Annotated in this window: 108 protein-coding genes and 1 pseudogene (1 of these 109 running past the window's edge); 40 read left to right on the top strand and 69 right to left on the bottom strand. The window is 68.7% G+C overall.

Annotation, left to right across the window (positions count from 1 at the left end):
• Positions 1–149 precede the first annotated feature (149 nt).
• The 4 genes from H1Q64_RS05365 (at position 150) to H1Q64_RS05350 (ending at position 2,442) form a co-directional block, all read left to right on the top strand.
• Complete coding sequence (locus H1Q64_RS05365; protein ID WP_035679968.1) at positions 150–584, top strand: Fur family transcriptional regulator; 435 nt, start codon at positions 150–152, stop codon at positions 582–584.
• 162 nt (positions 585–746) lie between these two features.
• A complete protein-coding gene (locus H1Q64_RS05360) occupies positions 747–989 on the top strand; it encodes a hypothetical protein (protein WP_237904683.1) in 243 nt (80 codons plus the stop codon).
• A gap of 241 nt (positions 990–1,230) precedes the next feature.
• Complete coding sequence (locus H1Q64_RS05355) at positions 1,231–1,929, top strand: HAD family hydrolase (protein WP_237904682.1); 699 nt, start codon at positions 1,231–1,233, stop codon at positions 1,927–1,929.
• A gap of 126 nt (positions 1,930–2,055) precedes the next feature.
• Positions 2,056–2,442, top strand: coding sequence for a response regulator (locus H1Q64_RS05350; protein ID WP_237904681.1), 387 nt, complete (start codon positions 2,056–2,058; stop codon positions 2,440–2,442).
• Here H1Q64_RS05350 and H1Q64_RS05345 read toward each other — a convergent pair.
• Entirely contained in the window at positions 2,437–3,165 is a 729-nt protein-coding gene (locus H1Q64_RS05345; protein WP_237904680.1) for an SAM hydrolase/SAM-dependent halogenase family protein, read from the bottom strand. The genes H1Q64_RS05350 and H1Q64_RS05345 overlap by 6 nt on opposite strands.
• Positions 3,166–3,333: 168 nt before the next feature.
• Between H1Q64_RS05345 and H1Q64_RS05340 the strand changes: the two genes are divergently transcribed.
• Genes H1Q64_RS05340 through H1Q64_RS05320 form a run of 5 tightly spaced genes read left to right on the top strand, consistent with a single transcriptional unit; the run spans position 3,334 to position 10,824 of the window.
• A complete protein-coding gene (locus tag H1Q64_RS05340) occupies positions 3,334–4,332 on the top strand; it encodes a metal ABC transporter solute-binding protein, Zn/Mn family (protein ID WP_237904679.1) in 999 nt (332 codons plus the stop codon).
• A 22-nt stretch (positions 4,333–4,354) separates the two neighbouring features.
• On the top strand, positions 4,355–5,158 hold the full coding sequence (locus H1Q64_RS05335) for a metal ABC transporter ATP-binding protein (RefSeq protein ID WP_237904678.1): 804 nt from the start codon (positions 4,355–4,357) through the stop codon (positions 5,156–5,158).
• The gene (locus tag H1Q64_RS05330) at positions 5,155–6,360 is read left to right on the top strand and encodes a metal ABC transporter permease (protein WP_237904677.1); all 1,206 of its coding nucleotides are present in this window, start codon (positions 5,155–5,157) and stop codon (positions 6,358–6,360) included. The genes H1Q64_RS05335 and H1Q64_RS05330 overlap by 4 nt, the downstream gene beginning before the upstream one ends.
• Positions 6,357–7,343 carry a metal ABC transporter permease gene (locus tag H1Q64_RS05325; RefSeq protein WP_237904676.1) on the top strand — a complete coding sequence of 329 codons (987 nt, stop codon included), beginning with the start codon at positions 6,357–6,359 and terminating at the stop codon, positions 7,341–7,343. Before H1Q64_RS05330 ends, H1Q64_RS05325 begins: the two co-directional genes overlap by 4 nt.
• A gap of 31 nt (positions 7,344–7,374) precedes the next feature.
• Positions 7,375–10,824 carry a PAS-domain containing protein gene (locus H1Q64_RS05320; RefSeq protein WP_237904675.1) on the top strand — a complete coding sequence of 1,150 codons (3,450 nt, stop codon included), beginning with the start codon at positions 7,375–7,377 and terminating at the stop codon, positions 10,822–10,824.
• Between the two features lie 7 nt (positions 10,825–10,831).
• On the opposite strand, the gene H1Q64_RS05315 is transcribed toward H1Q64_RS05320, so the two are convergent.
• Positions 10,832–11,041, bottom strand: coding sequence for a cold-shock protein (locus H1Q64_RS05315; RefSeq protein WP_014238764.1), 210 nt, complete (start codon positions 11,039–11,041; stop codon positions 10,832–10,834).
• A 369-nt stretch (positions 11,042–11,410) separates the two neighbouring features.
• Positions 11,411–12,847 carry a sigma-54-dependent transcriptional regulator gene (locus H1Q64_RS05310; RefSeq protein WP_237904674.1) on the bottom strand — a complete coding sequence of 479 codons (1,437 nt, stop codon included), beginning with the start codon at positions 12,845–12,847 and terminating at the stop codon, positions 11,411–11,413.
• Between the two features lie 281 nt (positions 12,848–13,128).
• On the opposite strand from H1Q64_RS05310, the gene coaBC reads away from it, so the two are divergent.
• The 8 genes from coaBC (at position 13,129) to H1Q64_RS05270 (ending at position 19,072) form a co-directional block, all read left to right on the top strand.
• A complete protein-coding gene (gene coaBC, locus H1Q64_RS05305) occupies positions 13,129–14,385 on the top strand; it encodes a bifunctional phosphopantothenoylcysteine decarboxylase/phosphopantothenate--cysteine ligase CoaBC (RefSeq protein ID WP_237904673.1) in 1,257 nt (418 codons plus the stop codon).
• The gene (gene dut / locus H1Q64_RS05300) at positions 14,382–14,876 is read left to right on the top strand and encodes a dUTP diphosphatase (RefSeq protein ID WP_237904672.1); all 495 of its coding nucleotides are present in this window, start codon (positions 14,382–14,384) and stop codon (positions 14,874–14,876) included. The genes coaBC and dut overlap by 4 nt, the downstream gene beginning before the upstream one ends.
• The gene (locus tag H1Q64_RS05295) at positions 14,876–15,331 is read left to right on the top strand and encodes an RrF2 family transcriptional regulator (protein WP_014238770.1); all 456 of its coding nucleotides are present in this window, start codon (positions 14,876–14,878) and stop codon (positions 15,329–15,331) included. The genes dut and H1Q64_RS05295 overlap by 1 nt, the downstream gene beginning before the upstream one ends.
• Before the next feature lie 75 nt (positions 15,332–15,406).
• Complete coding sequence (gene cysK / locus H1Q64_RS05290; protein ID WP_237904671.1) at positions 15,407–16,366, top strand: cysteine synthase A; 960 nt, start codon at positions 15,407–15,409, stop codon at positions 16,364–16,366.
• A gap of 309 nt (positions 16,367–16,675) precedes the next feature.
• Positions 16,676–17,485: a hypothetical protein gene (locus tag H1Q64_RS05285; RefSeq protein WP_237904670.1), complete on the top strand. Its 810-nt coding sequence runs from the start codon at positions 16,676–16,678 to the stop codon at positions 17,483–17,485.
• 71 nt (positions 17,486–17,556) lie between these two features.
• Positions 17,557–18,345 carry a HesA/MoeB/ThiF family protein gene (locus tag H1Q64_RS05280; protein ID WP_237904669.1) on the top strand — a complete coding sequence of 263 codons (789 nt, stop codon included), beginning with the start codon at positions 17,557–17,559 and terminating at the stop codon, positions 18,343–18,345.
• Positions 18,346–18,371: 26 nt separating this feature from the next.
• Complete coding sequence (locus tag H1Q64_RS05275) at positions 18,372–18,809, top strand: DsrE family protein (RefSeq protein ID WP_237904668.1); 438 nt, start codon at positions 18,372–18,374, stop codon at positions 18,807–18,809.
• Between the two features lie 5 nt (positions 18,810–18,814).
• Positions 18,815–19,072, top strand: coding sequence for a hypothetical protein (locus H1Q64_RS05270; RefSeq protein ID WP_237904667.1), 258 nt, complete (start codon positions 18,815–18,817; stop codon positions 19,070–19,072).
• A 193-nt stretch (positions 19,073–19,265) separates the two neighbouring features.
• On the opposite strand, the gene phoB is transcribed toward H1Q64_RS05270, so the two are convergent.
• The 6 genes from phoB to H1Q64_RS05240 all read right to left on the bottom strand — a co-directional run bounded on the left by phoB (position 19,266) and on the right by H1Q64_RS05240 (position 25,494).
• Positions 19,266–19,970, bottom strand: a complete 705-nt coding sequence (gene phoB, locus H1Q64_RS05265) for a phosphate regulon transcriptional regulator PhoB (RefSeq protein ID WP_137103701.1) — start codon at positions 19,968–19,970, stop codon at positions 19,266–19,268.
• Between the two features lie 31 nt (positions 19,971–20,001).
• The gene (gene phoU, locus H1Q64_RS05260) at positions 20,002–20,802 is read right to left on the bottom strand and encodes a phosphate signaling complex protein PhoU (RefSeq protein WP_237904666.1); all 801 of its coding nucleotides are present in this window, start codon (positions 20,800–20,802) and stop codon (positions 20,002–20,004) included.
• A 59-nt stretch (positions 20,803–20,861) separates the two neighbouring features.
• The gene (gene pstB, locus H1Q64_RS05255; RefSeq protein ID WP_237904915.1) at positions 20,862–21,647 is read right to left on the bottom strand and encodes a phosphate ABC transporter ATP-binding protein PstB; all 786 of its coding nucleotides are present in this window, start codon (positions 21,645–21,647) and stop codon (positions 20,862–20,864) included.
• A gap of 37 nt (positions 21,648–21,684) precedes the next feature.
• Entirely contained in the window at positions 21,685–22,983 is a 1,299-nt protein-coding gene (gene pstA / locus H1Q64_RS05250; protein WP_376998223.1) for a phosphate ABC transporter permease PstA, read from the bottom strand.
• A complete protein-coding gene (gene pstC, locus H1Q64_RS05245; RefSeq protein WP_237904665.1) occupies positions 22,976–24,358 on the bottom strand; it encodes a phosphate ABC transporter permease subunit PstC in 1,383 nt (460 codons plus the stop codon). The genes pstA and pstC overlap by 8 nt, the downstream gene beginning before the upstream one ends.
• Positions 24,359–24,450: 92 nt before the next feature.
• Positions 24,451–25,494, bottom strand: a complete 1,044-nt coding sequence (locus tag H1Q64_RS05240; RefSeq protein WP_237904664.1) for a PstS family phosphate ABC transporter substrate-binding protein — start codon at positions 25,492–25,494, stop codon at positions 24,451–24,453.
• 359 nt (positions 25,495–25,853) lie between these two features.
• Here H1Q64_RS05240 and H1Q64_RS05235 point away from each other — a divergent pair.
• Positions 25,854–26,313: pseudogene (locus tag H1Q64_RS05235) on the top strand (IS630 family transposase); the annotation flags it as partial.
• 299 nt (positions 26,314–26,612) lie between these two features.
• Here H1Q64_RS05235 and H1Q64_RS05230 read toward each other — a convergent pair.
• Positions 26,613–27,725: an IS110 family transposase gene (locus H1Q64_RS05230; RefSeq protein WP_237904663.1), complete on the bottom strand. Its 1,113-nt coding sequence runs from the start codon at positions 27,723–27,725 to the stop codon at positions 26,613–26,615.
• A 362-nt stretch (positions 27,726–28,087) separates the two neighbouring features.
• Here H1Q64_RS05230 and H1Q64_RS05225 point away from each other — a divergent pair, with 362 nt between their 5' ends.
• Both H1Q64_RS05225 and H1Q64_RS34080 read left to right on the top strand, forming a co-directional pair.
• On the top strand, positions 28,088–28,387 hold the full coding sequence (locus H1Q64_RS05225; RefSeq protein ID WP_237904662.1) for a hypothetical protein: 300 nt from the start codon (positions 28,088–28,090) through the stop codon (positions 28,385–28,387).
• Complete coding sequence (locus tag H1Q64_RS34080; RefSeq protein ID WP_419468830.1) at positions 28,365–28,610, top strand: Cache 3/Cache 2 fusion domain-containing protein; 246 nt, start codon at positions 28,365–28,367, stop codon at positions 28,608–28,610. Before H1Q64_RS05225 ends, H1Q64_RS34080 begins: the two co-directional genes overlap by 23 nt.
• Positions 28,611–28,729: 119 nt before the next feature.
• On the opposite strand, the gene H1Q64_RS05220 is transcribed toward H1Q64_RS34080, so the two are convergent.
• The 11 genes from H1Q64_RS05220 to ccoN form a co-directional block, all read right to left on the bottom strand.
• The gene (locus H1Q64_RS05220; RefSeq protein ID WP_237904661.1) at positions 28,730–30,379 is read right to left on the bottom strand and encodes an ATP-binding protein; all 1,650 of its coding nucleotides are present in this window, start codon (positions 30,377–30,379) and stop codon (positions 28,730–28,732) included.
• 154 nt (positions 30,380–30,533) lie between these two features.
• Positions 30,534–32,804 (bottom strand): NADP-dependent malic enzyme, encoded by a 2,271-nt coding sequence (locus H1Q64_RS05215; RefSeq protein WP_237904660.1) that lies wholly within the window; start codon positions 32,802–32,804, stop codon positions 30,534–30,536.
• 218 nt (positions 32,805–33,022) lie between these two features.
• Positions 33,023–33,685, bottom strand: a complete 663-nt coding sequence (locus tag H1Q64_RS05210; RefSeq protein ID WP_237904659.1) for a Crp/Fnr family transcriptional regulator — start codon at positions 33,683–33,685, stop codon at positions 33,023–33,025.
• 180 nt (positions 33,686–33,865) lie between these two features.
• Positions 33,866–34,006: a cbb3-type cytochrome oxidase assembly protein CcoS gene (gene ccoS / locus H1Q64_RS05205; protein ID WP_237904913.1), complete on the bottom strand. Its 141-nt coding sequence runs from the start codon at positions 34,004–34,006 to the stop codon at positions 33,866–33,868.
• Positions 33,960–36,428, bottom strand: coding sequence for a heavy metal translocating P-type ATPase (locus H1Q64_RS05200; protein WP_237904658.1), 2,469 nt, complete (start codon positions 36,426–36,428; stop codon positions 33,960–33,962). The genes ccoS and H1Q64_RS05200 overlap by 47 nt, the downstream gene beginning before the upstream one ends.
• A 62-nt stretch (positions 36,429–36,490) precedes the next feature.
• A complete protein-coding gene (locus H1Q64_RS05195) occupies positions 36,491–37,015 on the bottom strand; it encodes a FixH family protein (protein ID WP_237904657.1) in 525 nt (174 codons plus the stop codon).
• A gap of 46 nt (positions 37,016–37,061) precedes the next feature.
• The gene (ccoG, locus tag H1Q64_RS05190) at positions 37,062–38,624 is read right to left on the bottom strand and encodes a cytochrome c oxidase accessory protein CcoG (protein ID WP_237904656.1); all 1,563 of its coding nucleotides are present in this window, start codon (positions 38,622–38,624) and stop codon (positions 37,062–37,064) included.
• Positions 38,625–38,935: 311 nt separating this feature from the next.
• Positions 38,936–39,823 carry a cytochrome-c oxidase, cbb3-type subunit III gene (ccoP, locus tag H1Q64_RS05185; protein WP_183177485.1) on the bottom strand — a complete coding sequence of 296 codons (888 nt, stop codon included), beginning with the start codon at positions 39,821–39,823 and terminating at the stop codon, positions 38,936–38,938.
• Between the two features lie 3 nt (positions 39,824–39,826).
• Positions 39,827–39,988: a cbb3-type cytochrome c oxidase subunit 3 gene (locus tag H1Q64_RS05180; RefSeq protein ID WP_014238792.1), complete on the bottom strand. Its 162-nt coding sequence runs from the start codon at positions 39,986–39,988 to the stop codon at positions 39,827–39,829.
• Between the two features lie 13 nt (positions 39,989–40,001).
• On the bottom strand, positions 40,002–40,742 hold the full coding sequence (gene ccoO, locus H1Q64_RS05175; RefSeq protein WP_237904655.1) for a cytochrome-c oxidase, cbb3-type subunit II: 741 nt from the start codon (positions 40,740–40,742) through the stop codon (positions 40,002–40,004).
• 19 nt (positions 40,743–40,761) lie between these two features.
• Positions 40,762–42,258, bottom strand: a complete 1,497-nt coding sequence (ccoN, locus tag H1Q64_RS05170; protein WP_059398493.1) for a cytochrome-c oxidase, cbb3-type subunit I — start codon at positions 42,256–42,258, stop codon at positions 40,762–40,764.
• A gap of 246 nt (positions 42,259–42,504) precedes the next feature.
• Here ccoN and H1Q64_RS05165 point away from each other — a divergent pair, with 246 nt between their 5' ends.
• Together H1Q64_RS05165 and H1Q64_RS05160 are read left to right on the top strand one after the other, a co-directional pair.
• Positions 42,505–43,035: a hypothetical protein gene (locus H1Q64_RS05165; protein ID WP_237904654.1), complete on the top strand. Its 531-nt coding sequence runs from the start codon at positions 42,505–42,507 to the stop codon at positions 43,033–43,035.
• Positions 43,036–43,152: 117 nt separating this feature from the next.
• Positions 43,153–44,361, top strand: coding sequence for a class I SAM-dependent rRNA methyltransferase (locus H1Q64_RS05160; protein WP_237904653.1), 1,209 nt, complete (start codon positions 43,153–43,155; stop codon positions 44,359–44,361).
• Between the two features lie 77 nt (positions 44,362–44,438).
• Here the strand turns inward: H1Q64_RS05160 and H1Q64_RS05155 are convergent, their stop codons facing one another.
• The 3 genes from H1Q64_RS05155 to H1Q64_RS05145 are packed head-to-tail and all read right to left on the bottom strand — an operon-like array spanning position 44,439 to position 47,597.
• Positions 44,439–45,764, bottom strand: coding sequence for a class I SAM-dependent RNA methyltransferase (locus H1Q64_RS05155; RefSeq protein ID WP_237904652.1), 1,326 nt, complete (start codon positions 45,762–45,764; stop codon positions 44,439–44,441).
• Positions 45,761–47,173 carry a multicopper oxidase family protein gene (locus H1Q64_RS05150; protein WP_237904651.1) on the bottom strand — a complete coding sequence of 471 codons (1,413 nt, stop codon included), beginning with the start codon at positions 47,171–47,173 and terminating at the stop codon, positions 45,761–45,763. Before H1Q64_RS05150 ends, H1Q64_RS05155 begins: the two co-directional genes overlap by 4 nt.
• A 7-nt stretch (positions 47,174–47,180) precedes the next feature.
• The gene (locus tag H1Q64_RS05145; protein WP_237904650.1) at positions 47,181–47,597 is read right to left on the bottom strand and encodes an acyl-CoA thioesterase; all 417 of its coding nucleotides are present in this window, start codon (positions 47,595–47,597) and stop codon (positions 47,181–47,183) included.
• Between the two features lie 163 nt (positions 47,598–47,760).
• Between H1Q64_RS05145 and H1Q64_RS05140 the strand changes: the two genes are divergently transcribed.
• The gene (locus H1Q64_RS05140; protein WP_149164597.1) at positions 47,761–48,003 is read left to right on the top strand and encodes a hypothetical protein; all 243 of its coding nucleotides are present in this window, start codon (positions 47,761–47,763) and stop codon (positions 48,001–48,003) included.
• A 9-nt stretch (positions 48,004–48,012) separates the two neighbouring features.
• Here H1Q64_RS05140 and H1Q64_RS05135 read toward each other — a convergent pair whose 3' ends face one another.
• On the bottom strand, positions 48,013–48,822 hold the full coding sequence (locus tag H1Q64_RS05135) for an ABC transporter permease (protein ID WP_094301474.1): 810 nt from the start codon (positions 48,820–48,822) through the stop codon (positions 48,013–48,015).
• A gap of 10 nt (positions 48,823–48,832) precedes the next feature.
• Positions 48,833–49,717 carry an ABC transporter permease gene (locus H1Q64_RS05130; RefSeq protein WP_237904649.1) on the bottom strand — a complete coding sequence of 295 codons (885 nt, stop codon included), beginning with the start codon at positions 49,715–49,717 and terminating at the stop codon, positions 48,833–48,835.
• 197 nt (positions 49,718–49,914) lie between these two features.
• On the opposite strand from H1Q64_RS05130, the gene H1Q64_RS05125 reads away from it, so the two are divergent.
• Genes H1Q64_RS05125 through H1Q64_RS05115 form a run of 3 tightly spaced genes read left to right on the top strand, consistent with a single transcriptional unit; the run spans position 49,915 to position 52,523 of the window.
• Complete coding sequence (locus H1Q64_RS05125; protein ID WP_237904648.1) at positions 49,915–50,313, top strand: DUF2946 family protein; 399 nt, start codon at positions 49,915–49,917, stop codon at positions 50,311–50,313.
• Positions 50,314–50,351: 38 nt separating this feature from the next.
• Positions 50,352–50,891, top strand: coding sequence for a YcnI family protein (locus H1Q64_RS05120; protein ID WP_237904647.1), 540 nt, complete (start codon positions 50,352–50,354; stop codon positions 50,889–50,891).
• Positions 50,892–50,906: 15 nt separating this feature from the next.
• A complete protein-coding gene (locus H1Q64_RS05115; RefSeq protein ID WP_237904646.1) occupies positions 50,907–52,523 on the top strand; it encodes a CopD family protein in 1,617 nt (538 codons plus the stop codon).
• 6 nt (positions 52,524–52,529) lie between these two features.
• On the opposite strand, the gene H1Q64_RS05110 is transcribed toward H1Q64_RS05115, so the two are convergent.
• The 9 genes from H1Q64_RS05110 to H1Q64_RS05070 all read right to left on the bottom strand — a co-directional run bounded on the left by H1Q64_RS05110 (position 52,530) and on the right by H1Q64_RS05070 (position 63,944).
• Complete coding sequence (locus H1Q64_RS05110; protein ID WP_237904645.1) at positions 52,530–53,591, bottom strand: ABC transporter ATP-binding protein; 1,062 nt, start codon at positions 53,589–53,591, stop codon at positions 52,530–52,532.
• Between the two features lie 93 nt (positions 53,592–53,684).
• On the bottom strand, positions 53,685–54,869 hold the full coding sequence (locus tag H1Q64_RS05105) for an extracellular solute-binding protein (protein ID WP_237904644.1): 1,185 nt from the start codon (positions 54,867–54,869) through the stop codon (positions 53,685–53,687).
• 181 nt (positions 54,870–55,050) lie between these two features.
• Positions 55,051–56,607 (bottom strand): chromosomal replication initiator protein DnaA, encoded by a 1,557-nt coding sequence (dnaA, locus tag H1Q64_RS05100; protein ID WP_237904643.1) that lies wholly within the window; start codon positions 56,605–56,607, stop codon positions 55,051–55,053.
• Positions 56,608–57,240: 633 nt separating this feature from the next.
• Positions 57,241–57,501 carry a 30S ribosomal protein S20 gene (gene rpsT / locus H1Q64_RS05095; protein WP_014238814.1) on the bottom strand — a complete coding sequence of 87 codons (261 nt, stop codon included), beginning with the start codon at positions 57,499–57,501 and terminating at the stop codon, positions 57,241–57,243.
• 173 nt (positions 57,502–57,674) lie between these two features.
• Positions 57,675–58,451 (bottom strand): enoyl-CoA hydratase, encoded by a 777-nt coding sequence (locus H1Q64_RS05090; protein ID WP_237904642.1) that lies wholly within the window; start codon positions 58,449–58,451, stop codon positions 57,675–57,677.
• 79 nt (positions 58,452–58,530) lie between these two features.
• Entirely contained in the window at positions 58,531–59,010 is a 480-nt protein-coding gene (locus H1Q64_RS05085; RefSeq protein ID WP_237904641.1) for a hypothetical protein, read from the bottom strand.
• Between the two features lie 14 nt (positions 59,011–59,024).
• Positions 59,025–59,867, bottom strand: coding sequence for a bifunctional DNA-formamidopyrimidine glycosylase/DNA-(apurinic or apyrimidinic site) lyase (mutM, locus tag H1Q64_RS05080; protein WP_237904640.1), 843 nt, complete (start codon positions 59,865–59,867; stop codon positions 59,025–59,027).
• Between the two features lie 99 nt (positions 59,868–59,966).
• On the bottom strand, positions 59,967–61,988 hold the full coding sequence (locus tag H1Q64_RS05075; protein ID WP_237904639.1) for a tetratricopeptide repeat protein: 2,022 nt from the start codon (positions 61,986–61,988) through the stop codon (positions 59,967–59,969).
• Between the two features lie 63 nt (positions 61,989–62,051).
• Positions 62,052–63,944: a tetratricopeptide repeat protein gene (locus H1Q64_RS05070; RefSeq protein WP_237904638.1), complete on the bottom strand. Its 1,893-nt coding sequence runs from the start codon at positions 63,942–63,944 to the stop codon at positions 62,052–62,054.
• Between the two features lie 149 nt (positions 63,945–64,093).
• Here H1Q64_RS05070 and H1Q64_RS05065 point away from each other — a divergent pair, with 149 nt between their 5' ends.
• The 3 genes from H1Q64_RS05065 to H1Q64_RS05055 all read left to right on the top strand — a co-directional run bounded on the left by H1Q64_RS05065 (position 64,094) and on the right by H1Q64_RS05055 (position 67,302).
• Complete coding sequence (locus H1Q64_RS05065) at positions 64,094–64,903, top strand: class I SAM-dependent methyltransferase (RefSeq protein WP_079285102.1); 810 nt, start codon at positions 64,094–64,096, stop codon at positions 64,901–64,903.
• Between the two features lie 4 nt (positions 64,904–64,907).
• Entirely contained in the window at positions 64,908–66,449 is a 1,542-nt protein-coding gene (gene ubiB, locus H1Q64_RS05060) for a 2-polyprenylphenol 6-hydroxylase (RefSeq protein WP_237904637.1), read from the top strand.
• Positions 66,450–66,570: 121 nt separating this feature from the next.
• Positions 66,571–67,302 carry an AAA family ATPase gene (locus H1Q64_RS05055; protein WP_237904636.1) on the top strand — a complete coding sequence of 244 codons (732 nt, stop codon included), beginning with the start codon at positions 66,571–66,573 and terminating at the stop codon, positions 67,300–67,302.
• On the opposite strand, the gene H1Q64_RS05050 is transcribed toward H1Q64_RS05055, so the two are convergent.
• Positions 67,257–69,065 carry an extracellular solute-binding protein gene (locus H1Q64_RS05050; protein ID WP_237904635.1) on the bottom strand — a complete coding sequence of 603 codons (1,809 nt, stop codon included), beginning with the start codon at positions 69,063–69,065 and terminating at the stop codon, positions 67,257–67,259. The genes H1Q64_RS05055 and H1Q64_RS05050 overlap by 46 nt on opposite strands.
• 148 nt (positions 69,066–69,213) lie before the next feature.
• On the opposite strand from H1Q64_RS05050, the gene ppa reads away from it, so the two are divergent.
• Positions 69,214–69,771: an inorganic diphosphatase gene (gene ppa, locus H1Q64_RS05045; RefSeq protein WP_014238824.1), complete on the top strand. Its 558-nt coding sequence runs from the start codon at positions 69,214–69,216 to the stop codon at positions 69,769–69,771.
• Between the two features lie 186 nt (positions 69,772–69,957).
• On the opposite strand, the gene H1Q64_RS05040 is transcribed toward ppa, so the two are convergent.
• Entirely contained in the window at positions 69,958–70,404 is a 447-nt protein-coding gene (locus H1Q64_RS05040; RefSeq protein ID WP_237904634.1) for a hypothetical protein, read from the bottom strand.
• 228 nt (positions 70,405–70,632) lie between these two features.
• A complete protein-coding gene (locus H1Q64_RS05035) occupies positions 70,633–71,574 on the bottom strand; it encodes an L-lactate dehydrogenase (protein WP_237904633.1) in 942 nt (313 codons plus the stop codon).
• A gap of 298 nt (positions 71,575–71,872) precedes the next feature.
• On the opposite strand from H1Q64_RS05035, the gene H1Q64_RS05030 reads away from it, so the two are divergent.
• Together H1Q64_RS05030 and H1Q64_RS05025 are read left to right on the top strand one after the other, a co-directional pair.
• Positions 71,873–74,557 (top strand): bifunctional acetate--CoA ligase family protein/GNAT family N-acetyltransferase, encoded by a 2,685-nt coding sequence (locus H1Q64_RS05030; protein ID WP_237904632.1) that lies wholly within the window; start codon positions 71,873–71,875, stop codon positions 74,555–74,557.
• A gap of 58 nt (positions 74,558–74,615) precedes the next feature.
• The gene (locus H1Q64_RS05025) at positions 74,616–75,173 is read left to right on the top strand and encodes a Uma2 family endonuclease (RefSeq protein ID WP_237904631.1); all 558 of its coding nucleotides are present in this window, start codon (positions 74,616–74,618) and stop codon (positions 75,171–75,173) included.
• Between the two features lie 18 nt (positions 75,174–75,191).
• On the opposite strand, the gene H1Q64_RS05020 is transcribed toward H1Q64_RS05025, so the two are convergent.
• Positions 75,192–76,181: a 2-hydroxyacid dehydrogenase gene (locus H1Q64_RS05020; RefSeq protein ID WP_237904630.1), complete on the bottom strand. Its 990-nt coding sequence runs from the start codon at positions 76,179–76,181 to the stop codon at positions 75,192–75,194.
• Between the two features lie 231 nt (positions 76,182–76,412).
• Between H1Q64_RS05020 and H1Q64_RS05015 the strand changes: the two genes are divergently transcribed.
• Positions 76,413–76,967, top strand: a complete 555-nt coding sequence (locus tag H1Q64_RS05015; RefSeq protein WP_237904629.1) for an SH3 domain-containing protein — start codon at positions 76,413–76,415, stop codon at positions 76,965–76,967.
• 102 nt (positions 76,968–77,069) lie between these two features.
• Here H1Q64_RS05015 and H1Q64_RS05010 read toward each other — a convergent pair whose 3' ends face one another.
• The 5 genes from H1Q64_RS05010 to H1Q64_RS04990 all read right to left on the bottom strand — a co-directional run bounded on the left by H1Q64_RS05010 (position 77,070) and on the right by H1Q64_RS04990 (position 81,208).
• On the bottom strand, positions 77,070–77,663 hold the full coding sequence (locus tag H1Q64_RS05010; protein WP_237904628.1) for a DUF3501 family protein: 594 nt from the start codon (positions 77,661–77,663) through the stop codon (positions 77,070–77,072).
• Complete coding sequence (locus tag H1Q64_RS05005) at positions 77,660–78,079, bottom strand: rubrerythrin family protein (RefSeq protein ID WP_014238831.1); 420 nt, start codon at positions 78,077–78,079, stop codon at positions 77,660–77,662. Before H1Q64_RS05005 ends, H1Q64_RS05010 begins: the two co-directional genes overlap by 4 nt.
• 183 nt (positions 78,080–78,262) lie before the next feature.
• Positions 78,263–78,694, bottom strand: a complete 432-nt coding sequence (gene irrA, locus H1Q64_RS05000) for an iron response transcriptional regulator IrrA (protein ID WP_237904627.1) — start codon at positions 78,692–78,694, stop codon at positions 78,263–78,265.
• A gap of 137 nt (positions 78,695–78,831) precedes the next feature.
• A complete protein-coding gene (locus H1Q64_RS04995) occupies positions 78,832–80,229 on the bottom strand; it encodes an NAD(P)H-dependent flavin oxidoreductase (protein WP_038531606.1) in 1,398 nt (465 codons plus the stop codon).
• A 229-nt stretch (positions 80,230–80,458) separates the two neighbouring features.
• Positions 80,459–81,208, bottom strand: a complete 750-nt coding sequence (locus H1Q64_RS04990; RefSeq protein ID WP_237904626.1) for a glycerophosphoryl diester phosphodiesterase — start codon at positions 81,206–81,208, stop codon at positions 80,459–80,461.
• Positions 81,209–81,274: 66 nt separating this feature from the next.
• Here H1Q64_RS04990 and H1Q64_RS04985 point away from each other — a divergent pair, with 66 nt between their 5' ends.
• The gene (locus H1Q64_RS04985; protein WP_237904625.1) at positions 81,275–82,309 is read left to right on the top strand and encodes a lysine-2,3-aminomutase-like protein; all 1,035 of its coding nucleotides are present in this window, start codon (positions 81,275–81,277) and stop codon (positions 82,307–82,309) included.
• Here the strand turns inward: H1Q64_RS04985 and H1Q64_RS04980 are convergent, their stop codons facing one another.
• Positions 82,310–82,864, bottom strand: coding sequence for a TspO/MBR family protein (locus tag H1Q64_RS04980; protein WP_237904624.1), 555 nt, complete (start codon positions 82,862–82,864; stop codon positions 82,310–82,312).
• A 125-nt stretch (positions 82,865–82,989) separates the two neighbouring features.
• On the opposite strand from H1Q64_RS04980, the gene H1Q64_RS04975 reads away from it, so the two are divergent.
• A complete protein-coding gene (locus tag H1Q64_RS04975; protein ID WP_237904623.1) occupies positions 82,990–83,883 on the top strand; it encodes a neutral zinc metallopeptidase in 894 nt (297 codons plus the stop codon).
• 14 nt (positions 83,884–83,897) lie between these two features.
• On the opposite strand, the gene H1Q64_RS04970 is transcribed toward H1Q64_RS04975, so the two are convergent.
• The 10 genes from H1Q64_RS04970 to rimP form a co-directional block, all read right to left on the bottom strand.
• Positions 83,898–84,410 carry a hypothetical protein gene (locus tag H1Q64_RS04970; protein WP_237904622.1) on the bottom strand — a complete coding sequence of 171 codons (513 nt, stop codon included), beginning with the start codon at positions 84,408–84,410 and terminating at the stop codon, positions 83,898–83,900.
• A gap of 65 nt (positions 84,411–84,475) precedes the next feature.
• Complete coding sequence (locus H1Q64_RS04965) at positions 84,476–85,237, bottom strand: class I SAM-dependent methyltransferase (protein WP_237904621.1); 762 nt, start codon at positions 85,235–85,237, stop codon at positions 84,476–84,478.
• A gap of 195 nt (positions 85,238–85,432) precedes the next feature.
• On the bottom strand, positions 85,433–87,553 hold the full coding sequence (pnp, locus tag H1Q64_RS04960) for a polyribonucleotide nucleotidyltransferase (protein ID WP_237904620.1): 2,121 nt from the start codon (positions 87,551–87,553) through the stop codon (positions 85,433–85,435).
• A gap of 295 nt (positions 87,554–87,848) precedes the next feature.
• Positions 87,849–88,118, bottom strand: coding sequence for a 30S ribosomal protein S15 (rpsO, locus tag H1Q64_RS04955; protein WP_035670129.1), 270 nt, complete (start codon positions 88,116–88,118; stop codon positions 87,849–87,851).
• A gap of 15 nt (positions 88,119–88,133) precedes the next feature.
• Positions 88,134–89,072, bottom strand: a complete 939-nt coding sequence (truB, locus tag H1Q64_RS04950; protein WP_237904619.1) for a tRNA pseudouridine(55) synthase TruB — start codon at positions 89,070–89,072, stop codon at positions 88,134–88,136.
• Positions 89,062–89,631 carry a 30S ribosome-binding factor RbfA gene (rbfA, locus tag H1Q64_RS04945; RefSeq protein ID WP_237904618.1) on the bottom strand — a complete coding sequence of 190 codons (570 nt, stop codon included), beginning with the start codon at positions 89,629–89,631 and terminating at the stop codon, positions 89,062–89,064. Before rbfA ends, truB begins: the two co-directional genes overlap by 11 nt.
• A 129-nt stretch (positions 89,632–89,760) precedes the next feature.
• Positions 89,761–92,496, bottom strand: a complete 2,736-nt coding sequence (gene infB / locus H1Q64_RS04940) for a translation initiation factor IF-2 (protein ID WP_237904617.1) — start codon at positions 92,494–92,496, stop codon at positions 89,761–89,763.
• A gap of 14 nt (positions 92,497–92,510) precedes the next feature.
• Entirely contained in the window at positions 92,511–93,230 is a 720-nt protein-coding gene (locus H1Q64_RS04935; protein WP_237904616.1) for an RNA-binding protein, read from the bottom strand.
• A 30-nt stretch (positions 93,231–93,260) separates the two neighbouring features.
• A complete protein-coding gene (gene nusA / locus H1Q64_RS04930) occupies positions 93,261–94,796 on the bottom strand; it encodes a transcription termination factor NusA (protein ID WP_237904615.1) in 1,536 nt (511 codons plus the stop codon).
• Positions 94,797–94,850: 54 nt separating this feature from the next.
• On the bottom strand, positions 94,851–95,336 hold the full coding sequence (gene rimP / locus H1Q64_RS04925) for a ribosome maturation factor RimP (RefSeq protein ID WP_237904614.1): 486 nt from the start codon (positions 95,334–95,336) through the stop codon (positions 94,851–94,853).
• Positions 95,337–95,640: 304 nt separating this feature from the next.
• On the opposite strand from rimP, the gene H1Q64_RS04920 reads away from it, so the two are divergent.
• Positions 95,641–95,955: an antibiotic biosynthesis monooxygenase family protein gene (locus H1Q64_RS04920; protein ID WP_237904613.1), complete on the top strand. Its 315-nt coding sequence runs from the start codon at positions 95,641–95,643 to the stop codon at positions 95,953–95,955.
• Here the strand turns inward: H1Q64_RS04920 and trmB are convergent.
• The 11 genes from trmB to H1Q64_RS04865 form a co-directional block, all read right to left on the bottom strand.
• Positions 95,933–96,643, bottom strand: a complete 711-nt coding sequence (gene trmB / locus H1Q64_RS04915; RefSeq protein ID WP_237904612.1) for a tRNA (guanine(46)-N(7))-methyltransferase TrmB — start codon at positions 96,641–96,643, stop codon at positions 95,933–95,935. The two genes, H1Q64_RS04920 and trmB, sit on opposite strands and share 23 nt — an antisense overlap.
• Before the next feature lie 87 nt (positions 96,644–96,730).
• A complete protein-coding gene (gene metK / locus H1Q64_RS04910; RefSeq protein WP_014238855.1) occupies positions 96,731–97,900 on the bottom strand; it encodes a methionine adenosyltransferase in 1,170 nt (389 codons plus the stop codon).
• A 255-nt stretch (positions 97,901–98,155) separates the two neighbouring features.
• Positions 98,156–98,644, bottom strand: coding sequence for a helix-turn-helix domain-containing protein (locus H1Q64_RS04905; RefSeq protein WP_237904611.1), 489 nt, complete (start codon positions 98,642–98,644; stop codon positions 98,156–98,158).
• 113 nt (positions 98,645–98,757) lie between these two features.
• Positions 98,758–100,365: an apolipoprotein N-acyltransferase gene (lnt, locus tag H1Q64_RS04900; RefSeq protein ID WP_237904610.1), complete on the bottom strand. Its 1,608-nt coding sequence runs from the start codon at positions 100,363–100,365 to the stop codon at positions 98,758–98,760.
• 174 nt (positions 100,366–100,539) lie between these two features.
• Positions 100,540–101,457, bottom strand: a complete 918-nt coding sequence (locus tag H1Q64_RS04895) for a hemolysin family protein (protein ID WP_038530302.1) — start codon at positions 101,455–101,457, stop codon at positions 100,540–100,542.
• On the bottom strand, positions 101,454–101,984 hold the full coding sequence (gene ybeY / locus H1Q64_RS04890; protein ID WP_237904609.1) for an rRNA maturation RNase YbeY: 531 nt from the start codon (positions 101,982–101,984) through the stop codon (positions 101,454–101,456). Before ybeY ends, H1Q64_RS04895 begins: the two co-directional genes overlap by 4 nt.
• Entirely contained in the window at positions 101,984–103,087 is a 1,104-nt protein-coding gene (locus H1Q64_RS04885; protein WP_237904912.1) for a PhoH family protein, read from the bottom strand. The genes ybeY and H1Q64_RS04885 overlap by 1 nt, the downstream gene beginning before the upstream one ends.
• A gap of 5 nt (positions 103,088–103,092) precedes the next feature.
• Positions 103,093–104,481, bottom strand: coding sequence for a tRNA (N6-isopentenyl adenosine(37)-C2)-methylthiotransferase MiaB (miaB, locus tag H1Q64_RS04880; protein ID WP_237904608.1), 1,389 nt, complete (start codon positions 104,479–104,481; stop codon positions 103,093–103,095).
• Positions 104,482–104,740: 259 nt separating this feature from the next.
• Entirely contained in the window at positions 104,741–105,574 is an 834-nt protein-coding gene (locus tag H1Q64_RS04875) for a lysophospholipid acyltransferase family protein (protein WP_237904607.1), read from the bottom strand.
• 28 nt (positions 105,575–105,602) lie between these two features.
• Positions 105,603–106,427 carry a GNAT family N-acetyltransferase gene (locus H1Q64_RS04870; protein ID WP_174440254.1) on the bottom strand — a complete coding sequence of 275 codons (825 nt, stop codon included), beginning with the start codon at positions 106,425–106,427 and terminating at the stop codon, positions 105,603–105,605.
• A gap of 311 nt (positions 106,428–106,738) precedes the next feature.
• Positions 106,739–107,155 carry a MucR family transcriptional regulator gene (locus tag H1Q64_RS04865; RefSeq protein ID WP_014238866.1) on the bottom strand — a complete coding sequence of 139 codons (417 nt, stop codon included), beginning with the start codon at positions 107,153–107,155 and terminating at the stop codon, positions 106,739–106,741.
• A 55-nt stretch (positions 107,156–107,210) separates the two neighbouring features.
• Between H1Q64_RS04865 and H1Q64_RS04860 the strand changes: the two genes are divergently transcribed.
• A complete protein-coding gene (locus H1Q64_RS04860) occupies positions 107,211–107,501 on the top strand; it encodes a sulfurtransferase TusA family protein (RefSeq protein WP_014238868.1) in 291 nt (96 codons plus the stop codon).
• A gap of 3 nt (positions 107,502–107,504) precedes the next feature.
• Here the strand turns inward: H1Q64_RS04860 and H1Q64_RS04855 are convergent, their stop codons facing one another.
• Positions 107,505–108,017 carry a GNAT family N-acetyltransferase gene (locus H1Q64_RS04855; protein WP_237904606.1) on the bottom strand — a complete coding sequence of 171 codons (513 nt, stop codon included), beginning with the start codon at positions 108,015–108,017 and terminating at the stop codon, positions 107,505–107,507.
• Positions 108,014–108,700, bottom strand: coding sequence for a tRNA (adenosine(37)-N6)-threonylcarbamoyltransferase complex dimerization subunit type 1 TsaB (gene tsaB / locus H1Q64_RS04850; RefSeq protein WP_237904605.1), 687 nt, complete (start codon positions 108,698–108,700; stop codon positions 108,014–108,016). The genes H1Q64_RS04855 and tsaB overlap by 4 nt, the downstream gene beginning before the upstream one ends.
• 101 nt (positions 108,701–108,801) lie before the next feature.
• Here tsaB and ddpX point away from each other — a divergent pair, with 101 nt between their 5' ends.
• Together ddpX and H1Q64_RS04840 are read left to right on the top strand one after the other, a co-directional pair.
• Entirely contained in the window at positions 108,802–109,353 is a 552-nt protein-coding gene (gene ddpX, locus H1Q64_RS04845) for a D-alanyl-D-alanine dipeptidase (RefSeq protein ID WP_237904604.1), read from the top strand.
• 231 nt (positions 109,354–109,584) lie between these two features.
• Positions 109,585–110,625, top strand: a complete 1,041-nt coding sequence (locus H1Q64_RS04840; RefSeq protein ID WP_237904603.1) for a polysaccharide deacetylase family protein — start codon at positions 109,585–109,587, stop codon at positions 110,623–110,625.
• A gap of 62 nt (positions 110,626–110,687) precedes the next feature.
• Here H1Q64_RS04840 and H1Q64_RS04835 read toward each other — a convergent pair whose 3' ends face one another.
• Positions 110,688–111,242: a NifU family protein gene (locus H1Q64_RS04835; RefSeq protein WP_237904602.1), complete on the bottom strand. Its 555-nt coding sequence runs from the start codon at positions 111,240–111,242 to the stop codon at positions 110,688–110,690.
• Positions 111,243–111,350: 108 nt separating this feature from the next.
• Here H1Q64_RS04835 and H1Q64_RS04830 point away from each other — a divergent pair, with 108 nt between their 5' ends.
• Positions 111,351–111,718: the 5' portion of an adenylate/guanylate cyclase domain-containing protein gene (locus H1Q64_RS04830; protein ID WP_237904601.1), read on the top strand. Its footprint extends 889 nt past the window's final position; only the first 368 of its 1,257 coding nucleotides appear in the window; the start codon lies at positions 111,351–111,353; its stop codon lies off the right edge, out of view.

The following is a 111,718-nucleotide window of genomic DNA, read 5'->3' as shown; positions in this document are numbered from 1 at the left end:
TGAATGGTTCCGAATCACAGTATGGTGCTCGGGCTTTTGGGTGGCCGTGCCGGGGAGGGACGGCGGCCAACGCGCGGCCGGGGCCACAGGCGCCAAGCCATACGGGGCCGAACCGCGCGCGCCAGTGAGACGACAACAAGGGGACTTCCATGCCTTCGCGCCTCGAACAGCTCTGCATCGAGAAAGGGCTGAAGATGACCGACCAGCGCCGCGTGATCTCGCGCGTGCTGTCGGAGGCCGCCGACCACCCCGACGTGGAGGAGGTTCACCGCCGGGCGTCCACCATCGATCCGCGCATCTCCATCGCCACCGTCTACCGCACGATGCGCCTGTTCGAGGACGCGAACGTCATCGACCGGCTGGACTTCGGCGACGGCCGCGCCCGCTACGAGGAAGCCGGGTCGGAGCACCACCATCACCTGATCGATCTCGAATCCGGAAAGGTGGTGGAGTTCCAAAATGAAGATCTCGAACGGCTGAAGGAAGTCATAGCCCGCGAATTGGGCTATGAACTGCTCGGCCATAGGCTCGAATTGTATGGTGTTCCGTTGCGCCGCCGCACCACCACGTCGGAGGGGGAGTAACGCCCGGGCGTGCCCAGTCTTGAGTCCTTTGAGACTCGCCGGGCACCATCCGGACGATAATCCCATCAATTGCGGGTTGCGCCGGGCGCGGGTCTGTCCAGAGGCGATGTGTGGTCCTAGCTTCAGGAACGCACACGAATCATCGACGGATCAACCGCCGCCATGGACGACACGAACAACGACCCGGTTCTCGCCCGCCTCGACCGGCTGACCGACAGCGTCACCCGCCGTCTGGACAAGCTGGAGGAGCGCCTGCGCATCCTGGAGCAGGACAACGGCGAGATCATCAACCTCCTGATCGCCGTGAAGGCCGGGCTGGAGGAATGCGCCGGAGAAATCGCCGTGGGCGAGATGCTCATCGAGGCGGACGACGCGGACGATTCCCCCAGCCCGTCGCTGCACTAAAGCGGATTGCAATCCGCTTTGGACCGCGACGGCGGTCCCGGCCGCACATGCGGCCGAAGCCCGCCTCTCGCGGGAACATCGTTCTCGCTGGCGGCAGGCGGATGCCATCGGCATCCGCTGAGAGCCGGCGAATGAGGCGATGTGAATCTAAAGCGAACGGAAGTTCGCTTTAAGTTGCCCCGGACGGCTCCGTTCAACGCATTTGGCTTGTGACGCGGCGCGTTCCGCCGGATAAGGGCGCATGCAGACCAGCGCCACGCCCGTTTTCGACGCCATCACCTCCGGTCCCTCCACCGGAGGCGCCACCACACACGGCGTCGGTCCCCTGGCCTCCATCGCGCCGGGGGTGGCCTTCTTCGACTTCGACGGGACGCTGATCCACGGCGACAGCCTGCTGATGTTCATCGGCGAGGTCATCGGGCGCAACCGCGCCCGGCTGGCCTTCCTGGACGCCCTGCGGTCCGGCCTGCACCGCCACGCGCGCGGGCGCGGGCCGGGGGTGGATTTTCCGGGATCGGTCAAGACCATCCTGCTGCGCCGCACGCTGCGCGGCGTTCCGGTGGCCGACGCGCTGGCCGCCGCGGAACGGTTGGTCCATCGCATCCGCTGGCACGCCCCGCTGGTCGAGACCCTGAAGATGCACCGGCGCGAGGGGCGACGGGTGGTCGTCGCCACTGGGGCGCTCGACGTCTACATGCCGGCGCTGCTGCGCGGGCTGGGGGTCGACGACCTGCTCGCCACCGGGATGGAGGTGGAGGACGGCACCCTGACCGGGCGGCTGTGCACCGGCAATTGCGTCCGGCTCGACAAGCTGGAACGGGTGCGCGGCTGGATCGCCGCCAATGGCCCCTTCGGCGAGACCTGGGGCTACGGCAACCGGCCCAGCGACCTGCCGATGCTGTCCATCGTCGACCGTCCCACCGTCGTCAAGATCCGCTGACCTCAAGATCCGCTGATCGGGCGGCGCGTGCCGCCCATGGGGATTTGCAACCGCAATCCGCTTGGCTTAGAAAGCCCCTCAGGTTCAAGGCCCCTGAAGTTCGGGGAAGCCCGTGATGAGACCCCCATGACGACCGGCTTTTCCATCGACGCCGACATCCGCCCGCCCGGCCAGGGGGGCCGCAGCGCCGTGGTCGCCGACGACGATCCCGGCCAGCGGGACGCGCTGGCCCGCCATCTGGCCGAACGCGGCTTCACCGTGTCTACGGTGTCCGGCGGCTTCGAGGCGCTGAGCCTCATCGGGGCCGAGGGACCGGCCGTCGCCCTGCTGCGCCGCCACCGGCTGCAGGATGAGGGGGACCGGGCCGCGGCGCTGGCCTGCATGCTCTACCCGCACACCCGGATCATCCTGACCGCCGGCGCGCCGGACGCCCAGCCGGGGAACAGCCCGGTCACCGTGCTGGTCCGCCCCGTGGATCTGGCGCTGCTCGACCTCTGCCTGGACGGGCTATAGGACGACCTCCACCGGCGTCCCCACCGCCAGCCCGGCGTCATGGTCGGCGCGGCCCCGGTTGACGGCGATCTCCGCCAGACCGCTGGAGTTCGCGTACCACAGCGCCTCCCCCACCGGGACGTCGGCGAAGGTCCGGCCCCGGCGCACCGTGCGCCCGCCGGCCCGCAGCACCGCGTTCTCCGGCAGCCGGTCGGCGCGCAGGCCGGTCATGGCGTTGCCGTAGACGTCCACATAGACGATCCGCGCCAGATCGTCCGGCCAGTCGGGCCGCGCGAGACTGGCCGGAGCGACGGGCTCCAGCGAGACCGGGTTCCCCATGGCAAGGCTGGCCGCCACCGGGGCGAACAGGTCCCGCCCGTGGAAGCTGGCCGACAGCCGCTCGGGCCGCCAGCCGATGGTCCAGGCGCGCACCGCCCCGGCCCGCCGCCGCAGAAGCTCGAACAGGCCGTTGTCCGGCCCGACGAAGCGGCGCCCGTCGGCCTCCACCACCAGCGGGAGGCGGTCGGTCCCGACGCCGGGGTCCACCACGCACAGGAAGACGCTGTCCGCCGGGAATTCCGGAGCGTAGGCGGCCAGCAGATAGGCCGACAGCTGCGGGTCGAAGGCGGGCGCGTCGGCGAACAGGTCGATGACCGGCAGGCCCGGGGCCATCCGCGCCAGCACCGCCTTCATCTGCCCGGTGTAGGGGCCGGACAGCCCGAAATCCGTAAAGAGCACGATCATTCCGCCACTCTAGCGCACTCCGCCCCGTTCGGTAAGACACGGATCGTCACGAGCCGCCTTGCAAGGCCGGAGAGGCGGTTCATATATTCATGGAACGCAAATGCATTCCGCCCCGTTTACTTGGTCCCTCCGCCCTAACCTTGCCGATCTTTGTCGGGATCAATGAATATGAACATATGTTCAAAAACCTTCGCGACGAAGAGCCTGACGAACTTTATTGCCATCATGGGCTTGGCCGTTTGCCTCCTCTTGCCGGGAGCGGCGCAGGCCGAAAGTGAACGGCCCCATATCGTCGCCACCACCGGCATGGTCGCCGACCTCGTGCGGGCGGTGGCCGGCGACCGGGCGGAGGTGGAGGCGCTGATGGGCGAAGGCGTCGATCCGCACCTGTTCAAGCCCACCCGCTCCGACACGGTGAAGCTGCTGCGGGCCGACGCGGTGTTCATCAGCGGCCTGCATCTCGAAGGCAAGATGACCGCCGCCTTCGACCGGCTGCGCGAGTCCGGCAAGCCGGTGGTGGCGCTGGGCGACGCGGTGCCCAAGGAGCGGCTGCTCAGCCCGCCGGAGTTCGAGGGCGCCCACGACCCGCACATCTGGATGGATGTGGGAATCTGGGCGAGCACCCTGCCGTCCATCCGCGACGGGCTGGCGCGGCTCGACCCCGCGGGCGCCGAGACGTACGCCCGCAACGCCGACGCGTACGGGGCGGAGCTGGCGCGGCTCGACGCGTACGCCCGGCGCATCCTGTCCTCCATCCCCGGCAAGGCCCGCGTGCTGGTAACCGCCCACGACGCCTTCAACTATCTGGGCCGCGCCTACGGGATCGAGGTCCGCGGCATTCAGGGAATCAGCACGGAATCCGAAGCCGGGCTGCGGATCATCGAGGAACTGGCCGCGTTGCTGGCGGACCGCGGCGTGCCGGCGGTCTTCCCGGAAACCAGCGTGTCCGACCGCAACGTTCGCGCCCTGGTCGAAGGGGCAGGGGCGCGCGGCCATCAGGTGACGCTGGGCGGCGCCCTGTTCTCCGACGCCATGGGCGCGCCGGGCAGCTACGAAGGCACCTACATCGGCATGATCGACCACAATGTAACGACCATCGCCCGCGCGCTGGGCGGCGAGGCGCCGGCCGACGGCTTCCAGGGCAAGCTCGCCCTGGCGCAGCGCTGACGCGGCGGAGAAGGAACGGACCATGCAGTATCTCTGGCGCACCCCCGGCAGCCGCACCGCCCCCGAAGAGGCCTCGCCCATCGGACCGCCACCCCTGGAGATCCGCGGCCTGACTGTCGCCTACCACCGCCGGCCGGTGCTGTGGAACGTCGACTACGCCGCCCCGCCGGGCGGCCTGATCGCCGTGGTCGGGCCGAACGGCGCGGGCAAGTCGACCCTCATCAAGGCGTGCCTCGGGCTGGTCCCGCGGGTGTCGGGAACGGTGGAGGTGTTCGGCCGCCCGATCGCCAAGCAGCGCCGCCTGATCGGCTATGTGCCGCAGCGCGAAAGCGTGGACTGGGACTTCCCCGTCTCGGCGCTCGACGTGGTGGCGATGGGCCGCTACGGGAAGATCGGCTGGTTCCGCCCGGTCACCCGCGCCCACAGGGAGGCGGCGCTGCACGCGCTGGAGCGGGTGGGCATGGCCGACTTCGCCAAGCGCCAGATCGGCCAGCTGTCCGGCGGGCAGCAGCAGCGCGTCTTCCTGGCCCGCGCGCTGGCCCAGGAGGCGCAGCTCTATTTCATGGACGAGCCCTTCGCCGGGGTGGACGCGGCGACGGAGCGCGCGGTGCTCCAGGTGCTGCGCGACCTCGACGCCGCCGGGCGGACGGTGATCTGCGTCCACCACGACCTCCAGACGGTCAGCGACTATTTCGACCACGCCCTGCTGCTCAACACCCGCGTGGTCGCCCAGGGGCCGGTCAGCCGGGTGATGACGCCCGATCTGCTGTCCCGCACCTACGGCGGGCGGCCCATGCCGACTCCGGCGGCGGCGGAGGCCTCATGATCGACCCCATGTTCGAGGAGGCGTTGCGCATCCTGACCTTCCAGTCCGGCTTCAACAGCGCCGTGGTGGTCGCCGGGACCGCCGCGCTGGGGCTGGCCGGCGGGACGGTCGGCACCTTCCTGCTGCTGCGCCGCCGCGCGCTGGTCAGCGACGCGCTGAGCCACGCCACCCTGCCCGGCATCGCCGTCGCCTTCCTGGTCGGGGCGGCGTTCGGCCTGCCGGAGCGCTCGCTGCCGCTGCTGCTGACCGGGGCGGTGGCCAGCGGCGTGGTTGGGCTGCTGACCGTTCAGGCGCTGTCCCGCTTCACCCGGCTGACCGAGGATTCGGCGATCGGCGCGGTGCTGTCGGTCTTTTTCGGGCTGGGCGTCGTGCTGCTCAGCGTCATCCAGAATTTGGAGCTGGGCGGGCAGGCCGGGCTGAAGACCTTCATCTTGGGCCAGACCGCCGCCATGGCGCAGGGCGAGGCCATCGCCATCGGCCTGCTGGCCGCCGGGGCGGCGCTGGCCGTCGCCCTGCTGTTCAAGGAACTGCGGGTGCTGGCCTTCGATCCCGGCTTCGCCGCCGTGCAGGGCTGGCCGGTGGGGGCGCTCGACCTCGTGCTGATGGGGCTGGCGACTCTGGTGACGGTGATCGGGCTCCAGACCGTGGGGCTGATCCTGGTGGTCGCGCTCCTCATCATCCCGCCCGCCGCCGCCCGCTTCTGGACCGACCGGCTGCCCGCCCTGACCGTCGCCGCGGCGGTGATCGGCGCGCTGTCCGGCTGGCTCGGCGCCACCCTGTCGGCCCTGCTGCCCAAGCTGCCGGCGGGGGCGGTGATCGTCCTGGTCGCCGGGGGCTTCTTCCTGCTCAGTTTCCTGTTCGCCCCGGCGCGCGGGCTGGTCGCCGCCGCGCTGCGCCAAGGGCGGCTGCGCCTGACCTTCGCGGAGCGGCGCGCCCTGACCGACCTTTTGGACGGCCGGCCGGTGGAAGGCTCGGTGGCGCTCTGGCTGCGCCTGCGTGGATACATCCGGGACGGCGTCCTGACTCCCGCCGGGCAGGCCGCCGCACGCGCGGCGGCGCGCGACCGCCGGCTGTGGGAGCGGTTCCTGGCCGACTACCCAGCGCTGCTGCCCGCCCACGCCAATTGGGGCGTCGACCCCATCGACTCGGTCCTGCCCGGCGACATGGTCAGGCTGCTGGAGGAGCGGAGCGCCCCGTCATGATGCCCGACGTCCAGGAATTCCTTCAGATCGACGCCCCCGCCCTGCTCGCCGCGGTGCTGGCCTGCGCCGCCTGCGCGCTGGTCGGCAACTTCCTGGTGCTGCGGCGCCAGGGGATGATGGGCGACGCGGTCAGCCACGCCATCCTGCCCGGCATCGTCGGCGGCTTCCTGGTCGCCGGCACGCGGGAGACGCTGCCGATGATGCTCGGCGCGCTGGCCGCCGCGGCGCTGGCCGGCCTGCTGATCGAAGCGGTGCGGCGGCTGGGCCGGCTGGAGTCCGGCGCCGCCATGGGCGTCGTCTTCACCGTGATGTTCGCCGCCGGCGTGGTGATGATCGAGCAGGCGTCGGCCGGCGGGGTCGACCTCGACGCCGACTGCGTGCTCTACGGCCAGTTGGAGACCATCCTGTGGCTGGCCCCCAAGGGCTGGGCGTCGCTGACCGACCCGGCGGTATGGGCCGCCCTGCCGCGGGAGGTGTTGACGCTGGCCGCCGTCTTCGCGCTCTGCGTCGCCCTGGTCGGGCTGTTCTACAAGGAGCTGAAGATCACCACCTTCGATCCGGCGCTGGCCTCCACGCTGGGCATCCCGGCCGGACTGTTCCATTACGGGGTGGTGCTTCTGGTCGCCGCCACCGCGATCGCCGCCTTCGAGGCGGTGGGCTCCATCCTGGTCATCGCCATGCTGATCGCCCCGCCCGCCGCGGCGCGCCTGCTGACCGATCGGCTGGCCGCGCAGATCCTGCTCAGCGTCGCGCTGGGAGTGCTGGCGGCGCTGGCCGGCTATGGCGCCGCGGCCTTCGGGCCGATGCTGCTCGGGGCCTCCCACTCGCTGAACGCGGCGGGGATGATCGCGGTGGCGTCCGGCCTGATTTTGGCGCTGGCCGTCCTGTTCGGGCCGCGCCACGGTCTGCTGGGCCGGCGCCGCGCCGTCAGCCGGTTGCGCAACTCCCCCGGATTCATTGCTCCGGAGGCGCAAAAGCCGTAACGTTTTCGCCTCGTCCGATGCGGAGCGCCGAATGCCGTTCCCCCACCGCCGGCAGCCCCGTTGGAGCTGGCTCACCCTGGTCGCGTTCCTCCTCCTGATGGCGAGCGCGCTGCACACGCTGCAGCATCTTCTGGAGCATGGGACTGACGAGCTGATCTGGCCCTTTTTCGGGATCGGGCTGGCCGGTGCGGTGATGGGTCTGGCGGTGCTGCGCGAGCGGGAGGCCACCCGGCGCGCCCAGGCGGAGGCCCGCGCCGCCGACAGCCGGGCTGCCGACGCCCACCGCCGCCTGTCCGAGGCCATCGAGGTCGTCAACGAGGGCTTCGCCCTGTTCGACGCGGACGACCGGCTAGTCCAGTGCAACGCCCGCTTCCGCGAGATCTACGCCCCGCTGGGACCGCTGGAGCCCGGAATCACCTTCGAGTCCCTGATCCGCCGCGGTGCGGAGGCGGGCCATTACCCCGACTGCGGGCACGGCGACGTCGACCGCTGGGTCGAGCGGCAGATGGAACGGCACCGCAACCCGCAGGGGCCGCAGGTAAAGCGGATCGGCGACGGGCGCTGGTTCAAGATCGAGGAGCGGCGGACCAGCGACGGCGGCTATGTCGGGCTGCGCACCGACATCAGCGAGCTGAAGCGGCGCGAGCAGGAGCTGGCCCACAAGTCCGACCTGCTGGAGGCCACCTTCAGCGCCATGTCGCAGGGCCTCGTGGTGTGGAGCGCGGACTATCATTTCCTGACCTGCAACCGGCGCCTGCGGGAGATGCTCGACCTGCCGGACGACGCGCTCCATCCCGGCCTCAGCATGGCCGGCTTCCTGCGCTTCATGGCCGAACGCGGCGAGTTCGGCCCCGGCGATACGGCGGAGATCGTCGCCCGCCACCTGACCAACCTGCGCCCCGAGGGCGTCAGCCGCATCGAGCGCACGCGCCCCGACGGCCGGGTCCTGGAGATCACCGCCGGCTTCCTGCCCGACCGCTCGGTCCTGATGACCTACACCGACATCACTGATCACCGCCGGGCGGAGTTGGCCCTGCGCGAAAGCGAAGACCGTTTCCGCAAACTGTCGGACGCCGCCATGGACGGGATCCTGGTGCATGAGCAAGGGGTGATCGCCGACGCCAACCGCGCCGCCGCCGCCATCCTGGGCTATGCGCCGGACGAGCTGACGGGGCTGTCCATCACCGCGCTGATGGTGCCGGAGGACCGTGAACTCAACTGGCTGCGCATCCGAGCCCGCGACGAAACCCCCTTTGAAGCCATCTGCCTGCGCCGCAACGGCGAACGGCTGACGGTGCAGGGGGAGACCCGCTACGTTCCCTACCGCGGGCGGACAATGGCCATGGTGTCCTTCCGCGACATCACCGCCCACCGCCTTGCGGAGGCGCAGCTCCGCCTCGCCAAGGAGCAGGCGGAGCTGGCGAGCCGCGCCAAGTCGGAGTTCCTGCGCACCATCAGCCACGAGATCCGCACCCCGATGAACGGCGTCCTCGGCATGCTGGGGCTGCTGCTGGACGGCCCGCTGGGGGAGGAGCAGCGCGCCTACGCCCGCACCGCCCGCGAGTCGGCGGAAGCGCTGCTGTTCATGCTGAACGACATCCTGGACATCTCCAAGATGGAGGCCGGGAAGCTGACCCTGGAGTCGGGCCGCTTCTCCCCCGCCGAGGTGGTGGAGAGCGTGGTCGAGCTGCAGGCTGCCCGCGCCTTCGCCAAGGGGATCGAGCTGGCCGTCTGCATCCCCGGCGGCCTGCCGGCGGCGTTGCGCGGCGACTCGGGGCGGGTCAGGCAGGTCCTGCTGAACCTCGTCGGCAACGCCGTGAAGTTCACCGACCACGGCGGCGTCGCCGTCACCCTGTCGGAGTTGGAGGGCGGCGGACAGGCGCCGCCGCGCCTGCGCTTCGAGGTGACCGACACCGGGATCGGCATTCCGCAGGACGCGCAGGCCGACCTCTTCACCGAATTCTCCCAGGTGCATCCCCGCCTGTCGCGGCGCCACGACGGCGCCGGGCTGGGGCTGGCGATTTCCAAGCGGCTGGTGGAGATGATGGGGGGAAGCATCGGCTTCGACAGCACCGCCGACCAGGGCAGCCGCTTCTGGTTCACCCTGCCGCTGGAGCCCGGGCCGCTGAAGTCCGAGCCGCTGTCCGGGTCGCCGGAGGCCGGGCTACTGGAGCCCAGGACGGCGTGGGCCGCCGTCGCGGAACCGCCGCTGGCCGGGGAAACGGTTCTGCTTCTGGAATCCAACCCCGTCGCCCGGCGGGCTTTGGCCGAGCAGCTCCACTCCTGGGGGGCCACGGTCAGCGCGCCGGACGTCGTGGCGATGGTGGCCGGGCTGGACGCCGGCACCCTGCCCGCCGCCGGCATCGCGGTGATCGGCAGCGTGGAGACGCCGGTCGCCGGCTCGCTGACCGACCGGCTGCGCGCGCGGGGTGTGGGGCGGATCGTCCGTCTCGCCCTGCCGCACCGGACCGCGGGCGGGGGCGGGGGCGGGGACGGCAACGGCGCCGACGCCACGGTGACGAAGCCGGCCCGGCCCTCCCGCCTGCTCGCCGCCGTGACCGGGCGGAGCGTGGCGGAGGCGCCGCCCGCCGCGCCGTCGCCTGTGCAAAGCCCGGCCGCCCCGCCCGCCGCCGGAACGGGCCGGCGGATTCTCCTGGTCGAGGACAGCCCGACGAACCAGATGGTCGCCGCCCTGCTGCTGCGGGGCGCCGGCTATCGCGTCGACATCGCCAACAACGGACGGGAAGCGCTGGAGGCGATGGCGGCCGCGGCGGCCGGCCCATCGCCCTACGGGCTGGTCCTGATGGACCTCGCCATGCCGGAGATGGACGGGCTGACCGCCACCCACCGGCTGCGCGCCCTGCCGCCGCCGGCCGGGACCGTCCCGATCATCGCCATGACCGCCGACGCCATGGACAGCGACCGCGAACGCTGTCTGGCCGCCGGGATGAACGGGCACGTCGCCAAGCCAATCGACCGTCCGCATCTTCTGGAGACGGTGGCCCGCTGGCTGGACGCCACCACGGTGGAGTCCGCCCCGTTGGAGTCCGCCGCCCTTGCCACGCCCTGGGACGGCCCCACCCCTGCGGGCGTCGGGGATATGGGCACGCCGGAGAAAGGCGTTTTGGACATGGAGGTCCTGCAACAGCTCGCCCAGGATCTCGACGCGGAGCTTCTGGCCGACGTCATCCGCCAGTTCGTGGAGGAGACGCTGGAGCGGGCCGAGAGGATCGCCCGCGGCGGCGCGGAAGCGGCGGGGGGAGGCCCGGCCGATCTCGCCGGGCTGGCGAAAGAGGCCCACACGCTGAAGAGCACCGCGGGGACCTTCGGCGCCCGCGACCTGTCGGCGGCCGCCCGGGCGCTGGAGCTGGCCTGCCGGAGCAACGCGGTGGGTGAGGTGACGTCGCTGTGCCGCGACATCCCCCGCCTCACCCGGGAAGCCGTGGAGGCCTACCGGCTCCGCGGCTACGTCACGTCATGACGCGGCTTCACTCCATGACGCTGATGTTGACCGCGGCGTCCTTGCCGTTGTTGCCGCGCGCGACCTCGAACTCGACGCGCTGGCCCTCGGACAGGGCGTGAAGACCCGACTTCTGCACGGCCGTGATGTGCACGAACACGTCCTTGGCGCCGGCCTCCGGCGCGATGAAGCCATATCCCTTGGTGGTGTTGAACCATTTGACGGTGCCGGTGGTCATGAGGCGAACTCCTGCTCCTCGGTCGGGGTCCGCCGCCGATCCGCGCCGCGGGGCGAAAGGGACCGGCGAAGGACGATGGACGGTGCGGCTGTCATGTGTGGCGATCCGGTGTAGCGCCACGCGGAAGCGCAAGCAAAGCAACGCGAGGGGAGGCTAGCCGGATGGCACCGGAACCGGCAAGGCGGCTTCACGGCATATGCCCAATGTGGCCAGACCGGTCATTTGGAAATAAGCCGATGGCGGCAGGTCCCGGCACGGCAAGACTTTCGATGGTCTTGCGTGAATTGAACGCACACGAAGCCTATGCTTCGACAGGACCAGAGGCGTGAGGCTGGAAACGGGGGATGGGACTCCCGGAGCGGCCGGAAATCAGAGTTTTCCTTCGGCCTGCCAGGCGAGACGCTTACGGTAGATAGTGGAGGCGCTGATCTCCAGCAGGGCCGCGGCGCGGGGGATGTTGCCGTCGCAGGCGGCGATGGCCTCCTCGATGGCGTCGCGCTCCACCTCCCACAGCGGCTTCACCGTCTTCGGCGACGGCGCGTGGACCACGGGTCCATGGCCGGCGGCGTGCCCGCCGCCATGGCCATTCCCGGCGCCGACCGCAGGCGACGCCACGGCGGTCCCCGCCGGGGTGCCGAGCGGGGCCGGCAGCATGGCCGGGGTCACGGTGTCGCCGTCGTGCAGAACCACGATGTTGCGCACCACGTTCTGCACCTGCCGCACGTTGCCCGGCCAGTGGTAGGTGCGCAGCGCCTGCTCCGCCGCCGGGGAGAAGCGGACGAAGCCCTTGCCCTCCTCGCGGGTGTAATCGGTCAGGAACTGGCGGCAGATCTCCAGAACGTCGTCCTCGCGCTCGCGCAGGGGCGGCAGGTGGATGGGAATGACATGCAGCCGGTAATAGAGGTCCTCGCGGAAGCGCCCCTCCTCGACCTCGCGCAGGGGGTCGCGGTTGGTTGCGCAGATGATGCGCAGATCGACCTTCTCCAACCGGCTGCCGCCGACCGGCGTGAAGGTGCCGGTCTGGATGAAGCGCAGCAGCTTGGTCTGGAGGTCGGGCGCCAGCTCGCAGATCTCGTCGAGGAACAGGGTGCCGCCATTGGCCCGCGCCGCCGCCCCCTCGCGGTCGGCCACCGCCCCGGTGAAGGAGCCCTTCATGTGGCCGAAGATCTCGCTCTCCATCAGGTCCTTGGGGATGGCCCCGCAGTTGATGGCGATGAAGGGCCGGTCGGCCCGCGGGCTCTGACGGTGGATGGCCTCGGCGCAGACCTCCTTGCCGGTCCCCGACTCGCCGGTGATGAAGACCGTCGCGCGGGAGGAGGCGGCGCTGTCGATGATCCGGTAGACCGCCTGCATCGCCAGCGAGGAGCCGAGGAAACCGTGGTAGCGGCTGCGCCCCAGGTCCTTCTCGAAGCTGTCGACGAGCTGGGCGAGGCGCAGCCGCTCCATGGCGTTGCGCACGGTGACGGTCAGCCGCTCCGCCGAGAAGGGCTTCACCAGGAAATCATAGGCGCCGTAGCGCATCGCCTCCACCGCCACCCCGACCGAGCCGTGGGCGGTGATGATGATGACCGCGCAGGGCAGCGCTTGGGCACTGATCCGCTTCAGCACGTCCATCCCGTGCATGTCGGGAAGCTGGAGGTCCAGCAGCACGATCCGCGGCACGCCGTCGGCCAATTGCTCCAGCGCCTCGGCCCCCGTCTCCACCGTGGTGACGGAGGTGCAGTCCTTCTTCAGGAACTCCGCATAGACGCGGGCCAGCGACGGCGTGTCTTCGACAAGAAGGATTGGCGTTGAGCGGGCGGGCATGGACCGTTTGAATTCAAATGGAAAATACGGAAAAAGACAGTCGGATTGCACTGGTTATCAGCAAATCCTTAAAAATGCACTCTACGCGATGATGGGCCGCGGGCGAAAGACCTGGAATGCGGTCGCGCAAGGAAATATCCCATCCATGGTTTCACATTTCGGTCATGGATGTGCATTTCACACCGGATTCGCTGTAAGGATCAGCGAAGGACGCTTGTACCGGGCGCCGTGATGGAATATCTGAATTCTACAAAATCCATAGCAAGGAGCGGCGGACGCCCGTGGCCGAAACATCCGTGCTGTCCGGCAAGCGCATCCTGCTCGTCATCGCGGGCGGCATCGCGGCCTACAAAAGCCTGGAGCTGATCCGCCGCCTGAAGGAGCGGGGCGTGCGCGTGCGCGCGGTCCTGACCCGTGCGGGCGCGCAGTTCGTCACGCCTCTGTCCGTGCAGGCGCTGACCGAGGACACCGTCTATCAGGATCTGTGGTCCCTGACCGACGAATCGGAGATGGGGCACATCCAGCTGTCGCGCGACGCCGATCTGCTGGTCGTCGCCCCGGCCACCGCCAACCTGCTGGCCCGCATGGCCGCCGGCATGGCCGACGATCTGGCCGCCACCGTCCTGCTGGCCACCGACAAGCCGGTGCTCGTCGCCCCGGCGATGAACGTCCGCATGTGGGAGCATCCGGCGACCCGGGACAATCTGGCGCTTCTGGAGAAGCGCGGCGTGCGCCGGATCGGCCCGAACAAGGGCGAGATGGCCTGCGGCGAGTACGGGTTCGGGCGCATGGCCGAGCCGATGGAGATCGTCCAGGCCATCACCGCCCATTTCGAGGAGCTGGACGCGCCCAAGCCGCTGGCCGGCAAGCGCGCCCTGGTCACCAGCGGCCCGACGGTGGAGCCGATCGACCCGGTGCGCTACATCGCCAACCGCTCCTCCGGCAAGCAGGGCCACGCCATCGCCGAGGCGCTGCGGCGGCTGGGGGCGGAGGTGACGCTGGTCACCGGCCCGACCCGCCTGCCCGACCCGCCCGGCTGCACCGTGCGCCCCATCGAAACGGCGCGGGAGATGCTGGCGGCCTGCGAGGCGGCCCTGCCCGCGGACATCGCGGTCTGCGCCGCCGCCGTCGCCGACTGGCGCGTGGCCGGCGAGTCGGACCGCAAGCTGAAAAAGGACGGCGGCGGCCCGCCGAGCCTGACCCTGACCGAGAACCCCGACATCCTGGCGACCCTGTCCCAGGCCGGGCCGCGCCGCCCGGCGCTGGTCGTCGGCTTCGCCGCGGAGACCGGCAACGTGGTGGACTACGCGACCGCCAAACGCGCGCGCAAGGGCTGCGACTGGATCGTCGCCAACGACGTGTCACCGGGCACCACCACCTTCGGCGGGGCCGACAACACCGTCCATCTGATCCGCGCCGACGGCGCCGAGGACTGGCCCACCATGGGCAAGGACGCGGTGGCCGCCCGCCTGGCCGAGGCCATCGCCCGGCATTTCACTCCGCCCTCCACCCCCGCCCCCCAGGAGACCATTCCGTGAGCGCAACGGCATCCGCCATTCCTGTTCCCATCGTCCGGCTCGCCCACGCCGCAGGGCTGGACCTGCCGGCCTACGCGACCGAACACGCGGCGGGCATGGACCTGCTGGCCGCGCTGGCGGAGCCGGTCGTCCTGGAACCGGGCCGCCGCGCGCTGATCCCCACGGGCGTCGCCTTCGCCCTGCCCGACGGCTGCGAGGCGCAGGTCCGGCCGCGCTCCGGCCTGGCGCTGAAGCACGGGGTCACGGTGCTGAACAGCCCCGGCACCATTGACGCCGACTACCGCGGCGAGGTCGGGGTGATCCTGATCAACCACGGCGACCAGCCCTTCACGGTGGAGCGCGGGCAGCGCATCGCCCAGCTCGTGATCGCCCGCTATGAGCGCGCCGCCTGGGCCGAGTCGGCGGCGCTGCCCGACAGCGCTCGCGGCACCGGGGGCTTCGGCTCCACCGGCCAGTTCGTCCCGCCCTCCCCCGCGCAGGAGTCGCGCTGATGCTCCGCATTTCCAAGAAGCTGATGTTCGCGATCGAGGCGGTTCTGGACATCGCCTACAACGCCGGCACCGAACCCGTGCAGTCCGGCGAGATCACCCGCCGCCAGGGCATTCCCAAGCGCTATCTGGAGCAGGTTCTCCAGCAGCTCGTCCGCGACGGAGTCCTGGCCGGCGTGCGCGGGCCGCGCGGCGGCTACCGACTGGCCCGCGAGCGCCGGCGGATCACGCTGGGCGAGATCGTGAAGGTCGTCCGCTCCATGGAGACCGCGACCGACCCCATCGAGGAACCGGCCGGCTCCATCCTGGGGCATAAGGTGGTGCGCCCGCTGTGGAACGAGCTTCAGGAGGAATGCATGAAGAAGCTCGACGACATCACCATCGAGGATCTCTGCCTGCGCGCCCGCACCGCTGGCGTCGAGAGCGAGACCGAAGACCGCATCGATTTTACGATTTGATCCCACCCGGAAAACGGTTAAATTCTACACATGCTGTAGAAAATGGGAATATACCACATACCGGAGGAGTGAAAAATGCCGGGTTCCGAGTTTCGCGGTAAGATCTACGACAGCATTCTCGACACCGTCGGCGCCACGCCGCTGGTGCGCGTCAACCGGCTGGCCGAGGACGCCGGGGCCAAGGCCCAGATCGTCGGCAAGCTGGAGTTCTTCAACCCGCTGGCCAGCGTGAAGGACCGCATCGGCTTCGCGATGATCGACGCGGCGGAGCGCGCCGGCACCATCGAGGCGGGCCGCACCACCCTGGTCGAGCCGACGTCGGGCAACACCGGCATCGCGCTGGCCTTCGTCGCCGCCGCCAAGGGCTACCGGCTGATCCTGACCATGCCGGAAAGCATGTCGGTCGAGCGCCGCAAGATGCTGAAGCTGCTGGGCGCCGAGTTGGTCCTGACGCCGGCGGCGGAGGGCATGAAGGGCGCCATCCGCCGGGCCGACGAGATCGTCGCCACCGATCCGAACGCCTATATGCTCCAGCAGTTCAAGAACGCTGCCAACCCGGAGATCCACCGCAACACCACGGCGGAGGAAATCTGGAAGGACACCGACGGCAAGGCCGACTTCCTGATTTCCGGCGTCGGCACCGGCGGCACGCTGACCGGCGTGTCGGAGGTCCTGAAGGCCCGCAAGCCCGGTTTCCGCACCATCGCGGTGGAGCCGGAGGACAGCCCCGTCCTGTCCGGCGGCATGCCCGGCCCGCACAAGATCCAGGGCATCGGCGCCGGCTTCGTGCCGGACGTCCTGAACAAGGACCTGATCGACGAGGTCGTCCGCATCTCCAACCAGCGCGCCTTCGAGACGGCCCGCAAGGTGGCGAAGCTGGAAGGCATCCCGGTCGGCATCTCCTCGGGTGCCGCGCTGGCCGCGGCGCTGGAGATCGGCTCCCGTCCGGAGAACGAGGGCAAGTTGATCGTCGTGATCCTGCCATCCTTCGCCGAGCGCTACCTTTCCACCGCCCTGTTCGAAGGGCTGGAGTAAACCGGCCGCCCTCTCCCACAGCCGCCTGCGGCTGTGGGAGAGGGATCTCCGGTACATGCTCCTGCGCAACCGGACGGCGAATATTGCGCCGTCGCGCATCCTGCTGTAGAGTGGGATCCGTCCGGTCTTTGTGCCCGCCCCTGGCATCGGGCGGCGCTTTGACAAAAAGATTGGATTTTATTAATCTAACCTGTCTGCGCCGGGAGTTTCGGCCGGCGCGGCTCCGCCGTTTCAGGCGACGGCCCGGCTTGCGCCACGGGCGCCCGACGATGCGGAGCTGACGGCACAGGACCAGCGGGGGAGGCCACCATGGGCGTCGCGATTCCGAATGCCTCGACGATGAACTGGTTCCAGTTCCGCGGCATCACCAATGAATTGGACTCCAACCTCGCGTCCACCGACTACCGCCAGTTCACGGTGTCGAAGGCCGGCGAATTCAATTTCCGAATCGCCGACATTAACACCAACATCAAGATCGTCGACCAGAACAACAAGGTCGTCGCCGAGGCCAAGGCGAAGAACGAGGCGGCGGAGGCCAGCGCGAAGCTCGGCCCCGGCACCTACACGGCGGTCATCTCCCAGGCCGTCCGCGGCGTGAATGAACGCGAATACACGCTGGACATCACCGAACGCCAGAACATCATGATGGTGGGGACCGGTGCCCAGATGAAGGGCATCGCCCGCGCCGTCGTCGGCAAGGATCCAGGTGTCCAGAAGCACACGCTGACCGTCGCCCAGGGCGGCGAGTTCGTCGGCAACATGTCCCTTCCCTTGACGCGCTGGGCCCTCATGAGCAAGGAGGGCAAGGTCGTGGCCTCCGGCGACACGATGGACCCGGCCAAGTCGGGTGAGGACATGCTGAAGAAGCCCAGCTTCAAGATCGAACCCGGCCAATACGAGCTGGTGATCGTCCCGCCGAAGAACGTGATCGGCGAAATCCCCTATCAGCTCAATTTCGTCCAGAAAGTCGCCAAGACGCCCGAATCGACCGAGGAACGCCCGTTCGACAAGATCATGCGGGAGCGCGAGGCCCGGCTGAAGCAGTGGGCGGCGGACGATGCGGCCAAGTCGTCCAGCACCTCGAAGACCACCCCCTACAAGATGAGCCTGCTCGCCTGACGCCGCCCGCGGCAGGCTCCCGAGCGAGGGGGCTTGCGCGGCACGGGGCGTTCCGCGCTATTCTGCGGATCATGGATTTCACCGACACCCAGCTTCACCGCTATTCCCGCCACATCATCCTGCCGGAGGTCGGCGGCATCGGGCAGGAGGCGCTGCTGCGCGCTCGCGTCCTGGTCGTCGGGGCCGGCGGGCTGGGCGCGCCGCTGCTGCTCTACCTCGCCGCGGCGGGGGTGGGGACCATCGGCGTCATCGACGACGACACGGTGGACCTGTCCAACCTGCAACGGCAGGTGATCCACGACGAGTCGTCGCTCGGCCTTCCGAAGGTGGAGAGCGCCGCCGCCCGCATCCGCGCGCTCAATCCCGACGTGGCGGTGGAGGTGCACAAGACGCGCCTGACGAAGGACAACGCGCTGGACCTGATCGGCCGCTACGACATCGTGGCCGATGGGTCCGACAATTTCGCCACGCGCTTCCTGCTGAACGACGCCTGCTACTTCGCGAAGAAGACGCTGGTGTCGGCGGCGATCCTGCGCTTCGACGGGCAGGTGTCCACCTTCAAGGCGCATCTCGGCGATCCGCACCCCTGCTACCGCTGCCTGTTCCCGGAGCCGCCGCCGCGCGGGCTGGTGCCGTCCTGCTCCGAGGGCGGCGTGCTGGGAGCGCTGGCCGGCTTCGTCGGTTCGCTCCAGACGACCGAGGTGCTGAAGGAGATCATGGGCATCGGCGAGGGCCTGTCGGGCAGCCTGATGATGCTGGACACGCTGCACGCCTCCTTCCAGCGCATCACCGTGCGCCGCGACCCGGACTGCCCCTTGTGCGGCCCCCACCCGACCATCCACGACCTGTCCGCCCACTGAGCGGCGATTGGGAGAACCCTTTAGTCATGGAAGGTCCTGAGTCCCTGTCCATCGTCCTGTTCGCGGGCGGTTTCGACCGGGTTCACTACGCCCTGGTGATGGCCAGCGCGGCGGCGGCGACCAACCGCAAGGTCACGCTGTTCTTCACCGGCCGCGCCCTGAACACGCTGCTGGCCGGGGACTCCGACGGCACGCCGGGCTGGCACCGGCTGGACCCCGCCGACGACGGCAGCTGCCCGGCGGAGCGTGACGCCGCCTTCACCGCCAACGGGCTGGCCGGCTTCGAGGAGTTACTGGAGGCCTGCGTGATGCTGAAGGTCACGGTCATGGCCTGCGAAATGGGGCTGCGCGCGCTCGGTCTGCCCGCCGGCGTTCCACTGCGTCCCGACGTGCCGGTGAAGACCGGCGGCGTCGTCACCTTTCTGAACGACGCGCCGAAGACCGGCGCGATCCTGTTCGTGTGAGCGCGATGACCGACGACCACAGCCTGGTGATCGAACAGGCGAACCGCTTCGAGGCGATCGCCGCGGAGGGTTTCGAGGGCCGGCCCTACCGGGACGCGCTGGCCCATCTGGCGCAGCATGTCACTGCGCACCCCGATCTCGCTCCGCGGGTGGCGCACGCCCTGCGCATGATGATCGGCTTCATCGAGGACAGCGACCCGGCGAAGCGCTTCGGCCCGAAGGTGGAGATTTTGCGGGAGGCGGTGGGGCTGCTGGAAGGGTAAAGGTATTGGATTCTTGGTGGACAACAGGATTTACACGGATTTCGCGGATTTATGCACGGATGACACGGATTTCTTTGGGCTTGCTACGCGCATCTTGATCGATCCAACTCGTGTTGCGCACGCATGAAGAAAAATCCGTGTTCAAATCCGTGCAATCCGTGAAGACCCTGTTGTTCCCCAAGAATCCCACACCTCAAACCGACTTGCTGTCCAGCGCGTAGCCGGCCGAGCGGACGGTGCGGATCAGGTCCATCTCCGTCTCCTCGTTCATCGCCTTGCGCAGGCGGCGGATGTGGACATCCACGGTGCGCGGCTCGACATAGACGTCGTGGCCCCACACCACGTCGAGAAGCTGCTCGCGCGAGAAGACGCGGCCGGGATGCTGCATGAAATGGCGCAGCAGGCGGAACTCGGTCGGCCCCAGATGCACGTCGCGACCGTTCCGGCGCACCCGGTGGGCGGCCAGATCCATGGTCACGTCGGCGAACTGCAGCGTCTCGTCCGTCATGCCGGGGGCCGAGCGGCGCAGCACGGCGCGCATGCGGGCGACCAACTCGGTCGGGGAGAAAGGCTTGGTGATGTAGTCGTCGGCGCCGGAGTTCAGGCCGCGCACGCGGTCCGCCTCCTCCCCGCGGGCGGTCAGCATGATGATCGGGATATCGCGCATCTTGCTGTTGCGGCGCATCTGGCGGCAAACCTCCAGCCCCGACATCAGCGGCAGCATCCAGTCGAGCAGGACGATGTTCGGCGTCTGCTCCCCGGCCAGCAGAAGAGCTTCCTCGCCGTCGGTGGCGGCGTTCACGCGGAAGCCTTCCTTCTCCAGATTGTACTTCAGCAGCGTCACGATGTCGGCTTCGTCCTCGACGATGAGAACGAGCGGCTTCAGCGCCGAATTCATGCTTGTCCCGCTCCCACTGCGCGTCTCGCCGTCACGCGGCATGTCCCGCTCCATCGTTATCCGGGCCGCCGTCCCGCGGCAATCCCTGTTCCACAGCCTCCGTGACCGCATCCGTGACCGAACCACCCGGCTCGACCACGGCGAAGCTGCTGCCGTCGTTCTTCGGGCGCGCAGCGCGCAGCGTCGTCCCGACCACCAGATAATGGATGGTCTCGGCGATGTTGGTGGCGTGGTCGCCGATCCGCTCCAGGTTCTTCGCCATGAACAGCAGGTGCGTGCAGGGCGTGATGTTGCGCGGGTCCTCCATCATGTAGGTGAGGACCTCGCGGAACAGGCTGGTGTAGAGGTCGTCCAGCTCCTCGTCGCGTTCCCAGGCGGCGATGGCGCGCTGGACGTCGCGCTCGATGTAGGCGTCCAGCACATCCTTCATGATCGACTCGACCAGCCGCCCCATGCGCGGGATGGCCACCGCCGGGCGCACCGCCGGCACCTGGGCCAGCGCCAGCGAGCGCTTGGCGATGTTGGAGGCGTAGTCGCCGATCCGCTCCAAGTCCGACGCGATCTTCAGCGCCGACACGATCTCGCGCAGGTCCTGGGCCAGCGGCTGGCGCAGGGCGAGCAGCCGCACGGCCTCAGCGTCGATGTCGCGCTCGTAGGCGTCGATGCGCTGGTCGGCCTGCATGACCTGGGCGGCCAGCGCGACGTCGCGGCGGGCCACCGCCTTCACGGCGGCGTCCACCTGCGCTTCGGCGACGCCGCCCATCTGGGTGATCAGGTTGGACAGGCGCTCAAGTTCGTGCGCGAAGGAACGCACGATGTGTTCGGTGCTCATGCTTCACGTCCTTCGCTGAGGGAGGAGTGGCGGCGCTGTTGGGGATCAGAGGCCGGGGATCAGCCGTAGCGGCCGGTGATGTAGCCCTGGGTGCGCTCGTCCCGCGGGTTGGTGAAGATTTCCTCGGTGTCGTCGCACTCCACCATGTCGCCCAGATGGAAGAAGGCGGTCTTCTGGGAGACGCGGGCCGCCTGCTGCATGTTGTGGGTGACGATGACGATCGTATAGTTCTCGCGCAGTTCGTCGATCAGCTCCTCGATGTGGGCGGTCGCGATGGGGTCGAGCGCCGAGCAGGGCTCGTCCATCAGGATCACCTCGGGGCTGACGGCGATGGCGCGGGCGATGCACAGGCGCTGCTGCTGGCCGCCGGACAGGCCGGTGCCCGGCTCGCGCAGGCGGTCCTTCACCTCGTTCCACAGGCCGGCGCGCTTCAGTGATGTCTGGACGATCTCGTCCATCTCGTCGCGGTGGCTGGCGATGCCGTGGATGCGCGGGCCGTAGGCGATGTTGTCGTAGATCGACTTCGGGAACGGGTTCGGCTTCTGGAAGAGCATGCCAACGCGGGCGCGGAGCTGCACGGCGTCGATCGACTTGCCGTAGACATCCTCGCCGTCGAGCGCGATCAGCCCCTCGACGCGGCAGTTCTCGATGGTGTCGTTCATGCGGTTCAGGCAGCGCAGGAACGTCGACTTGCCGCAGCCGGACGGGCCGATCAGCGCCATCACGCGGTTTTCCTGGATCTCCAGGTTGATGCCCTTGAGCGCCTGTTTGGCCCCGTAGAACACCTTGACGTCGCGGGCGACCATCTTGGTGCCGTGAATGCCGGCGGCGGGACGCGAAGCCATGGCCGTGGCCGGGATGTGGGTCTGGACGCTCATGGGGTTACCAACGCCTCTCGAATTTCTTGCGCAGGAAGACGGCCAGGCCGTTCATCAGGATGAGGAAGGCGAGCAGGATCAGGATCGCCGCGGAGGTGCGCTCCGTGAAGGCCCGCTCGGGGCTGTCCGCCCACATGTAGATCTGCACCGGGATCGCCGTCGCGCTGTCGGTCAAGCCGCCCGGGATGTCCACGATGAAGGCCACCATGCCGATCATCAGCAGCGGCGCCGTCTCGCCCAACGCGCGGGCCATGCCGATGATGGTGCCGGTCAGGATGCCCGGCAGGGCCAGGGGCAGGACATGGTGCGTCACCGTCTGCAGCGGCGAGGCGCCGACGCCCAGCGCGGCCTCGCGGATCGACGGCGGCACCGCCTTCAGCGCGACACGCGAGGCGATGATGATGACCGGCAAGGTCATCAGCGCCATCACCAGACCGCCGACCAGCGGGGCGGAGCGGGGCAGCCCGAAGAAGCCGAGGAACACCGCCAGGCCCAGCAGGCCGAAGATGATCGACGGCACCGCGGCGAGGTTGTTGATGTTCACCTCGATCAGGTCGGTCCAGCGGTTCTTCGGCGCGAACTCCTCCAGATAGACTGCGGCAGCGATGCCGATGGGCACCGACAGCAGCATGGTCACCACCAGCGTCAGGGCGGAGCCGACGACGGCTCCCAGGATGCCCGCCTGTTCCGGCTCGCGGCTGTCGCCGGCGGTGAACAGAGTGGTGTTGAAGGTGCTGCGGATGGAGCCGTTGGCGACCAGCGCGTCGATGGCGGCGATCTTGACGTCGTTCAGCCGGCGCTCGCTCTCCGGCACGTCGCGCCGGATGAAGCCCTTCATGAACTGGTCGATCTCGTCATCGGCGCGGACCCAGACGGTCTGCGTGGTGCCGACGAGGGAGGGGTTGGCGTTGACCATCGCCTCCAGCTCGTACGGCGCGCCGGAGGACAGCAGGTCGTTCAGCGAGCGGCGGGTGGCGCGGTCGGTGGCTGCGGGGACCTGGGCGTAGAGCGCCTGCCGGACGAGGGCGGTGTAGTTTCGCTCCTCGACCTGCTGCTTGTCCAGGGTCACCTCAAGCCGGATCTGCGCCTGCCAGAAGGCGGTGTAGCCCTTACTGACGATGGAGCCGAGCAGAACCACCAGCATCAGAGACGCGATCCCGACGGCGAGCATCCCGGCGATCCGGAACCGGCGCTCCGCGGCGTAGCGGCGGCGCAGGCGGGCGGAGAACTCCTCGCTCTGGTAGCGCGACTTGGTGACGGCGACCGACATGGCCCGCGTATCCTGTTCCACGAGGTCAGTCATATTTCTCTCGATACTTCTGGACCACCCGGAGGGCGACCATGTTGAGGGTGAGGGTCACGACGAACAGGACAAGGCCCAGCCCGAAGGCCGACAGCGTCTTGGGGCTGTCGAACTCCTGGTCGCCGACCAGCAGCGTGGCGATCTGCGTCGTCACCGTGGTCACGGCGTCCAGCGGGTTGGCGGTCAGGTTGGCGGTGAGGCCAGCGGCCATGGTGACGATCATCGTCTCGCCGATGGCGCGGCTGACCGCCAGCATGACGGCGGCGACGATGCCCGGCAGGGCGGCGGGCAGCACGACCAGCCGGATCGTCTCCGACTTGGTGGCGCCCAGCCCGTAGGAGCCGTCGCGCAAGCTCTGCGGCACCGCGTTGATGACGTCGTCCGACAGCGAGCTGACGAAGGGGATGATCATCACGCCCATCACGAAGCCGGCGGCCAGCGCCGATTCGGAGCTGACGCTCAGCCCCAGGCTGTTGCCCACGTCGCGGACGAAGGGCGCCATGGTCAGGGCGGCGAAGAAGCCGTAGACCACGGTCGGGATGCCGGCCAACACCTCCAGGATCGGCTTCAGCCAAGTGCGCAGACCCGGGCTGGCGTATTCCGACATGAAGATGGCCGCCATCAGCCCGACCGGAACCGCCACCGCCATGGCGATGCCGGTGATCAGCAGCGTGCCGGCGAACAGCGGGATCGCGCCGAAGGAGCCGCTGGAGCCCACCTGGTCGGCGCGCATGGCCATCTGCGGGCTCCAGTGCGTGCCGAACAGGAACTCCAGAGGATTGACCACCGCGAAGAAGCGGATCGCCTCGAACAGAAGCGACAGCACGATGCCGATGGTGGTCAGGATGGCGACCAGCGAGCAGATGACCAGCGCGATGTTGACCGTGCGCTCCACCCGGTTGCGGGCGCGCAGGTCGGGGTCGATCCGGCCGCGGGCGTAGAGCAGGCCGCCGATGGCGACGCAGCAGCCGATGACCAGCAGGCTCCAGTCGCCGAGCGCGTGCAGCCGCAGATAGCGCTCCGCCGCGGCGACGACCTCCGGATCGGGCTCGCGGCCGGTGGCGACGCCGTGGGCGAGGTTCAGGATGTCGGCGCGCAGCAGGCCGAGCGATTGGGCGTCGCCGTTGACCAGCCGGTCCGGCAGGCCGGACAGGACCATCTGCATGACCAGCCAGCCTTCGGACGCCCCCCAGAAGGCGAAGAGCAGCAGGGCTGGAAGCCCCGCCCAGAGGGCGACGTAGAAGCCGTGGTAGGACGGCACCGAATGAAGCTCGACGATGCGGCCGCCGACGGAGGCGACGGCACGCGACCGGCCCATCTGGTAACCGATCACTGTGAGCAGGGCCAGAATGATGAGCAGTACCGTGAGCTGCATGCGAAACCGCCGGAAATGGGCTGAAAACGGGCTCCTGGCACAAACGGGAAACCGGCGGCCCTCCGAGGAGAGCCGCCGGTTCCGTCAGCCGGTCAGAGCTGGAGCGGGGTCAGGTTGGTCGCCGAGGTGCGGGCGGCGTCGCGCTCCGCCTTCGGCAGGGAGATCAGACCCTTGTCGGACAGGTAGCCGTCCTCGCCCATTGCGCGCTCCGAGGTGAACTCGGCGACCAGTTCGCGGATGCCGGGGATGACGCCGGCGTGGGCGTTCTTGATGTAGATGAACAGCGGGCGCGACAGCTCGTACTTGCCGGCCTGGACCGCTTCCGGCGACAGATCGACGCCGTCCATCTTGGCAGTCTGCAGCTTGTCGCGGTTCTGGTCGTAGAAGCTGTAGCCGAACACGCCGAAGGCGTCGGGGTTGGCGGTCAGCTTCTGGACGATCAGGTTGTCGTTCTCGCCGGCCTCGACGTAGCCGCCGTCCTCGCGGATGGTCATGCAGGCCTTTTCACGGGCCTTCTCGTCGGCGACGATGGTCTTGACCTCGGCGACCTTCTTGCAGCCTTCGAGCATCACCAGCTCGTTGAAGCTGTCGCGGGTGCCGGACGTCGGGGGCGGGCCGAGGACCTCGATCTCCTTGTTCGGGAGCTTCGGGTCGATGTCCGACCACTTCTTGTAGGGGTTGGCGACCATCTTGCCGTCGACCGGCACGTCCTTGGCCAGGGCCTTCCACAGGATCTGGGTGGTCAGGTCGGTGTGCGGGGCCTGCTTGGAGTAGGCGAGCGCGATGCCGTCGTAGCCGATCTTCAGCTCGGTGATCTGGGCGACGCCGTTGGCGGCGCACTGCTCGACCTCGGACTTCTTGATGCGGCGCGAGGCGTTCGCCACGTCCGGGTGCTGCGGGCCGACGCCCGCGCAGAACAGCTTCAGGCCGCCGCCGGTGCCGGTCGACTCGACGACCGGGGTTTTGAACTTGCCGCCCTTGCCGAAAGCCTCGGCAACCGCCGTGGTGAACGGGAACACGGTCGAGGAGCCGACGGCGCGGATCTGGTCGCGCGACTGGGCGTTCGCAGCACCCGCGAAGGCAGCGGTCATGGCGACGACCGCGGCGGCGGTGACGGCGAGCTTCTTGGAATTCACGGTATCCCTCCGATGGTCCGGTTGCCCCTTTGCCGGGGAACGCGATGGTCCAACCCCGTGCCGCTTCCCCCAGGGGCGGGCGGCTTGCGGGGCGGACACTAGTCGGGGTCCGCGACGCGCTGATTACGGTTTTATGACAGTTTCATGACGACGCCCACTTTCGGTCACGCCGGACGGGGTGGACGCAACCTCCAGTGCCCCGCGCCGCACGGGCCATTACGTTCTACAAAGGATACTGGTAGGCGGCGGAGCATGGATGTCTCGCCCGTGGGCCATCGACCTGAAGCTGGCTCCTGCCGACCGGGATCGGTTGGAGGGCTCCATCCATAGCGGCAACACGCCGCAGAAGCTGGTGCCGCGATTACACCCGCCACGGAACAACCACCCTGTTCGCCGCGCTGAACGTGCTGGACGGCACCGTGATGGGGCAGTGCGCGGCCCGCCACCGGCATCAGGAATTCATCCGTTTCCTCAACACCGTCGAGGCGGCGGTGCCGGTCGGCAAGGCGGTCCATGTGATCCTGGACAACTACGCTACCCACACGCACCCGAAGGTCCGCGCCTGGCTGGAGAAGCATCCGCGCTGGGTTTTCCACTTTACCCCGACCTCGGCGTCGTGGCTGAACGCGGTGGAGGGCTTCTTCGCCAAGTTGACCCGCAAGCGCCTGCGCCGGGGGCAGCTTCCGCGGCGGCGTCGATCTCCAGGCCGCCATTCACCGCTTCATCACGGAGCATAACAGGACGGCCAAGCGTTTCGTCTGGACCGCCGATCCTGACCGCATCATCGCCAGTGTTAATAAAGCGAAGAAAATTTCGGAACGCAGAAATAACATCATTCTGTTCTCATGTTTGCCGTCAAGGGATTTGGCCACGCGTGCCCGTCCTGGCTACGCCCAGGCGCTGAAGCTCAGTGGATGCCCACGGCAGGAGGCAGGGCCGAAGACGACGGTTGAGCAAGCTCTCATGCGCGGGTTGGCTACCGCATGACCGTGGTTTCGTCCTGGGGCTGCCTCGGTCTAGGAGCGAGCGTCGGTCAGGCCGGCTCATAACAGAACACGAGGGTTCCCCTACCGCGCCCCGCCTCCAGCCGTGGGCACCGGCTGCGACGTCCGATGCCGTCAGGAAGCCGGACGCGGCTGGACCTCACGGGCGATCGCCCACAGGAAGCCGACCATCTCGCGCGCAATGGCCGTGGTGACCACCACCTTGGCCTTTCCCGCGGCCGTCAGGCGGCGATAACGCGCACACAGCCGGGCCTGCGCCTTCCAGGCGATGTCGCGGACAGACTGCGGCAGGGCTTCGATGCGATCGTACAGCTTGCGGCTGACGCGGGCCGGCATCCGGTAGCTCCAAGCTCCTTCGATCAGGATCCGCCGTGCCAAACCGCTGCCGGCCTTGGTGATGCCACCACGGCGCACGCTGGCGCCACTGGAATGCTCCGAGGGCACCAGGCCGAGATAGGCCATCAACTGGCGGGGGTTGGCAAAGCGCGAGAAGTCGCCCACCTCGGCGACCACGGTGACCGCCACGAGGAAAGCAACGCCGCGCATGGCCTGCAGGGCCGCCACGACCGGTGCCATCGACCACTCCGCGACCAGCCCCTCGATTTGCCTGGTCAGACGTGCCACGCGGGCCTCAGCGTCCGTTACGGCGTGGATGTAGTCCTGCAGCACCGCCTGCTGAGCCGGGTGCTCGAAGCGCACCGTCGTCAGCCAGCGTCGGTAGGCCTGAGTCCAGCCCCGCTTGCCAGGATAGACGCGGCCGTGCCGCAGGAGAAAGCCTTGCAGGTGCTGGCGGGCCTTGCCCAGCACCTGCACCGCTGTCGCCCGAGCCCGGATCAAGTCGCGCATCGCCTCGTGGGCTCCGTCGGGCACCCACACGGCCGTCAGCTCGCCGGCCCGGTGCAGCTTGGCGAGCATGACAGCATCGCGCCGATCCGTCTTCACCCGGTCGCCCGCCCGGACCGGGATCAGCGACGGAGCCACGACCACGCACTCATGCCCAAGCGCGGTAAGCTGACGATACAGGCCGTACCCGCACGGGCCCGCCTCATAGCAGAAGCTCAGGCGATACCCGTCCCGGGCGAGCCGCCCGACCAGCTTTTCGATCACCTCGGCCCGGTTCGCCACCGTGCCGAACAAGCGGACCTCGCCGCCGCGTGTTCCTTCGGCCACGGCCACGGACACCGTCGCCTTATGCACATCCAGACCCACGAAAATGGTAGAGTTCATCGGCCCGTCCCCCATGTCTGAGGCTCGGCGCCGGACCGCCCGGCGCAATCCTCGATGGGGACATGCCGTGGGACGGGCCGCTACTCGCCTTTCGGCCGGCAAACATATGGTCTAGTATTCGATCATGTCGTCATTTCCCAAAGGCTTTCCGCTAAGCGATTTTCGAACCAAAATTGTGGTTCATAGAAAGATATATCGCGCCTCTATTTGAGCGACCCTGAAGGTAATGCTGGCATATAGCCTTGTGGAAGCTTGAGAGAGCGGCTCAGATAAGCATCACTGTTCAGTGCTTGGCACATCAATAATGGGCCTCCTCACCCGATATCTATGGCGTCGAGATGCAGCGAGGCCGGGAGGTGGCAATGAAGGCATCTACGTTTGCGCTCGTACTGCTGGTTTTCACCGCCGAGTTCACGGCTTTGCCGCATCCGCGAGCGCTCGCCGGACCCGCGGAGGATGTCCGCTCATCAATGCAACTCCTCAAATCCAAGGCCGCGGCATTGGGCGCCCCGAACATCAAAGGAGAAGATACGATTGCCGGAAAGACCGTACCGGCTTTGTACTTTGGCGACACTAAGATGAACAACAACTTCTCACTCGTCGACGAGGTACAAAAAGGAGAAAGGAGGAACGTCTACCATTTTTGTCAAGAATGGCGATGAGTTTGTCCGGGTGGCAACGAATGTAAAGAAGGATGACGGATCTCGTGCGATCGGAACCGTACTCGACCCCAAGGGTAAGGCGATTGCAGCGATTGCTAAAGGAGAGAGCTTCTATGGAGACGTTGACATACTGGGCAAGCCATACACCACTGGCTATGAGCCCATACGCGACGCGCGCAACAATATAATCGGCGTCTATTATGTTGGATACCTGAAGGACTGACGACAGCAACCAGACGAATGACCGAGCCTGCTGTTGCTTGTGCCGTTACCTTCGTCGCCGGGAACGGCCTGGAATGGCCGTTCCACGTCAAGGCACGGAGGCCGCCCACAGCCGCTTACTTAACGATCCGTTTGGCGCGCTCCACTAAAGCGGATTGCAATCCGCTTTGGACCGCGACGGCGGTCCCGGTCGCACATGCGACCGGAGCCTGCCGGCGAACGAGGCAATATAAGCCTAAAGCGAACGAAAGTTCGCTTTAGGCTTGGCGCCGCGCGGGGCTCCGCGGCGCGGCCCTCTCCCGACTCCTCAGACGCCGCCGGCAGGTAGACCGTGAAGGTGCTGCCTACCCCGACGGCGCTTTCGATGGTCAGGCGGCCGCGGTGGCGGTTCACGATGTGCTTGACGATGGCCAGCCCCAGCCCGGTGCCGCCCATGGCCCGCGACCGCGCGGCGTCGACGCGGTAGAAGCGTTCGGTCAGGCGCGGCAGGTGGGTGCGGGCGATGCCCTCCCCCTGGTCGCGCACGGCGACGGCGACCATTTGCATCCCCCGCCCGCCGCGGCCCGCCGGGCCGGACACCCCGACCGCCACGCCGTCGGCGAGCGACACGGCGACCGTCACATCGGTGTTCTCGCGCGTGTATTTGATCGCGTTGCTGACGAGGTTCTGGAAGACCTGGGTGAGCTGGTCCTCGTCGCCGACCACCGCGGGCAGGCCGTCCGGCGCCTCCAGCGTCAGGCGGATGCGGCGGCTGGCCGCCTTCAGCTCCAGCGCCGCCATCACCCCGTCCAGCCGGTCCAGCACATCGACTTTGCCGGCGGGCGGCATGTGCTCGTCAAGCTCGATCCGCGACAGCGACAGCAGGTCGTTGACGAGGCGGGCCATGCGGCTGGCCTGGTCCTGCATGATCGACAGGAAGCGCTCGTGCGCCTCCAGATCCTCGCGGGCGGGGCCGCGCAGCGTCTCGATGAAGCCGAGCAGTGAAGACAGCGGCGTGCGCAACTCGTGGCTGGCGTTGGCGATGAAGTCGGCGCGCATCTGCTCCGACCGGCGCAGCGCGGTGATGTCATGCAGCGTCAGGATGACCATCCGCCCCGGCACGGTTCCGACGGCGGACGGCACCCCGTCCTCGCCGGGCACCGGTCGGGGAACCCGCCGCTGGAAGGGCTTCACCCGCACCTCGAACATGCGCTCCACCGGCACCGGCAGGCTGAACTCCAGAATGCGCGAGGCGCCGCCCTTCAGCACGGCGTCCACCGCCTCCAGTACCGCCGGGTTGCGCAGCGAGGCGGCGAGGTCGCGGTCGAGGATGCGGTCGCCGAACAGGGCGCGCGCCGCCTGGTTGGCCCGCGCCACCTGCCGTTCCGCCCCCACCAGGACCAGCGGGTCGTGCAGCGCCTCGATGATGGATTCGTTGGCTTCGAGTTGGGCCAGCGCCAGTTCGGTGCGGGCGTTCATGACCCGGTGCAGCCGCACCGCCGCCGCCGCCGCCGCCCGCACCGGGCGGGAGGCGGTAACGGGCAGGGAGGGCACCGCCTCCGTCGGGCCGGCGGCGAGCTGCGCGGCGTGGGTGGCCACCATCCGCAGGTCGCGGAAATACAGCTGGAGCATCAGAGCCACCCCGCCGACCCCGGCCAGCCCACCCAGAATCGCAACCAGCGGCCCGATCGTCCCTTGCCGCCACAGCCCCCACAGGGCCGGCAGCAGCGGCGCCAGCACCAACGCGGCGGCGAGGATCAACCGGAGGGGCGGCATCGGCTTGGAAGTCATGGACGGCGCTTCTCGTGCGTCATGCGGACGGTTTTGGAGACGGAACTCCGCTTTTACACCATCCCGCAAGCCGGTGAGCGGGCGTCACAAAAGATTAACGCGCGGGCCGGGGTCATCGCCCGGCCTGCGCGTCGTCCAAAAAACGCCCTCCCGCTTACCAGGGCAGCGAGTCGTGGGCCGCCAGCGCCGCCGCGGTGACCAGATCGTTGACCGAGGCGCCCATGGTGACGATCTGCGCCGGCTTGTCCAAGCCGATCAGCAGCGGGCCGATCATCTGGCCGCCGGCCATCTTGTTGAGCAGCTTCGCCGTGATGTTGGCCGAATGCAGGCCGGGCATGATCAGCACGTTGGCCGGGCCGGACAGCCGGCAGAAGGGGTAGACCCGCTTCATCAGCTGGTAGTCCAGCGCCACGTCCGCCGACATCTCCCCGTCATACTCGAAATCGACGCGGCGGCTGTCGAGGATGGCGATGGCCTCGCGCAGCGGGTCGGTGTGGGGGTGCGGGTGCTGGCCGAAGTTGGAGAAGGACAGCAGCGCCACCCGCGGCTCGTGCCCCATCTGGCGCGCCTTGGCCGCGGCGCCGATGGCGATGTCGGCCAGCGTCTGGCCGTTGGGGCGGACATGCACCGTGGTGTCGGCGATCAGCACCGTGCGGTTGCGCGTCAGGAAGACGTGCAGGCCGAAGACCGGCTCGTTCGCCTTGGCGTCGATGACCCGGCGGATCTCCTCGAAGGCCACGCCGAAGGTGCGGGTCAGGCCGGTGACCATGGCGTGGGCGTCGCCCTGCGCCACCATTAGCGCGGCGAAGACGTTGCGGTCCTGGTTCACCATGCGCTGGCAGTCGCGCAGCAGGGCGCCCTTGCGCTGCATCCGGCGGTACAGATAGTCGCTGTAGCGGCGGTTGGCGTCGGAGACGCGGGCGTTGTGGATCTCCAGCGAGACGGCGGACTGCCCCATCGCCGCCAGCTGCTCCTTGATGACCGCCTCGCGCCCGATCAGCACCGGCGTGCCGAAGCCGGCGGCGCGGAAGGCGAGCGCGGCGCGGATCGTCCGCTCCTCCTCGCCCTCGGCGAAGACGACGCGGCGCGGGTTGGCCTTCACCTTCTCCAGGATGAGCTGGAGACTGTCCGCCGTCGGGTCGAGACGGGTGCGCAACGAATTCCGGTAGCCCGCCAGGTCGACGATGGGCTTGCGCGCCACACCGGTTTCCATGGCGGCCTGGGCCACCGCGGCGGGGACCGTCACGATCAGCCGCGGGTCGAAGGGCACCGGGATGATGTATTCCGGCCCATAGCGCAGGCGGCGGCCCGAGTAGGCGGCGTCCACCTCGTCCGGCACGTCCTCGCGCGCCAGGGCGGCCAGAGCCTTGGCGGCGGCGACCTTCATCGCCTCGTTGATGGTGGTCGCCCGCACGTCGAGCGCGCCGCGGAACAGGTAGGGGAAGCCCAGGACGTTGTTGACCTGGTTCGGGTAGTCGGAGCGGCCCGTCGCCACGATGGCGTCGGAGCGGACGGCCTTCACCTCCTCTGGGGTGATTTCCGGATCGGGGTTGGCCAGCGCGAAGATGATCGGCTTCGCCGCCATCGACCTGACCATCTCCGGCGTCATCGCGCCCTTGGCCGACAGACCGACGAAGACGTCGGAGCCGGCGACCGCCTCCTGGAGCGTGCGCTTGTCCGTCTCCACCGCGAAGGACGACTTCCACTGGTTCATGCCGTCGGTGCGGCCCCGGTAGACGACGCCCTTGGTGTCGCACAGGATGATGTTCTCGCGCGGCACGCCCATGGTGGTGAACAGCTCGGCGCAGGCGATGCCCGCAGCACCGGCGCCGTTGACCACCATCGTCACGTCCTTGAGGTTCCGCCCGGTGATGTCGCAGGCGTTGATCAGGCCGGCGGCGGCGATGATGGCGGTGCCGTGCTGGTCGTCGTGGAAGACGGGGATGTCCAGCAGCTCGCGCAGGCGCTCCTCGATGATGAAGCAGTCCGGCGCCTTGATGTCCTCCAGGTTGATGCCGCCGAAGCTCGGCCCGAGGAAGCGGACGCAGTTGACGAACTCGTCGACGTTCTTCGTATCGACCTCCAGGTCGATGCCGTCCACGTCGGCGAAGCGCTTGAAGAGGACCGCCTTGCCTTCCATCACCGGCTTGGAGGCGAGCGCGCCGAGGTCGCCCAGGCCCAGCACCGCCGTGCCGTTGGAAATGACGGCGACGATGTTGCCCTTGGCCGTGTAGTCGTAGGCCGTGCTGGGGTCCTCGGCGATGCGCAGGCAGGGAACGGCCACGCCCGGCGAATAGGCCAGCGACAGGTCGCGCTGGGTCGTCAGCGGCTTGGTGGGCGCGATCTCCAGCTTGCCCGGACGCCCGGAGGAGTGCAGCAGAAGGGCTTCTTCGTCGGTGACGCGCTTTGTATCGGGTTCGGTCATCGGGGTTCGGTTCCTGAGCGTAGGCTGTTGCAGCCGTTCTTCTTTGGGCCGGCCGTCGTTGTTGTTTTCGGTTCCGGCCGGTCGGGCGGCGGATGTTAGCCCGCGCGGGCGCGTCCCGCCAGAGCGGGATCGCACGAAAGATGCGAATTTTTCCTGGAATACGACATATCAGATCACGAACGACGGCCGAAGCAATCGTTTCGTACCCGGAAAGAGACTCAGCAGCCCTCGGCCATGTCGTAGATGGCGTCCATGTCGCTGATCAGAACCTTGTTGCCTTCCTGCAGCGAGATGGCCCCGGCGGTCTTCAGCTGGGTGAAGGTGCGGCTGACCGTCTCGGTGGTCAGGCCCAGGTAATCGGCGATGTCGGCCCGGCTCATCGGCACGTAGACGGGGTTTTCCTTGTGCCCGCGCCGGGCGGCGCGCTGGGACAGCATCAGCAGGAAGGAGCAGATCTTCTCCTTCGCCGTCTTGCGGCCGAGCAGCAGCATCTGGTCTTGCGCCGCCGCCAACTCGTTCGAGGCCATGGAGAAGAGACGGCGCTGCATCTTCGGGAACTCGTCCATCAGCGCGTCGATCTTCTTGCGCGGAAAGCGGCAGAGCGTCGCCGCCGTGACCGTCTCCGCGGTGTAGGCGTAGCTCTCGTTGACGGCCAGACCCAGGAAGTCGCCGGTGACGAGGAAGCCGGTGATCTGGCGGCGCCCGTCCGGCAGCAGCTTGTACAATTTCACGGTGCCGGCGGTGACGTTGTAGAGCGCGTCCGCCGCGTCGCCCTCGCTGAACAGGGTCTGTCCGGCTTCGACGCGGGACGTCTGGAGGATGTCGGCGAGACGGCGCAGTTCCTCGGGGTCCAGGGCGGCGCAGACGGTCAGACTGCGCACGGGACAGGCCCCACAGGGATTCATCTCACTCGCCGCGCCCTTTTCGCGGGCGCGCCCCATGTCAAAGGGTGGCATGGCATGACCCAACCCTTAGCCGTACAACGCGCCCATAATCGTCATATTCGGTCTGTTTCGCAACGGTGCTCGCAGGGGCCGTCGCCGAATTGCCATACAAACGCCTTATGAGCGTCCCTTCGGCGGGCTGGACGGCTCGGCGTTGGGGCGCGGCGGCTCGTCGTCGAACAGGATGCGGTGGGCCGCCCCGTCGAGATCGTCAAACTGCCCGGACTTGAGAGCCCACAGGAACGCCCCCAGGCCCATCAGCCCCAGGCTCAGCGCGATCGCGATCAGATAGAGAAGCTCGGTCATCGGTCAGGTCCTTGGTCACCGCGCCGCGGCTGAGCCGCAGGGCGTTGGCGATAACGATCAGGGAGGAGGAGGACATGGCCAGCGCCGCCAGCAGCGGCGTCAGCATGCCCGCCATGGCGATGGGCACCGCGAACAGGTTGTAGACCAGCGCGATGCCGAAATTCTGGCGCACCAGCCGCCCGGAGCGGCGGGACACCTCGAACGCCTCCAGGATGGGGCGCAGGCGGCGGCCCTGGAACACCACGTCGGCGGCGGTCTGGCTGACGTCCACCGCGGTGGACGGCGACATCGACACGCTGGCCGCGGCCAGCGCCGGGGCGTCGTTCAGCCCGTCGCCGACCATCAGCACCTTGCGGCCCTCGGCGGCGAGCGCGTCCAGAACGGCGGTCTTGTCGGCGGGCGTCTGGCCGGCCCGCCAGTCCTCGATTCCCAGCTGCGCGGCCACCGCGGCCACGGCACCGCGGCGGTCGCCGGACAGCAGCCGGACGTCCAGGCCCCGCGCCTTCAGCCCGCGCACCACCGCCGCGGCGTCGGCGCGCGGCGCGTCGAGGAAGGTGATGCGGACCGGCGCGGCGCCGGGGCGGGCCAGCCACAGCTCCGGCCCAGCGGCGTCCTCCGCCGCGTCCGGCGCGCCGGTGAAGGCACGGCTGCCCAGCCGGACCTCCCCATCAGCGCCATCCAGGGCGAGGCCGGCGCCAGGGACCTCCCGCACGCCGACGGCGACGGGAACGTTGGGCAGCGCGCGGGTCAGGGCGCGGGCCAGCGGATGGCGGCTGGCCCCGGCGAGCGCGGCTGCGAGGCGCAGGTCGTCCTCGGCCACGCCGTCGAGCTGCGGGACGGGGCGCCCCTCGGTCAGCGTGCCGGTCTTGTCGAAGACCACCGTGTCGATGACGGCCAGCCGCTCCAGCGCCGTGGCGGTCTTCAACAGGATGCCCTGCCGCATCAGCCGCCCGCTGGCGATCACCTGCACCACCGGCACGGCCAGCGCCAGCGCGCAGGGGCAGGTGATGATCAGCACGGCGACCGCGTTCATCAGCGAATCCTGCCAGGGCAACCCGCCGAGCAGCAGCCAGCCCAGGAAGGTGCCCAGCGCCGCCACATGGACGACCGGAGCGTAATGGCGCGACACGCGGTCGGCGATGGCGACGTATTTGGCGCGGCCCTGCTCCGCCACCTCCATCAGCCGGACGATCTCGGCCAGCAGCGTGCCCTCCCCCACCGCCGTGACGGTCACACGCAGCGGAGCGGTGAGGTTGAGCATGCCGGCGAACACGCGGTCGCCGGGGCGCACGCTGCCCGGCACCGTCTCGCCGGTGATCAGGGCGGTGTCGAGGTCGGATACGCCGTCGGCCACCGTGCCGTCGACCGCGACCCGCTCGCCCACCGCCACCAGGATGGTGGAGCCGGGGCTGACCTGATCCGGCGGGACGATGGCGCTGCGCCCATCCTCGTTCAGCACGGTCACCGAGGTGGCGTGCAGGCCGAGAAGCTGCTCCGCCGCCGAGCGCGCCCGGCCCCGCGCCCGCTGGTCGAGATAGCGCCCGATCAGCAGGAAGAACAGCAGCATCATCGCGCCGTCGAAATAGGCGTGCTGGCCGCTGTTGATCGTCTCGAACAGGCTCATGCTGGTGGCGAGCAGGACACCGATGGTGATCGGCACGTCCATGTTCGTCCGCCCGCGCCGCAGCGCCTGGAAGGCCGAGCGCGCGAAGGGCCGCAGGGCGTAGGCGATGGCCGGCATGCAGACCAGCGCCGACAGCCAGTGCATCAGGTCGCGGGTGGCGGAGCCCATGCCCGTCGCGTGGCCAGCCCAGACCGACACCGACAGCAGCATGACGTTGCTGGCGCCGAAGCCGGCGACGGCCAGCGAGCGCAGAAGCTCCTTCTCCGTCTTCGCTTGAGCGTCGCCCAGCCGTTCCGGATCGAAGGGCACGGCGCGGTAGCCGATGCGGGCGACAGTATCGACCACCGTGTTGGCGTCGGTCTCGGCCTCGCGCCACGTCACCGACAGGCGGCGCGTGGTCATGTTCAGCCGCGCGTGGGTCACCCCCGGCTGGCGGGCCAGCGCCGTCTCGATCAGCCAGACGCAGGCCGCGCATTGCAGCCCGTCCACCATCAGGTGCAGCGAAGCGGTGCCGTCCTCGGCGTGCTTGGCGTGGGGGGCATAGTCGAGCGGCGGTGCCTCCCCGTCCGGGCGCAGCGGCCGGGCGGCGGGATCGACGCAGCGCCGCTCGTAATAGCGTTCCAGCCCGAGCCCGCGGACGAGGTCGTAGGCCGCCGCGCAGCCTGTGCAGCAAAAGGGGCCGGCGCCATCGGAGGCGGTGGTGCCGGTGCCCTCGGGATGCTCCTGCCCGCAGTGGAGGCAGACGGTCATGTCACGAAACCCGTGTGCTGGTGTGCCATAGCGTTGGGAATGGGGCGTTGGAGACGCGGCGCTTACTTGACGAAAAGGCGCTGCTCGTCCTGGTAGTCGCCCGTGGCGTGGTGGATTTCCACGCGCAGGTCCCACTGGCCGGGCAACGGCAGCGCCACCGGGGCGGCGAAGCGGCCCTCGCCCAGATAGGGCAGGTCGAGGCGCACGTCGTGGCCCTCGCTGGTCGGGCGGATGAAGGCGACCTTCACCTCGGCGTCCTTCAGCAGATTGCCGTGCTTGTCGTGCAGCGTCAGCGCCAGGATGCCCTTCTGCGCCTCGGTGCTGGTGAAGTCGGTGGCGACCTTCCAGCCGCGCTCGGCCTGGGCGCGGGCACCGGCCAGATCCTCGTTGTACTTCAGGCCCTTCATGAAATGCTGCTCGGTCTGGACGCCGGTCCAGCTCGACAGGGCGAAATGCAGCATCACGCCGTTGACCGCGATCACGACGGCGAAACCGGCCACGAAGATCCAGGGGATGTACCAGCCGGGCTGGCGGCCGGTCCGGCGGGGCGGAGTGCGGCGGGTTCCGGCGTCGGTGGACAGCGTCATCGTCGTCTTGACCTTTGGTGAATGCAGCGCGAAGAGCCGGTCGGGATCAGTTGGCCGGCCCCATGAAGACGGAGTCATAGGTCGCCACCTCACCATCGGCCGAGGTAAGCCTGAAGGTAAGGGGCTGGGAGGCGCCTTGCAAACCGGTGCGCGGCGCGGTCACGAAAATTCTGTAGGTTGCCACCATGTCCGGATCGGCGGTCAGGCGCTGGGTGCCGGCCTGCTCGTCCTGGCCGTCGCCGGCCACCGACAGGCTGGCCTCCGCCACGCCGGAGACCGCCAGCGTGTAGGAGCGCGGGTCGCGGGTCATGTTGGAGATCTTGAAGGTGTAGGCGTTGCGCACCGAACCGTCGGACAGGCTCACGAACAGCGGGGCGCGGTCGCGCAGGACGCTGATGTCCAGGCCCGGCTTCAGCAGCAGCCCGACGCCGATGCCGCCGGCGATGACCAGCATCATCAGCGTGTAGAGGATCGTGCGCGGGCGCAGCAGGCGGAAGGGCACCGGTTGGCCGCCGGTGGCGATGGCCACTTGGCTGGTCTGGGTGTCGAACGTGATGAGGCCGGTCGGCCGCCCGACCTTGGTCATGATCTCGTCGCAGGCGTCGATGCACAGGCCGCAGCCGATGCACTGCATCTGCAGCCCGTCGCGGATGTCGATGCCGGCGGGGCAGACCTGGACGCAGTTGAAGCAATCGATGCAATCGCCCAGCCCCTCGGCCCTGCGCTCCTCCCAGCTCTGCGACTTGCGCAGCAGGCTGCGGCCTTCGCCGCGCCAGTCCTGGTAGGTGACGATCAGGCTGTCCTCGTCGATCATCGCCGACTGGAAGCGCGGCCACGGGCACATGTAGGTGCAGACCTGCTCCCGGGCGAAACCGGCCAGCAGATAGGTGGTCGCGGTGAACAGGCCGATGAAGCCGAGGGCGGTGGAGGACACCTCGAACCGCAGCATCTCGCTCAGCAGAGTCGGTGCGTCGGTGAAATAGAAGATCCAGGCGCCGCCCGTCGCCAGCGCGATCAGCAGCCAGATCAGGTTCTTCAAAACCTTGCGCCCGGCCTTCCGGGCGGTCCAGGCGCCCTGGTCGAGGCGGATGCGCTCGCCGCGGTCGCCTTCGACCAGCCGCTCGACCCAGACATAAAGGTCGGTCCACACCGTCTGCGGGCAGGCGTAGCCGCACCAGACGCGGCCGGCCAGCGAGGTCGCCAGGAAGAGGCCCAGCGCCGCCAGGATCAGCGCACCGGTCAGGTAATAGATCTGCTGCGGCCACAGCTCCACGAAGAACAGGTAGAAGCGGCGGTTGGCGAGGTCGAGCAGCACCGCCTGGTCGGGGGCGTTCGGCCCACGGTCCCAGCGGACCCAGGGCAGCACGTAGTAGATCGCCAGGAGAACCGCCAGCGCCGCCCATTTGATGCGGCGGAAGGTCCCATGAACCGCCTTGGGATAGACCTTGGCGTGCTTCTGGTACATGGAGCGCGACGCGCGACGCTGCGCCTTCGGCGGGGCGGCGGCGGGCGCATCCCCGACGGCCGGGCGTTCCAACCGGTCCCTGTCCAATCGGTCGCTTCCCAATTGATCGCTTTGGGGCGGCGGCTGTTCGGTGGTCGTGCTCATGACCTCGCCCTCTTCGTCTGGACCCTCTTCTTCTGGCGACCGCCGCGCGGGCGGCTTGGCCATGCCGACATGGTTCGGCCGTGGCGAGGGGACTATGGCGGCAGAACGTCACAGGGGCATTGCGCTGGATCAAAGGATTCGGGAGCGGATCGGAGGGCTTCCGCCCTCTCCGCAGACCACGAAAAGGGCAGCCTAGGAAGGAGAAGGTCCAAAAAGAAAATGCCGGGGAGTCGCCTCCCCGGCACCGAAGTCCGGCGGACCCGCCAGGGAGAGCGTCCCCCTCCCCGGCCGGTCCTTCCTGTCTGGACGGCTTACTTGCCGCCGCCCAGGTTGTGGACGTAGACGGCCAGCGACTTGACCGTCGCGTCGTCCAGACGCTTCGACCAGGCGGGCATCACGCCGGCGCGGCCGTTCGTGATGGTCTCCACCAGCGTGGCCTTGTCGCCGCCATACAGCCAGTTGGCCGTGACGAGCGGCGGAGCGCCGACGTCCATGCCGACCGCGACCGAGCCCTGCGCGCTGTCGCCGTGGCAGGCGGCGCAGTTCTCGTCATAGACGGTCTTGCCCTTTTCCGCGGCGGCGGCGTCAGTCGACCGCTTGTTCAGCGACAGGACGTACTCGGCGACCTGACCGATCTGCTCGCGATTCAGGATGCCGTCCCGGCCGAAGGCGGTCATGCCGATGCCGACCGTCCCGCGGGTGTCGCCGTCATCCGCACGGATGCCGTGCTGGATGGTCTTGTAGATGTCGGCGGTGGTGCCGCCCCACAGCCACACGTCGTCGGCGAGCGTCGGGAAGCCCTTGGCGCCCTGACCGCCGGCGCCGTGGCAGGCCGCGCAGTTCTCGTTGAAGTAGGAGCGGCCGCCGGCCATCGCGAAGGCAAGGAGGTCCTTGTTCTTCTGGATGTCCTCGACCGAGGTCGCCGCGATGGCCGTCAGGTACTTTTCCTGAGCCTTCTTGCCGTCGGCGACCTTCTGCACCAGCTCCTCGCGCTGCGAGTAGCCGAGCAGGCCCTTCGTGTAGCTCTTGCCCAGCGGCCAAGCCGGGTAGAGCACGTAGTAGACGAGGGACCACGCGATGCAGACGTAGAAGATGTACAGCCACCACTTGGGCAGGGGGTTGTTCAGCTCCCGCAGGCCGTCCCACTCGTGGCCGGTGGTCTCGACGCCGGAAAGGGCGTCCTTTTCTTTCTGTGCCATGGCCTAAAACTCCTGACCATCTTCCTTGAGCGGGATCCGGGAGGCGTCTTCGAACTTGCCCCGGTTGCCTGGCCACATGGCGTAGACCACGATGCCGGTGAAGAGCAGAGCCAGCCAGACGGTCCAGAAGGACCGCAGGGCGACAGTGATCGAATCCAAGTCCATGGATCCCTCCCGGTTACTGCTGGAGCTGCTTGGGCGACTGGTACTTGGTGAAGTCCACCATGGTGCCCAGGACCTGCAGGTAGGCCACCAGCGCGTCCATTTCGGTGACGCCCTTGTTGCCCGTGAAGTTCGCCACGACGGCCTTCGGGTAGCGCTTCATCAGACCGGCCGTGTCGGCGTCCGGGTTCTTCTGCGCTTCGAGGTCGGCCTTGGCGCTGGCGATCTGCTCGTCCGAGTAGGGGACGCCGACGATGCGCAGGGTCTTCATGTGATCCTGGATGTCGGTGTACTTCAGCGGACGGTCCTTCATCCAGGCGTAGCCCGGCATGATCGATTCCGGCACCACGGCGCGCGGATCGACCAGATGGGCCACCTGCCAGTCGTTGGAGTACTTGCCACCCACGCGGGCCAGATCCGGACCGGTGCGCTTGGAGCCCCACTGGAAGGGATGGTCGTACATGCTTTCCGCGGCCAGCGAGTAGTGACCGTAGCGCTCCACCTCGTCGCGGAACGGACGGATCTGCTGGCTGTGGCAGTTGTAGCAGCCTTCGCGGTAGTAGATGTTCTGGCCAGCCAGTTCGAGCGGCGAATAGGGACGAACCCCGTCCACCTTCTCGATCGTCGACTCGATCGTGAACAGCGGGACGATCTGGACGAGGCCGCCGATCGACACGGTGATCAGGATCAGGACGATGAGCAGAAGCGTGTTCCGCTCGATCGTGTCGTGACTAAAGCCCTTTTTTTGCTCAGCCATTTTCTCAGTTCCTCCGGCGTCAGGCCGCACCGACCGCCGCCTTGTGCGGGGCGGAGGCATAGGGCTTCTCGATGCGGACGTCACCCTTGGCCGTGCGCCACAGGTTGTAGACCATGATCAGGGCACCAGCCAGGAACAGGACGCCGCCCAGAGCACGGATCACGTAGAAGGGATGCATGGCCGCGACCGTCTCGACGAACGAGTACTGGAGGAAGCCGAGGTTGTCGTAGGCGCGCCACATCAGGCCCTGCATGATGCCCGACACCCACATGGCGGTGATGTAGAGCACGATGCCGATGGTGGCGGTCCAGAAGTGGTAGCTGACCAGACGCAGGCTGTAGAGCTGCGAGCGCTTCCACAGGACCGGGACCAGATAGTAGATCGCGCCGAAGGAGATGAAGGCCACCCAGCCGAGCGCACCGGAGTGCACGTGGCCGATCGTCCAGTCGGTGTAGTGCGACAGGGCGTTGACCGGCTTCACCGACATCAGCGGGCCCTCGAAGGTCGACATGCCGTAGAAGGCCACCGACGTCACGAGGAAGCGCAGGACCGGGTCGGTGCGCAGCTTGTCCCAGGCACCCGACAGGGTCATGATGCCGTTGATCATGCCACCCCAGGACGGCATCCACAGCATGACCGAGAAGGTCATGCCCAGCGTCTGCGCCCAGTCCGGCAGGGCCGTGTAGTGCAGGTGGTGCGGGCCGGCCCAGATGTAGAGGAAGATCAGCGTCCAGAAGTGCACGATCGACAGACGGTACGAATAGACCGGCCGCTCCGCGCGCTTCGGAACGAAGTAGTACATGATGCCGAGGAAGCCGGCGGTCAGGAAGAAGCCGACCGCGTTGTGGCCGTACCACCACTGCACCATGGCGCTCTGCACGCCCGAGACGAACGGGTAGGACTTCATCCCGGTCAGCGACACCGGGACGTTGACGTTGTTGCCGATGTGGAGGATCGCGACGGTCAGGATGAACGCCATGAAGAACCAGTTGGCGACGTAGATGTGCGACTCCTTGCGGGTCATCACCGTGCCGACGAACTGGATGGCGTAGAGGACCCAGATGACCGTCAGGTAGAGGTCGAGGATCCACTCCGGCTCAGCATACTCCTTGCCCTGGGTGTAGCCGAGCACGTAGCTGAGCGCCGCCAGGACGATGAAGATGTTGTAGTTCCAGAAGACGAACTTCGCGAGGCCTTCACCGCCGAACAGGAACTGGCGGCTGGTGCGCTGCACGGAGTAGAGCGAGGTGGCGAACAGGACGTTGCCGCCGAACGCGAAGATCACGGCCGACGTGTGGACCGGCCGCAGGCGCCCGAAGCTCGTCCACTCAAGGCCGAGATTCAGCGCCGGAAAAGCGAGCTGCAGCGCGATGAAGACGCCGGCCAGGAAGCCGACGACGCCCCAGAACACTGCAGCGATGACGAAGAGTCGGACGGCGTCTTCGTAGTAACGCACATTTTCCGACACCCGCTGGCTGCCCAGGGCGGCCCCTGGCGTCAGAGTCGCTGATGTCATTCAATCTCTCCCGTTTGCCCCGGGCGGCTCGGGCCGCTCCCTCTGAGGTTGCACCACCGCTGGGTACGTACTGTTAAGGAGGGGGGCAGGTTCACATACGATGCACTTCTTATGCGGACGCCGGTTGCGCCTGCCTCCAATAATCCCAATATGTGTAGGGGTGGACCTTGCAACATTGATCTACGTCAACGACCGGTCTTACCGGTGCCTGCCATCGTTCACCGTCCTTCACGCGGTCGGACGGGCATGGACGAAAGCTTCATCGCGAAACCTCTCGGTCAGCGTCAGATCGACCAGGCCTATCCGCTGGTGCGGGCCATCTTCCCGGACCTGCCGGTGGAGCAATGGCGCGCATTTGCCGCAGCACTTATCGGGCCGGTTGATACCCCCGCGACGCCGTCGGGCATCATGACCGTGCAGAACGCACGGGGGTACCTCCATGGACTTTTCTCATACGCTATTGCGGAGCATCTTCGCCACGGCCGAATTCTGGCCGTGGAGAATTTCGTCGTGCTCGACCTGTTCGACATGACGGGCCCGGCGGAGACTTTGCTACGGTCCATGGATCGTCTGGCGCGCAGCCACGGATGCGCGGCGATCCACACCTCCCTGCCGGAATTGCTGGCCGGGGAGACCGGGTCGCGCGGGTCCCTGCTGACCTGCTTTCACCAGGACGGGCACCGCACGGAAACCTTGCGGCTGTGCAAGGCGATGGACGGCGCCAACGACAACCGCGCGCATCGGTCGCAGGCGGAAAGCCCGCTCGGCATCCCGTAAGCCACGCCGGAAGCGTCAAGTCTCCCGTCCCATCCCGCGAATCCATCCCCCGTTTCCCACGACTCCGGCGATGTGACCGTTTGCTCGGCGGGCGCGAGCGGCTAGGATGCGGCCATCATGACCGACACCCCCACCACCCCCGTCAAATACCGGGCGATCCATCTGCAGGCCGGCCGCCAGCGGCGCGTCCTGCACGGCCACCCCTGGGTCTATTCCAACGAAGTCCAGATGGACACGGCGGCCAAGGCCATCCCGCCGGGCAGCCCGGTGCGCCTGCTGGACCCCGGCGGGAAACCGCTGGGCATCGCCACCTTCAACCCGCACACCCTGATCGCCGCGCGGATGCTGTCCAGCGACCCGGCGACGGTGGTCGACCACGCCTTCCTCGCCGGGCGGCTGAGGAGCGCGGTGGCGATGCGCGAGGCGCTGTTCGGCCGGCCCTACTACCGCGTCGTACACGCGGAGGCCGACGGGCTGCCAGGGCTGATCGTGGACCGCTACGGCGACGTGGTGACGGTGCAGGCCAACAGTGTCTTCATGGACCAGAGGATCGACGCCATCCTGGCCGCCATCGACGAGGTGCTGGCCCCGCGCGCGGTCATCCTGCGCAACGACAGTACCCAGCGCGCGCTGGAGGGGCTGCCCGAGGAAAGCCGGCTGGTGAAGGGCGAGATCGACGGCCCGATCCGGCTGGAGGAGAACGGCGCCACCTTCTTCGCCGACCCGCTGGGCGGGCAGAAGACCGGCTGGTTCTACGACCAGCGCGACAACCGCGCCTTCATCGCCAAGCTGGCGAAGGGCAAGCGGGCCATCGACTTCTTCAGCTACAACGGCGGCTTCGGCGTGCTCTGCGCCGTCGAGGGCGCGTCGTCGGTGGTGTCGGTCGACCGCTCGCAGGGGGCGCTGGACAACGCCACCCGCGCCGCCGAGGCCAACGGGGTGGCCGACCGCTTCGAGGCGCGCCGCGCCGACGCCTTCAACGAGCTGGAGCGGCTGAACGCCGAGGGCGAGACGTTCGAGATCGTCATCGCCGACCCGCCGGCCTTCGTGAAGTCCAAGAAGGACCTCGCCGTCGGCTGCCGCGCCTACCGGAAGATGACCCGTCTGGCCGCCAAGATCACCGCGCCGGGCGGCTTCCTGCTCTGCGCGTCGTGCAGCCACAACGTCGATCCGCCGACCTTCGCGGAACAGGTCGCCCGCGGCCTGCACGACGCCGGGCGGACCGGGCGCATCCTGCGCAGCGCCGGGGCCGGGCCGGACCATCCGGTTCACCCGCATCTGCCGGAGTCGGCCTATCTCAAGGCCATCGTGATGCAGTTGGACTGAGGGTTGACCCACCACGAAGGCACGAGGATGGTGACGATCGTCGTGCCCTTTGTGGTTTCCCGTTCCCCTCGCGGCCGCTACGGGCGGCCGAACACCCCGACGACCTCGACGTGGGCGGACCACAGGAACTGGTCCACGGGGTAAACGCGGCTCAACACATACCCGCTGTCCACCAGCGTCCGGGCGTCGCGGGCGAAGGTCGCGGGGTTGCAGGACACCGCCACCACCCGCGGCACCTTCGACCCGGCCAGGGCCTGCGCCTGGGCGGTGGCGCCGGCGCGCGGCGGGTCGAAGACCACCGCGTCGAACCGCGCCAGTTCCTTCGCCGTCAGCGGGTTCTCGAACAGGTCGCGCCGCTCCGTGGTCAGGCGCAGCGCCCCCGCCGCCTTGTTCAGCGCGGCCAGCGCCGGGGCGTCCCCCTCCACCGCATGGACCGCCGCCCGCTGAGCCAGCGGGACCGCGAAGGTGCCCAGCCCGGCGAACAGGTCAGCCACCCGCTTCGGCTCCCCGATGTTGGCAAGGACGGCGGCAACCAGGGCGGCCTCCCCCTCGGCGCTCGCCTGGAGGAAGGCGCCGGGCGGCGGGGTGACCGGCAGGCCGGCGAAGGACACCGCCAGCGGACGGCGGTGGGCGATGGGCTCCGATGTGCCACGCTCGTCGGCCTGCCAGGAGATGCGGGCCACCCCCTCCGCCTCGCCGAAAGCCACCAGCCGCTCCCGCGCCGCGCGGTCCAGGCTGCGCGGGCCGACCAGCACGAGGTCGATCCCGCCCTCCAGGTCGGTGGCGATCACGTCGCAGCCGCCGCCGTCCGGCAGAACCGACAGCAGCAGCCCGCGCAGCGGCTCCACCAGCGCGAACAGGCCGGGCCGTAGCACCGGACATTCCGTCAGGTCGGTCAGCCGGTGGCTCATCCGCTCGTTGAAGCCGAGCCAGACGCGGCGTCCCCGCTTCAGCGCGGCGAAGCGGGCGCGGCGGCGCGCGGCCGGAGGCGTCCGGGACAGCGGCTCCAGGGGCGCGGCGCCCAGCCCGACACGGGCCAAAGCACCCTGCACCAGCCCGACCTTCCAGGCGGCGTAGGCGGCGTCCTCCATATGCTGGAGCGTGCAGCTGCCGCAGGTTCCGAAATGGGAACAGGGCGGCACGGCGCGTCCCGGGCCGGGCTTCAGGATTTCGAGCAGGTCGGCGCGCAGACCGTCTCCCTTGGCGTTGGCGGCCTCCTTCACGGCCACCCGCACGCGGTCGCCGGGGACGGTCAGCGGCACGAAGAGCTTGGCGCCGTCGAGGACGGCGATGCCGTCGCCGCGGGCGCCGACCTCGGTGACGGTCACCTCAGCGGTGCGGGAGGCGGTGCGCGGTTCGCCGCTGCGGGGGGACGGGCGGTGTTTGGGGGCGGGTCGTTTCACGCGGTCACTCTCAGGACGGCCATCATGCCGGTCTCCTGATGCTCCAGAACATGGCAGTGGAGCATCCAGTCACCGGCCTCTTCGGCCACGAAGGCGATCTCGGCCGTCTCACGGGGGCCGAGCAGGACGGTGTCGCGCCACTCGCGGTGTTCGGCCGGCCGGCCGTTGCGCGAGAGGACGCGGAAGGGAAAGCCGTGCAGGTGCATGGGGTGCCACCAGCCGGTCTCGTTGACGAAGGCCGTCACCTGCGTTTGACCGCGTTTGACGGTGATGAGCGGTTCCAGATGATGATGCCCCATGGATGAATGGCCAGGGGCAGCCACGCCGTTCAGCGCCCAGAAGGGGCCGCGCGGCCCGGCATTCTTCGGCATGGCGCCGTGCATCCCGCCGTCCAGCACCACGTCCTGGCGGACGGCGTTGGCAAGATCGGGTTCGGGCAGCGGGTTGGCGGCCAGCGCGATCGGGGCGTCCAGCGGCGAGTCGCGCAAGGGCGCCTCGCCGCTGTAGGTCAGCCGGGTCAGCCGGTAGGCCATGCGCGGGTAGAAGCCGTCGACCACGTCGAACTTCTCGCCCGGCCTGCCTTCCATGTCGATCACGAGGTCGGCGCGCTGGCCGGGTCCCAGCACCACCTTGCCGTCCGGCGGGGCGTGCGGCGTCACAGGCTGGCCGTCGAGCGCGATCACCCGCGGCGCGTGCCCCTGGAAGTCGAGCGCGAAGACGCGGGCGTTCGCCGCGTTGATCAGGCGCAGGCGGACGCGCTCCCCGGCGCGGACCGGCACGCTGTCCCGGACGGCGCCGTTGATGGTGACCGTGTTGCCGATGCGCCCGGCGTGGGTGGCGTCCATGGGGTGGCCGAAACCGCCGGCCAGTTCCGCCTCCTTCGTCAGCCGCCAGTCGCCGAGCAGCCAGAGCAGGTCGCGGTCGACGTGGATCGGCTCCCGCTCCTCCACGATGAAGGCGCCGGTCAGGCCGTGGGCCACCTGCACCCCGCTGTTGACGTGGGGGTGGTACCAGAAGGTGCCGGCGTCCTTCAGCGGGAATTCATAGTAGAACCGCCCGCCCGCCGGCACCACGGCTTGCGACAGGCCGGGCACCCCGTCCATGGCGTTGGGGACGCGCAGGCCGTGCCAGTGGATGGTCGTCGGTTCCGGCAGCGCGTTGGCGAAGGCGATGCGCGCCGTGTCGCCCTGGCGGAAGCGCAGCTCCGGCCCCGGAATCCGCCCGTCATAGGCCCAGACCGCCGTGTCGGGAAAGCCCGTCCCCGCCAGATTGACGCGGGCCGGGCCGGCGGACAGGCTGACCGCCTCCCCCACCGCCGCACGGGCCGCGCGCGGCAGCAGAGCGGACCCGGCCAGCAGGGCGGAGCCGGTCAGCAGATCGCGGCGGGTCAGCGGGAAACGCGGCGGCACGGTATCCTCACGCGTAGCGGGCCAGGGCGTCGCGCAGGTCGGCCGACACCGGGGTCGGGCGGTGGCTGTCCTTGTCGACGATGACGCAGACGGCCTCCTGCACGGCGACGCAGCGGTCGCCCTCGAAGATGGCCACCCCCAGGACGACGGAGGTGTTGCCGACCTTCGCCACGCGCGCGCCGACGCGGATGTCCGCCGGGAACCGCAGTTCCGCCTTGTAGTCGATGACGCTGCGCGCCAGCACCACGGTCCAGGGGGACTCGTCGCGGAAACCACCGCAATCATGGACCAGCAGCACGCGAATCTGTTCGAAATACACGCCGATGGCGTTGTTGTTGACGTGGCCGAGCGCGTCGAGGTCGGCGAAGCGCACATGCTCCGCGATCCAGAAACGGTAGAGGTCGGGGCGGGTCGGATCGGTCATGGTCGCCTGTCGGATGGTGGTTGGGGCCGAATGTGGCCGGTGGCGCGGGCCGGGGCAAGCCCGGGTATGACGGTCATTCCCCGCAGCGTCCCGATTTGCCGCGCCAAGCCGGGCGGGCCGGTGTTATAGGAGTCGCACCATAACACCCGCAACGGACCGCAAGATGAGCAAGGACAGCACCAACCAGACGGCCGAGGCCCTCTTCGAGAAGGCCCTGTCGGTCGCCGAGAAGCATCTCGAGGCGGCGATCAAGGAAGGCGGGGTCCTCGGCCCCTACATCGCCGTCGCCATGATCGAGGCCGCCGTGAACACCGCCGTGGACGAGACCAGCCACGAGGACGTCATCGACATGCTGCGCGATCTGGCCGCCCAGATCGAAGCCGACGCCGACGAAAGCGAAGATTGATTCCTGCCGTCACGCGGGGTCCGGCTGCCGGCGCGCTTCGCGCCGGCGCAGGATTTCGTAGACGACGGCGCCCAGGATGGTCAGCGCGATCAGGATCAGCGACAGCGCGTTGACCGCGGGTGTCAGGCCCGTGCGCACCTTCGAGGCGATGTAGACCGTCAGTGTGGTGTCCAGCCCGCGGACGAACAGCGTCGTGTTGTAGTTTTCGAAGCTCTGCAGAAAGGCCAGGAAGGACGCCGACAGGATGGCCGGCGTCAGATAGGGCAGCGTGATCCGCCGGAACACCTGCCCGTGGGTGGCGCCCAGATCCAGCGCCGCCTCCTCCAGCGTCTGGTCGAACCGTTGCAGCCGCGCCAGGAACAGCAGCATCGCGTAGGCCGCGATGAAGCTGGACTGCGCCAGGATGGTCAGGAACAGGCCGCCGGTCACCCCGAACCACTCGCGCCAGAAGACCAGCGTGGAGATGCCGACGATCACCCCCGGCGTCAGCAGCGGCGACACCATCACGGCGTAGAGGAAGGTCCGCGCCCGGCTGTGCAGCCGGTCGAGCAGGAGCGCCGCCGCCAGCCCCAGCGGCACCGCCACCGCGATCACCCCCGCCCCGACGAGAAGGCTTGTACCCAGCGCCTGCCACATGCGCTGGTCGGCCCACAGGGCGCCGAACCATTGCAGCGTGAAGCCCATCCAGGGGGTGACGGTCGGGAAGCGGCTGCTGTTGAAGGTCGCCGCCGCCATGATCCCCAGCGGCAGGAACAGATAGCCGAAGAACAGGACCAGATAGGCCCCGGTCAGCCAGCGGCGGAAGGTGGCAGCGGTCATTTCGCCCCCATCATTTCGCAATATCCGTGAGGCCGACGCGGAACAGCCGCATCATCAGCAGGATGAAGGCGACGCACAGGATCAGCAGGATGAAGGCGTAGGCCGCCCCCTGGTTCCAGTTCCCGCCCTCGAAGAACCAGTTGTAGATGACCTCGGTGAACCAGCGGCTCTGCGGTCCGCCCAGCAGGGCCGGCACGGCGTAGCTGCCCGCCGCCAGCATGAAGGTCATGATGCAGCCGACCGCGATGCCCGGCTTGGCGTGGGGGATGACGATCTGGCGGTGGATGCGCAGCCAGCCGGCCCCCAGATCGCGCGCCGCCTCGATCTGGTTGCGGTCCAGCGACTCCATGGCGTTCATGATCGGGAACACCATGAAGAGGATGTAGACGTAGACCATCCCGATGATGACCCCGGCGTCGCCGCCGAGCAGTCGCTGCGGCTCCGAAAAGAGGCCGAGCCCGACCAGAAGCGCGTTCAGCGGCCCGTTGAAGGCCAGGATGATGTACCAGGCGAAGGTGCGCAGCAACTCGTTGATCCAGAAGGGCACGACGAGCATCAACACGAGCAGCGGCAGGCGCCGCCGCGGCGCCACCTGCGCCATGTAGAAAGCGACGGGGTAGCAGACGGCCAGCGTGACGGCGGTGACGAGGCTGCTCGCCCAGATCGTCTTGAGGAAGATCGACAGATGGATCTGGTTGGTCCACAGCGTCGCGTAGTTGCGCAGCGTGTAGACGTCCTCCGGCCCGCCGGCCTTGCTGGGCGGCAGCGACGGGCGGAAGGAGAAATCCACCATCAGCAATTGCGGCAGCACGACCAGCAACAGCAGCCACGCGGCCACCGCCAGCAGGATCGCCGCGGTCAGAACCGGACCGTACCGGCGCAGCACGCCGCCCATGACCTCTCCCCCACCCGCCGAGATTGAGCCAAGATTCTAGGATCGAAAGCCTCTCACGACCCCGGGCCGGAGCGCAAGCGAGGCTATGCCCCGGCAAAAGACCAGAGACTTCAAATAACCACATTTTTATTGCCTTTTTCCGGTCCCCGGACTGTGCCCATAGTGGCGTCATGCGTGCATGGCGGACATCCGGCGTGATGAGGGAGGCAACAGCGTGGGTCGCCGCGCTGGTGCTGGTCTTCCACGCCCTGGTCATGGCCACCCACATCCCGGCGCCGCTGGCCAGAGTGCTGGCGGAATCGGCGCAGCTCGCCATGGCCGGCTCGATCTGCCACTCCGGCGCCGCGCCCGACGCCTCCGCCGTGCAGCACTCCGACCATGGCCCCGTCCCGGACGGTACGCCGGGCCACGTCACCTATTGCCCGATCTGCCTGTCGCTGGGCGGCGGATCCCTGTTGGGTCCGGTCCTGGCACCGGCCCCGCTGCCGCCGACCGGGATCGTGCTAGCCGCCGCTCCGCTGCCCGCGGACGACGAGGCCGGGGCCGGCCGCGTCTCGCGCGCCTTCTCCGCCAGAGCGCCTCCGGTGGGTGTCTGAACCGACACCCTCAGACAGACCCACACCGGAGAGTTCCTATGATCCGCAACACCCGCGGCGCCCTGCTGGCCGCCGCCGTCCTCACTTGCCTGCCCGGTCTTCTTCCTGGTTCCGCCGCCCTCGCCCACACCACGCTGGAAAGCAAGCAGGCTCCCGCCGCCAGCACCTACAAGGGCGTGCTGCGCGTCGGCCATGGCTGCGGCGCGTCCCCCACCATTGCCCTGCGCGTGCAGATCCCGGAGGGGGTCATCGCGGTGAAGCCGATGCCCAAGCCCGGCTGGACCCTGACGACCAAGGAGGGCCAATACGCCAAGGCCTACGACTATTACGGCGAGTCGCTGAGCAAGGGCGTCACCGAGATCGCCTGGACCGGCGGCTCGCTGCCGGACGCCCATTACGACGAGTTCGTCTTCCGCGCCCGCCTGCCCGACGCCGCCCCCGGCACCGTGGTCTATTTCCCCGTGGTGCAGGAGTGCGAGACGGGCGTGCACCGCTGGATCGAGATCCCGGAGCCGGGCAAGACCGACCACGACGTCAAGGAGCCGGCCCCCGGCGTCACCCTGACCGCCAAGCCGTAAGGGAAGGAAAAACGCATGCGCCGGCTGGTCGTGGGGTGGGTCGCCGCCCTGATGCTGCTGTCCCTGTCCGCGCCGGCCCTGGCGCATGCCGTGCTGGTCGAGAGCGCCCCGGAGGACGGGGCGCGGCTCGATGGCCCGCCCGCCGAGGCCGTGCTGCGCTTCAACGAGCCGGTGCGGCCGGTCTCGGTGACGCTGATCGGCCCCGGCGGGGTGACGCTTCCCCTGCCCGCCCCTGCCGCCGGGGACGGGGCGCTGCGCGTCGCGCTGCCCGGCGGGCTGGCGGTGGGGACCCACATCCTCAGCTACCGCGTCAGCTCGGCGGACGGCCATCCGGTCGCCGGATCGCTCCTGTTCGGGATCGGTGCGGAACCGGAACGACCTGTGGAGCTGGGGGGCGCGACACCGCCGGCCACGCTGCTGGCCGCCGCCGCGGTCCGGGCGCTCCATTACGGAAGCCTGCTCGCCGCGGTGGGCGGCGGGCTGTTCCTGGTGCTGGTGGCGGGGCGGTGGAGTCCGCTGAACCGCCGCCTGCGCCCCGGCCTGTGCCTGGGCGTCGGCGTCGCCGCCCTGGTGGCTGTGCTGAACGCCGGTCTGGCCGGGGCGGTGCTGGAAGGGGCGCCACTGTCCGCCCTGGCCAGCGCCCCGCCTTGGATCGCCGGCCTGACCAGCACGGCGGGACCGAGCGTCCTCCTGGCCCTGCTCAGCCTGATCGCCGCCGCGCTGGGGCTGGGGCTGGAGGAACGTGGGACGGCGGGCGGCGTGCTGCTGGTCGCCGGGGCGGTCGGGGCGGCGCTGGCGCTGGCCGCCACCGGCCACGCCGCGACCGCGGAGCCGCGCTGGCTCAGCGTGCCGCTGGTCACCCTGCACGGTCTGGCGGTGGCCTTCTGGATCGGCAGCTTCTGGCCGCTGGCCGTGCTGCTGCGGACGGAACCGCCGGCGGAGTCGCTGCGGCTGGTCCGGCGCTTCTCCGCCATCGCGGTTCCGGCAGTGGCCGTCCTGCTTCTGGCCGGGGCGGGGCTGAGCGCGTTGCAACTCGGCGACCCGCGCACCATCCTGACCACCGCCTACGGCCAGATCTGGACCGGCAAGATCGTCTGCGCGCTGGCCCTGCTGGCGCTGGCCGCCGTCAACCGCTGGCGGCTGACACCGCGGCTGGAGGTCATGGGCGGACAGGCCGCGGCCCGGCTGCGCGCCAGCGTCCACACCGAAATGGTGGTGGCGGCGCTGGTCGTGCTGTTCACCGCCGGGCTGGGCACCACACCGCCGCCGCGCACCCAGGCCCTGCCGGTCTTCGCCGAGAAGCCGGCGGGCTTCAGCACCGCGGTCGTGGCCCGCGGGCGCACGGCCATCGTCACGGTGACCCCGGCGACGCCGGGAGTGAACCGCGTCGAGATGCGCCTGACGGGACCGGACGGCGCGCCCCTCGACGCGCTGGAGGTGTCGGCGGAGCTGGCCCTGCCCGCCGCCGGGATCGAGGGCATCACCCGCCCCCTGCCCAAGGTGGCGCCCGGCGTCTATGCGGCGGACGGGGTGGCTCTGCCGGTGGCCGGGTCCTGGGCAGTGCGGCTGGACGCGCTGGTCAGCGACTTCGAGAAGGTGCCCTTCCGCGCGGCGGTGCCAATCGGGCGCTGACCGGCGTTACGCCGGCGCGTCGGGCAGCACCACGGCGTCCTCCGCCCGGAAGGCGATCCGGGCGGGCTCGCCGGGGGTCAGCGGCGGCTCGTCGCCCAGATGCTGGACCTGGACGGTGATGCCGCCCTCCAGGAAGGCGTTGATGAAGGCGCCCTCGAAATCCCGGTGGGTGACCCGCGCCTCCAGCGCGTTCTCCGCCCCCGCCCCCGCCGCCATGCGCTCCGGCCGGACGAACAGGGTGGCGCGGTCGCCAGGCGACAGCCGGCGCGGGTTGCGCCCGACCAGACGGCCGCGGGGGGTGTCCAGAGCGGCCAATCCGTCGGCCGACTCGGCGACAGTCCCGGAAAAGCGGTTGTTCTCCCCCACGAAGGAGGCGACGAAAGCGGTTTCCGGATGGTCGTAGATGGCCCGGCCGTCGCCCACCTGCTCCAGAACGCCCCTGGACATCACGCCGATCCGGTCGGACATGGTCAGCGCCTCGCCCTGGTCGTGGGTGATGTAGATGAAGGTCACGCCGGTCCGCTTCTGCAGGTCGCGCAGCTCGGCGCGCATGTGCTGGCGCAGCTTCAGGTCCAGCGCTGACAGCGGCTCGTCCAGCAGCAGGACGGCGGGTTCCACGGCCAGAGCACGGGCGATGGCGATGCGCTGGCGCTGGCCGCCCGACAGCTCCGTCACCTTCTTTTCCGCGGCGTCGGGCAGGGCCACGAGGTCGAGCAGCTTGCGCACCCGCCCCTGGCGCTCCGCCGAGGGCACGCCGCGCACCTCCAGCCCGAAGCCGATGTTCTCCGCCACCGTCATCAGCGGGAATAAGGCGAGGTTCTGAAAGATCAACGCGGTCGGTCGCTTGTTCGGGCCGATGCCGCGCATGTCTCGGCCGCCGATGCGGATGGTGCCCTCCGTCGGCTCCATGAAGCCGGAGACCATGCGCAGGATGGTGGTCTTCCCGCAGCCCGACGGGCCGAGGAAGCTGAAGAATTCCCCCGCCCCGACCGTCAGCGACACGTCGCGGACGGCGGTGACGGAACCGAACCGCATGGTGACGGACTCGAGCTGGACGTCCTGACTCATAGGCACCTGATTTGATCGCTTGCCGCCAACCCCCTCACCCTAACCCTCTCCCCGGAGGGGAGAGGGGACAATCGGGACGGGAGAGGGTCGCACTCACGCCGCCAGGAAGCGGTCCTGGTACTCGTTGCGGATGGAGACGTACCAAGCCTCCTGGATCGGCCACCACCACAGCTTCTGCAGCGCGTCGCCCGGATAGGCGTCGGCGAAGAATTGCTTGTTCAGGTCGGACAGATGAGCCTCCGCCCCGACCGCCGTGCTGGAGATGCCGGAATGGTTGGTGTAGAGGGCGCCCGCCTCCGGCGTGTAGAACCAGTTGATCCAGGCGTAGGCCTGCTCCAGGTTCGCCGCCTTGGCCGGGATCGCGAAGCCCTCCATCCAGGCCAGCGCCCCCTCCTTCGGCGCCAGGAAGCGGATCGGCAGCCCCTCCTTGCGCAGGGCGACCGCGGACGAATCCCAGGTCTGGCCGATCACGCAGCCGTTGGTGCGGAAGGCGCCCTGGGCCTCGTTCTCGTTCGACCAGAACTGGCCGATGGCCTTCTTGTTGGCGGCGGCGACCTGAAGGATCGCGTCGAAGTTGGCCCGCGCCTTCGCCTCGTCCTTGAACTGCTCGCGGATCGGGTGGGGCAGCTTGCCCTGGCCTTCCAGCCACAGGCCGATGCCGATCAGGCCGGAATGGCCGCGCACCGTCACCTTGCCGGCGTGCTCCGGCTTCCACAGGTCGCCGTAGCTGGCGGTGCCGTAGGTCAGCGGCGCCTTGGCCTGGTCATAGGCGATGGCCTCCGTCCCCCAGTCGGCGGGGGCGAAGAAGCGCTTGCCGCCGACCACGCCGCCCATGGCGGCGGAGCCTTCGACCGCCGACTTCAGGCAGCCGTCCCACTTGACCTTCGACTCGTCCAGCGGCTGGACCAGCTCGAACTCCACATAGTTCGGCACGCGGTCGACCGTGGGGTGGATGATGTCGAAGCCGGCGCCGCCCGTGGCCTTGAGCTGGTTCAGCAGCTCGTCGTTGGTGCCGTATTCGGTCAGGCTGGCCTTGATGCCGGTCTTCTTCTCGAAGTCGGCCAGCATGTCCGGGTTGATGTAGCCGGCCCAGGAGAAGATCTTGACGCTGCCCGACGCGGCGCGGCCCTCGCGCAGGATGAAGGGGCCGACAGCGGCGACGCCCGCGGCGGCGGCGGTCCCCTGGAGCAGCAGGCGGCGGGTGAAGCCCTTGGCGGCGCGCTGCGTCTCGGCGCTGGAGCGCTGTTCCTGGCTGGTGGTTTCCGGAACCTTGTTCATGGCACCTGCTCTCCCCTTTTCTTATTGGCCCGAATTCATGCTGGCTGTGCCCATCGCGGGGCCGGCCGCGGGGCCGGACCTGCCGAACTCCGCCGCAGCGGCAACTGTGCCGCGATATCCGGGCGCCGTCCATGGCTCAAGCGGGAGTGGGCGCAAACTTCATCGACCTGTAACGGCCCGCTCAGCTCTCCAGCATGCGGCGGAGAAGCTCGACGTCCTCGGCGAAGGCGGGGTCGGTGGTGCGCAGCTCCTCGACCTTCTTCACCGCGTGCATCACGGTGGTGTGGTCGCGCCCGCCGAATTTGCGCCCGATCTCCGGCAGGGAACGGGCGGTGAGCTGCTTGGCGAGATACATGGCGACCTGCCGCGGGCGGGCCACGGCGCGGGCGCGGCGGGCCGAATGCATGTCGGCGACGCGGATGTTGAAATGCTCCGCCACCCGCTTCTGGATCTCGTCGATGGTAACGCGGCGGTCGTTGGCGCGCAGCAGGTCGTGCAGCACCTCCTGCGTCGATTCCAGCGAGATGGCGCGGCCGACCAGCTCGGCGTGCGCGACGATGCGGTTCAGCGCCCCTTCCAGCTCGCGCACGTTGGACGTGATCTTGTGGGCGAGGAACTCCAGCACCTTCAGCGGGATGGCCGCGTTCAGCGCATCCGCCTTTGCTTGCAGGATGCCCAGCCGCAACTCGTAGGTGGTCGGGTGGATATCCGCGACGAGGCCCCAGCCGAGGCGGGAGCGCAGCCGCTCCTCCATGCCTTCCAGGTCGGACGGGCTCTTGTCGGCGGAGATGATGACCTGACGGTTCTGGTCCACCAGCGCGTTGAAGGTGTGGAAGAACTCTTCCTGGGTGCTGTCCTTGCCGCTGATGAACTGCACGTCGTCGATCATCAGCACGTCCACCGAGCGGAACTGCTGCTTGAAGGCCATGGTGTCCTTGAAGCGCAACGCCCGGATGAACTGGTACATGAACTTTTCCGCCGACAGGTAGATCACCTTGCGGTTCGGATCGTTCCGCCGGATCTGCCAAGCGATGGCGTGCATCAGGTGCGTCTTGCCGAGCCCGACCCCGCCGTAGAGGAACAGCGGGTTGAAGGTGACCGAGGTGGCGTCGGCGACGCGCCGGGCGGCGGCGTGGGCCAGCTCGTTCGGCTTGCCCACCACGAAATTCTCGAAGGTGAAGCGGGGGTCCAGCGGCGCGGAGATGTCGGTCCGGTCCTCCAGCACCGAGGCGACCGCCGTGGGCGACTCGTCCGACGCGAAGGAGGGCGGCCCCGCCGAATAGGAGGAGCCGATGTAGGAATTGGCGCCGTAGGAGGCGGCCCCATAGGAAGCGGCTCCATAGGAAGCGGATTGGCCGAGCGCCGCGGCCCGCGGGGCGGGCGCCGGGGGAACCGGGCCGCTGCCGGCGCCGTCCGCCGGAGCGGAGTCGCGCGACGGCTCACCCGCGTCCTCGTCCGGCATCAGCATGGACGGGGCGTTGGCGGAGGCGACCACGACGTCGATGGACAGGACGTCCGGATTCTCGCCGGCCCACAGGTTGCGGATGCGGTCGGCGTAGTGGGTCAGCACCCAGTCGCGCATGAAGCGGGTGGGCACGACGATGCGCACCTCCCCGCCGCGGATTCCGGCGAAGGAAAGCGGCTGCAGCCAGCTGCGGTAGGCGATCTCGCCCACCTCGTCCTTGAGGCGGCCCCGGATGCGGGCCCACTGCTGATCCAACGACGCGCCGACCGACATGCTTCCCCTACCCCGCTCCTTTCCCCCCGGACGGCCCCGCGCCGCAGGGGGCACCGTTCCGCCCGACTGAACTCAGACCTCTTAGCTTAGGTCCCTTAACTTAGGTCCCGCGCCTTCAAAACGTTCCTCTCCTGAAGACTCCAACGGTGGATGCCTCCCAACTGGACGGCAATACTATCCCTTTGGCGAAGTTGGACTCCGCCTTTGCCACGTCGAGTTTTAAGAAAAGCATCGCTCCAGGAGCAACGGGTCGAGTCGAGCTTCTTGAGCGTCCCGCGACCTTGCCCGCGGCTTTGAACGTCTCCGTCCCTCAGCGAATGGCGCGTGGCGTCAAAGACGACATCGGTGCGTCATTCCCAACGGAAGGAAAGTCTAATCAGCCGCCCTCGCCGTGGCAATAGGACAGAAAGCGAACGGTCCGGACTGCGGCAAAAATCACGCAGCGTTTCCGAAACCCGCCCCTGCCTTTGCCAAAGACCAGGACCGCCGGAGGCGACTCGCCATCCAACAGCCGCGATCCCCTGTCCCACCGGAGTTCTGCCGGAGGACTCGGAAAGAACGGAGACTGTACTTATCAAAAACGCAAAAAGCCGCGCCCAGACCTGGTGCGCGGCTTTATAACGCCGAGTAAACTCAGAGAGCCTTGATGCGGGCCGACAGGCGCGACAGCTTGCGCGACACGGTGTTCTTGTGCAGAACGCCCTTGGAGGCTCCACGCATCATTTCCGGCTGCGCGGCCTTGAAAGCCTCAGCGGCTTCAGCCTTGTTGCCGGACGAGATCGCCGTCTCGACCTTCTTCACGAAGGTGCGGATACGGCTGACGCGGTTACGGTTGATCTCCGTACGACGCGCGGTTTGACGAATGCGCTTTTCAGCAGACTTATGATTGGCCATGAAAACCCTACTCCGGACGACACGCCTGTCCCAGTGCGAGGGGGCCTTATACGCTCCAGCCGAATGAGAGTCAAGGCACCGTCCAACACTGTTTTTCGGCAAAGGAAAGATTACGAGATCTTGACGGATTTCTGGTCCTCCCCCGCTAGATACGGGGGAGGAGTCGGGGGATGTCAGCGATGCTTCCAATCCGGCTGACGCTTCTCGGCAAAGGCGGCCATGCCTTCCTTCTGGTCTTCGACGGCGAAGGTGGCGTGGAAGATTCGGCGCTCGACCCGGATGCCTTCCGACATGGTGGTCTCATAGGCGGCGTTGACGGCGTCCTTGGCCATCATGACGACCGGGCGCGAGAGCTTGGCGATCTTCTCGGCGACCCGCACCGCCTCGTCCACCAGATCCACCGCCGGCACGATGCGGCTGACGAGGCCGGCGCGCTCGGCCTCGGCGGCGTCCATCAGGCGGCCGGTCAGGCACATCTCCATGGCCTTGGACTTGCCGACGAAGCGGGTCAGGCGCTGAGTGCCGCCGGCGCCGGGGATGGTGCCGATGGTGATTTCCGGCTGGCCGAACTTGGCGGTGTCGGCGGCCAGGATGAAGTCGGCCATCATCGCCAGCTCGCAGCCGCCGCCCAGCGCGTAGCCGGCGACCGCGGCGATGGTCGGCTTGCGGCACTTGGCCAGCCGCTCCCACTTGGCGGTGATGAAGTTGGCCTTGTAGACGTCCATGTAGGAGAAGTTCTGCATCTCCTTGATGTCGGCGCCGGCGGCGAAGGCCTTCTCCGAACCCGTGACCACGATGGCGCCGACGGAGTCGTCGGCCTCCAGCGCGTCCAGCGCTTGGCCCAGCTCGGTCACCAGCAGGTCGGACAGCGCGTTCAGCGCCTTGGGCCGGTTCAGCGTGACGAGCCCGACCGGTCCGCGGGTTTCGACGAGAATGGTTTCGTACGGCATGATGCAGCAGGCTCCCGTGGTTTGCCCCCTCGCTCCGGGCGGGGGTGCTTCTGGTTTGCTCTTGGTCTCGTTTGGAGGATCAGCGCGGAATCAGCGAGAAGCGGACCACCGTGGCCGCCGCCTTCTGGACGGTGGCCCTCGCGGCGGTGGCCCTCACGTTGGTGGTGGGGGCCGGCTCGACGAATTCCAGGCGCAGCTCCTCGCCCTCCCGCAGGAAACTGGCACTTCCGCCCGCCCGTTGCGGGGCGCGGCTCCAGCCGAGCTGCGGCATGGTCTGGTTGTAGAAGGACAGGACCGCGTTCCGGTCCATGGCGCCCGCCATGACGGACTGCGCGATGCGTCCGGCGGGCTTGTCGAAGACCAGCGGCGCCTCCTCGGCGGGGGCGAGGCCCGGCATGACCGGCACGTCCCCCATGCCTTCGACGTAGCGGCTGGGGTCGGCGGCCCAGGCGGACGAGGTTGCGGGCAATGGAACCCCGGCCAGACCCGCAAGGGCGGGGCCGGCGAGGAGGAGGAGGGCGGCGAGCGTCGCCCTCGCGGTGGCCGATGGAGCCGTCATACCTTCCACCTATATCAACGCTGGCGTTGCGGACAATAGAAAGTCGAACGGCCCGCCTGGACGATCCGGCGGACACCCCCCGTCTTCGCCACGTCGCAGCTGCAGCCCGGACAGGGCGCGCCCTCGCGGTCGTAGACCGAGAACTGGTGCTGGAAATAGCCGAGTTCCCCCGACGCCTGCCGGTAGTCGCGCAAGGACGACCCACCCGCGGCGATAGCCCGCTCCAGCACCGAGCGGATCGCCGTCGCCAGCCGCTCCGCCTTGGCGCCGGTCACCGTGGCGGCGATGCGCGTGGGGCTGAGGCGGGCGAGGAACAGCGCCTCCGACACGTAGATGTTGCCGAGCCCGGCGACCACGCTCTGGTCCAGCAGGGCAGCCTTGATGCTGGTCATCCGTCCGGCCAGCCGCGCGGCCAGCACCGGCCCGGAGAAGGCGTTGCCCAGCGGCTCCGGCCCCAACGCGCGCAGCAGCGGATGCTCAGCGAGCGTCTCCGCCGTGGCGAGGTCCATCAGGCCGAAGCGGCGGGCGTCGTTGAAGGTCACCACCGTCCCGGCGTCGGTCTCCAGCACGACATGGTCGTGGGCGCCCCAGGCGGCGGGCCGCTCCGGCGCGATGATCATGCGGCCCGACATGCCGAGATGGGCGATCAGCACCGTCCCGTCGTCGAGATGGACCAGGATGTACTTGGCACGGCGGCGCACCGACTCGACGCGGCGCCCGGTCAGCCGCTCGCAGAAGCCGTCTGGAAAGGGAACGCGCAGGTTGGCGCGGCGCTGGAGCACCTGGACGAGAGTCCGCCCCTCCAGATGTGGGGCGAGGCCACGGCAGACGGTTTCGACTTCGGGAAGTTCGGGCATGATGGCAAGGAGGATGGTGGGAAGCGCCGGTTGACGCAAGGGGCACCGATTGAGGCTCGTCGGGGAGCGGGCACCCGTGGCGGCGAATGGATGGCGCCCTCAGCCCTCCGAGCCGTCCACCAGCCCCCGCAAGGCGCGCGCTACCGCCTCCGCCGGGCCGGACCAGTCGCCGACGCGCGTCTGGCGGAACAGGCGGGCAGTGGGATACCAGGGGCTGTCCTCCCGCCCCATCAACCAACGCCAATCCGGCGCGTGCGGAAGCACGATCCACACCGGCACCCCCAGCGCCCCGGCCAGATGGGCCGGGCCGGTGCAGGAGGAGATCACGAGGTCGAGGTTGCTCATGATCGCCGCGGTGTCGGCGAAATCGGCGATGTCCGGCCCCAGATCGGTGAAGGAGGGTGGCATCGCCACCCCTTCCAGATCCTCCCGCCCCGGCCCTTTCTGAAGCCCGAAGAAGCGCACGCCCGGCACGTCCAGCACCGGCCGCAGCCCGGCCAGCCGGGGCGAGCGCTGGGCGTCGCCGTGAAAGGACGGGTTGCCCGCCCAGACCAGCCCGACCCGCGGCCCCGGCCCCTCCACCAGCCGCTCGCTCCAGGCGGCGACGCGCCGCGGATCGGGACGCAGATAGGGCACGCGGGCGGGGATCGCCTCCAGGCTCGGGCAGAACAGGCCGGCGAGGCTCATCAGCGGAATCTGGACGTCGGTGTCGGGCAAGCCGCTTACGCCCGGAAAGTCGGGAGCGCGCGGGATCACCGTCACCCGCGCCGGATCGGTGTTGCGCTCCAGCAGCGGCAGGAGAGGGCCGTGCGCCTCCAGATGGACGCGCGCCGGAGCGGCCTGCAGCACGTGATCCAGAAAGCGGATGAACTGGATCGTGTCGCCCAGCCCTTGCTCCGCATGGACCAGGATGGTGCGCCCCGCCAAATCGGTGCCGTCCCAGAGCGGCTGGCGGAAGGGGCGGCGCTGCCCGGCCAGGGCCTCGCTCCGCCAGCGCCACTCGTATTCCGCCCAGCCGGCGGCGTAATCGCCCAGCCGCAGCAGCAGATGGGCCAGATTCCAGTGGGCGACGGTCAGTTGCGGCGCCACCCGCAGGGCGCCACGGAAGGCCTCCTCCGCGTCCCGCGGGCGGCCGAGATGAACGAGTGCATCGCCACGGACGACCTGGGCCTCGCCCAGATCCTGGGCCAGCCGCAACGCCCGCTCGGCCAGCCGCAGGGCCTGCGCGTCCTCCCCGATCTGGATGGTCAGCGCGCCGAGGTTGGACAGGGACGGTGCGTGCGCCGGATCGCATGCCAGCGCCGCGCGGCTGGCGGCCAGCGCCTCCTCCCGCCGCCCCTGGGCGGCCAGCGCCAGCCCGAGCTTGGCGTGGCCCTCCGCCTCCTGCGGGGCCAGGGCGCGCGCCCGGCGGGCCAGCCGCTCCGCCGCCGCCGCGTCGCGCCCGTCGAGCCGGCACAGCGACAGGTTCCACAGCGCCAGGGCCTCCGCCGGACGTGCGGCCAGCAGCCCGCGGAACAGCCGGGCGGCCTCCTCCACCCGGCCATCGCGGTAGAGCGCGGCGGCGCGGGCGGAGAGGAGCGGCACCCCCACCGCCTCCGCCACCGGGCGGGTGAGCCGCGCCACCGCCTGCCCGACCTCCCCTCCGTCAAGAAGCTCCCGCCCCTCCCGCTCCACCGCCCGGTCGGCGAGGTAGCGCGCCTCCAGGCTGTCGGGCTGGAGCATCAGGAGCCGTTCCAGCACCAGCAGCGACTCGTCGTACCGCCCGACGCCGCGGCAGGCCAGGGCGAGCTGGAACAGCGCTGCCGCGTGGTCGGGCTGGAGCGCCAGCGTCCGCCGCAGGGCGGCCACCGCCCCCTCCCCGTCCTCCAGGATCAGCCGGACGCGGGCGAGGTCGTAGCGCAGGCCCGGATTGTCCGGAGCCAGCCCGATGGCCCCCACGAACAGCGCCGCGGCCAGTTTCGGCCGGTCCGTCTGGCCGTAGAGCACGCCCAGCAGATGCAGAGCGGTCGCCTGATGGGGATCGGCGTCGAGGATGCGGCCGTAGAGGATTTCGGCCTCGGCCAGACGGCCTGACTCGTGGTGGTCGAAGGCGATGGCCAGGGCTTCCGCGATTGTCGCCATGTTTCCGTGCCGGGCCGTGGGAGGAGGAAGTGAAGGGGTGGGAGGACGCGAAGGGTAGCAGAGCTACCGGAAAAGCGCGCGCAGCCGGTCGGTCACGGCGTCCAGCGGCGTCCGCCAGTCCCCCGCCGCCGGCTGACGGAACAGGCGGGCCGAGGGGTACCAGGGTGAGTCGTCCCGGCCGACCAGCCAGCGCCAGTCCGCCGCATGGGACAGCAGCACCCAGACCGGATGCCCCAGCGCGCCGGCGAGATGGGCGGTGGCGTTGTCGATGGTGACGACGAGGTCGGTGGCGGCGATTTGCGCGGCCAGCCCGTCCAGGTCGTCCTTGCGGTCCAGCCCGGGCGGCAGCGTGATGGCGATGCCCTCCGCCGCCAGCGCGGCCACTTCCCCCGCGCAGTCGCCGTACTGCAGCACCACCATGTCGGCGCCCGCGGCGTGCAGAGCGCGCGCCAGATCGGCCGGCGGCACGTTGCGCAGGCGTCCCCATTTCGGATTGGTGGTGTGCCAGGCGATGCCGACCAGAGGCCGCCCACCACCCCGCCGAACCGCCGGCGCCCGCGCCGGGTCGGCGGCCAGGATGGGGCGCAGCCGGCGAAAATCCTCCTCGCCGCGCAGCAGCAGGCGCGGCAGGCTGCCCGAGGGGATCTGCGCGGCGATGTCCGGGGCGGACAGGCGCGGGACCGGCACCGGGCCGCGCGGCACCACCTCCACTCCCGGCAGAGCGCGGGCGAACAGCGGCGCCAGCCGGGCGTCGCATTCCAACAGGCAGCCCGCCAAAGCGCCTGTTGATGATTGCGTCTTATCTGTTGACGATTGCGTCAACAACGGGAGCATCGTGGCGAACATCAGCTCGTCGCCGACCCCCTGCTCCCCCCAGACGAGCAGCCGTCCGTCGCGGAGCGGCTGGCCCGTCCACAGCGGCTGTGGGAAGCGCCCGGCGGTGCGGCACCAGGGTTCGGCGGACCAGCGGTCCTCCCAGGCATCCCAGCCCTCGGCGAAGCGCCCGAGCGCCAGCAGCGCCGCGGCCCGCGCCAGCCGCGCGTCGGCCAGGGCGGGGTCGCGGGCGAGCGCCGCCTCCGCCTCGGCCAGCGCCGCCGCCGGGTCGCCGCAGAGCGTGTGGGCGTCGGCGAGATTGTTGCGGATGGCCGCCGATTCCGGCTGGAGCGCCGCCGCACGCCGCAGGGCGTCCCGCGCGCCGCCCGGATCGCCCTGCCCCTTCCGCACGTTGGCCCGGTTGTTCCACAGCGCGGCGTCGGCGGGGTCCAGCGCCAGACCGCGCTCATAGGCGCTGCGGGCCGAAGACAGCGCGCCGCGGTCCTTCCGCCACGCCCCCAGCCGGTTCCACAGCTCCGCCCGTTCCGGGTCGAGCCGCAGGGCGCGGCGCAGGTCGGCTTCCGCGGCGTCGGGCCACAGGGCCAGCGCCCCCAGCAAGCCGGCGTCGTCCGGCACCAGCAGCGCGGCGATCCGCCGCTGGGCCAGCGCCTCGTCCGTCCGTCCCAGCGCATCCAACGCCTGGGCGCGGTTGATGCGCGGATCGGCCAGCCCCGGCTGAAGGTCCACCGCCACGCGCAGGGCCTGTTCCGCCGCGGCCGGATCGTCGGCAGCCAGCCGGCGCACCGCGAAATTGTTGAGAAGCGCCACACGCTCCGGATCGAGGGCGGCAGCGCGGGCCAGCGCCGCCGCCGCCGCGCCGAAGCGGCCCAGCGCTTCCAGCAGGTTGGCGTGGTTGGCGTGCATGTCGGGCTGGCCTTCATCCCCGGCGATGGCCTGCCCGACCAGCGCGCAGCCCTCCTCCAGCCGCCCGCATTGGGCGAGGAGGAGGCCGCGCAGATGAAGGGCCGGCGGGTGGCCGGGAACGGCGTCGAGGATTTGCCCGTAGACCGAGTCGGCCTCGGCGAAGCGCCCCTCCCGCTGGAGGTCGAAGGCGATCAGCAGGGCTTCCTGCAGCGTGGCCATGGTCCCCCGTCAGTCCCCCCGTCTTCCGCCTGGGGGCACGGTGGCGAAGGCGGGGCACGGGGTCAAGCCCGCAAAAACCGCGTCCCGGAGGTGCGTCACGGCAACGCCCCGGCTGGCGCAAGCCCAGACCGCGCGCTATGTTGCGCGCCATGACCGATCCGCGCACCCCCTCCGCCCCGTCCCAGCCCGCAGCTCCCGCCCAGGCCACCGGCGTGTCCGCCGGGGCCGAAGGGAACTGGTTCGGCTACCGCCCCGTCGATCCCGACGCCAAGTCCGGCCTCGTCCGCGCCGTCTTTGACAGCGTGGCCGGGCGCTACGACCTGATGAACGACCTGATGTCGGGCGGCATCCACCGGCTGTGGAAGGACACGCTGATGGAGATGGTGGCGCCGCGCGCCGACATGACGCTGCTGGACGTGGCGGGCGGCACCGGCGACATCGCCTTCCGCTTCCTGGAGCGCGGCGGCGGGCGGGCCGTGGTCTGCGACATCACCGAGTCGATGGTCCGCGTCGGGCGCGACCGCTCCTACGACCGCAACCTGCTGACCGGCGTGAACTGGACGGTCGGCGACGCCGAAAGGCTGCCCATCGCCTCCCGTTCGGTGGACGCCTATACGATTGCGTTCGGCCTGCGCAACGTCACGCGCATCGACGCCGCGCTTTCCGAGGCGCGCCGCGTGTTGAAGCCCGGCGGAAAGTTCTTCTGCCTGGAGTTCAGCCACGTGGTCCTTCCGGTCCTGCGCGAGATCTACGACGTCTATTCCTTCCAGGTCCTGCCGCGGCTCGGCCGCATGGTGGCCGGGGACGAGGACAGCTACCGCTATCTGGCGGAGAGCATCCGCCGCTTCCCCGAGCAGCAGGCCATGGTCAAGCGCATCGAGGCCGCCGGCTTCGGCGCGGTGCGCGTGCGCAACCTGACGGGCGGCATCGCCGCCATCCATTCCGGCTGGCGGATCTGACCGGATGCTGTTCCGGACCGCCCGAAACATCGGCCGCCTCTTCGTGATCGGCCGCACGCTGGCGCGCTACAACGCGCTGCCGGAAACGCTGCCGCAGACCGCCCCCGGCTTCGCGCTGTTCTGGCGCTGGGTCGGCAACGCCAAGGAGCCGGGCCGCGTCGGCCAGCGGCTGGCCCGCGCGCTGGCCGACCTGGGGCCGACCTACATCAAGCTGGGGCAGCTGCTGTCCACCCGCTCCGACCTCGTCGGCGAGCGGATGGCGCTCGATCTGGCCGAGCTTCAGGACAAGCTGCCGCCCTTCCCGGGATCACAGGCCCGCGCCATCGTCGAAGAGGAGCTGGGCGCCCCCATCGGGACGCTGTTCCGCAGCTTCGACGAGGCGCCGGTCGCCGCCGCCTCCATCGCGCAGGTGCATTTCGCCGTCACCGCCGAGGGGCGGGAGGTCGCGGTGAAGGTTCTGCGGCCGGGCATCGAGAACGCCTTCGAGCGGGACATCGACCTGTTCTACTGGCTGGCCGAGCTGGCCGTCCTGGTCATGCCCAAGCTGAAGCGGCTGCGCCCGCGCGAGGTGGTGGACACCTTCGCCCGCACCTCCCGCCTGGAGATGGAGCTGCGGATGGAAGCCGCGGCAGCGTCGGAGCTGGGCGACAACTTCAAGGACGACCCCACCTTCAACGTCCCGGCCATCGACTGGGACCGCACGGCGCGCCGCGTCCTGACGCTGGAGCGCATCCGCGGCTTCAAGGTGGACGAGTCGGAAAGGCTCGACGCCGCCGGCTTCGACCGCGACGAGATCCTGGCGAAGGCCTCGGCCAGCTTCTTCAACCAGGTGTTCCGCGACGGCTTCTTCCACGCCGACCTGCACCCCGGCAACCTGTTCGTCACCCAGGACGGCAACATCACCGCCGTCGATTTCGGCATCATGGGCCGGCTGGACCGGGCGACGCGGACCTACCTCGCCGACATGCTGATCGGCTTCCTGACCGGCGACTACCGCCGCGTCGCGGTGGTGCATTTCGAGGCGGGCTACGTCCCCCGCCACCAGTCGATCGAGGTCTTCACCCAGGCCTGCCGCGCCATCGGCGAGCCGTTGCAGAACAAGCCGCTGAGCGAGATTTCCGTCGGCCGGCTGCTCGCCCAGCTCTTCGCGGTGACCGAGCAGTTCGAGATGGAGACCCAGCCGCAGCTCCTCCTGCTCCAGAAGAGCATGCTGACGGCGGAGGGGGTGGGCCGCATCCTGAACCCCGACATCAACATGTGGGAACTGGCGCGCCCGCTGATCGAGGACTGGATGCGCGAGAACCGCGGGCCGGAGGCCCAGATTCTCGACGATCTGGAGGCCGTGGTGTCGACGGTGCGCCGCCTGCCCCGGCTGGTGAACCAGGCCGAACGCGCCGCCGCCGAACTGGCCGACGGCGGCCTGCGCCTGCACCCCCATTCGATCAAGCACATGCTCGACCGCTGGGTGGAACGCCGGATCAGCGAACGTATCGCCCTGTGGATCATCGTCGTCCTGCTGACGGTGATCGCGGTCCGGGTGCTGTAGGGTCCTTTTCGGCGGCGCGCGAAAGGGGTGCGGCGGCGTGCCCCTCCCCCTTGGGCGTGGTTGACCCCGCCACCGCCCAGCCGGACACTGGAACCGTCGCAACCGTTCGCGGAGGGGAGCCATGGCCCGCGACGAATTCCAGGCGCTTCTGACCTACATCCGAACCGACCAGCTTCACCCGCACCGGGTCCGCTCCGGTCCGTTGGAGTCCCCGCCCCCCGTCGTCACCATCGCCCGCGAGCACGGGACCGGCGGCGAGGAGATCGCGGCGAAGCTCGCCGAGTCGCTGGGGGTGCCCTGCTTCGACAAGGAAATTCTCGACGCCGTGGTGGCGACGGCCACCTCCGATCCCGCGCTGATGCGCCAGCTCGACGAGAAGCTGCCGGGGCGGGCGGGAATGTTCCTCTACGCCAGCCTGATGGGGCTGCACGACCCGCTGACCGAGTACCAGCGGCTGCTGACCCGCGTGGTCAACGGCATCGCCTTCCGCGGCGGGGTGATCGTCGGGCGCGGGGCGCATCTGCTGCTGCGCGGGGCGCCGCGCTTCCGCGTCCGCATCGTCGGATCGGACGAGGTCTGCGCCGCGCGGCTGGCCGGCGGCGATCCCGCCAAGGTCGCCGACGCGCTGCACGAGGTGCAGCGGGTCAACGCCGCCCGCGCCAAGTATTTCAAGGAGTTCTTCAAGATCTCCAACGGCGATCCGCTGCAGTACGACCTGATCGTCAACACCGACCGCTTCACCGATCTGGACGCCGTGGTCGATGTGATCCTGCACGCCTACCGGGTCCATGGCGGGCATGGGGAGGCTCAGCCGCCCTCCGCGATCCACCAGGATTCGACCAGCGGGCCGTAGAGGGGCGTCGCCTCCGGGTGCTTCAACCGCGACCAGCGGGCCATGCGGTCGGCCGGGCTGTGGAACAGCGGCACCATGTAGTGGCCCCACTGCAGCACCCGGTCGAGCGCGCGGACGCGGGCCACGAGGTCGGCGCGCGTCCGCGCCTCGGCAATGGAGGCGGCGACAGCGTCCACCACCGGGTCGCGGATGCCGGGATAGTTGCGGCTGCCCGGCTGGTCCGCCGCCTCGGAGCCGTAATAATAAAGCTGCTCGTTGCCCGGCGAGAGGCTGGAGATCCACCAGCGCAGGGTCATGTCGAAATCGAAATGATCAAGCCGCCCCTGATACTGCGCGTTGTCCACCGTGCGCACCGTGGCGGCGATGCCGAGCCGCTCCAACGAGCGGGCGTATTCCAGCGCCACCCGCTCGTCCGCCGGGTTGCCCAGCAGGATTTCGAAGGCGAAGGGACGTCCCGCCCCGTTGGTCAGCCGCCCACCGCTCACCCGCCAGCCGGCCTCGGCCAGCAGGCGCAGCGCCTCGCGCAGGTTGCCCCGCGCCCCCGCCGGGCCGCTGCCGTCGGTGTGCGGCAGGGTGAAGGGCTCGGTGAACAGCGCCGGCGGCAGACGGTCGCGGAAGGGCTCCAGCACCGCCCGCTCCTCCGGCCCCGGCAGGCCCTCCGCCGCCAGTTCGGAGTTCGGGTAATAGCTCGTGGTGCGGACCAGCGCGCCGTGGAACAGCGTCTTGCCGATCCAGGCGAAATCGGTGGCGAGACCCAGCGCCCGCCGCACCCGGATGTCCTGGAACGGGGGACGGCGGGTGTTGAAGATCAGGCCGCGGGCGAACTCCGGACGGCGGTGCGGCAATTCCTCCAGCACGATCCGCCCCGCGCGGAGCGCCGGGCCGTCGTAGCCGGTGGCCCATTTGGCGGGGTCGGATTCGCGCCGCACGTCGCCCTGCCCGGCCAGGAAGGCCTCCAGAGCGACCGAGTCGTCGCGGAAATAGGTGAAATCCAGCGCATCGAAATTGAACAGCCCGCGCCGCGACGGCAGGTCCCGCCCCCAGTAATCGGCCACCCGCTCGTAGACGACGTGCCGTCCGGCCTCCGCCTGTTTGACCCGGTAGGGGCCGCTGCCCAGCGGCGGGTCGAGCGTCGTGGCGGCGAAGTCCCGCCCCGCCCACCACGCCTTGGCGTGGATCGGCATCAGCCCCATCAGCAGCGGCATCTCTCGGTCGAAACGCCCGTCCGGGCCGGGGGCGAAGACGAAGCGGACGGTGCGGTCGTCCGGCGCCTCGGCGCTCGCCACCTTGGCGTAATATTGGCGGCGGTTCGGCGTGCCGTGGGCGCGCTGGACCTCCAGCGAGAACAGCACGTCGGCGGCGGTCACCGGCGTCCCGTCGTGCCAGCGCGCTGCGGGGTTCAGGTGGAAGACGGCGGCGCCGCGGTCCTCCGGCACCTCCAGGCTCTCGGCCAGCAGGCCGTAGAGCGAGAAGGGCTCGTCCCACGAACGCGCCATCATCGTTTCGAAAACGAAACTAAGCCCCAGAGCCGGCACGCCCTTTACCACATGGGGGTTCAGCGTGTCGAAGCCGCCGGTCACCGCTTGGCGCAGCGTGCCGCCCTTCGGCGCGTCGGGGTCGACGTAGGCGAAATGCGCGAAATCCGGCGGATAGGCGGGGTCGCCATGCATGGCGATGGCGTGGACAGCCTTCGCGGGGGGATCGGCCCGTGCCGCAAGGGGAAAAAAGGCGAGACAGAGCAGCGCAAAGAGGATGCAGGGCATGGCGAAGGCTCGTCCCTTTGCCGCACCTGCGCAAGTGGCTTTGACTTATGCCCGCATCTGCCTAAACTCCGCGCGCGCGGCGCCGGGAGCTTTGGCCCGCGTCCACAACCAAGCGCAACCCGCTTTTGCAGTCGAAGGATGGTTTTCCATGGATCTCAGCAAGGTTCCGGTCGGCAAGAACGCCCCGTGGGACGTGAACGTGGTCATCGAGATCCCGTTGCGCGGCGAGCCGGTGAAGTACGAGATCGACAAGGAGTCGGGCGCGATGTTCGTCGACCGCTTCCTGCACACCGCCATGTACTACCCCTGCAACTACGGCTTCATCCCGCACACCCTGTCGGGTGACGGCGACCCGGTGGACGTCTGCGTGGTCGGCCGCCATTCGGTCATCCCGGGCGCCGTCCTGCGCTCGCGCCCGATCGGCGTGCTGTTTATGGAGGACGAGGGCGGCGAGGACGAGAAGCTGCTGGCCGTTCCGGTCGACAAGCTGCACCCGTTCTACAGCAACGTGAAGTCCTACAAGGACCTGCCGGAGATCACCACCGAGCAGATCGCCCACTTCTTCCAGCACTACAAGGATCTGGAAAAGGGCAAGTGGGTGAAGATCCTGCGCTGGGGCGACGAGCAGGAAGCCGCCAAGAAGATCCAGGAAGGCATGGAGCGCGCCGCCGCCGCCACCAAGGGCCAGCTCGGCCCGGTGGTCTGACGCGCCTCTCGACTGGACGGGTTGCAAGGACCGGCTCCGCACCGCGGGGCCGGTCCTGCAACGCGGGCCGGGGGCAGGACTTTTGCGGACAACAGTGTCTACACGGATTTCTCGGATTTTGGCACGGATGACACGGATTTTTATCTGTCCATGCTTTATGATGTTTTGGATTAATGTTAATTTAGGCTAAAAACAAGATGGAATAGTGATCTTAGACATCACACGCAAATCTCTTTCTGTTATTTCTTTATTGATTTTCGTTATTATGCCGTTTTCTCTAATATGATCCAATCTCTGAATGCACAAATTTTGAAAACCATTATTCCCCAACGAACTTCTTATCCTGATCAATTCATCATTTAAATCTCCTTTCTGAGGCTTGATTTTATCTAATGAGATTCCAAAATTCTCCTGTATGAAATTATCAAACGTGCCGATGTTACGCTTTATATTTTCCTGGACGTCTTTTTCCTCCTCCAACTGGCAGGCATCAAAAAACGCATCAAAAGATACAGCTACCGTTCGTGCGCAAAGTATATGTCCCAGATGCGCTTCTCTGTTGGACGCGTCGTCATCAGCGGACGCTCCGTTCGCATAAAGAGCCACCAAAAGCGCAGCCAAAACCCGCAGCATTGTCCTGCTCACTCCAATGGCATCTGAGGACAATACCCAACCCCGCTTGGGGTTAAAAAACCCTCACGAATTGGCTCCTCCACCCAACCTGCCCCACGACGCAAAGAAGGTTGGGTGGAGGGGCCGACCCAACAGCTTTCGGGGAACATTGGATTCATCCGGGAAATCCGTGCTGAAATCTGGGAAATCCGTGAAAACCCTGTTGCCCGACGAGAATCCCTCACCCGGTCAGGGCAGCGACTTCTCCACCGAGGTCACCGCCTCCTTCAGGATTTCCGCGCTGCGCTTCAGCGCCGCCGCCTCCTCCTCCGACAGGTCGGGCATCACCGTCTCCAGGACGCCGCCCGCCCCGATCACCCGCGGCAGCGACAGCGCCACGTCCGGCACCCCCAGCACCTCGTCGTTGAGGATGGAGCAGGTCAGCACCGCCCGCTCGTCCCCGGCGATGGCCGCCACGATGCGCGACAGGCCGCCGCCGATGCCGAAGGCGGTGTGGCCCTTGCCGTCGATGATGTGATAGGCGGCCCGGCGTACGCCATCGTCGATGGCGGCGCGATCCTCCGCCGTCAGGGGACGCTTCAGCCGCTCGGCGCCGCGGTCCACCGGCAGGCAGGCCACGGTGGCGCCGGACCACAGCAGGACTTCCGAATCGCCATGCTCACCCACCACATGGGCGTGCACCGACTTCGGCGTCACCCCCAGCCGATCGGCCAGCAGCGCGCGGAACCGCGCGGTGTCGAGGATCGTGCCGGAGCCGATCACCCGCGACGGCGGCAGGCCGGAGATGCGGGTGGCGATCTGCGTCATCACGTCCAGCGGGTTGGTCGCCACCAGTAGGATGGCGTCGGGCGCCGCCGCCAGAACCGCCGGAATGATGGCGCCGAAGACCGCCGCGTTGCGCTCCAGCAGCTGCAGGCGCGTCTCGCCAGGCCGCTGCGCCACGCCCGCGGCCAGCACCACCACGCCGGCCCCGGCCAGCGCCGCATAGCCGCCGTGGCGCACCTGGGCAGCGCGGGCGAAGGGCACGGCGTGGGCGATGTCCTGCGCCTGGGCCGCAGCCAGTTTCTCGTTCATGTCGACCAGCACGACCTCGCTGGCCGCACCGCTCATCACCATGGCGAATCCCGCCGTGGCGCCCACCGCGCCGGCCCCGACGATCCCGACCTTCATGGCACCCGCTCCCTGTTTTTTCCGTTGAGGGTCAACAGGGTGGAGCATCGCGCCCGCCCGCTCAAGCCCCGATGCGGGGCGGGGATATCCGCTTCGGAGGGGGGCGCGACAAAGGGCGCCTGTACAAAGGTATGACCAATGTGTATGTTGCACCGCAACATGAGCGGCGATCGGTCGCGTTCCCGTCCTGCGATTGCCTCCTTACCGCTGATTGCAACTCGACGGCCCCGGTCCGATCTTTAGCGGAATGGCGGCTGTTCGAGCCTTGCTGTGTGAGACGAACCCCCGGAACCCGGCCATGACCGTTCGCAACCTCGACCGCCTGTTCAAGCCCGCGTCCATCGCTTTGATCGGGGCGACCCGAAAGCCGAACACCATCGGCGCCGTGGTGGCCCGCAACCTGTTCAACGCCGGGTTCGACGGCCCGATCATGCCGGTGACCGGCGAGCGCGCGGTTGAGGGGGTGCTGACCTACAAGTCGGTGGACGATCTGCCGGTCACGCCGGACCTGGCGGTGATCTGCACCCCCGCCGCCACGGTGCCGGCCACCGTCGACGCGCTGGGCAAGCGCGGAACCAAGGCGGCCATCGTCATCTCCAGCGGCTTTTCCAAGGAGCAGACCCAGACCCTGCGCGAGGCGGCGAAGCCCCACCTGATGCGCGTCCTGGGTCCCAACAGCCTGGGCATCATGGTGCCGGGCCGCGGGCTCAACGCCAGCTTCGGCCACGTTACCCCGAAGAAGGGCGACGTGGCGCTGGTGGCGCAGTCGTCCATGGTGGTGACCTCGATCGCCGACTGGGCGACGGCGCGGGGGATCGGCTTCTCGCATCTGATCTCGATGGGCGACAAGGCGGACGTCGATTTCGGCGACCTTCTGGACTATCTGGCCGGCGACGCCAACGTGCGCGCCATCCTGCTCTACATCGAGAGCATCAGCGACGCGCGGAAGTTCATGTCGGCGGCGCGCTCCGCCGCCCGCCAGAAGCCGGTGATCGTCATCAAGTCCGGCCGCACCGACGAGGCGCTGGAGGCTTCCACCTCCCACACCGGAGCGCTGGCGGTCTCCGACGCCGTCTATGACGCCGCCTTCCGCCGCGCCGGCATCCTGCGCGTCAGCGGCCTGGACGAGCTGTTCGACGCGGTGGGCACGCTGGGCACCGGGTCGCCGATCACCGGCGACCGGCTGGCCATCCTGACCAACGGCGGCGGCATGGGCGTCATGGCGACCGACAGCCTGATCCTGTCCGGCGGGCGGCTGGCCCAGTTCGCGCCGGAGACGATAGACGCGCTGGAGAAGGCGCTGGGCGCCGGCAGCGCCCGCAACCCGCTGCGCATCGGCGGCGACGCCCCGCCCAAGCGCTACGCCGACGCGCTGAACGCTTTGATGGCCGATCCCAACAACGACGCCGTTCTGGTGCTGAACTGCCCGACCGCGGTGACCGACGGGCTGGCCGCTGCGCAGGCCGTGGTCGACACCATGATCGCCAACAAGACGCGCAAGCACCCGGTGCTGACGAGCTGGCTGGGCGACAACACCGCGGCGGAGGCGCGCAAGCTGTTCGCCGCCAACCGCGTCCCCACCTACGACACGCCCAGCCACGCGGTGCGCGCCTTCCTGCATCTGGTGGAATACCGCCGGAACCAGGAGCTGCTGATGGAGACGCCGCCGTCGGTGCCGGAGGACTTCCAGCCCGACGGCATCACGGTGCGCAAGATCATCTCCCGCGCCATCGCCGAGAAGCGCGACTGGCTGAGCGAGTATGAGGCCAAGCGCGTGCTCGCCGCCTACGGCGTCCCGGTGGTGGACACCCGCCGCGCCGACACGCCGGAGGAGGCCGCCCACTGCGCCGAGATGATTGGCGGGCCGCTGGCGCTGAAAATCCTGTCGCCGGACATCACCCATAAGTCGGACGTCGGCGGCGTCGCGTTGCACCTGACCGAGCCGGCGGAGGTCAAGGCCGAGGCCGAGGCCATGCTGGCCCGCGTGCGCGAGGCCGTGCCCGACGCCCGCATCGAGGGCTTCACCGTCCAGGAGATGGCGGTGCGCGCCGACGCCTACGAGCTGATCGTCGGCATGACCGAGAACGAGCTGTTCGGCCCTGTCCTGCTGTTCGGCGAGGGCGGCATCGGGGTGGAGGTGGTGGAGGACTACGCGCTGGCATTGCCGCCGCTGAACATGAAGCTGGCGACGGAGCTGATGGGCCGCACCCGCATCTGGCGGCAGCTGCAGGGCTACCGTTCGCGCGCCGCGGTCGATCTGGAAGCGGTGGCGTTGACGCTGAACAAGATCTCGCAGCTCATCGTCGATTTCCCGGAGGTCGCCGAGCTGGACGTCAACCCGCTGCTCGCCGACTCGGAAGGCGTGCTGGCGCTGGACGCCCGCATCAAGGTCGGCGTGCCGGCCCTGCCCGGCGCGAAGCGTCTGGCCATCCGCCCCTATCCCAAGGGGCTGGAGGACCGCATCACCATCAAGGACGGCCGCCAGTTCGTCGTCCGCCCCATCCTGCCGGAAGACGAGCCGCTGGTGCACCACATGGTGGCCAACCAGACGCAGGAGGATCTGCGGCTGCGCTTCTTCGCGCCGCTGAAGCGGCTGTCGCACCAGGCCGCCGCCCGCCTGACCCAGATGGACTATGACCGCGAGATGGGTCTGGTCGCCGTCGGGCCGGACCCGGAGACCGGCGACACCATCATGTACGGCGTGGTGCGCATCACCGCCGACCCCGACAATCTGCGCGCCGAATACGCCGTGATGGTGCGGTCGGACATGAAAGGCCAGGGGCTGGGCTACCAGCTCATGAACAAGATCCTGGATTACGCCCGCTCCCGCGGGATCAAGGAGGTCTACGGCGAGGTCCTGCGCGAGAACACCAGCATGCTCGGCATGTGCCGCGCGCTCGGCTTCATCCGCAAGGAGAACCTGGACGAGCCCGGCGTGGTCGAGGTCCGCATCGAGCTGGGCGGCGGGCTGGCCGCGGAATAACCGCAGCGGCCCCTTGGGTGGCGCCCACTTGGAAGCGACGAGGGAGAGGGCCATACTCATGGGCATGAGCGATCCGGCACCCCGCCCGATGACCGTGGAGGAGTTCCTCGTCTGGGACGACGGGACCGACACGCGCTATGAGCTGGACGGCGGCCAGCCTGTCGCCATGGCGCCGCCCGCCGCGACCCATGGCGCCTTGGCATCGGCGGTCATGATTCAGCTTGGAACGCGGCTCCGTCCTCCGTGCCGGACCATTTCCGAAGCGGGCATTCGGCTTTCCGACCACGAGGACACCTATTTCCAGGCGGACATCGCGGTGACTTGCCAGCCCTTGAAGCCCGGCATGGTTCCGGTGCCGGACCCGACGATCATCGTCGAGATCCTGTCGCCCTCCACCGCGCAGTTCGACCGTGGGCGAAAGCTGGCGATCTACCGGGAAATCCCGTCGGTGCAGGAAATCCTGCTGCTCGACTCGACGAAGCGCTATGCCGAACTGTGGCACCGCGAGGACGAACAGAGCTGGGTCGTCCGCGACGTCATCGGGAGCGGGACGCTACGCTTCCCCTCGGTCGGGATCGAGATCCCCATGGCCAGCCTGTATGAGGGCGTCCTCTAGACGCCCTCTCCCACCGCCTTACAGCAGCGTTTCCAGGACGCGGTCGGGCGGGGCGTGGCCGTCCGCGAAGGTCTTGATGTTGATGATGACCTTCTCGCCCATGTCGATGCGGCCCTCAATGGTGGCGGAGCCCATGTGCGGCAGCAGGACCACGTTGTCGAGCCGCAGCAGCTTTGGGTTCACCGCCGGCTCATGCTCGAACACGTCCAGGCCGGCCCCGGCGATCTCGCCCTTCGACAGCATCCGGGTCAGCGCCGTCTCGTCGATCACCTCACCGCGCGAGGTGTTGACGATGAAGCAGTGCGGGCGCAGCAACTTCAGCCGGCGCTCCGACAGCAGGTGGTAGGTCGCCGGGGTGTGCGGGCAGTTGATGGACACCACGTCCATGCGCGCCAGCATCTGGTCCAAGCTGTCCCAATAGGTCGCCTCAAGCTCCTGCTCGACGTCCGGATAGACGCGGCGGCGGTTGTGATAGTGGATCGACATGCCGAAGGCCCGCGCCCGGCGCGCCAGCGCCTGCCCGATGCGGCCCATGCCGAGGATGCCCAGCCGCTTGCCCTGGATGCGGTGGCCGAGCATCGTCGTCGGCCCCCAACCCTTCCATTGGCCGGAGCGGACCAGCCGCTCGCCCTCCGCCAGCCGGCGGCCAACCGCCAGCAGCAGGGCCATGGTCATGTCCGCCGTATCCTCGGTCAGGACGCCCGGCGTGTTGGTGACGCTGATGCCGCGCTCCCGCGCCGCCTTCAGGTCGATGTGGTCCACGCCTGTCCCGAAGGAGGCAATGAGGCGGAGCTGCGGCCCGGCCTTCTCGATCACCTCGCGGTCGATCCGGTCGGTGACGGTGGGAACCAGCACGTCGGCCGTCTGCGCCACGTCGATGAGCTGCGCGTGGGTCAAGGGTTCGTCGTCGGAATTCAGCCGTGCGTCGAACAGCTCCATCATCCGCGTCTCGATGACGTCGGGCAATTTGCGGGTGACGACGACGAGCGGCTTCTTCTTTTCGGTCATTGGACGGTGCCTCCCCCATTCCGGGCCGACGCTTGTCCTATCAAGCGGTTGGGAAGCTGTCCAGATGGCAGTGACGATTCGGCGCGGCGGCCAGCCTGATGAGCCGCCCCGCCATGTGACAAGAACCGACGTCGCGCGCACGCCCGCGCCTTGCGCTTGCTCCTGGCGGCTACCCCTAATTATAGTGCCTCCGACTCAAATCCTTCCGATCTCCACAGCACGGGGCTGCCGGTGTTGCCGTTGCCGACGACGTCTGCCATCCGCCGCGCTCTCGCCGTTCTGGCGCTGGCCGTCGCAGCCTTGACGCCGGTCACGCCGTCCACCGCCGACGCGTCGGAAGGCGCGCGGCGCGAGAAGGACCCGACCCACGCCTCGGGCCTGCCGATTCCCCGTTTCGTGTCGCTGCGCTCGGGCGAGGTGAACGCGCGCACCGGCCCCAACGTGCGCTACCCCATCGAATGGGTGTTCACCCGCAAGGAAATGCCGGTGGAGATCACTCAGGAATTCGACACCTGGCGCCGCATCCGCGACTGGGAAGGCAGCGAGGGCTGGGTCCACCAGAGCATGCTGTCGGGCAAGCGCAGCATCGTCATCACCGGCGACATCCGCGCCGTCCGCAAGGAGCCGCGCGGCGACGCCGCCGTCGTGGCCCGCGCCCAGCCGGGGGTGATCGGCTGGCTGCGCAAGTGCAAGGGCGAGTGGTGCGAGGTGGACCTGAAGGGCTATCGCGGCTGGATGAGCCGCGGCGAGTTCTGGGGCGCTTACAAGGACGAGACGTTCGAGTAAGGGGCGGGCGGTTTGCCCCCACCCTTCCCACGGCTGGCGCCGCGGGCCCCTTCCCTCCCCCGCTGGGCGGGGGAGGGCTAGGGTGGGGGCAACAGGTTTCCCCTACCCGAAATCCCCCACAAGCTCCGCCCGCACCGCCTCCGGCATCACCGCCATGTGGCCGTACCGGGGATGGCCGATGCCGAGGATCACCTCCGTCCCGGGGGTGCGGAAGGCGGCGATCTGCTCCGGCGTGAAGTCGAAATGCAGGAAATGGACGGCGGACGCCTTGCCGGCCTCGTTCGTGCGCTCCACGTCCTCCTCCGGCCGGCCGGTTACCGTGTGGCCGGCAAAGCGCAGCGTCACCGTCCGCTCCACCCCGCCCAGCCGGCCAAGTTCGGCGGCGCGGCGCGCCGGATCGGCAATCTCGAACATCACGGTGGCGACCAGTTCCGTCCCCTGGGGGATCAGCCCGTTGTAAGCGCACAGTTCGCCGTCGATCTGTGCCTCGCCGCCCCGCTCGATGAACAGCATCTCGTGGACCTGCTGCCACATCGTCTCGTAATTCTCGAAATGGACGAGGGCGTAGGGACCGACCGCGACGCGGCGCCTCTTCTTCACGGCGACCAGCGCGCTGCGGCGGGCGGCGCGTTCGCGGGCGTAGCGGTCCAGGGGAAGAATGTCGGCGCGGGTGATCGCGGTCCGGCGTGCCGTCATGACGACAGCTGGTCCAGCATCCTCTGGAACCGCCCGGCGTGGCTCCGCTCGGCCTTGGCCAGTGTTTCGAACCAGTCCGCGACCTCCTCGAAGCCTTCCTCGCGGGCGGTGCGGGCCATGCCAGGGTACATGTCGGTGTATTCGTGGGTCTCGCCGGCGATGGCGGCCTTCAGGTTGCTCACCGTGTCGCCGATGGGCAGGCCGGTGATCGGGTCGCCAGCCTCCTCCAGGAATTCCAGGTGGCCGTGGGCGTGGCCGGTTTCGCCCTCCGCGGTGGAGCGGAAGACGGCGGCGACCTCGTTGTGGCCTTCCACGTCGGCCTTCTGGGCGAAATAGAGATAGCGGCGGTTGGCCTGGCTTTCACCCGCGAAGGCCGCCTTGAGGTTCTGCTCGGTCTTCGTGCCCTTCAGCGACATGGCGGCGTTCTCCAGACGGGGTTCTGTCCGGCCCGGCCGCGCGCGGGCGTGGGGCCTCCGGCGGCCGAGCCTCGGCTACGGCTTATGCCATTGCTCCCAAAACGCGTCAATGTTCCGGAAATTCCCCGAAGACCCGGTCGGGAGACGGATTTTTTCCGGAGACGGCCATCGGCCGCCCGTCCCTCAGCGGTCCTCGCCCTGCTCCGCGCTCAGCCGGACGATCACGTCCACCCGGGCGATGCGCGTGCCCGGCGGGGCCGGCGGCAGATGCTGCACCACCACGTCGTCGCCGGGGATGTCCTCCAGCCGGCTCGTCCCTTCCAGGAAGAAGTGGTGATGGTCGCTGGTGTTGGTGTCGAAGTAGGACTTGCCCGCCTCCACCACCACCTCGCGCAGCAGGCCGGCGGCGGTGAACTGGTTCAGCGTGTTGTAGACCGTGGCCAGCGACACCCGAAGGTCCGCCCCCATGGCCTCGGTGTCGAGCTGCTCGGCGGTGACGTGGCGGTGTTCCCCTTCGAACAGCAGGCGGGCCAGACCCAGACGCTGGCGCGTCGGGCGGAAGCCTGCCGTCTGCAGGCGATCGAGGGCGCGCTTGAAGGGTCGGGTGCCGGTCATCGTCGTCTGTTCGCCGTGGTTCAGGTCACAAAGTCGAAACGCGAAACGGACCGCGGCGATCTGCCGCAGCCCGCTCACTTTAGAACGATTTCAGGTCAGGGGGCAAGCGCCCCCCGCAAAGCCGCGGGCCGTCGGCGTCAGTAGCCGGTGGCGATCCGCTCGACCAGCTGCTTCACGGTCGGGATGAATCCGTCCTTGTAGTAGGGGTCCGACGCGAAGCGGAAGGCGTTGTGACCGGCGAACATGAGCTGGTTTTCGCAGTCGTCGGTGTGGCTGACCGCCTGCAGGGTCTTCTGGATGCAGTAGGACCGCGGATCGGCGCGCTTGCCGTTCGTGCCTTCCTCGTTCTGCGCCCAGTTGGAGAAGTTGCAGGCCGACAGGCAGCCCATGCAGTCCACCTGATCGCGGTGGATGCGCTCCGCCTGCTCCGGCGTGACGAAGATGACCGTGCTGTCCGGCGTCTTCAGGCCGCTGGTGAAGCCCTGGGACAGCCAGCCCTCGGCGCGGGCCTTGTCCGTCTCGGTCACATAGACCGGGCGGCCGCGCGGGCCCAGCGGCAGCTCGGCGGAATGCTCGCCCACCGGCTTGGGCAGATAGGCCACCTGACGCTCCGAGCGGGCCATCAGGTCCATCAGGAACGGGTTCTTGACGGCGGAGGAGTAGAAGCCCGTCGGTGAGAATCGGTTCAGGAAGACATCGCCCTCCTTCAGCGTCAGCAGACGATGCTTCCAGGCGTTGGAGATCGGGCTCTCCTGGGTCAGCAGCGGGCGCGTGCCGAACTGGAAGGCCACCGGGCCGAGATCGGGGTTGTCGATCCAGTCTTCCCAGTCCGACAGCCACCAGACGCCGCCCGCCATCACGATGGGGGTGTCGTTCAGGCCGAAGCTGTTCATCATCTGGCGCAGCGCCAGGACGCGGGGGAACGGATCCTCCGGCTTCAGCGGGTCCTCGGAGTTGGACAGGCCGTTGTGGCCGCCGGCCAGCCACGGGTCCTCGTAGACCACGCCGCCGAGGTTCTCGCGGAACTTGTGGTAGGCGCGCAGCCACAGGGCGCGGAAGGCGCGGGCGGAGGAGACGATGGGGTAGTAGTGCACGCCGTAGTGAACGGCGATCTCCGCCACGCGGTAGGGCATGCCGGCGCCGCAGGTGACGCCGTGGATCAGGCCCTGGGAGCCTTCCAGCACGCCGTGCAGGATGTGCTCGGCGCCGCCCATCTCCCACAGGACGTTCATGTGGATGCGGCCCTGGCCGTTCGACGCCTCGTGCGCGATGCGCGCCTGCGCGATGCCGCCCTGGATGCCGAACTTGATCAGCTCGTCGTGACGCTCGCGACGGGTTTTGCCGTGATAGACCTGCGGCAGGAGATTCCCGTTCTCGTCGTAGCTGTCGGCGTTCACGCCCGAGAATGTTCCGATACCCCCGGCCGCCGCCCAGGCGCCCGAGCTTTCCCCGTTGGAGACGGCAATTCCCTTGCCACCCTCGACGAGCGGCAGAACCTCCCGGCCAGACATCAGCAACGGCTTAAGCGCCTTCAACGAAACCTCCAAGACCATGAGAGCGCCCGCGTGCGGGCACCCGGACAGCGCGACCCGAAAGACGACGAAAAACGCCGCCGGGAGTCGTGCCCCCGACGGCCCATGCCGCCATGAGCGATCTATATATGAGGAAATTTCCGTGCGGACGAGCGGATTCGCGGTGTTAGAAAAAAATCTGTCACAGCGACATGTCCCCAAACGTCAACCGGTGCTCCCTGGGGGAACCGTCTCACGGTGTCGACCCGGCGGCCAGCTCCGCCGCCAGCCGGCCCGGCGCGTCGGTGAAGAGTCCGGCCACACCCCAGTCGAACAGCGCCCGCGCCCGCGCCGCGTCGTTGACCGTGTAGGCCAGAACCGGACGCCCGGTGGCGCGGTAGGCGGCGACGCTCTCCGCCGTCTGGCGATCCTGATGGACGTTCAGCGTGGCCGCGCCGATGCGGTCGGCGATGGCCGCCCAGTCGGCGGGAGGATCCCACAGCAGGTAACCGCGCGGAATCTCCGGCGCCCGGTCGCGCGCCACCTCCAGGCAGGGCACCTCGAAGCTGGACACCAGCAGGGGCAGGCCGCCGGGCCACAGCCGTTTCAACAGCTCCAGCGCGGCTTCCGCCGTCGGCACCTCCTGGCCGGGATAGGGTTTGATCTCCAGATTCAGGCCCAGGCCCAACTTGCGGATCACGCCCAGCGCCTCCTCCAGGGTCGGCACCGTTTCGCCGGCGAAACGTGCGTCGAACCAGGAACCGGCGTCCAGCGCCTTCAGCTCCGCCAGCGTCAGGTTAGGCACCGGCCCGGCGCCGTTGGTGGTGCGCTCCAGCGTGTCGTCGTGGATCAACACCGGCACGCGGTCGCGGGTGAGCATCACGTCCACCTCGACCCAGGCGGCGCCCTGGCGGGCGGCTTCGCGCAGGCTGGCGAGCGTGTTTTCCGGCGCGCTTTCCTTGGCGCCGCGGTGGCCGATCAGGCGGGGAAGAGTCGACAGCATGGGTCCTGCGGGAGTAAGAGCGGGCCTCTCAATGATAGGCGCAAAGCGGCGGATCGGGAACGAGCGATGAAGGCAGCCCACAGCGTGACCGATCTGGTGGCCGCCGGGCTGATGACGCCCGCGGCGGGCGAGGCCGTGGCCGCCGTGGCCGACCGCTACGCCATCGCCCTGACCCCGTACCTGCTGGAAACGCTGGCGGACGCTGCGCCCGGCGATCCCCTGTACGCGCAGTACGTCCCTTCCCACGAGGAGGCGTACACAGCCCCGGAGGAGCGCGCCGACCCCATCGGCGACGTGGCGCGCAGCCCGGTGAAGGGCATCGTCCACCGCTATCCCGACCGGGTTTTGCTGAAGCCGCTGCACGCCTGCGCGGTCTATTGCCGTTTCTGCTTCCGACGGGAAATGGTCGGCCCCGGCGGCGAGGCCCTGTCGCCCGACGAGCTGGACGCCGCCCTGGCGTACGTGCGTGCGCATCCCGAGGTGTGGGAGGTGGTGGTGACCGGCGGCGATCCGCTGCTGCTGTCGCCGCGGCGCCTCTCCCACATCGTCCGCAGCCTGTCGGACATTCCCCATGTCGGGGTAGTCCGGCTGCACACCCGCATCCCCGTCGCCGACCCGGCGCGCGTCACCGCGGAGCTGGTCGAGGCGCTGAAGGCGCCGGATGTGGCGACCTGGATGGCCATCCACGTCAACCACGCCAATGAATTGACGGAGCCGGCGCGCGGCGCCGTCGCCCGGCTGGCCGACGCCGGCATTCCCCTGCTGGGCCAGACGGTGCTTCTGAAAGGCATCAACGATGACGCGGCGGCGCTGGAGGCGCTGTTCCGGGGATTGGTGCGCAACCGGATCAAACCCTACTATCTGCACCATCCGGACCTCGCCGCCGGCACCAGCCATTTCCGTCCGACCTTGGCCGAGGGGCAGGCGCTGGTGAAGGGACTGCGCGGGCGCGTCTCCGGCCTCTGCCAGCCGACCTATGTGCTGGACATCCCCGGCGGGCACGGCAAGGCCCCCGCGGCGCCGGGCTGGGTGCAGCCCGACGGGGAAGGAGGTTATGTGGCGGAGGACTTCACCGGGGCGACGCACCGCTACCGCGGCTGATCAGCGCGTCCCCAGCCCCGGCCCCAGCCCGAACAGCGGGTCCGGGTTCAGGACGACGCCATGAATGGCAACGATGGAGGCGAAGCCGGTCCACAGCACCAGCGGCAGCCAGCTCGCCGCGATGGCGCGGTCGTCCGGCCAGACCAGAAGCACGCAGGTCGAGGCGATGATGAAGTAGGCGATGGTCCAGGCCGCCGCCAGGATCGGGCTGTCCATCGTGAAATAGGCGAATCCGAAGCTGGCGTAGAGCAGCCACAGCGCCCCCTGCATGCCGATCAGCGCCGGGCGCCAGCGGATCGTCCAGGGCGCGTTCAGCAGCCGGACGCAACCCCAGAGCTGGATCAGGCTGATGCTGAACCAGACGGCCGGAAAGGCCCAGCCCGGCGGCTGCAGCGGCGAGGGCTGATAGCCGGGAAACGGCTCCCCGCCCCGCTCGAACACGCCATAGGTGTTGGTGAGCAGCCAGAAGACCAGAGCCTGCCACCAGTGCACGTGGAATGGCAGCGGGCCGGTGTCGGTTGCGGGTTCCGTCGGGACGAAGGAGCGGTGGTTCATGCCTTAGGAAATGGCACGGCCCCGCTTGCGGTCAAGCGGGTGGTTGACGCATCCGGCGGAGCGCCGGAACAGCCGCCCCCCTTCGCTGGTTCTCCTCTCGCAATGCGTCGGGGGAGGATCGGGCGATGCGGTGGCAGGACGGTCGCGAGAGCGAGAATGTCGAGGATCGGCGCGGCACGCCCGGAAGCGGCGGTTTCCGCACCGGCGGGATCGGCATCCCCATCGGGCGGGGCGGCGTCGGCATCGGCGGGCTGGCGGTGATCGTGGTGGTGTCGCTCCTGCTGGGCATCAACCCGCTGGACCTTCTGCAGGGCACCGTCCCGCAGGAGCAGGCCCGCACCGAGCAGTCCGACGCCCCGCGCGGCGGTGGGGATGACGAGCTGAAACGCTTCGTCTCCGTCGTGCTCGCCGACACGGAGGACACTTGGTCCGCACAGTTCCAGCAAATCGGCCGGACCTACCAGGACCCGGCTCTGGTGCTGTTCTCCGGCACGGTGGATTCCGGCTGCGGCTTCGCCCAGGCGGCGATGGGTCCCTTCTACTGCCCGCAGGATCGCAAGGTGTACATCGACCTCAGCTTCTACCGCGACCTGCGCGACCGCTTCCGCGCGCCGGGAGACTTCGCCCAGGCCTATGTCATCGCCCATGAAGTCGGCCACCATGTGCAGAACCTGCTGGGCATCTCCGACCGGGTGCAGCAGGCCCAGCGGCAGGCCGGCTCCCAGGCCGACGCCAACGGGCTGTCGGTACGGCTGGAGCTTCAGGCCGATTGCTTCGCCGGGCTGTGGGCCAACCACGCCAACCGCGAGCGCCAGATCATCGAGCCCGGCGACGTCGAGGAAGCCCTGACCGCCGCCAGCGCCATCGGCGACGACCGCTTGCAGAAGCAGTCGCGCGGCACCGTGACGCCGGACAGCTTCACCCACGGCAGCTCCGTCCAACGGGTGCAGTGGTTCCGCAAAGGGCTGGAGACGGGCCAGCTGAACGCCTGCGACACGTTTGGGGCGGAGCGGCTGTAGCAGCCCTCCTCAAATCATCCGGCGTCGGACAGTTGCGCGGGCAGGCGGGAGCGCACCGGCTGGCGCCGGTCGATCACGCCAGCGACCGCCCCCGCCGCATCGCGCCGGATCTCGGCCAGAAGCACGCCGTTGTCCGGCGCTTCCTCCATGTCGCCGATCCGCGGGGAGGCCGCCAGATCCATGGTGGTTGCAACCTCGCTGACCGGCACCGGATCGGGGAAGAGCAGGTGGACGTAACAGGGAGCGGACGAACCGCCCGGCACGGTCAGGGACGCGCCCTCGCCGGGCAGCACCAGGAAGCGCCCCATGGCGTCGAAGCCCGCACCGCTCCCGACCGTCACGCAGTTCCCGCCGCCTTGGGCCACCGCCAGCCCTTCCAGCACACCGGGCGTGTGGAGCATTCGGTTCTGCAAGGCGTTCCAGTTCAGGAGGAACCGCTGTTCGAGCGTCATCAAGGCGCTCGTCAGGAACATGCCGTCGCCGTAATGCAGGCAACGGGTGGCGTCGGCAGGAATGGAAGCGGGCATCGCGGGTCACCGGGGCCGTGGAGCGGGAAGTACCGATCGTGGAACAATCCGGGCGACACCGGCCATCACCCCGTCCCCCCGCCGATGAACAGCCCTTCCGGCGGCAGGAAGCGGCTGTGCAAGCGGAAGGACGGGAAGCCGGCGGGAAGCAGGTAATCGAAACCACCCCAATTCATCTCTCCCAGCGGCGCCGTGGCGCCTTGGCCGACCGGGAAGGGAAAAAAAGGGGCGATGGCGGTGAAGGGATCGGCTCCGTCCGCCGGGTCGAGGTCGGCCCCGCTGCCCGCCCCCGTGCCAATGTCGCCGGCCAGGGCCGTGCGGTTGCGGACGATCAGGCTGAGATCCACCGTGTTGACGTAGCGCGCCTGCGCGCAGTCGAAACCGGCAAGCACCAGATTGTAGCAGAGAAGCCAAGCGTTCCAGCTCGTCACATGGCCGGCAACCATGCGGTCGGCCGGGTGGGTCGGGACGCTGATCGCCAGCACGCCGTCCGGAACAAGGCAGCGGCGCAGCTTTTCGAGAAAAGCACCGGGATTGCGTTGGTGTTCCAGCACATGGGAGCACCAGACCACATCGAAGGTCCGGTCGATGGCCGCATCCATGAAGTCGGTGCGAATGTCGGCGCTGCGGTGCAGATCGACCGTCACCACCTCCTTCCCGATGTGGCGCAGCAGGCGCGCGTGGTCGCCACCGCCCGATCCGACGTCCAGCACCGTGCGGAACTCATAGGAATCGACGAGGCGGAGAAGACCTTGCAGTCCCCAGTCGATCCGGAAGGACGGTCCATCCGGCGGGAAGACTGCGGTTTCGGAGGGCTGGTCGGGCATGGACAGGCACGCGTCCCGCAATGGTGGTGGTTCCACCTTGTAACACGGGGGGCGGGAGCAGCCGAAGGCCGGAAGCGATGAAGGAGCGAAAGAGGATTGGGGGCGGAAGCGTTCCACCCCCTCCCCGACCCTCCCCCGCTCGCGCAGGGGAGGGAGATGAGAAGCGTCGTTCCCGCTTGCGCGCGGAAAGACGGATCAGGCGGCGGGACCGTCCTTCTTGGTCAGGTCTTCGCCGGTGGCCTGATCGACCTGCTTCATCGACAGCTTCACCTTGCCGCGGTCGTCGAAGCCGATGACCTTCACCTTCACCGAGTCACCCTGCGACACCACGTCCGACACCTTGCCGACGCGCTGCTGCGCCAGCTCGGAGATGTGGACGAGGCCGTCGCGGGAGCCCAGGAAGTTCACGAAGGCGCCGAAATCGACGACCTTCACGACCTTGCCGGTGTAGACCACGTTCATTTCCGGCTCGGCGACGATGCCCTTGATCCAGTCGATGGCGGCCTGGGCGGCCTTGGTGTCCACCGCGGCGACCTTGACCGTGCCGTCGTCCTCGATGTCGATCTTGGCGCCGGTCTGCTCCACGATCTCGCGGATCACCTTGCCGCCGGAGCCGATCACGTCGCGGATCTTCTCCTTCGGGATGTTGATCACGGTGATGCGCGGGGCGTTCTCGTTCACCGCGTCGCGGGCGCCGGTCAGGGCCTTGGACATCTCGCCCAGGATGTGCAGGCGGCCGTCCTTGGCCTGGCCCAGAGCGATCTTCATGATCTCCTCGGTGATCGAGGTGATCTTGATGTCCATCTGGAGCGCGGTGATGCCCGCGTCGGTGCCGGCCACCTTGAAGTCCATGTCGCCCAGGTGATCCTCGTCACCCAGGATGTCCGACAGGACCGCGAAGCCGTCGTCTTCCTTGATCAGGCCCATGGCGATGCCGGCCACCGGACGCGCCAGCGGAGCGCCGGCGTCCATCAGCGACAGCGAGGTGCCGCAAACCGTCGCCATCGACGACGAGCCGTTGGACTCGGTCACTTCCGACACCACGCGGAGCGTGTAGGGGAAGTCTTCCTTCTTCGGCAGCAGCGGGTGGATGGCGCGCCACGCCAGCTTGCCGTGGCCGATCTCGCGGCGGCCCGGCGAGCCCATGCGGCCGGCCTCGCCCACCGAGTACGGAGGGAAGTTGTAGTGGAGCATGAAGTGCTCCCGGTACTCGCCCTGCAGCGCGTCGATGATCTGCTCGTCCTGGCTGGTGCCCAGCGTGGTGACGACCAGGGCCTGCGTCTCGCCGCGGGTGAACAGCGCCGAACCGTGGGCGCGCGGCAGCACGCCGACCTCCGACACGATCGGGCGGACCGTCTTGGTGTCGCGGCCGTCGATGCGGCGGCCGGTCTTCAGAACGGCGCCGCGCAGGATGTCGGCCTCCAGCTCCTTGAACTCGGTCACGATGGCCTGGGTCTCATGGGCCTCGGCCAGAGCCTCCAGCGCCTTCGCCTTGGCGGCGCCGATCTTCTCGTAGCGGACCTGCTTCACCGTCTCGGTGTAAGCGGCCTCCACGTCGGCGCCGACGGTCGCGCGCAGCTTCGCCTTCAGGGCGGCGCGGTCGTAGGCCGGCTCCGGCAGGTCCCACGGCTCCTTGGCGCACTCTTCGGCCAGATCGATGATGGCGTCGATGACCGGCTGGAAACTGCTGTGACCGAACATCACGGCGCCCAGCATGACCTCCTCGGACAGCTCCTTGGCTTCCGATTCGACCATCAGCACGCCGTCCTGGGTGCCGGCGACCACGAGGTCGAGCGCAGAACCGCCGACGGCGTCCATGGTCGGGTTCAGCACATACTGGCCGTCGACGTAGCCGACGCGGGCGGCGCCGATCGGACCGAGGAATGGGATGCCGGAGATCGTCAGCGCGGCCGAGGTGCCGACCATCGCGACGATGTCCGGATCGTTCTCCAGATCGTGGCTCAGCACGGTGCAGATGACCTGCGTCTCGTTGCGGAAGCCATCGGCGAACAGCGGACGGATGGGACGGTCGATCAGGCGGCTGACCAGCGTCTCCTTCTCCGTCGGGCGGCCTTCACGCTTGAAGAAGCCGCCGGGAATCTTGCCGGCTGCGAAGGACTTTTCCTGGTAATTGACCGTCAGCGGAAAGAAATCGACGCCCGGCTTCGGCGACTTGGCGCCGACGACCGTGCAGAGGACCGTGGTCTCACCATAGGTGACCAGCACCGCGCCGTCGGCCTGACGGGCGATCTTGCCCGTCTCGAACGTCAGCTTGCGTCCACCCCATTCGATTTCTTTGCGGAAAACTTTGAACATGGATTCTTCCTTCCATCCGACACCTAGGCCCGCCGGATTGCTGGCCTAAGCCGGGGTCATCGGTCGTCGGACCCCGCATGTGAAAACCCAACAAAGGGCAAAACCCGAAAAGGGCTAAAAAATCAAACGGCCGGTCCCGGAAGGTCCGGGCCGGCCGTCTGACTAGAACATACCTTCGCGAACAACCGAACGTCCCGACCGGCGCGACGCTCCCCGGTGCACCGGAACGCGGTGCGGCGGGTCGAGCGCTGATCGGGACGGATGTTCGGTCACCAGCACGGACGCCTTTTGGAAATCAGCGACGCAGGCCCAGACGCTCGATGAGCGTGGCGTAGCGGCTGTTGTCCTTCTTCTTGAGATAGTCGAGAAGACGGCGGCGCTGGCCGACCATCACCAGCAGACCACGGCGGGAGTGGAAGTCCTTCTTGTGGCCCTGCAGGTGCTCGGTCAGGTTCCGGATGCGCTCGGACAGGATCGCGACCTGGACCTCGGGCGACCCGGTGTCGTTGGTGCCGCGCGAATAGTCCTTAATGAGTTCCTGCTTGCGATCGGGCGTGATCGACATCGGGGTCTCCATCGTTCATAGGTTGAGAACGCGCACCGGACGGACCTCCGCCCCCTCCACGCGCGCCAGCGCCACCGGCTTTCCGCCGAAAAGCGCAATGACGGTGCCATCCCCACCAACATCGCCGCGCAGCGCCGTGAGGCGTTCGCGGTCCTGCCGGGTGAGGAGTGCCACCGTCTGGCCGTGCTTCAGTCGGTGCGCTTCCGCGTCCGTCAGGGCCAGCGCCGGGATGTCGTCCAGCGCGGTCTCGATCGGCAACAGAAGTCTTTCGACCGCGGTACCTTGCTCCATCGCGGTCAGATCGTCCAGGGAAATCGCCCCGTCCAACGTGAAGGACCCGACGCGCAGGCGTCGCAGATCGCGGATGTGCCCCACCGTCCCCAACCGTTCGGCGAGGTCGCGGGCGATGGAGCGGACATAGGTGCCCTTGCCGCAATCCACCTCCAGAACCGCGTGATCGGCGTCCGGCGTCTCGATCAGTTCCAACCGGTCGATGCGCACGGTGCGCGGGGCGATGTCCACCACCTCGCCCTCGCGGGCGATGTCGTAGGCGCGCTCGCCGTTGATCTTGAGCGCGCAGTACTGCGGCGGAATCTGCTCGACGAAGCCCAGGAAAGCGGGCAGAGCGGCGCGGATCGCCTCGGCGTCGGGACGCGCCGCGGAGGTTTCCACCGCCGTTCCCTCGCGGTCGTCGGTGGTGGTGCGAGTCCCCCAGGCAACGGTGAAGCGGTAGGTCTTCTCGCCGTCCATGGCGTAGGACACGGTCTTGGTCGCCTCGCCCAGCGCGATGGGCAGGATGCCGGTGGCGATGGGGTCCAGCGTGCCGCCGTGCCCGGCCTTCTCCGCGTTCAGATGGCGGCGCACCTTGGACAGCGCCTGCGTCGAGGTCATCCCCGCCGGCTTGTCCAGCACGATCCAGCCGTGGATCGGTTCGCCCCTGCGCTTACGAGCCACGGCGCCCCTCGCCCTCGCCGCCGTTGCCCTCATCCCCGTCGTCTTCGTCCTCGTCCTCGTCGTCGATGTCTTCATCGTCGTCGAGGTCGTCCGTCTCCTTCTCGTCCTCCTCGTCCCAGCCGTCGTCCTCGTCGTCGTCGCCGTTCACGCGGTCGGCGAGCGAGCGGTAGCCGACGTCGCGGGCGACCGCCGGGCTGTGCAGGATGTCGTCGATGCGACCGGCATAGTCGAAGGAGGTGTCGGCCTCGAAGCTCAGCGTCGGGGCGTGGCGCAGGTTGATGGCGCGGGCGACCTGACCGCGCAGGAAGGGAGCGGCGCGGCGCAGGGCCGACAGCGTCTCGTCCATCGGGCCGCCGCCCAGCGGCGTGACGAAGGCGGTGGCGTTGCGCAGGTCCGGGCTGATCCGCACTTCGGTCACCGTGACGTTCAGTTCCGCCAGTTCGGGGTCGTGGAAGTCGCCGCGCCGGAAGAGATCCGCCAGGGCATGGCGGATTTCCTCGCCGATGCGGAGCTGGCGCTGGGATGGCGGCTTTCCGGCCAGGTCGTGTTTCTTTCTCATGCTGTCGATCCCGAATGCGGTGCGGGAGGGGTCCGCCCCTCCGCGAAAACGCGACAAGGGCGCATGGGCGCCCTTGTCAACTGTAACGTCATCTGCGACCGGCCTGTGAGCCGGGGTGCGGCGGCGGGCTTACAGCTCGCGCGCCACCTCCTCGATCTCGAAGGCTTCGATGATGTCGCCGGCCAGGATGTTGTCGTAATTCTCGAAGGCCATACCGCACTCGTAACCCTCGCGCACTTCCTTGACCTCGTCCTTGAAGCGCTTGAGCGTCTTAAGCGTGCCCTCGTGAATGACGACGTTGTCGCGCAGCAGGCGGCAGCCGGCGCCGCGCTTGACGGTGCCCTGCGTGACCATACAACCGGCGACCTTGCCGACCTTGGTGATGTTGAACACCTCGCGGATTTCGGCGTAGCCGATGAAACGCTCGCGCAGGGTCGGCGACAGCATGCCGGTGAGGGCCGCCTTCACGTCGTCGATCACGTTGTAGATGATCGAGTAGTAGCGGATCTCGACGCTGTCGCGCTTGGCCATGTCGCGGGCCTGCGGGTTGGCGCGGACGTTGAAGCCGATGACCATCGCGTTGGAGGCGTTCGCCAGCGTGATGTCGGACTCGTTGATCGCACCCACCGACGCGTGCAGCACGCGGACCTTGACCTCGGTGTTCTCCGCCGTGAGCTTCTCCAGGGCGTTGGAGATCGCTTCGATGGAGCCCTGCACGTCGCCCTTGATGACGACCGGCAGTTCCTTGGCCTCGCCGGCCTGGATGCGGCTGAACATGTCCTGCAGCGAGCCGCGGGCCGACGCCGCGTTGGCGGCTTCGCGCTTCTTGCGCTGGCGGAACTCGGCGATCTCACGGGCGCGGGCTTCCGACTCGACGACGGTGAAGTCGTCGCCGGCGAGCGGCGTGCCGTTGAGGCCGAGCACCTCGACCGGGCTGGCCGGGGCGGCCTGCTCGACGCTCTGGCCACGGTCGTTGACCAGGGCGCGGACGCGGCCCCACTCCGACCCGGTGACGAAGACGTCGCCGACCTTCAGCGTGCCGCGCTGGACCAGCACGGTGGCGACCGAACCGCGGCCGCGCTCCAGCTTGGCCTCGACCACGACGCCCTCGGCGGTGCGCTCCGGGTTGGCCTTCAGCTCGAGGATTTCCGCCTGCAGGAGGATGGCCTCCTCCAGCTTGTCCAGGTTGCGCTTGGCCTTGGCCGACACTTCCACGGTCTGGATGTCGCCGCCCAGTTCTTCCACGACCAGCTCGTGCTGGAGCAGTTCCTGGCGGACACGCTCCGGCTTGGCGTCGGGCAGGTCGATCTTGTTGATGGCGACGATGATCGGAACCTTCGCGGCCTTGGCGTGATGGATCGCCTCGATCGTCTGCGGCATGACGCCGTCGTTCGCCGCCACGACCAGCACCACCACGTCCGTGACGTTGGCGCCGCGGGCACGCATCTCGGTGAAGGCGGCGTGGCCCGGCGTGTCGATGAAGGTGATCTTCGCACCCGACTCCAGCTGCACCTGATAGGCGCCGATGTGCTGGGTGATGCCGCCGGCCTCGCGGCTGACCACGTCGGTCTGGCGCAGGGCGTCGAGCAGCGAGGTCTTGCCGTGGTCGACGTGGCCCATGATCGTGACGACCGGGGGACGCGGCACCAGCGCCGTTTCCGCATCGTCGTTGAGGCGCAGGCCGACTTCGACGTCCGCCTCCGACACACGGCGCACACGGTGGCCGAACTCGGCGATGATCAGCTCCGCCGTGTCGGCGTCGATCGTCTGGTTGATGGTGGCCATCACGCCCATGCGCATGAGCTGCTTGATCACGTCGGCGCCGCGTTCCGCCATGCGGTTCGCCAGCTCCTGGACGGTGATGACCTCGGGCAGCACGACGTCGCGGGTCACTTTCTGCGTCTCCTGACGGCTCATCTGACGGAGCCGCTCGCGCTCACGGGCACGGCGGACGGCGGCCAGCGAGCGCGTGCGCTCACCACCCTCGTCGCTGAGCGCCTGCGAGACGGTCATCTTGGAGCCCTTGCGGCGATCGGCGCCCGGAGCGGCCTTGCGGACCGGAGCCGGAGCCGGGGCCTTCTTGTTCCCGGGCTTGCCGCGGCGGTCGTCCTCTTCCTCGCCGAAGCGCGGAGCGGCCGGAGCCCCCGGGCCACGGGCGGCCGGAGCCTCCGTGGTGGTGGCCGCGGTGCGCGCACCGGCGCCACCGGCGGCGGGACGGGCGCCCGCACCTTGCGGACGGGGCTGTTCGGTGTCCTTGCGCTTGGCCTCCTCGGCCCCCTTGCGCTTGGCTTCCTCTTCCTGGCGGCGGCGCTCGGCCTCCTGGGCCTTGGCGCGCTCCGCCTCCTCGATGCCGCGCAGCTCGGCCAACTCGCGCTGGCGCAGCGTCTCGGCGTCGAGAATCTCCGGCTCCGCCTCGGCCACCTGGACCGGCTGGGACGCCGCTTCCTCGGCGGCGCGGACGGCCTCCTCCGCGGCCAGGACGGCGGCCTCGGCCTCCTCCTCGGCGCGGCGGCGGTTGTCTTCAGCCGCCCCTTGCAGAGCGCGGATGCGCGCCTCGCGTTCCTGGTTGGTCAGTTGGCGGACGGCACCGCCACCACCGCCGCGCTGGCGCTGGCCTGGCACGCCCCGGACGGGGATGCCCTGGGCGGCTTGACGCGCGGCGGCGCCACCGTCGGCCACGCCCGGCAGGGCGCCCTTCTCCACGGCCCGCTTACGCTTGACCTCCACGGTCACGGGCTTCGACCGGCCATGGGAGAAGCTCTGCCGGACCTGAGTCTCGACCGGCTTCTTCAGTTCCAGCTTCCCTTTGCCGGAGCCGGAGAGGTGCAAGACTTTCTTTTGGTCCTGGTCGTTGCTGTCGGTCATCGGTTCCCGAATGGTCAGACGTTGCTTACGTGGCCGGCCGGCGGAGAGCCGGCGACAAAGCCCTTGATACCCTTGAGACGCGCGGAGTCGCGAGCCAATCCCTTGGCCAGCTTCCCGCGCGCCACCACCGCATGCACGGCATTTTCCCGTCCCAGGGCCGCGGCCATCGCCGCGGCGTCGAACAGGTCAACAACCGGCATATCCGGCGCCAGCGCTGTGATCTTGCCCCGCTGGTCGGGCGAACCGTCGCTGGCCTCGACCAGCAGATAGGGCGGTCCGGAGCGTCCGACCTGATTGGTCTTCAGCGCCTCGCGCACCTTTTCGTATCCGGCCAGAGCCTGCCCGGCCCGGCGCGCCAGCCCGAAGGCATCCAGGCACCGCCGCTCCAGCAGCTTCTCCAGCCGCTCCGCCAGATCGGGCGGGACGCGCACCGCGCGCCGCGCCGCCTTGGCGAACATGTTCTTGCCGATGGCCTTCGCAAAGGCCGCCTTGTCCCCCGACAGCCAGAGGCCGCGGCCCGGAAGCCGTTCCTCCAGATCGGGCACGATCTCGCCATCGGGTGATACCACGAAACGGATCATGCCGTCCTTCGGCTGCACGGTGCCGGTGGCGATGCAGCGGCGCAGCGGACCCTTTTCCAGGTCCGCCGGCAGCAGAGCCTCCCCTTCGGCCGCGAGGCCGTCCGGTTCACCGTCCGCCGGAGTCTGTTCGTTCCTGTCGCTCAGTCCAACCATCCGTACCGTTTGTGCGTCCTAAACCCCGGCTCAGCTCTGCGCCGTCTGGTCGTCGGCCGAGGGTTGCGCCGCGGTGGGCGCGCCTTCCTCGCCGTCGAACCAATGGGCACGGGCGGCCATGATGATCTCGTTGGCCTCGTCTTCCGTCGGGGCCTCCTTGCCGAGGATGTCGCGCAGCTCGTCCGCCGCGAGGTCGGCGAGGTCGTCCATCGTCTTCACGCCGTTCTCACCCAGCTTCACCAGCAGGGTGGGGCTGAAGCCGGTGACTTCCGCCACCGCGTCCTCGACGCCGAGCACCTGGCGCTTCTCGGTCATGCGGACGTCCTGCTCGTCGAGGAAGTTGAGGGCGCGCTGCTTCAGCTCTTCCGCCACGTCCTCGTCGAAGCCCTCGATCTCGGCCAGCTCCTCGGTCTCGACATAGGCGATCTCCTCCACAGAGGTAAAGCCTTCGGCGACCAGGAGATGGGCGATCACGTCGTCCACGTCCAGCGCGTCCATGAAGAGCTGCGAGCGGGTGCGGAACTCGTCCGACCGGCGCTCCGACTCCTCCTGCTCGGTCAGGATGTCGATGTCCCAGCCGGTGAGCTGGGTGGCGAGGCGCACGTTCTGGCCGCGGCGGCCGATGGCCAGCGATAGCTGGTCGTCGGGCACCACCACCTCGATGCGGCTGTTGTCCTCGTCCATCACCACCTTGGCGACCTCGGCCGGGGCCAGGGCGTTGACGATGAAGGTCGCCGGCTCCTGGTTCCACTGGATGATGTCGATCTTCTCGCCCTGCAGCTCGCCGACGACCGCCTGGACGCGGCTGCCGCGCATGCCGACGCAGGCGCCGACCGGGTCGATGGAGCTGTCGTTGCTGATCACCGCGATCTTGGCGCGCGAGCCCGGATCGCGGGCGACCGCCTTGATCTCGATGATGCCGTCGTAGATCTCCGGCACTTCCTGGGCGAACAGCTTCGCCATGAACATCGGATGGGTGCGCGACAGGAAGATCTGCGGGCCGCGCGCTTCCTCGCGCACGTCGAAGATGTAGGCGCGCACGCGGTCGCCGTTCTTGAAGTGCTCGCGCGGCAGCAGCTCGTCGCGGCGCAGGATCGCTTCGGCGCGGCCCAGGTCGACGGTGACGTTGCCGTACTCGACGCGCTTGACCAGACCGTTGACGATCTCGCCGGTGCGGTCCTTGTATTCGTTGAACTGGCGCTTGCGCTCCGCGTCGCGCACCTTCTGGACGATGACCTGCTTGGCCGTCTGGGCGGCGATGCGGCCGAAGTCGATGGGCGGCAGCGGATCGACCAGGAAGTCGCCGACCTGGGCGCCGGGCTTGCGGCGCTGGGCGTAGGCGAGGGTCACCTGGGTCGCCTCGTTCTCCACCGCCTCGACCACCTCCAGGTGGCGGGTCAGGTGGATGTCGCCCGTCTTGCGGTCGATGCGGGCGCGGATGTCGTGCTCGTGGCCGTACTTGGAGCGCCCGGCCTTCTGAATCGCCTGCTCCATCGCCTCCAGGACCTCGTCCCGGTCGATGTTCTTTTCGCGGGCAACCGCGTCAGCGACTTGCAGCAGTTCCATCCGTCACACTTCCTGGACTGGCGTTTGTTCTTCGAGTGAAGCCCGGAGCGGCCGTCAACCCTGGCCCTGGCTGGCGCGGATCAGTTCATCCGTCAAAACCAGCTTGGCGCGCAGGATGTTGTCGAACTCCAGCCGGGCGGCTCCCTGTTCCGATTCGATGCACACGAGGCCGTCGTCGACGCCCTTCAGCATGCCCTTAAAGCGCTTGCGGCCATCGACGGCGAGCCGGGTCTCCAGCTTGGCCTCGAAACCGGCGAAACGCTCGAAATCCTTCAGACGGGTCAGCGGCCGGTCGATGCCGGGCGAACTGACCTCCAGCGTGTAGGCGCTCTTGATCGGATCTTCAACGTCGAGCACCGCGGAGATCGCGCGGCTGATGTCGGCGCAGTCTTCGACCGTCATGGCCGCGCCGTCGGCGCGCTCCGCCATGACCTGCAGAACCATGCGCTGCCCACCGGTCAACTGCACACGCACGAGTTCGTAGCCCATGGCCTCGACCGACGGCGTGATGATCTGCTCGATACGACCGGTTGCTTCCATTCCACCTGACCCGCCCCCGCGGTCTCCCCTGGCACAGCGCCCTGGGACCAACACGAGGATTCCATACGCTGATAAAAAAATAAGTGGGCCAAGGCCCACCCGCAAAGCGTCCCGCCGGCCCGGTTTCCCGAGCCGCCGATCCGTATGGGTTCATGCGGTGAATATAGACATTCCGGAGCAAGCCGCAAGCGCTTTTCCGCAAGGTCCTATGCCAGGCGCTTGGTGGGCGGGTCCGGCCGGGGTAAAGTCAAGCCTTCGGCGGCCTTCGCACCTTGCCGAAAACACCCTGGAAAGGCAGCTCACCGTGATCCTCGAAACGGCCCTCCTGGCGGTCAGACCCGGCCAGGGCCCGGCCTTCGAACGCGCGATGGCCGAGGCGCAGCCCCTGATCGCCGCTACTCCGGGTTTCCTCGGGCTGGAGGTGCGGCCCTGCCTCGAGGCGCCGGACCGCTACCTTCTTCTCGTCCGCTGGGACCGGCTGGAGGACCACACCGAAGGCTTCCGCGGGTCCGAGCGCTACGCCCGCTGGAAGGCCCTGCTCCACTGCTTCTACGATCCGTTCCCGCTGGTGGAGCATTACGGGGAGCCGGTGGTGTCTACCCCCGCGCCTTGCGGATGAAGCGCATGAAGACCGGCTTGCGCCCGGCCTCGATGGCCTTTTCCTCATAGCGGGTGGGCGGCCAGTCCGCGATGCGGTGGCGCCAGTCGGACGGGCCGCGGGCGGTCCATTCGAAATCGGGATGCCGGACCGAGTGCTCCAGCATCCAGCGCACCAGCCCCATGTCGTCGCTGGCCAGACGCAACTCCGCCCCGTCCTTCAGGACGCGCGCGAGGCGCGGCAGGTTGTCCGGGCCGATGAAGCGGCGCTCCCAATGGCGTTTCTTCGGCCAGGGATCGGCGAACAGCACGAAGGCGCGCCCGATGGAGGCGTCCGGCAGGGCGTCGAGCAGCGGGCGGGCGTCGTCCGGCAGGATGCGGACATTGTCCTGCACGCCCTCGTCGTCCACCAGCTTGAGCAGGCCGGCCACGCCGTTGATGAAGGGCTCGGCCCCGATCACCCCGACGTCGCGGTTGTTCGCCGCCTGCCACGCCATGTGGTGGCCGCTGCCGAAGCCGACCTCCAGCCAGACGTCGCGCATGGGGTTGGCGAACAGTGCGTGGGGGTCGATCCGGTCGCCCGGCTGGGGCACCGGGATTTCCAGCGACGGCAAAAGCCCGTCGAGCAGTTCGGTCTTGCGCTTGCGGAGCGGACGCCCCTTGCGCCGCCCGTAGAGCCTTTTGGACGAGTCCAGGAAGGAGTCGGTCATCGTGACAGCAGGGTCCCAAAACGAATGCAGGGGCCGCATGGCCCCTGCATCCCGGACGGACGGGTCCGGTCTTAGAAGAAGCCTGTCTTAGAAGAAGGCGGCGCGCAGGTCGTTGACGAGGTCGGTCTTCTCCCAGGAGAAGCCGCCGTCGGCCTCGGCCTCGCGGCCGAAATGGCCGTAGGCGGCGGTGCGGGCGTAGACCGGCTTGTTCAGGCCGAGATGCGTGCGGATGCCGCGCGGGGACAGGTCCACCAGCTTCTGCAGAACCTCCGACAGCCGGTCCTCGTCGACCGTGCCGGTGCCGTGGGTGTCGACATAGACCGACAGCGGCTTCGACACGCCGATGGCGTAGGAGAGCTGGATCGTGCAACGCTCGGCCAGGCCGGCGGCGACCACGTTCTTGGCGAGGTATCGCGCGGCGTAGGCGGCGGAACGGTCGACCTTGGTCGGGTCCTTGCCGGAGAAGGCGCCGCCGCCGTGCGGCGCGGCACCGCCGTAGGTGTCGACGATGATCTTGCGCCCGGTCAGGCCGGCGTCGCCGTCCGGACCGCCGATGACGAAGCGGCCGGTCGGGTTGACGTAGAAGTTCGCCTCGTCGCACATCCAGCCGGCGGGCAGGACGTTCAGGACATGCGGACGGACGATCTCGCGCACCTCCTCCTGGGTCAGGCCGTCGGCGTGCTGGGTGGAGACGACCACCGCGGTGGCGCGCACCGGCTTGCCGTTCTCGTACTGCAGCGTCACCTGGCTCTTGGCGTCGGGGCCGAGCTGCGGAGCGGAGCCGGAATGGCGGGCCTCGGCCAGCGACTTCAGGATGGCGTGGCTGTAATAGATCGGCGCCGGCATCAACGCCGGCGTCTCGTTGCAGGCGTAGCCGAACATGATGCCCTGGTCGCCGGCGCCCTCGTCCTTCTCACCCGCGGCGTCGACGCCGACCGCGATGTCGGCGGACTGCGAGTGGACGAAGCACTTGACGTCCATCTTCTCCCAATGGAAGCCGTCCTGCTCGTAGCCGATGTCCTTCACCGCGGCGCGGGCGACCTGGACCAGCATGTCGGGGGTGATGCTCTCCGGCCCGCGCACCTCACCAGCCAGCACGATCTGGTTGGTGGTCGCCAGCGTTTCCACCGCCACGCGGGCGTAGGGATCGTGCGACAGGTACAGATCGACGATGGCGTCGGAGATGCGGTCGCACACCTTGTCCGGATGGCCTTCGGACACGGACTCGCTGGTGAACACGTAGTTGAGCTTGGCCACGACGAACCTCGGCAATGGGCGGGGGCTATTCAACAAGACTAAATTGGGAGACCGGCGCAGCACCCACGGAAAGCCAGTCATTTTCCGTATGTGACAAGGTTTGCGTTCCAGGTCAAGCGATCTCCCCGGGGTTGGAGGAGACCGGCGGAAATTCGCCTTGAAACGACATCGGGGAACGGGCCGGAGGGCCGCGTTCCCCAATCTTCCTGCCGTCCGGATTGCTTCCGGTTGTTCGGCTCAGGTCTCTAAACCGTGTTATTCGGCCGCTTCGACCATACCGGAATTGGCGACGGCCTTGGTCAGCTCGAACAGGCGCTTGCGCACCGACGGGTCGTTGATGCGGTAGTAGGCGCGCACCAGCTCCAGCGTCTCTCGCTTGGCCATCGGGTCCGGCTCGTAGCCGCCCGAACGCTCCTCGAAACCGGCGGTGTTGCCCTCTTCGTCGTCAACCGGAGCCGCGGCGGCTTCCGCCGGCATGTCGTCGAAAAAGAAGGACACCGGCACGTCCAGGACGCGGCTGAGGTCGAACAGGCGCGACGCGCCGATGCGGTTGGCGCCGCGCTCGTACTTCTGCACCTGCTGGAAGGTCAGGCCGATGGCCTCGCCCAGCTTTTCCTGGCTCATGCCCAGAAGGGTCCGGCGCAACCGGACGCGGGAACCGACGTGAACGTCGATCGGGTTCGGCTTTCCCGTCTTGGGACGGCCGGCAGTGGCCCGGCGGCCCCGCGCTGGCGTTGCTTGCATTGCTCTAATTCCCTGAAACAGTTGTGCAACCTTGATACGACATATCCATGTATGCAGTCAAGCGCGCCCGAGCGCTCCCGATGCGCGTGATTGAAAAAAGAGTCTCGGATGCGCTAACTGCGATGTCGTGCGCGCAGGCCCACCGCGAAACAGGTCAAAAGAAGCAACCCAAACGCGCCATCGCCCACACGTCCGTAGAGAGTGGGGGCGGTCAGCGCTTCCGGCAAGGCCGCATCGACCACACCCCTGTGACCAAGCGGCAGCATGGCTGTGATGCGGCCGTGGGCGTCCACCACGCCGGAGATGCCGGTGTTGGCGACGCGGACCAGCGGCATCCCCTCCTCCACCGCGCGGGTCCGGGCGATGGCGAAGTGCTGGTACGGGCCGGCGGTGTTGCCGTACCAGGCGTCGTTGGTCAGGTTCAGCATCCAGCGCGGCCGTCCGGCGCCATCTTCACCGCTCGGCAGAACGGCGCCGGGAAAGATCACCTCGTAGCAGATCAGCGGGCTGACCGGCGGCAGGCCCTTGAGATCGAGCGACACCGGCCCCGGCCCGGCGGAGAACTCGGCCCCGTTGCCGGCGATGGCCCCGACCGGCAGCCAGCGGCGCAGCGGCATGTATTCGCCGAAGGGCACGAGGTGGAACTTGTCGAAGCGCCCCGTCACCGCGCCGCTGCCGTCGACCGCCGCCAAGCTGTTGTAATAGAGCGGCGCGCCCTCCGGTCCGGCCTCCATGCGCGGCACCCCGGTGATGATCAGCCCGCCGGGCGGCGTGACCGACCCCAGCGCCTGACGCAGGCGGGCGTCCTGGTCGAGGAACAGCGGCACCGCGGTCTCCGCCCAGATCACGTGAGTGATCGGCTCGCTGGATGGAGCGGCGGAGAGTTCCATCTGCTGCTGGACGTTGCGCACCCGCTCGCCCGCCGCCCATTTCAGCCGCTGGTCGATGGCCGGCTGGACGAGCCGCAGCCGCACGCCGGGCACCGCCGCGTCGGACGCCCCGGCCAGCCGCAGCCCGCCCCAGGCGCCCAGCGCCGCGAACAGCGCCAGCCCGGCGGCCAGCGCCCCCCAGGCGCGGCGGCGCGGCACCGCCGTGTCGGCCAAGCCCGCCGGCAGCGACGCCACCAGCACGGTCAGCAGGCTGAGGCCATAAATGCCGATCAGCGAGACGCCCTGCAGAACCGGCAGAAAGCCCGTCCAGCCATAGCCGACGAGGTTCCATGGGAAGCCGGTGAAGACATGGCCGCGCAGCCATTCGAACAGCGCCCAGGAGGCGGCGAACAGGAACACCCGCCCCAGCCCCAGCCCCAGCCCCAGCCCCCTGCCCCGCAGCATCCAGACCAGCAGCGTGGCGAAGCCGGTGAACATCGCCAGCAGGATGGGCAGCCCCGCCGCCGACAGCGGCAGCGCCCACCAGAAGCGCTCGATGTCGGTGAACAGAGCCGCGCTGATCCAGTAGAGGCCGAGCAGGTGATGGCCAAAGCCGAAGAACCAGCCCACCGCGAAGGCCTGCCGCTTGGTCCTGGCCCCGTCGAGCAGCCAGAGCAGCCCGGGAAAGGCGATCAGCAGCAGCGGCACCGCTCCGGCCGGCGGCAGGGCGAGCGTCGCCAGCCCGCCGAATCCCGCCGCCGCCAGCAGCCGGCGCCAACCGGTCAGCCCGGCCAGACCGGCGGACAGGCGGCCCAGCCGGGCCGGGTGGGTCGTCATGTCGGTGGCGGTCAAGGGGTGGCACTCCGGATACGAATAGGCTGGAAACGACGTCACCACGAAGGCGCGAAGACACGAAGAGGGGCACAAAGAGGCTCCCGCTTCACCGGTGGGTCCGGGGATGCGGTAGAGCCTCTTTGTGCCGTCTTTGTGTCCTTCGTGTCTTCGTGGTGAAAAACCCCGAGGGGCTTACCCGACCTCGGCCAGGGCGGAGTTCTCAGCGGGGGCGGTGCGGACGCGCAGCCGCTTGATGCGGCGGGGGTCGGCCTCGACGATCTCGAACTCCAGGCCGGAGGGATGGGTCAGCATTTCCCCGCGACCGGGCACGCGTCCGGCCAGCGAGACGACGAGACCACCGAGCGTGTCAACCTCCTCGCGCTCCTCCTCGGTCAGGAAGGCGCCGACGCGGTCCTCGAAATCCTCGATGGAGACACGGGCGTCGGCGAGGATCGTGCCGTCGGGACGTTCGACGAAATGGGGGGTCGCCTCTTCGTCATGCTCGTCCTCGATCTCGCCGACGATCTCCTCGACCAGATCCTCGATGGTGACGAGGCCGTCGATGCCGCCGAACTCGTCGACCACCAGCGCCATGTGCTGGCGCTTCTGGCGCATCTGCACCAGCAGGTCGACCACCGGCATGCTGGGCGCGACGATGCTGAGATCGCGCACGATGTCCTTGAGTTCGACCGGCGTCCGGCTGGCCATCGCCACGAGCACGTCCTTGATGTGGACCATGCCGACGACGTCGTCGAGCGTTTCACGGAACACCGGCAGGCGGGAATGGGCTTCCTCCGCCATGCGCTGAACGAGGGCGGGGAACGGGGTGTCCACATCGACCGCCACGATGTCCGCGCGGGGCACCATCACGTCGTCGACGGTGCGGTCGCGCAGCTTCAGGATATTGGCGAGCAAAGCGCGCTCGCCCGCCCCCAGCGATCCCTCGCCGCTGTCCTGATCCTCGATCAGGTCTTCGATCGTGGCGCGCAGGGTGGCGTCGTCGCGCCCCCCCAGGACGGTCCTCATCCACCCGCGAAACAGGTGGCCCAAGGATTGCTGATCTTCGGCCCCGTCTTCACGGGGCGTTCGACTGTCGGAAATCTCGCTCATCGGTCCGGTGGTTGTTCGTCCAAGTTCGGCTCCCCGGGCGGAGAGCGCGTGGCGGCGTACGGATCGGCGATGTCGAGGGTCGCGAGCACGTCGGTTTCGAGCTGCTCCATCTCCTCGGCCTCGTCGTCCGTCTCATGATCATACCCGAGCAAATGAAGAACGCCATGCACCACAAGGTGGGTCATATGGTCCGAAGGTGTTTTACCCTGCTCGGCGGCTTCACGGGCGACGGTCTCCCAGGCCAGGATCACGTCGCCCAGCATGACCGGCGCGTCCTCGCCCAGTTCGGGCTCCTCCGCTTCGGTCAGGGCGAAGGACAGCACGTTGGTCGGCTTGTCCTTGCCACGGTATTCGCGGTTCAGTCGGTGCACCAGAGCGTCGTCGGCCAGCACGACGGACAGCTCCGCCGGCCCCTCATCCTCGTCGTAGGTAACGGAGAGCGCGGCGAGCGCCGCCCGTTCGCACAGCCATTCGGCGTTGTCCGCCCAATCGCCCGCTTCACGTGAAACGACGACATCGACGGCCATCACGGTGTTCCCTCCGCGTCCGGCTCGTCGTCCACGACGGCGGCCTGCCGGGGGGCGGGCTTGCGCCGGCCATCGGTGCGGTCGCTTTCGGCGCGGGCGCCCTCGGCACGGTCATAGGCGCGGATGATGCGCGCGACCAGCGGGTGGCGCACCACGTCGGCGGCGGTGAACTGGACGAAGCGGATGCCCTCCACCCCCTCCAGGATGTCCAGCGCCTCGCGCAGGCCGGACTTGGCGCCGGCCGGCAGGTCGGTCTGGGAGATGTCGCCGGTGACCGCCATGCGGCCCCCCTCGCCCAGGCGGGTGAGGAACATCTTCATCTGCATGGGCGTGGTGTTCTGCGCCTCGTCCAGGATGACGAAGGCGTTGGCGAGCGTGCGGCCGCGCATGAAGGCGAGCGGCGCGATCTCGATCTCGCCGGACTCCAGCCGCTTCTTCACCTGCTCCGCAGGCAGCATGTCGTGCAGCGCGTCGTAGAGCGGGCGCAGATAGGGGTCCACCTTCTCCTTGAGGTCGCCGGGCAGGAAGCCCAGCCGCTCCCCCGCCTCGACGGCGGGGCGCGAGAGGATGATGCGGTCGACCTGACCGGTGGTCAGCAGCGCCACCGCCTGCGCAACGGCGAGGTAGGTCTTGCCGGTGCCGGCCGGGCCGAGCCCGAAGACCATCTCGCTTTCCGCCAGAGCTTGGAGATAGGCCGCCTGCATGGGGGAACGCGGGGTGATGGCGCCCTTGCGGCGGGTGCGCACCGCGACCTCGCCACGGCTGAGCGTCGCCAGATTCTGGTCGCGCACGGCACCGCCCACGCCGGTCGCCATGCGGACGGCGGCGTCCACCTCGCCGGTGCCGACGGTCATGCCGCGCTTCAGCCGCTCATAGAGGGCGTCGATGGCCGAACGCGCGGCTTCCGACGATTCCGCCGGACCGGCGATGGTCAGCATGTTGCCGCGGGAAATCAGGGAAACGCCCAGCTGGTTCTCGATGCGGGCGAGGTGGCGGTCATGCTCCCCGTACAGCATCGGCAGTAGCCGGTTGTCGTCGAAGTTCAGATCAATCCGTTGATCTGGGCGTTGATCGGAGCGCGGGTCAGGGCGCTGATCGGGCAAGCCGTTCAAACGGTCGCCTCCACGGGTTGCGTGCCGGTGGCGGAGCTGCGGTATTCACCGGTCGCCACGCTGCCGGCAAGGCTGTTCGGATGGGCGGCGTCGATGCGCACCTCGACGATGCGGCCGAGCAGCCGCTCGTTGGCGTCGGCGTGCACCGACTGCAGATAGGGGCTCTTGCCGAGGAGCTGGCCGGCGCGCTTGCCGACGCGGTCGAACAGGACCGGCACGGTGCGCCCGACGAAGCTCTCATTGAAGGCCTGCTGCTGCGCGTTCAGCAACTGCTGGAGCGCGGCCAGACGGGCGTCCTTGACGTCCTCCGGCAGCTGGCCGTGCTCCAGCGCCGCCGGGGTGCCGGGACGCGCGCTGTACTTGAACGAATAGGCCTGGGCGTAGCCGACGTCGGTGACGAGGCGCAGGGTCGCCGCGAAGTCGGCGTCGCTCTCGCCGGGGAAGCCGACGATGAAGTCGCCCGACAGCGCCAGGTCCGGCTTGGCGGCGCGCAGCCGGTCGACGATGCGGCGGTAGTCGTCCGCCGTGTGCTTGCGGTTCATCGCCGCCAGCACGCGGTCCGACCCCGCCTGCACCGGAAGATGCAGGTAGGGCATGAGCTGCGGCACCTCGGCGTGGGCGCGGATGAGGTCGTCCTCCATGTCGCGCGGGTGCGAGGTGGTGTAGCGGATGCGCTCCAGCCCGTCGATGTCCGCCAGTTCGCGGACCAGCCGTCCGAGGCCCCAGGTGGTGCCGTCCGGCCCTTCCCCGTGCCAGGCGTTGACGTTCTGGCCGAGCAGGTTGATCTCCCGCGTGCCGCCGGCGACGAGGCGCCGGGCCTCCGCCACGATCTGGGCGCCGGGCCGCGAGAACTCGGCGCCGCGGGTGTAGGGCACCACGCAGAAGGTGCAGAACTTGTCGCAACCCTCCTGCACCGCCAGGAAGGCGGAGACTCCCTGGTTGGCGCTCTCGTCCGGCAGGAAGTCGAACTTGGACTCCACGGGGAAGTCGGTGTTGAGCACGCTGCCTGCCTTGCGGCTGGCCTTTGCCACCATTTCCGGCAGGGTGTGATAGGTCTGCGGCCCGAACACCATGTCCACGAAGGGCGCGCGGGCGACGATCTCCTCGCCCTCGGCCTGGGCGACACAGCCGGCCACGGCGACGATCATCCGGCCGTCGCCGACCTCGGCCTTGACGTCCTTGAGCTGGCGCAGGCGGCCCAGTTCCGAGAACACCTTCTCAGAGGCCTTTTCGCGGATGTGGCAGGTGTTGAGGATCACCATGTCGGCGCCGTCCGGCTCGTCCACCGGCCGGTATCCCAGGGGTGCCAGGACATCCGCCATGCGGGCGGAGTCGTAGACATTCATCTGGCAACCCCAGGTCTTGATGAAGAGCTTCTTACTCAACGATCCCTTCCACAGCGCTGAACGATCCGGACCAAACGCGAATTCGGCCAATTGTATCTTGGCCAGCCGCGATCTCGACCAATGCAAAAACGCGCGCCTGGACGGCACCGGTCCAGGCGGCGCAATCCGGCGCGCGACCCGCCGCGTCGCGGCATCGCACCCAGCCGATATGGTAGCACGACTGCGGGAAAACGAGTCAATCGTGCCCGCGAGCCGATCATTCGTTTCGCGGCCCATTCCGCGGTGTGGAAAGTTTCCATCACGGGATGACGATGGGCAGCGGCTTTCCGGACACCGCGCGCTCCACGCCACGCGCCACGGCGCGCTGGCAATGGTCGGCCAGGGCCTTCCGGCTGGAGAAGCCGTCGATGGTCACCGGGGGGTGGAACTCCACCTCCACCGTCATGCGGCCCAGCGTGAAGACGGTCCACAGATGGGGGGCGAGATCCATGTCGCCGTACCACGCGTAACAGGGACGGAAGGCGATCCCCATCGGGATGCCGTCCAGCCGCGTCGGCGCGATGCTGACCGGCTGCACGGTCAGCGGCCGGTCCCCGATGCGCCGGGCGGCCACCGCGAACAGCGCCGTCTTGAAGGGGAGCGTGCGGTTGCCGTCGCTGGAGGTGCCCTCGGGGAACAGGATCAGGCTGTCGCCGGCGTCCAGCCGGGCGCCCAGCTCGTCGCGCTGCTTCTCCACCCCGGAGCGGGCCTTGCGCTCCACGAAGACGGTCTGCTGGAGCTTCGCCAGCGCCCCGAAGAAGGGCCAGCCGGCGACCTCGCTCTTCGCCACGAAGGAGCCCGGAATGACCGACCCCAGCACCGTGATGTCGAGGTAGGAGGAATGGTTGGAGACGAACAGCACCGGCCCGTTTGCCGCGCGCTCGCCGCGCACCACGACGCCAATGCCCAGGATGGCGGCGCAGACCCGGTGGTAGAACCGCGGTATCCGGAAGCGCAGCGGCGAGCGCACAGCGACGGCCAGCGCCTGCACAGGGACCAGCAGGAGCGTCCACAGCAGATAGACGGCCAGACGAAGCCCGCCCCGCACCGGCGACCCCAGGGCACGCGCACCGGTTGCATCCACCGCCGTCATGCGACCCGTCTCCTGATGCAATCGCGGATCACGCGATCTGGGCGTCGCGGCTGCGCCGCTCGTAATGCTTGGAATACTTGTTGGTGATCAGGTCGGTCTTCACCACGATCGACACGTCGGTGGTGTTGAACTGGTGATCGATCACCGCACCGTCGCCAATGAAGCCGCCCAGCCGCAGATAGCCCTTGATCAGCGGCGGCAGAACGGTCAGCGCGCGCTTCGGATCGATCTGGTCGCGGGGCATCAGATCCATGCCGACATAGCGTTCCGGCAGCGCCACGGGGCGCAACTCCTCCGGGGCCAGATGGAAGTGATGCAGGTAGGCGAGCGGTTCGGCCATCGCCACCGGGTCGGTGCCCGGCAGGCTGGCGCAGCCGAACATCACCGCGATGTCGTGGTGGAAGACGTAGGCCGCGATGCCGCGCCACAGCAGCTGCATGCTGCTGCCGCGCGTGCGGTAGGCGGCGTCGACGCAGGACCGCCCGAGCTCCAGGATCTCCCCCGGATAGCTGAGCAGCCGCCCGATGTCGTATTCGTCGCTGGAATAGAAGCGCCCGGCCTTGGCCGCCGCCGGGCGGCGGATCAGCCGGTAGGTGCCGACCACGGACTCCGGTCCGTCGCCGCGGGCGTGGTCGATGACCAGCAGATGGTCGCAGATGGTGTCGAAATCGTCGAAGTCGCGATGGCGCGCGGCCATGTCCGGCGACGGCACCGCCGACATCTCCTCGTAGAAGACGCGGTAGCGCAGCGCCTGCGCCCAATCGATCTCGGCGGCGCTTTCGGCCAGCCGCACTTCGAGGGAGCCCATGCGCAGATCCGAAGAGCTGCCCTGGTCCGTGCCTGTATCAGCCATACTCGACGCTTCGCTGGCGTTGTTCGGGTCGCGGCAACCGCCGGTTCTCCTTCCGGAGCCCCGTCGGGCACGGAACAGGGATAACACGAATGGCCGGTTGCCGGTCAACCGCGACGTGACGAACCCGCCCCCGGCAAGCCCGGACTCCGGGCAAGCCACAAGGTCCGGCCCCGACGAACGGGGACGGCGGCAAGGCGGGACGGCAAATGATCACGCGGGAAGGAAGAAACGGTCACATCCGGGCGATGGGGTTCCGGGGCGGACCGAACAGCGGCGGTCCGCCGGACACCAACGCACAAGCCCGATGGACCTTAGGCCGCGCCGCGGCGGGCGCGGGTGCCGAGACCGATCTGCTTGGCCAGCGAGCTGCGCTGGCGGGCGTAGTTCGGGGCGACCATCGGATAGTCGGCCGGCAGGCCCCAGCGGTCGCGGTATTCCTCCGGCGACATGTCGTAGGCCGTCTTCAGATGGCGCTTCAGCATCTTCAGCTTCTTGCCATCCTCCAGGCATACAATGTAGTCGGGAGTGACGGACTTCTTGATGGGCACCGCGGGCTGCGGACGCTCCTCAGTCGCAACCGGCTCGGTCCCGACATTCGCGAGTGACTTGTACACCTGCTCAATCAGCGTCGGAAGATCGCCGAGAGCGACTGTATTGTTCGAGACATGCGCCGCCACGATCTCCGTGGTCAGAGACAACAGCGCGTTGGAAGGGTTACCATTGCTCATGTAAGCTTGCTCCGCAGCTTGGCGTTCCTCTCCATATAAAGAGGTTTGTGGCCGCGTGCAATATCCATCCTTTGCTCTTAAAGAGGAAGCAGTGTACGAAAAAAAATCTCCGGATTTGTTTTTGGACATCACCAGCGAGGTGTGCCCGTTAACCTTCGTCAAGACCAAGTTGTCGGTGGAGCGCATGGCGGCCGGGCAGACGCTTGAAGTCCGGCTGAACGCTGGCGAACCCTTGGAGAATGTACCCCGATCCTTAGCCGAACTGGGTCACTCCATTCTCGCCGTGACGCCCGAAAATCCGGATGAGCCGGACGGGGTGCACCGTTTGTGGATTCAGAAAGGTTAAGGTTTATTTGTCGGTGTACGAATACCGCAACACCAGGGCGGCAACCCTTCCGTCCGCCCTGCGGTAATAACCGGGACGACGGCCAACGGCAAAGAAGCCACAAGATTTATATAGGGATTGCGCCATACCATTGTCTTCGGCGACTTCAAGGAACAGCGCCGTGGCGCCCAGCGCCCGTGCGCCGTCCAACGCCGCCGCGACCAGACGCCGGCCGGTGCCCTCCCCCCGCGCGTCAGCCCGGACGCCGACGGCGATGATCTCGCCATCCTCCGCGGCGACCCGCGCCAGCAGGAAGCCGACCGGATCGTCGCCCTCCACGCCCTCCCGCAAGGCCAGCGCGGCGAAGAAGCCGGGCTGGCCGATCAGGCTTGCGACCGCCTCGCCGCTCCAGGGATCGTCGGGAAAGCAACCCTGCTGCAAGGCTGCGATCACCGCGGCGTCGGCGAGGCCGACGGTCTGAAGTCGCACCGGATGGGAGGCCTGGGGGTTGGACGTTTCGGGCGGGGCCACCGTCATGCCGTCTTCCGTGGCAGGGAGACGTCGGGCGGACGCAGGTAGAAGGGCTGGGCCGGCAGACCGACCTCACGCCGGGCGCCCAGGGCGGCGACCACGGCGGCGTCGGGCGTGCCCGGCCCGGCGGCGAAAGCGGTGTCGGCACGCCCTTCCAGAAGCGGGCGCAACGCGGCCGCGCCATCCCCGGCGATCAGCAATGGCGCAGCACCGGCTTCACCGGCGAGCAGCTCGTCCAGCCAGCCCGGCACCGCGGCGGGCTCCAGCATCGCCGGTTCGCCGAACGGCGTCAGGTCCGGATGGAAGAGTTGCAGGAACGGCTCGGTGCGGCGGGAGTCCACGGCGACCAGCACGGCGCGGCCATCCCGCTCCGCGTCCGGCAATCCATGAACGACCGCGTCGAAACTGGTGATCCCGACCACCGGCAGGCCGGCGGCCAGGGCGAAGCCGCGCGCCGCCGCCAGCGCGATGCGCAGGCCGGTGAAGGCGCCCGGCCCGACGGTCACGGCGATGCGGTCGAGCGCGTCGAAGGGGCAGCCGGCCTCCGCCAGCGCGGCCTGCGCCAGGGGCACCAGCGCCTCCGCCTGCCCGCGGGCCATCGGCTCGCGCCGCCGCACGGTGACGGCGCCGCCATCCCACAGCGCGGCGGAACAGCCGGAGGTCGCCGTGTCCAGTCCCAGAACTCTCATGACCCCCACGCTTTCATCAAATCCGCCATCTTCAAAGCCCCACTTCAGCCCTGGGTCAAGAGCGTGCTAGACAGCCCCGGTCTTCCCTGACGGCATGGATCATGCTTACACCCATCGCACCGCCGGACTTCGACGTCGACATCGACCTGCTCTACGCCACACCGGACAACCTGACCGGGGTGCCCATCTACCGGCACCCGCATTGCCTGCTGCACCCCGACGCGGCGGCGGCGCTGCGTGCGGCGATCCGGCTGGCCCGCGGCATCGGCTGCCGGCTGCGGCTGTACGATGCCTTCCGCCCGGTCGAGGCGCAATGGGCCTTGTGGCGGGCGCTGCCCGACCCGTCCTACATCGCCGATCCGGCGGGCGGCTCCACCCATTCCCGCGGCATCGCGGTGGATCTGACGCTGACCGACGGAACGGGGCGCCCGCTGGACATGGGCACCGGCTTCGACGACATGACCGAACAGTCCCACCATGGCCGCACCGACCTGACCACCGAGCAGCAGCGCAACCGCGCCGCCCTTCTCGGCGTCATGACGGCGGCGGGCTGGCGGCATTACAGCTGCGAGTGGTGGCACTATCAACTGCCGGACGAGCAGCGCTACCCCCTGCTGACCGACGCGGCGCTGGGTGGCCTGATGATGGGCTGATCCCTGGCGATCCGGCCCCTGGCGGTCCGGCCGCGGGCGCCCCGTCGGCGGCCGGGCGCCATAGGGCCTAGTGTCATAGGGGTTGTTGCAAGGCTGCATCACGAAAGCGCGCGAAGCACAGCGTATGTGTTGCGGACTTGTTCCCGGCGGCGTGCCTGTGCCACACCAGCCGTGGCGCAGCCCGGACCCTCGTCCGGCCGCGCGACCGTTCCGGACCCACGACAGGCCGCCATGCCGTTCCGCCGCGCCGCCACCCTCTTCGCCGTGGCCGCCGCCTGGGCCTTCCAGGCCCTGGCGGGAAGCCCCGGCGTTGCGGCAGACGGAACCACGAACACCGCCGTCGTCTTCGCCTACGACCGCTTCGGCGAGGACCAGACCCCATCCATCAGCATCCGGATCGACCAGTTCGAAGCCCATCTGGACGAGCTTCAGGACGGGGATTACCAGGTCCTGCCCCTGCCCCGTATCCTGGAGGCGTTGCGCAGCGGCGCGCCGCTGCCCGACCGGACGGTGGCGATCACCATCGACGAGGCCAGCCGCTCCGCCTTCCGCGAGGCGTGGCCGCGGCTGAAGGCGGCGGGGCTTCCCTTCACCCTGTTCGTGGCGACCGACGCCATCGACCGCGGGTCGCCCGCCCATATGAGCTGGGCGGAGGTGCGCCAACTCGCCGCCGCCGGGGTCACCCTCGGCGGGCTCGGCGCCTCCACCCAATCGCTGGTGTCCCGCCCCGCCGACGAGGTGAAGGCGGAGCTCCGCCGCATGGCCGACCGGCTGCAGGCGGAGACCGGCCAGCGCCCCACCCTGTTCGCCTACCCACAGGGCGAGGTGTCGTCGGCGCTGCGGACCATCGTGACGGAGCAGGGCTTCGCCGCCGCCTTCGGCCAGCAGTCGGGCGTCCTGCACCCGCAGGCCGACCGGGCGACCCTGCCCCGCTTCGTGATGAACGAGAGTTTCGGCAGCGTCGACCGCTTCCGGCTGGCCGCCAACGCGCTGCCGCTGCCGGTGACCGACCTGACGCCCGACGATCCGCTGCTGACCGTCAACCCGCCGTCCATCGGCTTCACTGTGTCGGACGAGATCGGCGACATCGCGCGGCTGGCCTGTTTCGCCGCCGGCCAGGGCCGGACGGCGCTGGAGCGCGTGACCGAGGACCGGGTGGAGGTGCGCATCCGCGACCCCTTCCCGCCGGGCCGCACGCGCGTGAACTGCACCCTGCCGGGCCCCGAAGGACGCTGGCGCTGGCTGGGCATGCAGTTCGTGGTTCCGGAATAGGTGGAGAGACACCGGACGGGCGCGGTCCGTCCGTTCGGACCGCGCCCGTCCGGTGGATGCCGTCAGCGGACGGCGCGGACCTCGACCACCTCGGGGATGTAGTGGCGCAGCATGTTCTCGATGCCGGCCTTCAGCGTGGCGGTGGAGCTGGGGCAGCCGGAGCAGGCCCCCTTCATCTCCAGATACACCACGCCCTCCTCGAAGCCGTAGAAGGTGATGTCGCCGCCGTCCTGGGCCACCGCGGGGCGCACGCGGGTGTCCAGCAGCTCCTTGATCTGGGTGACGATCTCATCGTCGTCCGCGCTGGCGGCGTGGCCGTCGCCGGCCGCCTCTTCCAGCAGCACCGGGCGGTTGGCGGTGAAATGCTCCATGATGACGCCGAGGATCGACGGCTTCAGCAGGAACCACTCCTTGTCGCCGGCCTTGGTGATGGTCACGAAGTCGGCGCCCAGGAAGACGCCCTGGACCCCGTCGATCTCGAACAGCCGCTGGGCCAGCGGCGAAGCGGTGGCGACATCGCGGGACGGAAAGTCCGCGGTGCCGCGTCCGAGCACGTCACGCCCCGGCAGGAACTTGAGAGTCGCCGGGTTGGGCGTCTGCTCGGTCTGAATGAACATGGTGATATCCTCCATCGGCGCCGAACAACACTGGCGGCGTAGGCGAAACTTGGGCAGAATCCCCCGACAGATCAAGCATCGCATCTTTATGGTTATCGATCCGTGAGCATGGCACCGCCCGCGGCCACCGCACCGTCTACCCCTGCGGCCCCATCCATCGACGACGCCGCGCGGGAGGTCGTCGAATGGCTGCTGCTGGAAGGCCGGCACGCACCCGGCTTCGAGCCGATGATGGACCGCTTCTGCCGACGCCTGATGGCGTCCGGCGTCCCGCTGCTGCGCGTGGTCTGCGCCCTGCCCCTGCTGCACCCGCAGATCCGCACCATCGCCTTCTTCTGGCGCCGCAACGCCGAGCAGGTGGAGATCGCCACCCGCGCCCACGGCACGGAGACCAGCACCGAGTATCTGACCAGCCCCTTCGCCACGCTGATCGAGGACGGCGCCGACGGCCTGCGCTACCGGCTGGAGCAGATGGA

This window comes from Azospirillum brasilense, from assembly GCF_022023855.1.
GTDB lineage: Bacteria > Pseudomonadota > Alphaproteobacteria > Azospirillales > Azospirillaceae > Azospirillum > Azospirillum brasilense_F.
This window is presented reverse-complemented; position numbering and strand designations above follow the sequence as displayed.

Bases quoted from the DNA above. Each gene is read 5' to 3' on its own strand.
- H1Q64_RS05025 (WP_237904631.1), top strand. From the start codon at position 74,616: ATGGGCATGAGCGATCCGGCACCCCGCCCGATGACCGTGGAGGAGTTC.
- H1Q64_RS04905 (WP_237904611.1), bottom strand. From the start codon at position 98,644: ATGCAAGCAACGCCAGCGCGGGGCCGCCGGGCCACTGCCGGCCGTCCC.
- phoU (WP_237904666.1), bottom strand. From the start codon at position 20,802: ATGAGCACCGAACACATCGTGCGTTCCTTCGCGCACGAACTTGAGCGC.
- H1Q64_RS05105 (WP_237904644.1), bottom strand. From the start codon at position 54,869: ATGAACAAGGTTCCGGAAACCACCAGCCAGGAACAGCGCTCCAGCGCC.
- mutM (WP_237904640.1), bottom strand. From the start codon at position 59,867: ATGCCCGAACTTCCCGAAGTCGAAACCGTCTGCCGTGGCCTCGCCCCA.
- H1Q64_RS05065 (WP_079285102.1), top strand. From the start codon at position 64,094: ATGACCGATCCGCGCACCCCCTCCGCCCCGTCCCAGCCCGCAGCTCCC.
- H1Q64_RS04855 (WP_237904606.1), bottom strand. From the start codon at position 108,017: ATGACGGTGGCCCCGCCCGAAACGTCCAACCCCCAGGCCTCCCATCCG.
- H1Q64_RS04980 (WP_237904624.1), bottom strand. From the start codon at position 82,864: ATGAACCACCGCTCCTTCGTCCCGACGGAACCCGCAACCGACACCGGC.
- H1Q64_RS05270 (WP_237904667.1), top strand. From the start codon at position 18,815: ATGACCGACGACCACAGCCTGGTGATCGAACAGGCGAACCGCTTCGAG.
- H1Q64_RS05090 (WP_237904642.1), bottom strand. From the start codon at position 58,451: ATGCCGTACGAAACCATTCTCGTCGAAACCCGCGGACCGGTCGGGCTC.
- H1Q64_RS05310 (WP_237904674.1), bottom strand. From the start codon at position 12,847: ATGCCCGCCCGCTCAACGCCAATCCTTCTTGTCGAAGACACGCCGTCG.
- H1Q64_RS05225 (WP_237904662.1), top strand. From the start codon at position 28,088: ATGAAGGCATCTACGTTTGCGCTCGTACTGCTGGTTTTCACCGCCGAG.
- H1Q64_RS05220 (WP_237904661.1), bottom strand. From the start codon at position 30,379: ATGACTTCCAAGCCGATGCCGCCCCTCCGGTTGATCCTCGCCGCCGCG.
- H1Q64_RS05130 (WP_237904649.1), bottom strand. From the start codon at position 49,717: ATGGGCGGCGTGCTGCGCCGGTACGGTCCGGTTCTGACCGCGGCGATC.
- ppa (WP_014238824.1), top strand. From the start codon at position 69,214: ATGGATCTCAGCAAGGTTCCGGTCGGCAAGAACGCCCCGTGGGACGTG.
- H1Q64_RS05195 (WP_237904657.1), bottom strand. From the start codon at position 37,015: ATGACGCTGTCCACCGACGCCGGAACCCGCCGCACTCCGCCCCGCCGG.
- H1Q64_RS05140 (WP_149164597.1), top strand. From the start codon at position 47,761: ATGAGCAAGGACAGCACCAACCAGACGGCCGAGGCCCTCTTCGAGAAG.
- H1Q64_RS05135 (WP_094301474.1), bottom strand. From the start codon at position 48,822: ATGACCGCTGCCACCTTCCGCCGCTGGCTGACCGGGGCCTATCTGGTC.
- H1Q64_RS05085 (WP_237904641.1), bottom strand. From the start codon at position 59,010: ATGACGGCTCCATCGGCCACCGCGAGGGCGACGCTCGCCGCCCTCCTC.
- rpsT (WP_014238814.1), bottom strand. From the start codon at position 57,501: ATGGCCAATCATAAGTCTGCTGAAAAGCGCATTCGTCAAACCGCGCGT.
- H1Q64_RS05160 (WP_237904653.1), top strand. From the start codon at position 43,153: ATGACCGACACCCCCACCACCCCCGTCAAATACCGGGCGATCCATCTG.
- nusA (WP_237904615.1), bottom strand. From the start codon at position 94,796: ATGGAACTGCTGCAAGTCGCTGACGCGGTTGCCCGCGAAAAGAACATC.
- pstC (WP_237904665.1), bottom strand. From the start codon at position 24,358: ATGCAGCTCACGGTACTGCTCATCATTCTGGCCCTGCTCACAGTGATC.
- H1Q64_RS05230 (WP_237904663.1), bottom strand. From the start codon at position 27,725: ATGAACTCTACCATTTTCGTGGGTCTGGATGTGCATAAGGCGACGGTG.
- rpsO (WP_035670129.1), bottom strand. From the start codon at position 88,118: ATGTCGATCACGCCCGATCGCAAGCAGGAACTCATTAAGGACTATTCG.
- H1Q64_RS04865 (WP_014238866.1), bottom strand. From the start codon at position 107,155: ATGAGCAATGGTAACCCTTCCAACGCGCTGTTGTCTCTGACCACGGAG.
- H1Q64_RS04835 (WP_237904602.1), bottom strand. From the start codon at position 111,242: ATGTTCATTCAGACCGAGCAGACGCCCAACCCGGCGACTCTCAAGTTC.
- dnaA (WP_237904643.1), bottom strand. From the start codon at position 56,607: ATGTCGGTCGGCGCGTCGTTGGATCAGCAGTGGGCCCGCATCCGGGGC.
- H1Q64_RS05360 (WP_237904683.1), top strand. From the start codon at position 747: ATGGACGACACGAACAACGACCCGGTTCTCGCCCGCCTCGACCGGCTG.
- ddpX (WP_237904604.1), top strand. From the start codon at position 108,802: ATGCTTACACCCATCGCACCGCCGGACTTCGACGTCGACATCGACCTG.
- H1Q64_RS04970 (WP_237904622.1), bottom strand. From the start codon at position 84,410: ATGCCCGCTTCCATTCCTGCCGACGCCACCCGTTGCCTGCATTACGGC.
- rbfA (WP_237904618.1), bottom strand. From the start codon at position 89,631: ATGAGAAAGAAACACGACCTGGCCGGAAAGCCGCCATCCCAGCGCCAG.
- H1Q64_RS05145 (WP_237904650.1), bottom strand. From the start codon at position 47,597: ATGACCGATCCGACCCGCCCCGACCTCTACCGTTTCTGGATCGCGGAG.
- H1Q64_RS05215 (WP_237904660.1), bottom strand. From the start codon at position 32,804: ATGACCGAACCCGATACAAAGCGCGTCACCGACGAAGAAGCCCTTCTG.
- pstA (WP_376998223.1), bottom strand. From the start codon at position 22,983: ATGACTGACCTCGTGGAACAGGATACGCGGGCCATGTCGGTCGCCGTC.
- ccoG (WP_237904656.1), bottom strand. From the start codon at position 38,624: ATGAGCACGACCACCGAACAGCCGCCGCCCCAAAGCGATCAATTGGGA.
- H1Q64_RS04935 (WP_237904616.1), bottom strand. From the start codon at position 93,230: ATGGTTGGACTGAGCGACAGGAACGAACAGACTCCGGCGGACGGTGAA.
- H1Q64_RS05320 (WP_237904675.1), top strand. From the start codon at position 7,375: ATGCCGTTCCCCCACCGCCGGCAGCCCCGTTGGAGCTGGCTCACCCTG.
- H1Q64_RS05280 (WP_237904669.1), top strand. From the start codon at position 17,557: ATGGATTTCACCGACACCCAGCTTCACCGCTATTCCCGCCACATCATC.
- H1Q64_RS05295 (WP_014238770.1), top strand. From the start codon at position 14,876: ATGCTCCGCATTTCCAAGAAGCTGATGTTCGCGATCGAGGCGGTTCTG.
- H1Q64_RS04975 (WP_237904623.1), top strand. From the start codon at position 82,990: ATGCGGTGGCAGGACGGTCGCGAGAGCGAGAATGTCGAGGATCGGCGC.
- H1Q64_RS05050 (WP_237904635.1), bottom strand. From the start codon at position 69,065: ATGCCCTGCATCCTCTTTGCGCTGCTCTGTCTCGCCTTTTTTCCCCTT.
- H1Q64_RS05345 (WP_237904680.1), bottom strand. From the start codon at position 3,165: ATGATCGTGCTCTTTACGGATTTCGGGCTGTCCGGCCCCTACACCGGG.
- H1Q64_RS04875 (WP_237904607.1), bottom strand. From the start codon at position 105,574: ATGACGGCGGTGGATGCAACCGGTGCGCGTGCCCTGGGGTCGCCGGTG.
- H1Q64_RS05005 (WP_014238831.1), bottom strand. From the start codon at position 78,079: ATGTCGCTGAAGGGCACGAAGACCGAGCAGAACCTCAAGGCGGCCTTC.
- H1Q64_RS05315 (WP_014238764.1), bottom strand. From the start codon at position 11,041: ATGACCACCGGCACCGTCAAATGGTTCAACACCACCAAGGGATATGGC.
- H1Q64_RS05330 (WP_237904677.1), top strand. From the start codon at position 5,155: ATGATCGACCCCATGTTCGAGGAGGCGTTGCGCATCCTGACCTTCCAG.
- H1Q64_RS05355 (WP_237904682.1), top strand. From the start codon at position 1,231: ATGCAGACCAGCGCCACGCCCGTTTTCGACGCCATCACCTCCGGTCCC.
- ccoP (WP_183177485.1), bottom strand. From the start codon at position 39,823: ATGGCACAGAAAGAAAAGGACGCCCTTTCCGGCGTCGAGACCACCGGC.
- H1Q64_RS05110 (WP_237904645.1), bottom strand. From the start codon at position 53,591: ATGAGTCAGGACGTCCAGCTCGAGTCCGTCACCATGCGGTTCGGTTCC.
- H1Q64_RS04965 (WP_237904621.1), bottom strand. From the start codon at position 85,237: ATGCCCGACCAGCCCTCCGAAACCGCAGTCTTCCCGCCGGATGGACCG.
- H1Q64_RS04870 (WP_174440254.1), bottom strand. From the start codon at position 106,427: ATGGCTGATACAGGCACGGACCAGGGCAGCTCTTCGGATCTGCGCATG.
- rimP (WP_237904614.1), bottom strand. From the start codon at position 95,336: ATGGAAGCAACCGGTCGTATCGAGCAGATCATCACGCCGTCGGTCGAG.
- phoB (WP_137103701.1), bottom strand. From the start codon at position 19,970: ATGAATTCGGCGCTGAAGCCGCTCGTTCTCATCGTCGAGGACGAAGCC.
- H1Q64_RS05180 (WP_014238792.1), bottom strand. From the start codon at position 39,988: ATGGACTTGGATTCGATCACTGTCGCCCTGCGGTCCTTCTGGACCGTC.
- H1Q64_RS05040 (WP_237904634.1), bottom strand. From the start codon at position 70,404: ATGCTGCGGGTTTTGGCTGCGCTTTTGGTGGCTCTTTATGCGAACGGA.
- tsaB (WP_237904605.1), bottom strand. From the start codon at position 108,700: ATGAGAGTTCTGGGACTGGACACGGCGACCTCCGGCTGTTCCGCCGCG.
- H1Q64_RS05335 (WP_237904678.1), top strand. From the start codon at position 4,355: ATGCAGTATCTCTGGCGCACCCCCGGCAGCCGCACCGCCCCCGAAGAG.
- H1Q64_RS05125 (WP_237904648.1), top strand. From the start codon at position 49,915: ATGAGGGAGGCAACAGCGTGGGTCGCCGCGCTGGTGCTGGTCTTCCAC.
- H1Q64_RS05055 (WP_237904636.1), top strand. From the start codon at position 66,571: ATGGCCCGCGACGAATTCCAGGCGCTTCTGACCTACATCCGAACCGAC.
- H1Q64_RS04895 (WP_038530302.1), bottom strand. From the start codon at position 101,457: ATGAGCGAGATTTCCGACAGTCGAACGCCCCGTGAAGACGGGGCCGAA.
- ccoS (WP_237904913.1), bottom strand. From the start codon at position 34,006: ATGGGCCTGGGGGCGTTCCTGTGGGCTCTCAAGTCCGGGCAGTTTGAC.
- H1Q64_RS05350 (WP_237904681.1), top strand. From the start codon at position 2,056: ATGACGACCGGCTTTTCCATCGACGCCGACATCCGCCCGCCCGGCCAG.
- H1Q64_RS05010 (WP_237904628.1), bottom strand. From the start codon at position 77,663: ATGACGGCACGCCGGACCGCGATCACCCGCGCCGACATTCTTCCCCTG.
- H1Q64_RS05165 (WP_237904654.1), top strand. From the start codon at position 42,505: ATGGACGAAAGCTTCATCGCGAAACCTCTCGGTCAGCGTCAGATCGAC.
- cysK (WP_237904671.1), top strand. From the start codon at position 15,407: ATGCCGGGTTCCGAGTTTCGCGGTAAGATCTACGACAGCATTCTCGAC.
- ccoN (WP_059398493.1), bottom strand. From the start codon at position 42,258: ATGACATCAGCGACTCTGACGCCAGGGGCCGCCCTGGGCAGCCAGCGG.
- H1Q64_RS05325 (WP_237904676.1), top strand. From the start codon at position 6,357: ATGATGCCCGACGTCCAGGAATTCCTTCAGATCGACGCCCCCGCCCTG.
- H1Q64_RS05200 (WP_237904658.1), bottom strand. From the start codon at position 36,428: ATGACCGTCTGCCTCCACTGCGGGCAGGAGCATCCCGAGGGCACCGGC.
- H1Q64_RS05020 (WP_237904630.1), bottom strand. From the start codon at position 76,181: ATGACCGAAAAGAAGAAGCCGCTCGTCGTCGTCACCCGCAAATTGCCC.
- H1Q64_RS05115 (WP_237904646.1), top strand. From the start codon at position 50,907: ATGCGCCGGCTGGTCGTGGGGTGGGTCGCCGCCCTGATGCTGCTGTCC.
- H1Q64_RS04990 (WP_237904626.1), bottom strand. From the start codon at position 81,208: ATGCTGTCGACTCTTCCCCGCCTGATCGGCCACCGCGGCGCCAAGGAA.
- H1Q64_RS05365 (WP_035679968.1), top strand. From the start codon at position 150: ATGCCTTCGCGCCTCGAACAGCTCTGCATCGAGAAAGGGCTGAAGATG.
- trmB (WP_237904612.1), bottom strand. From the start codon at position 96,643: ATGACCGACTCCTTCCTGGACTCGTCCAAAAGGCTCTACGGGCGGCGC.
- H1Q64_RS05075 (WP_237904639.1), bottom strand. From the start codon at position 61,988: ATGGCGACAATCGCGGAAGCCCTGGCCATCGCCTTCGACCACCACGAG.
- H1Q64_RS05275 (WP_237904668.1), top strand. From the start codon at position 18,372: ATGGAAGGTCCTGAGTCCCTGTCCATCGTCCTGTTCGCGGGCGGTTTC.
- H1Q64_RS05285 (WP_237904670.1), top strand. From the start codon at position 16,676: ATGGGCGTCGCGATTCCGAATGCCTCGACGATGAACTGGTTCCAGTTC.
- H1Q64_RS05340 (WP_237904679.1), top strand. From the start codon at position 3,334: ATGAACATATGTTCAAAAACCTTCGCGACGAAGAGCCTGACGAACTTT.
- ccoO (WP_237904655.1), bottom strand. From the start codon at position 40,742: ATGGCTGAGCAAAAAAAGGGCTTTAGTCACGACACGATCGAGCGGAAC.
- infB (WP_237904617.1), bottom strand. From the start codon at position 92,496: ATGACCGACAGCAACGACCAGGACCAAAAGAAAGTCTTGCACCTCTCC.
- ubiB (WP_237904637.1), top strand. From the start codon at position 64,908: ATGCTGTTCCGGACCGCCCGAAACATCGGCCGCCTCTTCGTGATCGGC.
- H1Q64_RS04985 (WP_237904625.1), top strand. From the start codon at position 81,275: ATGAAGGCAGCCCACAGCGTGACCGATCTGGTGGCCGCCGGGCTGATG.
- pnp (WP_237904620.1), bottom strand. From the start codon at position 87,553: ATGTTCAAAGTTTTCCGCAAAGAAATCGAATGGGGTGGACGCAAGCTG.
- H1Q64_RS05035 (WP_237904633.1), bottom strand. From the start codon at position 71,574: ATGAAGGTCGGGATCGTCGGGGCCGGCGCGGTGGGCGCCACGGCGGGA.
- ybeY (WP_237904609.1), bottom strand. From the start codon at position 101,984: ATGGCCGTCGATGTCGTCGTTTCACGTGAAGCGGGCGATTGGGCGGAC.
- pstB (WP_237904915.1), bottom strand. From the start codon at position 21,647: ATGGCTTCGCGTCCCGCCGCCGGCATTCACGGCACCAAGATGGTCGCC.
- H1Q64_RS05030 (WP_237904632.1), top strand. From the start codon at position 71,873: ATGACCGTTCGCAACCTCGACCGCCTGTTCAAGCCCGCGTCCATCGCT.
- H1Q64_RS05070 (WP_237904638.1), bottom strand. From the start codon at position 63,944: ATGGCCACGCTGCAGGAAGCCCTGCTGATCGCCTTCGACCTCCAGCGG.
- H1Q64_RS04840 (WP_237904603.1), top strand. From the start codon at position 109,585: ATGCCGTTCCGCCGCGCCGCCACCCTCTTCGCCGTGGCCGCCGCCTGG.
- irrA (WP_237904627.1), bottom strand. From the start codon at position 78,694: ATGACCGGCACCCGACCCTTCAAGCGCGCCCTCGATCGCCTGCAGACG.
- H1Q64_RS05120 (WP_237904647.1), top strand. From the start codon at position 50,352: ATGATCCGCAACACCCGCGGCGCCCTGCTGGCCGCCGCCGTCCTCACT.